107 protein-coding genes, 1 tRNA gene, 4 pseudogenes and 1 riboswitch (1 of these 113 running past the window's edge) are annotated in these 113465 nt (G+C 62.7%); of the genes and pseudogenes, 66 read left to right on the top strand and 46 right to left on the bottom strand.

The genetic code is table 11. The annotated features are described in order from the left end of the window. Positions 1 to 719: the 3' portion of an electron transfer flavoprotein subunit alpha/FixB family protein gene (locus NKJ01_RS11270; protein ID WP_352727934.1), read on the top strand. Its footprint begins 211 nt before the window's first position; the window shows 719 of its 930 coding nt (coding positions 212-930); the start codon falls outside the window, past its left edge; its stop codon occupies positions 717 to 719. Between the two features lie 116 nt (positions 720 to 835). After that, complete coding sequence (locus NKJ01_RS11265; protein WP_023757213.1) at positions 836 to 1714, top strand: 3-hydroxybutyryl-CoA dehydrogenase; 879 nt, start codon at positions 836 to 838, stop codon at positions 1712 to 1714. Positions 1715 to 1827: 113 nt separating this feature from the next. Here the strand turns inward: NKJ01_RS11265 and NKJ01_RS11260 are convergent, their stop codons facing one another. Next, a complete protein-coding gene (locus NKJ01_RS11260) occupies positions 1828 to 2466 on the bottom strand; it encodes an NrsF family protein (RefSeq protein WP_352727931.1) in 639 nt (212 codons plus the stop codon). Position 2467: 1 nt separating this feature from the next. Continuing rightward, entirely contained in the window at positions 2468 to 3019 is a 552-nt protein-coding gene (locus tag NKJ01_RS11255; RefSeq protein ID WP_352727929.1) for a sigma-70 family RNA polymerase sigma factor, read from the bottom strand. A 201-nt stretch (positions 3020 to 3220) separates the two neighbouring features. Between NKJ01_RS11255 and NKJ01_RS11250 the strand changes: the two genes are divergently transcribed. From NKJ01_RS11250 to NKJ01_RS11240, 3 genes are all read left to right on the top strand, one after another. Beyond that, positions 3221 to 4228, top strand: a complete 1008-nt coding sequence (locus tag NKJ01_RS11250; RefSeq protein WP_352727927.1) for an iron ABC transporter substrate-binding protein — start codon at positions 3221 to 3223, stop codon at positions 4226 to 4228. 174 nt (positions 4229 to 4402) lie between these two features. Continuing rightward, positions 4403 to 5983 (top strand): ABC transporter permease, encoded by a 1581-nt coding sequence (locus NKJ01_RS11245; protein ID WP_352728011.1) that lies wholly within the window; start codon positions 4403 to 4405, stop codon positions 5981 to 5983. Beyond that, positions 5980 to 7062: an ABC transporter ATP-binding protein gene (locus NKJ01_RS11240; protein WP_352727925.1), complete on the top strand. Its 1083-nt coding sequence runs from the start codon at positions 5980 to 5982 to the stop codon at positions 7060 to 7062. Before NKJ01_RS11245 ends, NKJ01_RS11240 begins: the two co-directional genes overlap by 4 nt. Before the next feature lie 36 nt (positions 7063 to 7098). On the opposite strand, the gene NKJ01_RS11235 is transcribed toward NKJ01_RS11240, so the two are convergent. The 5 genes from NKJ01_RS11235 to tlpA all read right to left on the bottom strand — a co-directional run bounded on the left by NKJ01_RS11235 (position 7099) and on the right by tlpA (position 12387). Then, positions 7099 to 8166 (bottom strand): sn-glycerol-3-phosphate import ATP-binding protein UgpC, encoded by a 1068-nt coding sequence (locus NKJ01_RS11235; protein ID WP_352727923.1) that lies wholly within the window; start codon positions 8164 to 8166, stop codon positions 7099 to 7101. 7 nt (positions 8167 to 8173) lie between these two features. Further along, positions 8174 to 9022 carry a sn-glycerol-3-phosphate ABC transporter permease UgpE gene (gene ugpE / locus NKJ01_RS11230; RefSeq protein ID WP_352727921.1) on the bottom strand — a complete coding sequence of 283 codons (849 nt, stop codon included), beginning with the start codon at positions 9020 to 9022 and terminating at the stop codon, positions 8174 to 8176. Positions 9023 to 9030: 8 nt separating this feature from the next. Next, complete coding sequence (gene ugpA / locus NKJ01_RS11225) at positions 9031 to 9915, bottom strand: sn-glycerol-3-phosphate ABC transporter permease UgpA (protein ID WP_352727919.1); 885 nt, start codon at positions 9913 to 9915, stop codon at positions 9031 to 9033. Between the two features lie 186 nt (positions 9916 to 10101). Beyond that, positions 10102 to 11412 carry a sn-glycerol-3-phosphate ABC transporter substrate-binding protein UgpB gene (ugpB, locus tag NKJ01_RS11220; RefSeq protein ID WP_352727917.1) on the bottom strand — a complete coding sequence of 437 codons (1311 nt, stop codon included), beginning with the start codon at positions 11410 to 11412 and terminating at the stop codon, positions 10102 to 10104. 285 nt (positions 11413 to 11697) lie between these two features. After that, on the bottom strand, positions 11698 to 12387 hold the full coding sequence (gene tlpA, locus NKJ01_RS11215; protein WP_352727915.1) for a thiol:disulfide interchange protein TlpA: 690 nt from the start codon (positions 12385 to 12387) through the stop codon (positions 11698 to 11700). A gap of 35 nt (positions 12388 to 12422) precedes the next feature. Between tlpA and argH the strand changes: the two genes are divergently transcribed. From argH to NKJ01_RS11185, 6 genes and pseudogenes are all read left to right on the top strand, one after another. Continuing rightward, on the top strand, positions 12423 to 13823 hold the full coding sequence (gene argH / locus NKJ01_RS11210) for an argininosuccinate lyase (RefSeq protein WP_352727913.1): 1401 nt from the start codon (positions 12423 to 12425) through the stop codon (positions 13821 to 13823). 144 nt (positions 13824 to 13967) lie between these two features. Further along, entirely contained in the window at positions 13968 to 14174 is a 207-nt protein-coding gene (locus tag NKJ01_RS11205) for a lipoprotein (protein WP_352727911.1), read from the top strand. 67 nt (positions 14175 to 14241) lie between these two features. After that, positions 14242 to 15510 carry a diaminopimelate decarboxylase gene (gene lysA, locus NKJ01_RS11200; RefSeq protein WP_352727909.1) on the top strand — a complete coding sequence of 423 codons (1269 nt, stop codon included), beginning with the start codon at positions 14242 to 14244 and terminating at the stop codon, positions 15508 to 15510. 40 nt (positions 15511 to 15550) lie between these two features. Next, positions 15551 to 16492, top strand: a complete 942-nt coding sequence (locus NKJ01_RS11195) for a threonine/serine dehydratase (RefSeq protein ID WP_352727908.1) — start codon at positions 15551 to 15553, stop codon at positions 16490 to 16492. 212 nt (positions 16493 to 16704) lie between these two features. Then, entirely contained in the window at positions 16705 to 19296 is a 2592-nt protein-coding gene (locus NKJ01_RS11190) for a TIGR02302 family protein (RefSeq protein WP_352727906.1), read from the top strand. A 113-nt stretch (positions 19297 to 19409) separates the two neighbouring features. After that, positions 19410 to 19781, top strand: a pseudogene (locus tag NKJ01_RS11185) (glyoxalase superfamily protein). Here NKJ01_RS11185 and NKJ01_RS11180 read toward each other — a convergent pair. After that, a complete protein-coding gene (locus NKJ01_RS11180; RefSeq protein ID WP_352604350.1) occupies positions 19760 to 20641 on the bottom strand; it encodes a LysR family transcriptional regulator in 882 nt (293 codons plus the stop codon). The pseudogene NKJ01_RS11185 and the gene NKJ01_RS11180 sit on opposite strands and share 22 nt — an antisense overlap. Positions 20642 to 20863: 222 nt before the next feature. Here NKJ01_RS11180 and NKJ01_RS11175 point away from each other — a divergent pair, with 222 nt between their 5' ends. Beyond that, positions 20864 to 21811, top strand: a complete 948-nt coding sequence (locus tag NKJ01_RS11175; RefSeq protein ID WP_352728009.1) for a DMT family transporter — start codon at positions 20864 to 20866, stop codon at positions 21809 to 21811. Here NKJ01_RS11175 and NKJ01_RS11170 read toward each other — a convergent pair whose 3' ends face one another. The 3 genes from NKJ01_RS11170 to NKJ01_RS11160 all read right to left on the bottom strand — a co-directional run bounded on the left by NKJ01_RS11170 (position 21812) and on the right by NKJ01_RS11160 (position 23466). Further along, complete coding sequence (locus tag NKJ01_RS11170) at positions 21812 to 22183, bottom strand: response regulator (protein WP_352727904.1); 372 nt, start codon at positions 22181 to 22183, stop codon at positions 21812 to 21814. Positions 22184 to 22258: 75 nt separating this feature from the next. Further along, complete coding sequence (gene hpt, locus NKJ01_RS11165) at positions 22259 to 22801, bottom strand: hypoxanthine phosphoribosyltransferase (protein ID WP_023757232.1); 543 nt, start codon at positions 22799 to 22801, stop codon at positions 22259 to 22261. Between the two features lie 20 nt (positions 22802 to 22821). After that, on the bottom strand, positions 22822 to 23466 hold the full coding sequence (locus tag NKJ01_RS11160) for a hypothetical protein (RefSeq protein ID WP_352727902.1): 645 nt from the start codon (positions 23464 to 23466) through the stop codon (positions 22822 to 22824). 192 nt (positions 23467 to 23658) lie between these two features. On the opposite strand from NKJ01_RS11160, the gene ftsE reads away from it, so the two are divergent. The 3 genes from ftsE (at position 23659) to NKJ01_RS11145 (ending at position 26118) form a co-directional block, all read left to right on the top strand. After that, positions 23659 to 24318, top strand: a complete 660-nt coding sequence (ftsE, locus tag NKJ01_RS11155; protein ID WP_010911739.1) for a cell division ATP-binding protein FtsE — start codon at positions 23659 to 23661, stop codon at positions 24316 to 24318. Beyond that, on the top strand, positions 24311 to 25306 hold the full coding sequence (locus tag NKJ01_RS11150) for a cell division protein FtsX (protein ID WP_352727900.1): 996 nt from the start codon (positions 24311 to 24313) through the stop codon (positions 25304 to 25306). The genes ftsE and NKJ01_RS11150 overlap by 8 nt, the downstream gene beginning before the upstream one ends. 86 nt (positions 25307 to 25392) lie before the next feature. Next, complete coding sequence (locus NKJ01_RS11145; RefSeq protein WP_352727899.1) at positions 25393 to 26118, top strand: YdcF family protein; 726 nt, start codon at positions 25393 to 25395, stop codon at positions 26116 to 26118. A 4-nt stretch (positions 26119 to 26122) separates the two neighbouring features. On the opposite strand, the gene NKJ01_RS11140 is transcribed toward NKJ01_RS11145, so the two are convergent. Next, entirely contained in the window at positions 26123 to 26773 is a 651-nt protein-coding gene (locus tag NKJ01_RS11140; RefSeq protein WP_352727897.1) for a pyridoxamine 5'-phosphate oxidase family protein, read from the bottom strand. A gap of 21 nt (positions 26774 to 26794) precedes the next feature. After that, the gene (locus NKJ01_RS11135; protein WP_352727895.1) at positions 26795 to 27265 is read right to left on the bottom strand and encodes a nuclear transport factor 2 family protein; all 471 of its coding nucleotides are present in this window, start codon (positions 27263 to 27265) and stop codon (positions 26795 to 26797) included. 122 nt (positions 27266 to 27387) lie between these two features. Between NKJ01_RS11135 and NKJ01_RS11130 the strand changes: the two genes are divergently transcribed. After that, a complete protein-coding gene (locus tag NKJ01_RS11130; protein WP_352727893.1) occupies positions 27388 to 28290 on the top strand; it encodes a LysR family transcriptional regulator in 903 nt (300 codons plus the stop codon). A 122-nt stretch (positions 28291 to 28412) separates the two neighbouring features. Further along, on the top strand, positions 28413 to 29201 hold the full coding sequence (locus tag NKJ01_RS11125) for a lysophospholipid acyltransferase family protein (RefSeq protein WP_352727891.1): 789 nt from the start codon (positions 28413 to 28415) through the stop codon (positions 29199 to 29201). 22 nt (positions 29202 to 29223) lie between these two features. Here NKJ01_RS11125 and NKJ01_RS11120 read toward each other — a convergent pair. The 3 genes and pseudogenes from NKJ01_RS11120 to NKJ01_RS11110 form a co-directional block, all read right to left on the bottom strand. Continuing rightward, positions 29224 to 29849 (bottom strand): annotated as a pseudogene (locus NKJ01_RS11120) (LysE family translocator). Positions 29850 to 29941: 92 nt separating this feature from the next. Then, the gene (locus NKJ01_RS11115) at positions 29942 to 30889 is read right to left on the bottom strand and encodes an aldo/keto reductase (RefSeq protein ID WP_352727889.1); all 948 of its coding nucleotides are present in this window, start codon (positions 30887 to 30889) and stop codon (positions 29942 to 29944) included. A 120-nt stretch (positions 30890 to 31009) separates the two neighbouring features. Continuing rightward, entirely contained in the window at positions 31010 to 31531 is a 522-nt protein-coding gene (locus NKJ01_RS11110) for a gamma-glutamylcyclotransferase (RefSeq protein WP_352727888.1), read from the bottom strand. Positions 31532 to 31680: 149 nt separating this feature from the next. On the opposite strand from NKJ01_RS11110, the gene NKJ01_RS11105 reads away from it, so the two are divergent. After that, positions 31681 to 32679, top strand: coding sequence for a DUF2125 domain-containing protein (locus NKJ01_RS11105; protein ID WP_352727886.1), 999 nt, complete (start codon positions 31681 to 31683; stop codon positions 32677 to 32679). 10 nt (positions 32680 to 32689) lie between these two features. Further along, positions 32690 to 33613, top strand: coding sequence for a sugar kinase (locus tag NKJ01_RS11100; protein ID WP_352727884.1), 924 nt, complete (start codon positions 32690 to 32692; stop codon positions 33611 to 33613). A gap of 7 nt (positions 33614 to 33620) precedes the next feature. On the opposite strand, the gene NKJ01_RS11095 is transcribed toward NKJ01_RS11100, so the two are convergent. Both NKJ01_RS11095 and hisC read right to left on the bottom strand, forming a co-directional pair. Then, positions 33621 to 34556 carry a prephenate/arogenate dehydrogenase family protein gene (locus NKJ01_RS11095; RefSeq protein WP_352727883.1) on the bottom strand — a complete coding sequence of 312 codons (936 nt, stop codon included), beginning with the start codon at positions 34554 to 34556 and terminating at the stop codon, positions 33621 to 33623. A 6-nt stretch (positions 34557 to 34562) separates the two neighbouring features. After that, a complete protein-coding gene (hisC, locus tag NKJ01_RS11090; protein WP_352727881.1) occupies positions 34563 to 35672 on the bottom strand; it encodes a histidinol-phosphate transaminase in 1110 nt (369 codons plus the stop codon). A 137-nt stretch (positions 35673 to 35809) separates the two neighbouring features. After that, positions 35810 to 35887: riboswitch (SAM riboswitch) on the top strand. Positions 35888 to 35999: 112 nt separating this feature from the next. On the opposite strand from hisC, the gene metX reads away from it, so the two are divergent. From metX to NKJ01_RS11070, 4 genes are all read left to right on the top strand, one after another. After that, the gene (gene metX, locus NKJ01_RS11085) at positions 36000 to 37169 is read left to right on the top strand and encodes a homoserine O-acetyltransferase MetX (RefSeq protein WP_352604323.1); all 1170 of its coding nucleotides are present in this window, start codon (positions 36000 to 36002) and stop codon (positions 37167 to 37169) included. Between the two features lie 58 nt (positions 37170 to 37227). Continuing rightward, the gene (gene metW / locus NKJ01_RS11080; RefSeq protein WP_023757246.1) at positions 37228 to 37842 is read left to right on the top strand and encodes a methionine biosynthesis protein MetW; all 615 of its coding nucleotides are present in this window, start codon (positions 37228 to 37230) and stop codon (positions 37840 to 37842) included. Then, entirely contained in the window at positions 37791 to 38621 is an 831-nt protein-coding gene (locus NKJ01_RS11075) for a Stf0 family sulfotransferase (protein ID WP_352604321.1), read from the top strand. The genes metW and NKJ01_RS11075 overlap by 52 nt, the downstream gene beginning before the upstream one ends. A 155-nt stretch (positions 38622 to 38776) precedes the next feature. Continuing rightward, positions 38777 to 39769 carry a glycosyltransferase family 2 protein gene (locus NKJ01_RS11070; protein WP_352727878.1) on the top strand — a complete coding sequence of 331 codons (993 nt, stop codon included), beginning with the start codon at positions 38777 to 38779 and terminating at the stop codon, positions 39767 to 39769. Between the two features lie 58 nt (positions 39770 to 39827). Here the strand turns inward: NKJ01_RS11070 and NKJ01_RS11065 are convergent, their stop codons facing one another. Continuing rightward, entirely contained in the window at positions 39828 to 40148 is a 321-nt protein-coding gene (locus NKJ01_RS11065; protein WP_352727877.1) for a DUF1330 domain-containing protein, read from the bottom strand. Positions 40149 to 40515: 367 nt separating this feature from the next. Between NKJ01_RS11065 and NKJ01_RS11060 the strand changes: the two genes are divergently transcribed. Continuing rightward, on the top strand, positions 40516 to 41451 hold the full coding sequence (locus NKJ01_RS11060) for a glycosyltransferase family 2 protein (protein WP_352604317.1): 936 nt from the start codon (positions 40516 to 40518) through the stop codon (positions 41449 to 41451). Between the two features lie 66 nt (positions 41452 to 41517). Here the strand turns inward: NKJ01_RS11060 and NKJ01_RS11055 are convergent, their stop codons facing one another. From NKJ01_RS11055 to NKJ01_RS11045, 3 genes are all read right to left on the bottom strand, one after another. After that, complete coding sequence (locus NKJ01_RS11055; protein WP_023757250.1) at positions 41518 to 42315, bottom strand: DUF1194 domain-containing protein; 798 nt, start codon at positions 42313 to 42315, stop codon at positions 41518 to 41520. Positions 42316 to 42525: 210 nt separating this feature from the next. Beyond that, positions 42526 to 44352: an ABC transporter ATP-binding protein/permease gene (locus tag NKJ01_RS11050; RefSeq protein WP_352727874.1), complete on the bottom strand. Its 1827-nt coding sequence runs from the start codon at positions 44350 to 44352 to the stop codon at positions 42526 to 42528. A 139-nt stretch (positions 44353 to 44491) separates the two neighbouring features. After that, entirely contained in the window at positions 44492 to 45280 is a 789-nt protein-coding gene (locus NKJ01_RS11045) for a class I SAM-dependent methyltransferase (protein ID WP_352607153.1), read from the bottom strand. Positions 45281 to 45387: 107 nt separating this feature from the next. On the opposite strand from NKJ01_RS11045, the gene gloB reads away from it, so the two are divergent. Then, a complete protein-coding gene (gene gloB / locus NKJ01_RS11040) occupies positions 45388 to 46155 on the top strand; it encodes a hydroxyacylglutathione hydrolase (protein ID WP_352727872.1) in 768 nt (255 codons plus the stop codon). 11 nt (positions 46156 to 46166) lie between these two features. Continuing rightward, the gene (locus tag NKJ01_RS11035) at positions 46167 to 46595 is read left to right on the top strand and encodes a cupin domain-containing protein (protein WP_352727870.1); all 429 of its coding nucleotides are present in this window, start codon (positions 46167 to 46169) and stop codon (positions 46593 to 46595) included. A gap of 1 nt (position 46596) precedes the next feature. On the opposite strand, the gene NKJ01_RS11030 is transcribed toward NKJ01_RS11035, so the two are convergent. From NKJ01_RS11030 to NKJ01_RS11020, 3 genes are read right to left on the bottom strand one after another with little or no spacing between them, the layout of a single operon-like run. Beyond that, positions 46597 to 47283, bottom strand: coding sequence for a lysoplasmalogenase family protein (locus NKJ01_RS11030; protein WP_352727868.1), 687 nt, complete (start codon positions 47281 to 47283; stop codon positions 46597 to 46599). After that, positions 47280 to 48215: an aromatic amino acid exporter YddG gene (gene yddG / locus NKJ01_RS11025; RefSeq protein WP_352727866.1), complete on the bottom strand. Its 936-nt coding sequence runs from the start codon at positions 48213 to 48215 to the stop codon at positions 47280 to 47282. The genes NKJ01_RS11030 and yddG overlap by 4 nt, the downstream gene beginning before the upstream one ends. A gap of 33 nt (positions 48216 to 48248) precedes the next feature. Continuing rightward, a complete protein-coding gene (locus tag NKJ01_RS11020; protein WP_352727864.1) occupies positions 48249 to 49037 on the bottom strand; it encodes a DUF3108 domain-containing protein in 789 nt (262 codons plus the stop codon). A 256-nt stretch (positions 49038 to 49293) separates the two neighbouring features. On the opposite strand from NKJ01_RS11020, the gene rpmB reads away from it, so the two are divergent. The 3 genes from rpmB to NKJ01_RS11005 all read left to right on the top strand — a co-directional run bounded on the left by rpmB (position 49294) and on the right by NKJ01_RS11005 (position 51167). Then, positions 49294 to 49590 (top strand): 50S ribosomal protein L28, encoded by a 297-nt coding sequence (rpmB, locus tag NKJ01_RS11015; RefSeq protein ID WP_023757258.1) that lies wholly within the window; start codon positions 49294 to 49296, stop codon positions 49588 to 49590. A 159-nt stretch (positions 49591 to 49749) separates the two neighbouring features. After that, positions 49750 to 50430, top strand: coding sequence for a queuosine precursor transporter (locus NKJ01_RS11010; RefSeq protein WP_352727862.1), 681 nt, complete (start codon positions 49750 to 49752; stop codon positions 50428 to 50430). A gap of 59 nt (positions 50431 to 50489) precedes the next feature. Further along, on the top strand, positions 50490 to 51167 hold the full coding sequence (locus NKJ01_RS11005) for a spermidine synthase family protein (RefSeq protein WP_352727860.1): 678 nt from the start codon (positions 50490 to 50492) through the stop codon (positions 51165 to 51167). An 86-nt stretch (positions 51168 to 51253) separates the two neighbouring features. Here the strand turns inward: NKJ01_RS11005 and NKJ01_RS11000 are convergent, their stop codons facing one another. The 4 genes from NKJ01_RS11000 to NKJ01_RS10985 form a co-directional block, all read right to left on the bottom strand. Continuing rightward, positions 51254 to 52282 carry an esterase-like activity of phytase family protein gene (locus tag NKJ01_RS11000; RefSeq protein ID WP_352727858.1) on the bottom strand — a complete coding sequence of 343 codons (1029 nt, stop codon included), beginning with the start codon at positions 52280 to 52282 and terminating at the stop codon, positions 51254 to 51256. After that, the gene (gene cobT / locus NKJ01_RS10995) at positions 52279 to 54177 is read right to left on the bottom strand and encodes a cobaltochelatase subunit CobT (RefSeq protein ID WP_352727856.1); all 1899 of its coding nucleotides are present in this window, start codon (positions 54175 to 54177) and stop codon (positions 52279 to 52281) included. Before cobT ends, NKJ01_RS11000 begins: the two co-directional genes overlap by 4 nt. Before the next feature lie 12 nt (positions 54178 to 54189). Further along, positions 54190 to 55176 carry a cobaltochelatase subunit CobS gene (gene cobS, locus NKJ01_RS10990; protein ID WP_023757263.1) on the bottom strand — a complete coding sequence of 329 codons (987 nt, stop codon included), beginning with the start codon at positions 55174 to 55176 and terminating at the stop codon, positions 54190 to 54192. A gap of 123 nt (positions 55177 to 55299) precedes the next feature. Then, complete coding sequence (locus NKJ01_RS10985) at positions 55300 to 55929, bottom strand: J domain-containing protein (protein WP_032906956.1); 630 nt, start codon at positions 55927 to 55929, stop codon at positions 55300 to 55302. A gap of 182 nt (positions 55930 to 56111) precedes the next feature. Here NKJ01_RS10985 and NKJ01_RS10980 point away from each other — a divergent pair, with 182 nt between their 5' ends. Beyond that, positions 56112 to 56414, top strand: a complete 303-nt coding sequence (locus NKJ01_RS10980) for a BolA family protein (protein WP_023757265.1) — start codon at positions 56112 to 56114, stop codon at positions 56412 to 56414. Between the two features lie 145 nt (positions 56415 to 56559). Here NKJ01_RS10980 and NKJ01_RS10975 read toward each other — a convergent pair whose 3' ends face one another. Next, positions 56560 to 57366, bottom strand: coding sequence for an alpha/beta hydrolase (locus NKJ01_RS10975; protein WP_352727853.1), 807 nt, complete (start codon positions 57364 to 57366; stop codon positions 56560 to 56562). Between the two features lie 441 nt (positions 57367 to 57807). Here NKJ01_RS10975 and NKJ01_RS10970 point away from each other — a divergent pair, with 441 nt between their 5' ends. The 3 genes from NKJ01_RS10970 to NKJ01_RS10960 are packed head-to-tail and all read left to right on the top strand — an operon-like array spanning position 57808 to position 62640. Continuing rightward, positions 57808 to 59757 carry a PrkA family serine protein kinase gene (locus NKJ01_RS10970; protein WP_023757267.1) on the top strand — a complete coding sequence of 650 codons (1950 nt, stop codon included), beginning with the start codon at positions 57808 to 57810 and terminating at the stop codon, positions 59755 to 59757. 18 nt (positions 59758 to 59775) lie between these two features. Next, entirely contained in the window at positions 59776 to 61089 is a 1314-nt protein-coding gene (locus NKJ01_RS10965) for a YeaH/YhbH family protein (RefSeq protein WP_352727851.1), read from the top strand. 9 nt (positions 61090 to 61098) lie between these two features. Next, complete coding sequence (locus tag NKJ01_RS10960) at positions 61099 to 62640, top strand: SpoVR family protein (protein WP_352727849.1); 1542 nt, start codon at positions 61099 to 61101, stop codon at positions 62638 to 62640. A 119-nt stretch (positions 62641 to 62759) separates the two neighbouring features. Here the strand turns inward: NKJ01_RS10960 and NKJ01_RS10955 are convergent, their stop codons facing one another. From NKJ01_RS10955 to NKJ01_RS10945, 3 genes are read right to left on the bottom strand one after another with little or no spacing between them, the layout of a single operon-like run. Next, on the bottom strand, positions 62760 to 63653 hold the full coding sequence (locus NKJ01_RS10955; RefSeq protein WP_352727847.1) for an HlyC/CorC family transporter: 894 nt from the start codon (positions 63651 to 63653) through the stop codon (positions 62760 to 62762). Beyond that, positions 63650 to 64792, bottom strand: a complete 1143-nt coding sequence (gene aroB, locus NKJ01_RS10950) for a 3-dehydroquinate synthase (RefSeq protein ID WP_352727845.1) — start codon at positions 64790 to 64792, stop codon at positions 63650 to 63652. The genes NKJ01_RS10955 and aroB overlap by 4 nt, the downstream gene beginning before the upstream one ends. After that, positions 64789 to 65400 (bottom strand): shikimate kinase, encoded by a 612-nt coding sequence (locus NKJ01_RS10945; RefSeq protein ID WP_352727843.1) that lies wholly within the window; start codon positions 65398 to 65400, stop codon positions 64789 to 64791. The genes aroB and NKJ01_RS10945 overlap by 4 nt, the downstream gene beginning before the upstream one ends. Positions 65401 to 65610: 210 nt before the next feature. On the opposite strand from NKJ01_RS10945, the gene NKJ01_RS10940 reads away from it, so the two are divergent. From NKJ01_RS10940 to NKJ01_RS10920, 5 genes are all read left to right on the top strand, one after another. Next, the gene (locus NKJ01_RS10940) at positions 65611 to 65763 is read left to right on the top strand and encodes a hypothetical protein (protein WP_023757273.1); all 153 of its coding nucleotides are present in this window, start codon (positions 65611 to 65613) and stop codon (positions 65761 to 65763) included. A gap of 17 nt (positions 65764 to 65780) precedes the next feature. Then, positions 65781 to 66716, top strand: coding sequence for a site-specific tyrosine recombinase XerD (locus NKJ01_RS10935; protein WP_352727841.1), 936 nt, complete (start codon positions 65781 to 65783; stop codon positions 66714 to 66716). Between the two features lie 99 nt (positions 66717 to 66815). Then, positions 66816 to 67766, top strand: a complete 951-nt coding sequence (locus NKJ01_RS10930; RefSeq protein WP_352727839.1) for an acetyl-CoA carboxylase carboxyltransferase subunit alpha — start codon at positions 66816 to 66818, stop codon at positions 67764 to 67766. Between the two features lie 217 nt (positions 67767 to 67983). Further along, positions 67984 to 69282, top strand: coding sequence for a L,D-transpeptidase family protein (locus NKJ01_RS10925; protein WP_352727837.1), 1299 nt, complete (start codon positions 67984 to 67986; stop codon positions 69280 to 69282). Between the two features lie 8 nt (positions 69283 to 69290). Beyond that, positions 69291 to 69533 carry a sulfurtransferase TusA family protein gene (locus NKJ01_RS10920; protein ID WP_023757277.1) on the top strand — a complete coding sequence of 81 codons (243 nt, stop codon included), beginning with the start codon at positions 69291 to 69293 and terminating at the stop codon, positions 69531 to 69533. A gap of 3 nt (positions 69534 to 69536) precedes the next feature. Here NKJ01_RS10920 and NKJ01_RS10915 read toward each other — a convergent pair whose 3' ends face one another. Both NKJ01_RS10915 and NKJ01_RS10910 read right to left on the bottom strand, forming a co-directional pair. Further along, a complete protein-coding gene (locus NKJ01_RS10915) occupies positions 69537 to 70652 on the bottom strand; it encodes a CobW family GTP-binding protein (RefSeq protein WP_352727835.1) in 1116 nt (371 codons plus the stop codon). An 88-nt stretch (positions 70653 to 70740) separates the two neighbouring features. Next, positions 70741 to 71904: a D-alanyl-D-alanine carboxypeptidase family protein gene (locus NKJ01_RS10910; RefSeq protein WP_352727833.1), complete on the bottom strand. Its 1164-nt coding sequence runs from the start codon at positions 71902 to 71904 to the stop codon at positions 70741 to 70743. A 213-nt stretch (positions 71905 to 72117) separates the two neighbouring features. On the opposite strand from NKJ01_RS10910, the gene NKJ01_RS10905 reads away from it, so the two are divergent. Both NKJ01_RS10905 and NKJ01_RS10900 read left to right on the top strand, forming a co-directional pair. After that, on the top strand, positions 72118 to 73281 hold the full coding sequence (locus tag NKJ01_RS10905; protein WP_352727831.1) for a M20 aminoacylase family protein: 1164 nt from the start codon (positions 72118 to 72120) through the stop codon (positions 73279 to 73281). 86 nt (positions 73282 to 73367) lie between these two features. Next, positions 73368 to 73444: transfer RNA gene (locus NKJ01_RS10900), tRNA-Arg, on the top strand. Between the two features lie 285 nt (positions 73445 to 73729). Here the strand turns inward: NKJ01_RS10900 and NKJ01_RS10895 are convergent. Continuing rightward, positions 73730 to 74626, bottom strand: coding sequence for a GNAT family N-acetyltransferase (locus tag NKJ01_RS10895; protein ID WP_352727829.1), 897 nt, complete (start codon positions 74624 to 74626; stop codon positions 73730 to 73732). Between the two features lie 224 nt (positions 74627 to 74850). Here NKJ01_RS10895 and argE point away from each other — a divergent pair, with 224 nt between their 5' ends. From argE to NKJ01_RS10865, 6 genes and pseudogenes are all read left to right on the top strand, one after another. Beyond that, positions 74851 to 75975, top strand: coding sequence for an acetylornithine deacetylase (gene argE / locus NKJ01_RS10890; protein ID WP_352727827.1), 1125 nt, complete (start codon positions 74851 to 74853; stop codon positions 75973 to 75975). A gap of 13 nt (positions 75976 to 75988) precedes the next feature. Next, entirely contained in the window at positions 75989 to 76912 is a 924-nt protein-coding gene (locus NKJ01_RS10885) for a 2-hydroxyacid dehydrogenase (RefSeq protein WP_352727825.1), read from the top strand. Positions 76913 to 76934: 22 nt separating this feature from the next. Further along, positions 76935 to 77288, top strand: coding sequence for a cupin domain-containing protein (locus NKJ01_RS10880; protein WP_352727823.1), 354 nt, complete (start codon positions 76935 to 76937; stop codon positions 77286 to 77288). A gap of 149 nt (positions 77289 to 77437) precedes the next feature. After that, the gene (locus tag NKJ01_RS10875; RefSeq protein WP_352727821.1) at positions 77438 to 78901 is read left to right on the top strand and encodes an aldehyde dehydrogenase family protein; all 1464 of its coding nucleotides are present in this window, start codon (positions 77438 to 77440) and stop codon (positions 78899 to 78901) included. 10 nt (positions 78902 to 78911) lie between these two features. Next, positions 78912 to 79955: a tartrate dehydrogenase gene (locus NKJ01_RS10870; RefSeq protein ID WP_352727819.1), complete on the top strand. Its 1044-nt coding sequence runs from the start codon at positions 78912 to 78914 to the stop codon at positions 79953 to 79955. Between the two features lie 18 nt (positions 79956 to 79973). Beyond that, positions 79974 to 81431 (top strand): annotated as a pseudogene (locus NKJ01_RS10865) (NAD-dependent succinate-semialdehyde dehydrogenase). A gap of 39 nt (positions 81432 to 81470) precedes the next feature. Here the strand turns inward: NKJ01_RS10865 and NKJ01_RS10860 are convergent. Both NKJ01_RS10860 and NKJ01_RS10855 read right to left on the bottom strand, forming a co-directional pair. After that, positions 81471 to 82742, bottom strand: a complete 1272-nt coding sequence (locus NKJ01_RS10860; protein ID WP_352727817.1) for an NAD(P)/FAD-dependent oxidoreductase — start codon at positions 82740 to 82742, stop codon at positions 81471 to 81473. Between the two features lie 16 nt (positions 82743 to 82758). Further along, positions 82759 to 83427 carry a haloacid dehalogenase type II gene (locus NKJ01_RS10855; protein WP_352727815.1) on the bottom strand — a complete coding sequence of 223 codons (669 nt, stop codon included), beginning with the start codon at positions 83425 to 83427 and terminating at the stop codon, positions 82759 to 82761. Here NKJ01_RS10855 and NKJ01_RS10850 point away from each other — a divergent pair. From NKJ01_RS10850 to NKJ01_RS10815, 8 genes are all read left to right on the top strand, one after another. Then, positions 83426 to 83566, top strand: a complete 141-nt coding sequence (locus NKJ01_RS10850; RefSeq protein ID WP_352727813.1) for a hypothetical protein — start codon at positions 83426 to 83428, stop codon at positions 83564 to 83566. The two genes, NKJ01_RS10855 and NKJ01_RS10850, sit on opposite strands and share 2 nt — an antisense overlap. 180 nt (positions 83567 to 83746) lie before the next feature. Continuing rightward, complete coding sequence (locus NKJ01_RS10845; RefSeq protein WP_023757290.1) at positions 83747 to 84586, top strand: GNAT family N-acetyltransferase; 840 nt, start codon at positions 83747 to 83749, stop codon at positions 84584 to 84586. 124 nt (positions 84587 to 84710) lie between these two features. Then, positions 84711 to 86084: an aspartate aminotransferase family protein gene (locus NKJ01_RS10840; RefSeq protein WP_352727811.1), complete on the top strand. Its 1374-nt coding sequence runs from the start codon at positions 84711 to 84713 to the stop codon at positions 86082 to 86084. A gap of 266 nt (positions 86085 to 86350) precedes the next feature. Further along, positions 86351 to 87043 (top strand): HAD-IA family hydrolase, encoded by a 693-nt coding sequence (locus tag NKJ01_RS10835; protein ID WP_502905875.1) that lies wholly within the window; start codon positions 86351 to 86353, stop codon positions 87041 to 87043. Positions 87044 to 87107: 64 nt separating this feature from the next. Beyond that, positions 87108 to 88718: an ABC transporter substrate-binding protein gene (locus tag NKJ01_RS10830; protein ID WP_352727809.1), complete on the top strand. Its 1611-nt coding sequence runs from the start codon at positions 87108 to 87110 to the stop codon at positions 88716 to 88718. Positions 88719 to 88804: 86 nt separating this feature from the next. Continuing rightward, positions 88805 to 89755, top strand: coding sequence for an ABC transporter permease (locus NKJ01_RS10825; RefSeq protein WP_352727807.1), 951 nt, complete (start codon positions 88805 to 88807; stop codon positions 89753 to 89755). 2 nt (positions 89756 to 89757) lie between these two features. Continuing rightward, positions 89758 to 90603 (top strand): ABC transporter permease, encoded by an 846-nt coding sequence (locus tag NKJ01_RS10820; RefSeq protein WP_352607094.1) that lies wholly within the window; start codon positions 89758 to 89760, stop codon positions 90601 to 90603. After that, positions 90600 to 92255: an ABC transporter ATP-binding protein gene (locus tag NKJ01_RS10815; RefSeq protein WP_352727805.1), complete on the top strand. Its 1656-nt coding sequence runs from the start codon at positions 90600 to 90602 to the stop codon at positions 92253 to 92255. Before NKJ01_RS10820 ends, NKJ01_RS10815 begins: the two co-directional genes overlap by 4 nt. A gap of 12 nt (positions 92256 to 92267) precedes the next feature. Here the strand turns inward: NKJ01_RS10815 and NKJ01_RS10810 are convergent, their stop codons facing one another. After that, entirely contained in the window at positions 92268 to 92744 is a 477-nt protein-coding gene (locus NKJ01_RS10810) for an Lrp/AsnC family transcriptional regulator (protein ID WP_352727803.1), read from the bottom strand. A 224-nt stretch (positions 92745 to 92968) separates the two neighbouring features. Between NKJ01_RS10810 and NKJ01_RS10805 the strand changes: the two genes are divergently transcribed. Then, the gene (locus NKJ01_RS10805) at positions 92969 to 94294 is read left to right on the top strand and encodes an NAD(P)/FAD-dependent oxidoreductase (protein ID WP_352727801.1); all 1326 of its coding nucleotides are present in this window, start codon (positions 92969 to 92971) and stop codon (positions 94292 to 94294) included. A 41-nt stretch (positions 94295 to 94335) separates the two neighbouring features. Here the strand turns inward: NKJ01_RS10805 and NKJ01_RS10800 are convergent, their stop codons facing one another. The 5 genes from NKJ01_RS10800 to NKJ01_RS10780 all read right to left on the bottom strand — a co-directional run bounded on the left by NKJ01_RS10800 (position 94336) and on the right by NKJ01_RS10780 (position 101061). Continuing rightward, positions 94336 to 95703 (bottom strand): FAD/NAD(P)-dependent oxidoreductase, encoded by a 1368-nt coding sequence (locus tag NKJ01_RS10800; RefSeq protein ID WP_352727799.1) that lies wholly within the window; start codon positions 95701 to 95703, stop codon positions 94336 to 94338. Next, positions 95700 to 96002, bottom strand: a complete 303-nt coding sequence (locus NKJ01_RS10795; protein ID WP_023757301.1) for a (2Fe-2S)-binding protein — start codon at positions 96000 to 96002, stop codon at positions 95700 to 95702. Before NKJ01_RS10795 ends, NKJ01_RS10800 begins: the two co-directional genes overlap by 4 nt. Continuing rightward, positions 95999 to 97984 (bottom strand): hydantoinase B/oxoprolinase family protein, encoded by a 1986-nt coding sequence (locus tag NKJ01_RS10790; protein WP_352727797.1) that lies wholly within the window; start codon positions 97982 to 97984, stop codon positions 95999 to 96001. The genes NKJ01_RS10795 and NKJ01_RS10790 overlap by 4 nt, the downstream gene beginning before the upstream one ends. Positions 97985 to 97988: 4 nt before the next feature. Further along, on the bottom strand, positions 97989 to 100067 hold the full coding sequence (locus NKJ01_RS10785) for a hydantoinase/oxoprolinase family protein (RefSeq protein ID WP_352727796.1): 2079 nt from the start codon (positions 100065 to 100067) through the stop codon (positions 97989 to 97991). Positions 100068 to 100155: 88 nt separating this feature from the next. Then, positions 100156 to 101061 (bottom strand): LysR family transcriptional regulator, encoded by a 906-nt coding sequence (locus NKJ01_RS10780; protein ID WP_352727794.1) that lies wholly within the window; start codon positions 101059 to 101061, stop codon positions 100156 to 100158. A 116-nt stretch (positions 101062 to 101177) separates the two neighbouring features. Between NKJ01_RS10780 and NKJ01_RS10775 the strand changes: the two genes are divergently transcribed. From NKJ01_RS10775 to NKJ01_RS10745, 7 genes are all read left to right on the top strand, one after another. Beyond that, a complete protein-coding gene (locus NKJ01_RS10775) occupies positions 101178 to 102299 on the top strand; it encodes an NAD(P)/FAD-dependent oxidoreductase (protein ID WP_352727792.1) in 1122 nt (373 codons plus the stop codon). Between the two features lie 405 nt (positions 102300 to 102704). Continuing rightward, positions 102705 to 103637: a TauD/TfdA dioxygenase family protein gene (locus NKJ01_RS10770; protein WP_352727790.1), complete on the top strand. Its 933-nt coding sequence runs from the start codon at positions 102705 to 102707 to the stop codon at positions 103635 to 103637. Between the two features lie 45 nt (positions 103638 to 103682). Further along, the gene (locus NKJ01_RS10765) at positions 103683 to 105032 is read left to right on the top strand and encodes an LLM class flavin-dependent oxidoreductase (RefSeq protein WP_352727788.1); all 1350 of its coding nucleotides are present in this window, start codon (positions 103683 to 103685) and stop codon (positions 105030 to 105032) included. A 24-nt stretch (positions 105033 to 105056) separates the two neighbouring features. Continuing rightward, positions 105057 to 105905 carry an ABC transporter permease gene (locus tag NKJ01_RS10760; RefSeq protein ID WP_023757308.1) on the top strand — a complete coding sequence of 283 codons (849 nt, stop codon included), beginning with the start codon at positions 105057 to 105059 and terminating at the stop codon, positions 105903 to 105905. Positions 105906 to 105940: 35 nt separating this feature from the next. After that, positions 105941 to 106939: an ABC transporter substrate-binding protein gene (locus tag NKJ01_RS10755; protein WP_352727786.1), complete on the top strand. Its 999-nt coding sequence runs from the start codon at positions 105941 to 105943 to the stop codon at positions 106937 to 106939. 22 nt (positions 106940 to 106961) lie between these two features. Next, the gene (locus NKJ01_RS10750; protein ID WP_352727784.1) at positions 106962 to 107726 is read left to right on the top strand and encodes an ABC transporter ATP-binding protein; all 765 of its coding nucleotides are present in this window, start codon (positions 106962 to 106964) and stop codon (positions 107724 to 107726) included. Positions 107727 to 108046: 320 nt separating this feature from the next. Beyond that, positions 108047 to 109600, top strand: coding sequence for a bifunctional aminoglycoside phosphotransferase/ATP-binding protein (locus NKJ01_RS10745; protein ID WP_352727782.1), 1554 nt, complete (start codon positions 108047 to 108049; stop codon positions 109598 to 109600). 34 nt (positions 109601 to 109634) lie between these two features. On the opposite strand, the pseudogene NKJ01_RS10740 reads toward NKJ01_RS10745, so the two are convergent. Continuing rightward, positions 109635 to 109805, bottom strand: a pseudogene (locus NKJ01_RS10740) (hydrolase); the annotation flags it as partial. A gap of 353 nt (positions 109806 to 110158) precedes the next feature. On the opposite strand from NKJ01_RS10740, the gene NKJ01_RS10735 reads away from it, so the two are divergent. The 4 genes from NKJ01_RS10735 to NKJ01_RS10720 all read left to right on the top strand — a co-directional run bounded on the left by NKJ01_RS10735 (position 110159) and on the right by NKJ01_RS10720 (position 113163). Next, positions 110159 to 110737, top strand: coding sequence for a hypothetical protein (locus NKJ01_RS10735; protein ID WP_023757314.1), 579 nt, complete (start codon positions 110159 to 110161; stop codon positions 110735 to 110737). 2 nt (positions 110738 to 110739) lie between these two features. Then, entirely contained in the window at positions 110740 to 111087 is a 348-nt protein-coding gene (locus tag NKJ01_RS10730; protein ID WP_023757315.1) for a hypothetical protein, read from the top strand. 622 nt (positions 111088 to 111709) lie between these two features. Beyond that, positions 111710 to 112360 (top strand): helix-turn-helix domain-containing protein, encoded by a 651-nt coding sequence (locus NKJ01_RS10725; protein WP_352727780.1) that lies wholly within the window; start codon positions 111710 to 111712, stop codon positions 112358 to 112360. A 230-nt stretch (positions 112361 to 112590) separates the two neighbouring features. After that, complete coding sequence (locus NKJ01_RS10720; protein WP_352727778.1) at positions 112591 to 113163, top strand: cytochrome b; 573 nt, start codon at positions 112591 to 112593, stop codon at positions 113161 to 113163. Here the strand turns inward: NKJ01_RS10720 and NKJ01_RS10715 are convergent. Further along, positions 113164 to 113465, bottom strand: a 302-nt coding sequence (locus NKJ01_RS10715; protein ID WP_352727777.1) for a YqaA family protein, incomplete at its 5' end; no start/stop codon positions are given.

Genomic DNA, 113465 nt, shown 5'->3' with positions numbered 1-113465 from the left:
AACCGACGGCGGCACTCGTCGTGTCGCTGGCAGGCGCCTACGACACCATCATCGCGCCGGCGACCTCGTCGGGCAAGAATGTCGCGCCGCGCGTGGCTGCCCTGCTCGACGTCGCGCAGGTCTCCGAAATCATCGAAGTCATATCGCCCGACACCTTCAAGCGGCCGATCTATGCCGGCAACGCCATCCAGACGGTGCAGTCGAGCGACGCCAAGAAGGTGATCACGGTGCGCACCGCCTCCTTCCAGGCAGCACCCGAGGGCGGCTCGGCTTCCATCGAGACCGTCAAGGCCGCGGCCAATCCGGGCCTGTCCACCTTCGTCGAGAACAAGCTCTCGGAGACCGACCGTCCGGAACTGACCTCGGCCAAGATCATCATCTCAGGTGGTCGCGCACTGGGTTCCTCGGAAAAATTCCAGGAGGTCATCCTGCCGGTCGCCGACAAGCTCGGTGCCGCCGTCGGCGCTTCCCGCGCCGCCGTCGACGCCGGCTATGCGCCGAACGACTGGCAGGTCGGCCAGACCGGCAAGGTCGTCGCCCCCGATCTCTACATCGCGGTAGGCATCTCCGGCGCCATCCAGCACCTCGCCGGCATGAAGGATTCGAAGGTCATCGTCGCCATCAACAAGGACGAGGAGGCGCCGATCTTCCAGGTTGCCGACTACGGCCTCGTCGGCGATCTCTTCGTCATCCTGCCGGAGTTGCAAAAGGCGCTTTGACGCTTTCTGCCAAAGCGTATTAAATAGTGAGGGCGGGGTAGACGAAGTCGCCCCGCCCTTTTAGTTTGCACCGCACAAAAAGCAGGCCGCAAAGGCATTTTGACGGGATCGGTGTAATGAGCAAGATCGAGACGATCGGCATCATCGGCGCGGGCCAGATGGGCGGAGGTATCGCCCATGTCTCCGCTCTTTCGGGCTACAAGGTGCTGATCTACGATATATCGCCCGACCGCATCGAGAAGGGCATCGCCACCATCAGCGGCAACATGGCCCGCCAGGTGGGTTCCGGCAAGCTCGAAGAGAAGGTACGCAACGAAGCGATGGCGCGCATCTCTTCCGCGCCGGCGATGGCGGATCTTGCCGGCGCCGATCTGGTGATCGAGGCGGCGACCGAGGACGAGACCGTCAAGCGCAAGATCTACGCCCAGCTCTGTCCGCAGCTCAATCCCGAAGCCATCCTGGCGACCAACACTTCGTCGATCTCGATCACGCGGCTTGCCGCGCAAACCGACCGGCCGGAGCGGTTCATCGGCATACATTTCATGAACCCGGTGCCGCTGATGAAGCTGGTCGAACTGGTGCGCGGCATCGCCACCGAGGACCGGACCTTCGAGGCGGCCAAGACCTTTGTGAAGCAGCTCGACAAGACGATCACGGTCTCGGAGGATTTTCCAGCCTTCATCGTCAACCGCATCCTGCTGCCGATGATCAACGAAGCGATCTACACGCTCTATGAGGGTGTCGGCTCGGTCGACGCCATCGACACCGCCATGCGGCTCGGCGCCAACCATCCGATGGGGCCGCTGCAGCTTGCCGATTTCATTGGTCTCGATACCTGCCTGTCGATCATGCAGGTGCTGCACGACGGCCTGTCGGATTCGAAATACCGTCCTTGCCCCCTGCTGGTGAAATATGTCGAGGCCGGCTGGCTCGGCCGCAAGACCGGGCGCGGCTTCTACGACTATCGCGGCGAGCATCCCGTTCCGACGCGCTGACCAGATCCGAGTCAGCAGCAGGCTCTTTTCGGGACCGGTTCTGATCGAGACCGACAAACAGTTGGCGGAATGATCAAGGATCGGTGAGCACGTGCCGTGATCGCGGTGGCGCACTACCAGCGCACGAAAAATCGCCCGCCAATCGCACCAAGCAGCGCCAGTACAGCGATCGCGATCGTGTACCAGGTAGCGACGAAAAGCGGCGAATCGTCGAAGCAGTGCGCGGCATAGAAGGTCGCCGACAGCCCGCCGGCGAGCAGGCCCGCGACCGCGCCTGCAAGCACCGGTCGTGTCGGCGCGCCGTAGCGCAGCATCCACAGGAAGATGGCAAGCGGACCGATCCCGATCAAAGGGATGAATGTCATGCAGATCATCATGTTGGAGCCGATCATCCTTGTGCCCCACAGCGCCTCCGGCACCATGAAAAGCTCCAGAACCACCGCCACGGCTACCAGCACCGGTGCCGCTGCCATCCAGGCCATTGCCCGGCGCGTCGAAGCTCCCGGCGTCGACAAGTCGCGGACCAGGGCAAAGGCACTGACGGCAAGCACGATGGTGAAAACAAACTTCGAGAGAAAACGCATCGTATGCGCGGCCGCCATGAAGTCCGGGCGCGGGCCGATGGTCAGCAGGAAAACGACCGCGGCGATCACCGCTGCAGCACCGGCGGCCATCCACCAGGCCGATTGCAACGGCATCGCCTTGCTCCCGGCATCGGCGTCCAGCGCCTTGATGAGATCGTCCGTCCTCATGTCATTCCCGCCCGAATCGCCCCTGCCCGAATCGCTTGGCTATCGCGGCAAGTCCCCGATGCAGCGACACACGCACCGCCGTCTCGCTGATACCGAACCTTGCCGCCGTCTCTCCGATAGAGCGGCCTTCCACCGACACGGCTGAGACCACCGAGCGCTGTGCTGGCGACAGGCCATCCAAAGCCCGGTTGATGTCGCGCTCGCTGACGGTTTCCGCTTCCGGCTCGGCGAATGTCTCGGCGATATCGTCGATATCGACCTCGATGCGCCGTCCACGCCGCCGGAACGCGTCGATGAGCTTGAAGCGGGCGATTGCATAGATCCACGGCAACACCGGCGCGTCCTGGCGCCAGGTATGTCGTTTCACATGAATGGCCAGCAACGTTTCCTGCACGACATCCTCGGGATCGACCCCGCCCTGCACGATCTTGCGCCTGACAAAACCGCGCACCAGCGCGGCAATCCGGTGCAGAAAGTCGGCATAGGCCCTTTCATCTCCCGCGATCGCGGCCCGCATCAGCCGGGAAAGCTCGGCCTCGTTCTTGCCGCTCACAAGAGTTCACTCCCCCGATTTTCGCGTCTCGGCGCTGATTTGTTACGTGGCCGGCGAAATAATGTCCAAGCCAAACTAGCGGCAAATCACGAAACTTTGCAGGCGCTCGATCAAAATCAGCAAAGCAATGTTGACTATCATGGTCAGGTATCGATAGGTGCAGCCCTGACAGACCGAAGACCCGCAGAACGAGGACATGCCATGAAATACGCCCTTTCCACCCTCGTCGGCGCCACCGCGCTGGCAATCACCCTGCTCGCCGGTCCGGCGATGGCGGAAGATGATGGCATCATTGTTTACAACGCCCAGCACGAGAGCCTGACCAAGGCGTGGGCCGAAGGCTTCACCAAGGAGACCGGCATCAAGGTAACGGTGCGCAATGGCGGCGACAGCGATTTCTCGAACCAGATCGTCGCCGAGGGCGCTGCTTCGCCCGCAGACGTGTTCCTGACGGAAAACTCGCCAGCCATGGTGCTGGTCGAAAATGCCGGCCTGTTCGCGCCGGTCGAAGCCGACACGCTGGCCCAGGTTCCCCAGGACTATCAGCCGGCCAGCGGCAAATGGGTCGGCGTCGCGGCGCGCAGTACGGTCTTTGCCTATAACAAGACCAAGCTGAGCGCCGACCAGCTACCCAAGTCGATGCTTGACCTCGCGGATCCGAGCTGGAAGGGCCGTTGGGCCGCTTCCCCATCGGGCGCCGATTTCCAGGCCATCGTCAGTGCGCTGCTTCAGCTCAAGGGCGAGGCCGCCACGGCGGACTGGCTGAAGGCGATGAAGACCAATTTCACCGCCTACAAGGGCAACAGCACGGTGATGAAGGCGGTCAACGCCGGCGAAATCGAAGGCGGCGTGATCTACCATTATTACTATTTCGGCGATCAGGCCAAGACCGGCGAAAACAGCAAGAATGTCGAGTTGCACTATTTCAAGAACCAGGATCCGGGCGCGTTCGTTTCGATCTCCGGTGGCGGTGTGCTGGCTTCGAGCAAGCATCCGAAGGAAGCCCAGGCCTTCCTGAAATGGGTCACCGGCAAGGGCGGCCAGGACGTGCTGAAGACCGGCGATTCCTTCGAATACGCGGTCGGCAAGGGTGCGGTGTCCAACCCTAAGCTGGTACCGCTCGCCGATTTGCAGGCGCCAAAGGTCGATGCCACGAGGCTAAACTCCAAGAAGGTCACCGACCTGATGACGGCAGCCGGCTTGCTTTAGTTGGCATTCCTCCTAAAAGGACAACCGACCACGCTCCCGCGGGAATTCGCCTTCCGCGGGAGTGATTTTGTTTTTCGAGATGGCATTCGTCGATGACGACACGCTGTGTTCCCGACCGCGACCGCGGTCCTTCAATTGCTGCCGCTGAGCGCCAACGGCGTGGCGTCTGACCTGATGCAGTCTGCGGTCGATCTTGCGCGCTCGGGCCTGCCTTCGGGCACAGGCCGAAGGTCTCGGCGGCGCGTACCGCTTTGGCTGGTCATCGTCGCTATCTTCGTTGCGCTGCTGGCGCTGCTGCCGCTTGCCTTCATCATCTGGATCGCAGTGCAGACCGGCTGGGAAACCGTCTCGGCGCTGGTCTTCCGGCCACGTGTCGGCGAGCTTCTGGTCAACACTGTCCTGCTGGTGCTGCTCTGCGTGCCGATCACCATCGTGCTGTCGGTTGCACTGGCCTGGCTGACCGAGCGCAGCAACCTGCCGGGCGCCCGGTTCTGGGCGTGGCTGTGCGTGGCGCCGCTCGCCATTCCCGCTTTCGTGCACAGCTATGCCTGGATCACCATGGTGCCAGGACTGCACGGCCTGTGGGCCGGCGTCCTGATTTCCGTGATCGCCTATTTCCCGCTCCTGTATCTGCCGGTGTCGGCGGCGCTGCGCCGTCTCGATCCCGCCCTCGAGGACGCCGCCGCCGCGCTCGGCCTTGGCCCCCGGCGCGTGTTTTGGCGTGTCGTGCTGCCGCAATTGCGGCTCGCGATCTGCGGCGGCTCGCTGCTGGTCGGTCTGCATCTGCTGGCTGAGTACGGCCTCTATGTCTTCATCCGCTTCGACACCTTCACCACGGCGATCGTCGACCAATTCCAGTCGACCTTCAACGGGCCGGCCGCCAACATGCTGGCTGGCGTGCTGGTGAGCTGCTGCTTCGTGCTGCTCGGCCTCGAAGTGCTGGTGCGCGGCGAGGAGCGCTATGCCCGCGTCGGCTCCGGCGCCGCGCGCTATCAGCAGCGCACAAGCCTGGGACGGGCCACCGGACCTTGCCTGGCCTTGCTTGTCGTCACCACGCTGCTGGCGCTTGGCGTGCCGTTCGTCACCATCGGCGGCTGGCTTGCCGCTGGCGGCGCCGCTGTCTGGCGCTTCGACGAGATCGGGCTGGCGCTTGGCCAAACGCTGTTCCTGGCGCTCGCCGGCGCATTGCTCGCCACGGTCGCCGCCATGCCGATGGCCTGGATCTCGATCCGCGCGCCGGGGCCATTGCAGCGCCTGCTGGAGGGCTGCAATTACATCGTCGGCTCGTTGCCGGGGGTCGTCATTGCGCTGGCGCTGGTCACCATCACCGTGCGCATCGCGTTTCCGCTCTACCAGACCCTGTTCACCATCCTGATGGCCTATGCGCTGATGTTCCTGCCGCGTGCGCTGGTCAGCCTGCGCGCGTCGATCGCGCAGGCACCTGTCGAACTCGAACGCGCAGCTTCCAGCCTCGGCCGGCCGCCGCTGCAGGCACTGTGGTCGACCACGATCCGCCTGTCGGCGCCAGGTGCAGCAGCCGGCATGGCGCTGGTGGCGCTCGGCATCATGAACGAACTGACCGCCACCCAGATGCTGGCGCCGAACGGCACCCGCACGCTGGCGATGGCGTTCTGGTCCTACAGCGGCGAGATTGATTATGCCTCTGCGGCACCTTACGCCTTCATCATGGTGGCCATGTCGCTTCCCTTGACCTGGCTGCTTTATGTCCAGTCGAAACGGATGGCCGGACGATGAGCTTTCTCGAGATCAGCGGCCTGCACAAGCATTACGGCCCGGTCGCGGCACTTGCCGGCGTCGACCTCAGCGTCGCCAGTGGCAGCCGCACGGCGATTGTCGGCCCATCGGGCTGCGGCAAGACGACCCTGCTGCGGCTGATCGCCGGCTTCGAGGCCCCGGATCGGGGCCGCATCATGCTCGACGGCGAGGTCCTGGCCAATGGTGACGGTGCCGTGCCGGCACATCGCCGCGGCATCGGCGTGGTGGCGCAGGACGGCGCCCTGTTCCCGCATCTGACCATCGGCGACAATATCGGCTTCGGCATGGCCCGCGGCGAAGAAAAGCGCACAGAGCGCATCGTCGAGCTCGCCTACATCGTCGGGCTCGACAAGGCGATCCTCAAACGCCGCCCGCACGAACTCTCCGGCGGCCAGCAGCAGCGCGTTGCGCTGGCCCGCGCCATGGCGATGAAGCCCAGGCTGATGCTTCTTGACGAGCCGTTCTCGGCGCTCGATACCGGCCTGCGCGCCTCGATGCGCAAGGCAGTGGCCGAGCTTCTGGAAACCGCCGGCATCACGACCATCCTGGTGACGCACGACCAAGCCGAAGCGCTGTCCTTCGCCAGTCAGGTCGCGGTGATGCGCGACGGCAAGTTCTCGCAGATCGGTACGCCGCGCGAACTCTATTTCAAGCCGAAGGACAGGATGATCGCCGAATTCCTCGGCGACGCCATCATCCTGCCGGCAAAGATATCCGCTGGCTTCGCCAGCTCGCCGCTCGGCCGCATCGCGGTCGACACCAACGACAGCCGCGATGTTGCCCGCATCATGCTGCGGCCGGAGCAGATCGCGCTGAAAAGAACGTCGCGCGAGGGCATGTCGGGCACTTCGGACATGCTGTTCGGCGAAGTGACGGAATCGGAATTCGCCGGCTCGATGTGCACGATCGCGGTTCGGCTCTTGAACAATGCGGATCCGCCCGATGCGGCCGCGATCGGCAACACGCCGCTGGTGCTGCGCAAACCGGGCATGGACGCGCCGGCGGTCGGCGAGATCGTCCGGCTGACCGTGTCGGGAAAGGCGCATGTCTTCGCCTGAACGCCGACGCGTGGGGCGTAGGACATATCGTTCGGATTAGCCGACGCGCTTTCCGGCCCGATCGAACCAATGCAGCTTTTCTGCCTTGGCAACCACGCGCAATTGGTTGCCGACCGTAGCGGTCGCGCGACCAGCAACACGCACGATGATGCTGCTGCCGCCTGCGGCGCAGTGAAGAAAACTCTCGGCACCTACCGGTTCGACGGCCGCGACCAGCGCCGGCAGGACGAGTGCGCCGGACGGCGCCTCCGCATTGAAGGTAACGTCGGCATCCTCGGGCCGAAAACCGACTGTCGCGGCTCTTGCCTGCTCAGGCGCGAAAGCAATCGCCGAGCCGTCAGCTAGCATCGGGCCCGAGGAGCCCGCAGTCAACGCCAGGAGATTCATCGGCGGCGCGCCGATGAAGGAAGCGACGAACGTCGAAGCCGGTTTCTCGTAGACGTCGAGCGGCGCCCCCATCTGCTCGACCAGTCCGGCATTCATGACGACGAGGATGTCGGCCAGCGTCATCGCCTCGAGCTGGTCGTGGGTGACATAGACCGACGTGACGCCAAGCGAGCGCTGCAGATTCTTGATCTCGACGCGCATCTGGCCGCGCAATTTGGCATCGAGATTGGAGAGCGGCTCGTCGAACAGGAAAACTCTCGGGTTGCGCACGATGGCGCGGCCCATGGCGACACGCTGGCGCTGGCCGCCGGACAGCTCGCGTGGGCGTCGATCGAGCAGTGTTGAAAGTTCCAGCACCTTCGCCGTCGAACGGACCCGGCTGTCGATCTCGTCTTTCGGCGTGCCGCGGTTGCGCAACCCGTAGGCCATATTGTCGTAGACCTTCATATGCGGATAGAGCGCATAGTTCTGGAACACCATGGCGATGTCACGCTCGGTTGGGCCGATTGAGTTGACGATCTTGCCGTCGATCGCAACCGTTCCCGAGGAGATGGTTTCGAGCCCGGCGATCATCCTCAGCAGCGTGGACTTGCCGCAGCCGGATGGGCCGACCAGCACGCAAAGCTCCTTGTCGGGAACGGCGATGGAAACGCCTTTCACGGCCTCGAAGCCGCTGGGGTAGACCTTCTTCACATCCTTCAGATCGACGGTCGCCATCAGCTTCTCACTTTTCGGAATCGACCAGGCCGCGAACGAACCAGCGTTGCATCAGCACCACGACCAGGATCGGCGGCACGATGGCCAGCATCGCTGTAACCATGACCAGGTGCCACTGCGTATCGGCATCGGCGAAGGAGACCATCTTCCTGAGCGCGATGACGATCGTATTCATGTTGCTGCTGTTGGTGACGAGCAGCGGCCACAAATATTGCGTCCAGCCATAAATGAAGAGGATGACGAACAGCGCCGCGATGTTTGTCCGCGACAAGGGCAACAGGATATCGAAGAAGAAGCGCCATGGCCCCGCACCGTCGACACGCGCCGCCTCCACCAGCTCACCCGGGATGGTCATGAAAAACTGTCGAAACAGTAATGTGGCGGTAGCCGAGGCAATCAGCGGGATGATCAGGCCGGCATAGGTGTCGATCATGCCGAGATCGACCATCACCTTGTAGGTTGGCAGGATGCGTACCTCAACGGGAAGCATCAGGGTGATGAAGATCAGCCAGAAGAAGACCATCCGCAGCGGAAAACGGAAGAACACGATCGCATAGGCCGACAGGATCGAGATGAAAATCTTCCCCACCGCGATGCCGAGCGCCATGATCGTGGTGTTGAGCAGCAATCGACCGACACTGACGCCGCCGATGCGGCCGACACCGCCGAACAGCGCTTCGCTGTAATTGTTCCAGAACTGATCGCCGGGCAGGAGCGGCAATGGCGGCTTAAGGATCGTTTGCAACGTCTGCGTCGAGGCAACGAATGTGTAGTAGATCGGGAAGGCGACGATCAATATGCCGAGGATGAGCACGGCATGGGCGAGGTAGGTGCGAAACGAGGACTGACCGATCATCGCTGCCCTCAGCCGTAATGGACTTTGCGTTCCACGTAGCGGAACTGGATGGCGGTGAGCGAGATGACGATGATCATCAGGATGACCGACTGCGCCGCGGAGTCACCGAGGATCAGATTGACGAAGCCGTCATTGTAGACCTTGTAGACCAGCGTCTCGGTCGCCTTGCCCGGCCCGCCGCCAGTGACGGCGTGGACGATGCCGAACGTGTCGAACAGGGCATAGACGGTGTTGACGACCAGCAGGAAGAACGTCGTCGGCGCAAGCAGCGGAAAGACGATGGTCCAGAAGCGCTTGGTCTCGCCGGCGCCGTCCATGGCCGCCGCCTCGATCAGAGTTTTCGGGACCGCCTGCAGGCCGGCGACGAAGAACAGGAAATTATAGCTGATCTGCTTCCAGGCAGCGGCGGACACCAGCAGGATCATGGCATCGGTGCCGTTGAGCAGCGGATCCCAGGCGATGCCGAAACTTCTCAGCACATAAGCCAGCGACCCGATCGACGGGTTGAACAGGAACAGCCACAGCATACCGGCAATCGCCGGCGCCACTGCGTAAGGCCAGATCAACAGCGTGCGGTAGAGACCTTTGCCGCGCACCACCTTCTCTGCCATCACCGCAAGCAGGAGCGCCACGCACATGGCGACGATAGCGGTCGCAAGGGAAAACACCACCGTCACCTTGATCGAGTTGACGTAGGCTGGATCGGCAAGCACTTTCCTGAAATTGGCAAACCAGACGAACCTGGTCCTCAGTCCGAACGGGTCCTGCCTGAGCATGGACTGGTAGAACGCCTGACCGGCCGGCCAGTAGAAAAAGACGAGCGTGATCGCAAGTTGCGGTGCCACCAAGAGGTAGGGGAGGACCTTGTTGGGAAAGACGACGCGAGGGGTCAAGGAGCCACTCCGGGCTGGTTAGTCGGGTGGCACCATATGGTGCCCTTCTCTGTCAAAGATGGCATTGATGGACGTTTCGGATTCGGCAGCATCGACAATTGGCGAAATCACAGCAAATCTCCCCCTCCGGGGGAGATCCCTGACAGGACGGTGGATGCGCTGTGGAACAAGGCCTCTGCGCTCGCTCTAATTCCCCAGCGCTTCCTTGATCGCGGCGTTGCCACGCGCAACCGCATTGTCGAGCGCCTGCTGCGCGGTTTGCTGGCCGGCGAGCATCTTCTCGAACTCCTCGTTCTGGATATCGCGCACCTGCGGCAGATTCGGCAGACGTACGCCCTTCGAATTGTCGGTCGGCGCCTTACCCGTCATCTGCAGGATCGGGGTCTCGCGACCGACGTTCTTGTCATAGAAACCGGATTTCTTGGTCGCTTCATAGGCCGCCAGCGTTACCGGCAAATAGCCCGACTTCTGGTGCAGGTACTCCTGCACGTCGGTCTTCGACAAATAGGCGAAGAAAGCAGCCACTCCCTTGTATTCCTCGTCGGATTTGTCCGCGAAAACCCACAGGCTGGCGCCACCCGGCGTCGTGTTCTGCGGCGCGCCCTTGGCGTCGCTGTCATAGGGCAATTGGCCGATGCCGTAATTCATGCCGGACTTGACGATATCGCCGAGCCCGCCGGAGGATTCAGTCATGATCCCGCATTCGCCGGCAAGGAAGATCTGCTTGGCTTCGGAAGTGCGGCCGCCATATTTGAAGGTGCCGTCCTTGGCGAGGTCTGCGAGCGCCTGGAAATGGTTGACGAAAATCGGCGCATTGATCTTGAGCTCGACATCGCCGCCGGCCAGACCGTTCTGCTGGGTGGCCCATGACACGTCATTCCAGGCCGCGAAATTCTCCAGATGGATCCAGGTCAGCCAGGTCGAGGTGTAGCCGCAGGCGGCCGCGCCGCTCGCCTTGATCTTCTTGGCATCCTCCCACACCTCATTCCAGGTCTTGGGCGGGCTGTCGACGTCGAGACCAGCCTTCTGGAAGATATCCTTGTTGTAATAAAGGATCGGCGAAGAGGAGTTGTAGGGGAAGGAGAGCATGGTGCCGTCCGGCTTCGAATAATAGCCGACTATGCCTGGCAGGTACTGGCTCTTGTCGAAGGTCATTCCAGCGCTGGTCAACACATCGGCTGCCGGCTTGATTGCTCCTTCGGCTGCCATCATCACGCCGGTGCCGACGTCGAACACCTGAATAATGTCGGGCGCCTGGCCGGCGCGGTAGGCGGCGATGCCGGCATTCAGCGTCTCGGGATACGTGCCCTTGAACACCGGAACGAGCTCATAGTCGCTCTGGCTGGCATTGAAATCTTTGGAGATCTTGTCGACAACTTCGGCATTGGCGCCAGTCATGGCGTGCCACCAACTGATCTGCGTGACAGCAAAAGCGGAGGTTGAGGAAAGCAGCGTAAAGGTGGCGGCAACACCGGCCGCGAAGCCGAAGGACTTCATGTTTCATCTCCCGTTTGTCATTGGCGAAAGGGGCACTCCCGCACAGGCAATATGTGTCGCTCATGACAATCAGACAACGGCTTTGTTGCAGATCGATGAACTTCATCTCTGCCTGAAGCAATGCTCGCCTCCGCGTAGCAGACTACGGCAAAGCAACGGGGTTAGCCGACTTAGCGCGATAACGAACAGGGCAGGAACCGTCTCCAGGACCGGGCCCTGCCAAGCTGGCTTTCGGGCATGACAATGCTGATTGCAGTTGCCGCAGCCGTGAAACGGTGAGCTGCTCTAAAGGCTTTCGGGTTTGAGCGCCGTCTCGACCAGTCTCCTGGCATCCGGCCCCGACCATTCGGCCGGGCCGTTCATATGAGCGAGCAGGCAGCCCTCGCCATCGATCAGCATGGTGACGGGAAGGCCGAGCGCCAGGCCGCGCGTCTTGAGGTCGTTGAACAGCGCCATCGTCGAATCCCGGTAGTAGCCCAGCGTCGCCACGCCGGTATCGCTAAGGAACTTCTTCGGCTTCACATCGTCACCGGCATCCACATTGACGGCGACCACCTCAAAGACGTCGCTGCCCATTTCCTTCTGCAGCACATCGAGCGCCGGCATTTCGGCGCGGCACGGCGCGCACCATGTCGCCCACAAATTGAGCAGCACCGTCTTGCCGGCATGGTCGGCAAGCGTCATCGCCTTGCCGTCCGGACCATTGAAGGCAAGGCTTTTCAAGGATTGCGGCGGATCGGCCGGCAAAAGTGCGGCAACCTCACCGGTGGCCGAGGCCGCAACCTTCTTGGCGCGGTCGCTCTTGGCGGCGCAGGCGACATCGTCCTTGTTGTCGCCGACGGCGGCTTGTGCCGGTGCATTGTTGCCAGACCGGCTCTCGCTGACATATACCGCGACCGCGCCGGCCAGCGCGCCCGCTACCAGGGCGGCGAGGATCAGGCGCGGGGCCGGGAAGAATTTATTACCGTCTGCCATTTTCTCAAAACTGCTCCGAAGCACGGGTTATAGCCATGAGCGACAAGAAGACCAGCAACCAGATGTGGGGCGGACGTTTTGCCTCGGGTCCGGCCGCGATCATGGAAGCGATCAACGCGTCGATCTCCTTCGACCGCAAACTCTATGCGCAGGATATCAAAGGCTCGATCGCCCATAGCGAGATGCTGGCGCAGACGGGCATTATTTCGGCGGCCGATCAAGAAAAAATCGCTCACGGGCTGAACACGATCCTGAAAGAGATCGAAGCCGGCAGCTTCGAGTTCTCGACCCGGCTCGAAGACATCCACATGAACATAGAGGCCCGCCTTGCCGATCTGATCGGCCCGGCGGCCGGCCGGCTGCACACCGCCCGCTCGCGCAATGACCAGGTGGCGGTGGATTTGAGGTTGTGGGTCAAGGACGAGTGCTTTCGCGTCGCCGAGGCGTTGATAGGGCTGATCAAGGCGCTACTGGAGCGGGCCGAGGAGCATGCGGCGACGGTGATGCCGGGCTTCACCCATATGCAGGCGGCGCAGCCCGTGACCTTCGGCCATCACTGCATGGCCTATGTCGAAATGTTTTCGCGTGACCTGTCGCGTGTACGCGATGCGATCGAGCGGATGGACGAAAGCCCGCTCGGTGCTGCAGCCCTTGCCGGCACCAGCTTCCCGATCGACCGCCACCGGACCGCCAAGGCGCTCGGCTTCCGCGAGCCGATGCGCAATTCGTTGGACAGTGTCTCGGACCGCGATTTCGCGCTGGAGTTCCTCGGCATGGCCGCGATCTGCGCCACGCATTTGTCGCGGCTGGCCGAGGAGATCATCATCTGGTCGACGCCGCAGTTCGGCTTCGTCAGGCTGTCGGACTCGTTCTCCACCGGCTCCTCGATCATGCCGCAAAAGAAGAACCCCGATGCCGCCGAACTGGTGCGTGGCAAGACCGGCCGCGTCACCGGCCATCTCGTCGGCCTGCTGACGGTAATGAAGGGCATGCCTTTGACCTATGGCAAGGACATGCAGGAAGACAAGGAATCGGTGTTCGATGCCGCCGAGACGCTGGACCTGATGCTGGCCGCGATGGCCGGCATGGTTTCGGACATGACGGTCAACGCGGCCGCGATGAAGAAAGCCGCCGGCGCCGGCCATGCGACCGCCACCGACCTTGCCGACTGGCTGGTGCGCACGCTCGGCCTGCCGTTCCGCGAGGCACATCATGTCACCGGCCGGGCAGTGGCGCTGGCCGAAGAGAAGAAGATCGGGCTGGAGAAGCTCTCGCTGGAGGATTTGCAGTCGATCAATCCCGGCATCACTGCGGACATATTTTCGGTGCTGGCGGTGCAGAACTCGGTCAAGAGCCGCACCAGTTTCGGCGGCACCGCGCCGTCGGAGGTGAGGAAACAGATCCGCACCTGGAAAAAACGACTGGCGAAAGCGTGATGCCGGCTACTGCGACCAGCAATATCGCCGGGCTATTGCGACCAGCAATATCCCTGATATTGCAACCAGCAATATCCCGGGGTGCAATACGCCGAGAACTCGGCTAAAAGCGGCGGCTGGCAAACGTTTCGGACGGATGGATCGATGACCGGAAGCAGGATTTTGGTGACGCTGACGCTTCTGGCGGCGATCGCGGCCGTTTCGGCCTGCGGCAGGAGGGGCGGTCTCGACACGCCCTATGAGGCAGCCGTGCAAGCGCGCAAGGATGCCTCGAAAGCGCACCAGCCTGTACCTCCGGAGCCGGAAAAACCGGCCCAGGACAAGAAGTTCATCCTCGACCCGCTGATCTAGAGCCATGCGACTGGGTTTGGTCCTTCTAAACCCGATCTCATCGCTCCAACTTCCCGGAACCACTCTCGTGAACCACTTCGACTACCGCGACGGCGTGCTCCATGCCGAGGACGTGGCGATCCCTGATATCGCCGCACAGGTCGGCACGCCGTTCTACTGCTATTCGACGGCCACGTTGACCAGGCACTACCGGGTGTTTGCGCAGGCCTTTGCTGGGCTCGACGCGCTGGTCTGCTACGCCATGAAGGCCAATTCCAACCAGGCCGTCCTGCGGACGCTGGCCAGACTCGGCGCCGGTGCCGACGTGGTTTCGGAAGGGGAATTGCGCCGGGCGCTGGCCGCCGGCATCCCGGCAAGCAAGATCCTGTTTTCGGGCGTCGGCAAGACTGCGCGCGAAATGGACTTTGCCCTGGCCGCCGGCATCCTCTGCTTCAACGTCGAATCCGAGCCTGAGCTCGAGCTGCTATCGGCCCGGGCGGCGGCGCTCGGCAAGGTGGCGTCGATCTCGCTGCGCATCAATCCCGATGTCGACGCCAAGACCCACAAGAAGATTTCCACCGGCAAGGCCGAGAACAAGTTCGGCATTCCGTGGCAGCGGGCGCGTCAGGTCTACGCTCGCGCGGCAACGCTTCCCGGCATCAAGGTGACCGGCATCGACACCCATATCGGCAGCCAGATCACCGAGCTGCAGCCTTTCGACGACGCTTTCGCGCTGCTTGTCGATCTGGTTGGCGGGCTGCGCACCGACGGCCATGCCATCGAGCATGTCGATCTCGGCGGCGGCCTCGGCATTCCCTACCGCGTCGACAACAACCCGCCGCCCCTCCCCGATGCCTATGCCCAGATCGTCAGGAAGCATGTCGGCAAGCTTGGGCTTAAGGTGATGTTCGAGCCGGGCCGGCTGATATCAGGCAATGCCGGCATCCTGGTCTCCGAGGTGATCTTCGTGAAGGAAGGCGACGCCAAGAACTTCCTGGTCGTCGACGCCGCCATGAACGATCTCATCCGGCCGACGCTCTACGATGCTTTCCACGACATCCGTCCGGTCGTGCAGCCGCCGGCCGACGCGCCGCGCATGATGGTCGACGTGGTCGGCCCGGTCTGCGAGACCGGCGACTATATCGGCCTCGACCGCGATCTGCCCAGGCTGAAGGCCGGCGACCTGATTTCCGTCTTCACAGCCGGCGCCTATGGCGCGGTGCAGGCCGGTATCTATAACACTCGCCTGCTGGTGCCGGAGGTGCTGGTTGATGGCGACCGCTTCCACATCGTGCGTCCGCGCCTGACCTATGACGACCTGATCGGGCTGGATTCCGTGCCCGATTGGCTCGCATAGAGGCGCCGGAAACACAGTTACCCGTCACAGGGAGCAGATCATGAGGAACGGCAACACCGTCACGCGCGAGCGCATTGCCGCGATGGAATCGCGCATCCGCCCCTATATCAGGCACACACCGGTGCTGCGCGTCGACATGGCCGATTTCGACCGGCCGCCGCTGACGATTGACCTGAAGCTTGAATGCCTGCAGCACTCCGGCTCGTTCAAGGCACGCGGCGCCTTCACCAATCTCCTGGAACGGCCGGTTCCCAAGGCCGGCGTCGTCGCCGCGTCGGGCGGCAACCATGGTGCTGCCGTCGCCTATGCCGCCATGCGGCTTGGCCACAAGGCGACCATCTTCGTTCCAGAAGTGAGCCCGCCGGCCAAACTGGAGCGGATCCGCTCCTACGGCGCCGATCTGATCGTCGGCGGCGCCCGCTATGCCGAGGCACTGGCCGCCAGCGAACGCTTCGCGGAGGAAACCGGTGCGTTGCAGATCCATGCCTTCAACCAGCAGGAGACGCTGATCGGCCAGGGCACGCTCGGGCTGGAAATCGAGGGCGATTTGCCCGACATCGACACGCTGCTGGTCGCTGTCGGCGGCGGCGGCTTGATCGGCGGCATCGCTGCCTGGTTTGCCGGCCGCATCCGCATCGTCGCCGTCGAGCCCGAGGGGGCACCGACGCTTTACCGGGCGTTTGAAGCCGGACACCCCGTCGATGCGCCAGCCGAGGGCATCGCCGCCGATTCGCTGGCACCAAAGCGTGTCGGCGAGATGATGTTCCCGATCGCCGAAGCCTTTGTCGAACGCTCGATCCTGGTCAGCGACGACGACATCATCGCCGCGCAAAAGGCGCTGTGGAACCGGGTGCGCATCATCTCCGAGCCGGGTGGCGCCGCCGCCTTTGCCGCGATCCTGTCCGGCCGCTATGCGCCGGTGCCGGGCGAACGCGTCGCGGTGCTGGTCTGCGGGGCAAATGCCAACCCCGCAACTTTCTGACTGCAACCGGTGGAACTATAACGGCGGCCTTCACGTTTTCGCAAACTGCCTCGCCTTTGCCGTGTTTGCTGGTATTCTTCGAGTCGTGAGGCTTGGGCTATCCTGCCCGCCCACAGCATGACCCCAAAAGGGAATCCGGTTTCCGGACAGATCATGCAGGAGAGACAGAGTCCCATCCCGGTCCTTTCGGGATGAAATAGGAGGAAGGGCCGATGACGCAACGACCCACCTTCAACGGCAACCGCGGCCTGGCCGGGCGCCTCGCCTTGAGCCGGCTGGCGACGCGGGTCTCGATGATGGTCGAGCGTGGCTGGCCGTTGCTGCTTCCGCTCGTCATCGTCGCCAGCCTGTTCCTCAGCGCCTCATGGCTCGGTATCTTCACCCGGCTGCCGGATATGGCGCGCATCGGCCTTGTCGCCGCTTTCGCGATCGCGGCACTGGCCGCGCTCTACCCGCTGCGTTTCCTCCGCATCCCTGGTGCCGTCGAAGTCGACCGCCGCATCGAGGCGGCCAATCAATTGCTGCACAGCCCGGTGCTGGTGCAGACCGACCGGCCTAGCGGCAGGGAAAGCAGCTTCTCGCAGGCGCTCTGGCGCGAGCACCAGAAGCGCATGGCCGGAAAGCTTGACAGCCTCGGCGCCGACCTGCCGCGCACGCGCGTGCCGGAACGCGACCCTTGGGGGCTGCGCGCGGTGGCAGCACTTTTGCTCGTTACCGCCTTCGCCTTCTCCTTCGGGCCGACGGGCGGCAGGATCAGCGACGGGTTCAAAGCCCATGGCGCACATGATGCCGTGCCGCCGCGCATCGACGCCTGGGTGACGCCACCGGCCTACACCGGCAAGCCGCCGATCTTCCTGACGGCCGACGCCAACCAGGCGACCCCGACCTTCACCATTCCCGAAGGCAGCGATGTTTCGTTGCGCGTGACCGGCGGTTCGGGCGAGGAAACGCTTGCCTACGCCGACAAGAGTGGCAATTCCCGCGCCATCGACCCGGCCGGCCCGCAGGCCGCCGCCACGGCCAAGCCGGTGGCAAGCCCGGCGACGCCGTCCAAGATACGCCAGTTCACCGGCAAGCTGACCGGTGACGGCACGCTGACCCTGACATCGGGCGAGGATCAGCTCGGCCGCTGGGCCTTTGCGGTCATAGCCGACAAGCCGCCGCAGATCCGCTTCGTCGGCGAGCCGAAGCGCGCCGCCAACGGCGCCTTCGAACTCAACTACCAGATCGACGACGACTATGGCGCCGCCACCGCCAAGGCGGTTTTCGCGCTTGCCGATCAACAGGCACCGAATGCCCATTCGCTCTATGGTCCGCCCGAAATGCCGCTTTCGCTGCCGCGCCGCGGCGGCAAGTCGAATGCCGCCAGGACCTCCAAGGACCTGACGGAACATGTCTGGGCCGGCAGCAGCATAAAGCTGACGCTGGTTGCCACCGACGACGCCGGCCACACTGCATCGAGCGAAACCAAGACGCTGCTGATGCCGGAACGGCCATTCGCCAATCCGCTGGCACGGGCCGTGATCGAGCAGCGCCGCCTGCTCGCGCTCGACGCCAATGCCAAGCCGCGCGTGCTCGACCTGATGGACGCCATCACGCTGCGGCCGGAAGACACTTTTGACAACATGTCCCACTACCTCGCCATCATGAGCGCCCGCAGCCGGCTGAAGATGGCCGACAGCGACGATCAATTGCGCAACGAGGTCTCCTATCTCTGGGAAATTGCGCTCGGCATCGAGGAAGGCAATCTCTCGGCTGCGGAAAAGCGGCTGCGCCAGGCGCAGCAGGCACTGCAGGACGCCATCAAGAATGGCGCCAGCGACGCTGAAATCGAAAAGGCGATGAAGGAACTGCGCGAGGCGATGAACCAGTTCCTGCAGGAATTCGCGGAGCGCGCCAAGCAGAATCCCAACGCCCCGCAAATGCAGCAGAACGGGCAGGAACTGCGCCAGAGCGATATCGACCGCATGATGGACCAGATCGAGAATCTGGCGAAGTCGGGCGACCGCGACAAGGCGCAGGAATTGCTGTCGCAACTTCAGGACATGATGAACAATCTGCAGGCCGGCCGGCAGCAGCAAGGCGGCCAGCAGGACAGCGAGATGCGCCAGCAGATGGACAAGCTCGGCGATATCCTGCGCCGCCAGCAGGAGATGATGAACGATACCTTCCGCATGGACCAGATGCAGCGCGGCGAACGCCAGCGCGGACAGAACCGCGACGAACAGCTCGGCCAGGACGAGCAACAAGGTCAATCCGGCGAAAACGACAAGCCGAACGAGGGCGGCCAGCCGAAGCCGATGACACCGCAGGAATTCGCCGATGCGCTGAAGCAGTTGCAGCAAGGTCAGGGCCAGCTGAAAAGCGACCTCGAGCAGCTGAAGAAGGGACTTGAAGGCATGGGCATGCAGCCCAACGAAGGATTTGGCGAGGCCGGCAAGTCGATGGGCAATGCCGAACAGGCGCTCGGCGAGGGCGAAGGCGATGCAGCCGTCGGTCATCAGGGCCGGGCGCTGGAAGCGCTGCGCAGGGGCGCCAAGGACATGATGAAGCAGATGCAGGCCATGCAAGGCGACCAGGGCGGCAGCGAGAAAGGCGGTCGCCAGCAGAACGCCGATCGTGATCCGCTCGGCCGGCCGCGCGCAAGCCAGGGTCCGGACTTCGGCGATTCGGTGAAGGTGCCGGACGAGATCGACGTGCAGCGTGCCCGTCAGATTCTGGAAGCAATCCGCAAGCGGCTCGGCAACGCGCTCAGCCCCGATATCGAACGCAGTTATCTGGAACGGCTGCTTGAGTTGAAATAGAGCAATTTCAAGAAAGGTGTGAAGCGGTTTTCCGTCCGGAATTGCGACAAGACATAGGGATTGCCGCCCCGCCTCCACGCCACCCGAAAACCCTCTCGAGCGGTTGCACCACCATGCCCAAACTTGGCGCCGTCACCCCCATCCTGCGCATCTTCGATATTGCCAAGGCGCGTGAATTCTATGTCGGCTTCCTCGGCTTCGAGGTGCAGTGGGAACATCGCTTCGACGACGACGCACCGCTCTAAATGGCGGTCGGCCGCGACGACTGCGTCCTGCATCTCAGCGAACATCACGGCGACGGTGCACCCGGCATTGCCATGCGCATCAAGGTCGAGGACATCACCGCACTGCATCGCGAACTGATCGGCAAAAAATACCGCTTCGCCAGGCCGGGCCTGGAAGAGACGCCATGGAAGACCCGTGAGGTATCGGTCGCCGACCCGTTCGGCAACCGCCTGCATTTCTACGAGGATGCCGCGGGGTGATCCTGCCTGTTGACGAACGCTTCGCGGATTGCCTCCTGCATGCCGTCGATCGCCTCACCTGAGGCATTGGGGTTGCGGTGCATCACCACATTCGAGGAATCGATGTCGCCGAACCCGTCCGCGGCCGTCAGTTCGCGACAGCCGCTTGGGATGTTGCTGCGCGAAATCGGCGCGATCGCCAGTCCGGAGGTGACGGCGAGCTTGAGGCCGCCAGTGGTGTCGCTGGTATAGGCGACACGATAGGCAAGATTGCGCTGCTCCAGTGACTTGATGGCGAAGTCCTTGCACCAGCCAGCCCGGTTGTAGAGCGCGATCGGCACAGGCTGCTCCTCATGCATATGGTGCAGGGTCGATGTCACCCACACGGTCGGATCGTGCATCAGCACTTCGCCGCCGGCAGGATCCTGCCATTCGAACACCACGCACAGATCGAGTTCTCCGGCGGCGAGCGCCGCTATCTGTGCCCCTGAATGCGCATAGCGCACCGTGACCTCGACCTGCGTGTGACGCTTCGAAAAGGCACCGAGCGCGCGCGACAGGATAGCGTGGCCATACTCCTCCGGAATGCCGATGCGCACCGGCCCGCCAAGCGGCGCCGCCGCCATCGACGCCGCCGTCTCGTCGAGCAGCGAAACGATGCGGCGGGCATTGACGATGAGTTCGCCGCCGCGCCGCGTCAGCGCGACGCCGCGCGAACCGCGTTCGAACAGGCTGTCGCCGATCAGCTCTTCGAGCTTCTTCATCTGCATCGAGACCGCCGACTGGGTGCGGCCAGCCTGCTCGGCCGCTTTGGTGAAATTGCCGGCTTCGGCAATGGCCACGAAGGTGCGCAGGAGGTCGCTGTCGAGGGTTGGTCGCATGAAATCCGCCATAAGGAAATTTGATCGCTGGTATCATTCCAATTCGTTTGCAACATGTCAAACCCAGGATGATAGTGGCCTTTCCCATTGGATATGCGGCTGCGAAATCAGCCGCGGACCAATCAAGAGTCCTCACTCGTGCCCGCTGCCCGAAACGGTGGCGGGTTCTTTTTACCCCGCAAGCGACAGCTTCGGATCGTATACGCAGGAGCTTGGATGCAGATGCAGAATCGGATGGTGCGCGGCATCCTGAGCCTGTGCCTGGGCGTGCTGGTCTTCTCGCTGCAGGACCCGCTCGTCAAAGCCGTATCGAGCGGCTATCCGGTGACCGAAGTGATGGCGATCCGCTCGATCGTCGCTCTGCCGATCCTGATTGTTCTGGTCCATGCCGATGTCGGCCTGCGGGCGATCCTGTCGAAGCGATTCGGCATGCTGACGATGCGCGCCTTCATCCAGTTCACCTCCTATACGGCGTACTATCTGGCAATCGCCGCTCTGCCGCTGGCCGATGCGGTGGCGCTCTATTTCATGGCGCCGCTGTTCATCATGGCGCTGGCCGGGCCGTATCTCGGCGAGCGCGTCTCGTGGCAGACGCTGGCGACCGTGTTGATCGGGTTGCTTGGCGTGCTCGTGATGCTGCGCCCCGGCACCGGACTGTTCGACATGGCAGCACTCCTGTCGCTGGGCTCGGCGGCGCTCTACGGCTTCTCGCAACTGATGGCCCGCAAGATCGGCGACACCGAATCGTCGACCGTCATGGCCTTCTATCAGAACGGCGCCTATCTGGTTGGCGCCGCTGTGGTTGCCGGCGTGTTCCACCTTGCCGGCATCACCCATGCCGTCCACCCCAGCGTGGAATTCCTGGTGCGGCCCTGGCTGTGGCCGACGCTGCCGGATTTTCTCAAGATGGCGGCCTGCGGTTTCGTCGCCTCCGCCGGCATGATCTTGCTGTCGCAGGCCTATCGGATGGCGCCGGCCAACCGCGTTGCCACCTTCGAATACACAGGCATCCTGTGGTCGCCGCTGTGGGGTTTCCTGTTCTTCGCCGAGGTCCCGCGGTCGACGACCGTCATTGGCGCGGCCCTCATCATCGGCGCCGGCCTGCTGGCCCTCAACACCGAGCGGCGCAAGAGCGCCCCAGCCGTGCTCACTGCTGCCGATCCAGCCTGATCAGGCGAAGCAGATCAGTGCCCGTTCGACGCGCGAGCGGATTTCGGCCAAGGTAAAGGGCTTCTGCACGACATCGAGGATAACGCCGTCCAGCTCCTCGGCGCGCTCGCGTTGGTCGGCATAGCCAGTCATCAGCATGATCTTCATTGACGGAAAAAGGGCCGACGCCGCAATCGCCATCTCGATGCCGTCCATCTCCGGCATGCGGATGTCGGAGACGACGAGATCGTAGCCGCCTTTTGCGGCCTGGATCAGCGAAAGCCCTTGCGCGCCGTCCGCCGCGACGTCGATCGCATGCCCTGCGCGTTCAAGCGCGCGGGCGGCCAGGGTGCGGACGGACTCATCGTCCTCGACGATCAGAAGCTTTGCCATGGCCGGCATATTTGGCCGCGAAAAGTTGACTTTTCCTGAAAGCGCCCAGGGTCGGCGGATCTTTTTGGAAGTCGCTCAGACATCGCCTTTCACGACGCCGACAAAAGGCAGTTCGCGAAAAGCGTGCGCGACATCCATGCCGTAGCCGACGACGAAATAGTCGGGACAGTCGAAGCCGACATAATCGGCGTTGAGTGCGGTCTGTCGACGCATGCGCTTGTCGAGCAGCACGGCGATGGAACAGCTTTTTGCGCCCCTCGACAGCATCAGGTCGCGGGTGAAGCTCAGCGTCTTGCCCGATTCGAGAATGTCGTCGATCAACAGCACGTCGCGGCCGGTGACCTCGTTGTCGATGTCGCGCAGCACCCTCACCTCGCCGCTGGTGGTGCCGGCGCCGTAGCTGGAGATGAAGATGAACTCGACCTCCGGCGACAAGCCGACATCGTGCATGGCACGGATGAGATCGGCGGCGAAGATGAACGAGCCCTTCAGCACCGAGATCACCAGCAGATCGTGATAGTCGTGGCCGGCGATCTCCTTGGCGAGCTCGAGGTTGCGCCGGGCGATCGCCGATGCTGAAAACAGGACTTCGATGTCCTTGCCGCGTACGATTGGCATTGGTGGTCCTCGGTAGTCGCTTATTGAGCGAAAGTGACTAAGACGGTTCTTACGCCGTACTTAGGCACGTCGAGCCGGCTGGCAAAGCCGAATCTTTCGCCCGACGCCAGCGAGCGGCCGGATGTCCCCAACGTATAGCGGGTTGTGCGCCCGTCATTGCTCGTCACCCGAATTTCGAGCGGCGGCAGTTGCACCGGTTTCGCGCCATCATTGGCGGCCTCGCCATCGACGAACAGCGCTGGGTTCGGGCCCGACGCGTCGACGCGTGAGGTGACGCCGGAAATGCTGAGCGCCGAGGGCTGCGCGCTGGACAGGAACGGGGCCTGGCGCACCAGCGCATGCCCGCCGGAGACCCAGAAAGCGGCCAACGCGGCGCCAACGCCGGCGATCCAGAAGATCGGCCCGCCGCGCGAGGCCGGCGGCCGTTCCGCCGGGGCCTCGGGCTTGCGCAGCATGTCCATGCCCTCGATGGCCGGTGGGACGATCGCACGCGGCAGCGGCGAAACGCTTTCCACGGCGGGGACAAAACGCGGCATCACCACATAATCGGCATCGACGACGTCGGAAGCGGGACCACGCATGAACCGGTCCTTAGCGGCAATTGCCGCCGGATCGGTCATGATTTCGCCGGAAACCGGGCGCGCGGTTCGATCGTCAGCCATCATGGCCCCAGCATTGCAGCACGTGTTCGCTTTTCGTTTCTTTTGCGTAAAGACAAATGGTTAACGCTTCCCCACCGGAGCCCTCGTGACGAGCCGAAACAGTCCAGGAATTAACCGCCGGTTAACCATGCCGGCCGATGGTCTTTACCCAGAACAGGCCGGCTCGCCGCCGTGCCGAATTTCAGGTCGCCGAAATTGATTCGCTTCGAAAATGTCGGCCTCCGTTATGGCATGGGTCCGGAAATCCTCCGCGACATCTCCCTGCACATTCCGGAGCGCTCCTTCCAGTTCCTGAGTGGGCCTTCGGGCGCCGGCAAGACGACGTTGCTGCGCCTGCTGTTCATGTCGCTGAAGCCGACGCGCGGGCTGATCACCATCTTCGGCAAGGATCGGTCACGTATCTCGCGCACCGAACTGCCTCATCTGCGGCGGCGCATCGGCGTCGTGTTCCAGGACTTTCGCCTGCTCGACCACATGACCACCTACGAAAACGTCGCGCTGCCGCTGCGTGTGCGCGGGCGCGAGGAAGCAAGCTACCGCACCGATGTCACCGAGCTGTTGAAGTGGGTTGGGCTGGGCGAACGCATGCATGTGCTGCCGCCGGTTCTGTCCGGCGGCGAGAAGCAGCGCGCCGCGATCGCGCGAGCACTGATCGAGCAGCCGGAGATCCTGCTGGCCGACGAACCGACCGGCAATGTCGATCCGCCGCTGGCGCGACGCCTGCTGCGTCTGTTCATCGAGCTCAATCGTCTCGGCACCGCCGTGGTGATCGCTACCCACGATCTCGGCTTGATGGAACAGGTCGACGCGCGTCGCATGATCCTGGCCGGCGGAAGGCTGGACATCTATGACTGAACTGTCCGCCGAACATCTTGTGGAACGCGACCAGGACGCCGAGGCGGCGAAGGCAGGGCCCCGCGCCCAGCGCAGGATGGCACCGATCGTGCCGGCGCAGAACATCGCCGGCCGGGCGCTGGTGCTGGTCATCGCCATCATGACATTCCTGTCCTGCCTGACCTTCGGCGCGGTGACGCTTGTGCGCGACACCGCGTCCGTCTGGGAGAACCAGATTTCGCGCGAGGCGACGATCCAGATCAAACCGGTCGACGGCCTCGACATGGAGGCAGCCCTTGCCCGGGCCTCGCAGATCGCCGGCGAGTTTCCCGGCGTCAAGGCAACCCGGATCATCGATCGCGAGGCGACCGCTAGGCTGTTGGAACCGTGGCTGGGTTCAGGCCTCAACATCGACGACTTGCCGGTGCCGCGCCTGATCATCGTCACCATCGACGAGAGCAGCCCACCCGATTTCGCCGCAATGCGCGCCGCGATCACGCCGAAACTGCCGAGTGCCTCGCTCGACGATCACCGCACTTGGGTCGACCGGCTGGTTGCCATGGCACGCACCACGGTGACCATCGGCATCGCCGTGCTGGCGTTGATGCTGTCGGCGACGGTACTGACCGTGGTGTTCGCAACACGCGGCGCCATGGCCGGCAATGGCCACATCATCGAGGTGCTGCATTTCGTCGGTGCCGAGGCACGCTTCATCGCACGCGAATTCCGCCGGCATTTCCTGGTCACCGGCATGAAGGGAGCGGCGGCCGGCGGTGCTGCGGCGGTGCTCGTCTTCATCGTCTTTTCCTGGTGGTCGTCGCGCAACATGGCAACGCCGCAGGCCGACCAGGCAACCGCCCTTTTCGGCAATTTCGCTATCGGCTCGGCTGGGTATCTCGGTGTCGTCTTGATGGTGCTGGTGATCGGCGGGCTGACGGCGGCAACCTCGCACGCCACCGTCGTCGCCTATCTCAGCGACATCGATGTTCGCCAACCGGATGCAGGCTGACGAGGCAAGATGATCACGAATGGAGAATTCGCGTAACGCAAAGTGCGTCTTTTACCTACCCAAGTCCGCATTTCAGGATTAACCATATGGCGATGGACGCGCGGGATACGACCGGTACGGCTGGACAGATGCCAGTGGTGGTTGCCCGTTCGCATGACCGCCGCACGATGAGCCGTCTAAGGGCTGCGTTGCGTATATCCGCTCTCTCCTTGCTCGTCCTCGTGACATTGTTTGCCGGCGGCTTCGGCTGGTTCGCGAACAAGGTCAGCCACCTGACGACGCCTGCCAATCCGGCCAAGGCTGATGCAATCATCGTCCTGACCGGCGGCCAATCCCGCCTCGATGCGGCCATGTACCTGCTGGCGTCAGGCAAGGGCGAGCGGCTGCTGATCAGCGGTGTGCATCCTTCCGCCAGCCGTCGCCAGTTGCAGGCGGCGACCGGTGGCGACGTCAGGCTGTTCTCCTGCTGCGTCGACATCGACCGTGCCGCGCTCGATACGATCGGCAATGCCGAGGAAAGCGCCAAATGGGTCGAGAGCCATGCCTATGGCACAGTGATCCTCGTCACCAACAATTATCATATGCCGCGCAGTCTGCTGGAAATGGGCCGGCTGCTGCATGGCGCCAAGCTTGAGCCCTATCCGGTGGTCAATTCCAACCTCGACAACGGCGGCTGGCTGACCAAGCCGCGGGCATTGCGCGTCCTGTTCACCGAGTACAACAAATATTTGCTGGCGCTGGCGCGTGGCATCGTGCCGGTCAAGCCGACTCCCAACGGCATCGCGCTTGCCGAAACCGCAGCCGGCGGCTGAACCATTATTCCCCGGCGGCCGCGCCTGCCCTGGCGGCCGCGCCCGACACCCCCTTGAGCCGCGCGACCTCCTGCTCAAGGCGCTCGATCTGCTTGTCTCTCTCGCCGAGTGCAGCCGCCACATCGGCCGCCTCGAAACGCTGCGGAATATGTTGTGGGCAATTGGCATCCCAGGCCGAGACCGTCAACAGGATGACCTGCTCGGGGCGGGCCTTGTAATCCTGCGGCATCAGTTTCGCCAGCAGTTCGGCATCGTTCTCGACAACGCGCGCCGTACCCCAGAGCTTGATGCGCTGGCGGTGCATATAGTCGACCAGGAATAGGAAGGCCTGCGGATTGTCGGTCAGATTGCCCTGCGTGATGAACTGCCGGTTGCCGGCGAAATCCGCGAAGCCGATCATGTGTTCATCCAGCACCTTGAGGAAGCCGGCCGGCCCACCGCGGTGCTGGATGTAGGGCTGGCCATCGCCATTGGCCGTCGCCAGGAAGACACTGGTCTGCATCTCGATGAAGGCGGCAAGATCGGGAGTGATGACGGCTTGCCAGCCGCCACGCTCCTCGACGCGGGCATAGGATTGGCGTGAGCCCTTGCGGGCCTGGATCGCCTTGACCGTCGGCGTGAAGGCGACGTCGCTGGTGAAAGCATGCGCGTTCATCGAAAGCCTCCTGGAATTGCTCTAAAGCCCGAGTTCCGACAGTATTGGGTGGTCATCCGGCCGCCGGCCGAGCGGCCAGTGATATTTGCGGTCAGCCTCGCCGATCGGCAGGTCGTTGATGCTGGCGATGCGCAGGCGCATCAGCCCGTGTTCGTCGAATTCCCAGTTCTCGTTGCCGTAGCTGCGGAACCATGAACCGCTGTCGTCGCGCCACTCATAGGCGAAGCGCACCGCGATCCGGTTGGCGTGGAAGGCCCAGACCTCCTTGATCAGCCGATAGTCAAGCTCGCGGCTCCATTTGCGCGTCAGGAACGCCTGGATGGCATCGCGCCCTTGCAGGAATTCGGTCCGGTTACGCCAGCGACTGTCCATTGTGTAGGCGAGCGCGACCCGTGCCGGATCGCGCGAGTTCCAGGCGTCCTCGGCCATGCGCGCCTTTTGCGCAGCGGTCTCGGTTGTGAACGGCGGTAGCGGTGGCCGGCTTTCGGACATGATAGCTCCTGGTTGGATATAGCCATGCCGCAGGCAGGCCGACAAAAACCATGTAATGCCTTCCATCCTGCTGATGCAGATGACATATTTGCAACTTGTCCTTCCATTTTTCGGAAGAAGCTATGGATCGTCTCGAAGCCATGTCACTCTTTGTCGCCGCGGTGGAGGCCGGCAGCCTTTCCGCGGCAAGCCGCCGTTTCGGCATTCCGCTGGCGACGGTCAGCCGGAAGGTTTCCGATCTGGAACGCCATCTCAACACACGACTCCTGAACCGCTCGACGCGCCGGCTGACGCCGACCGATGCCGGCCAAGCCTATCTTGCCGCCTGCCGCCGCATCCTCGACGATATCGGCGAGGCCGAACGCACGGCTGCCGGAGAGTACAGCGCTCCAACCGGCGAACTGGCTATCACCGCGCCGGTCGTCTTTGGCCGCCTGCACGTGCTGCCGGTCGTCAACGGCTTTCTCGCGGCCTATCCCGACGTGGACATCCGCCTGACATTGGCAGACCGCATAATCCAGCTGGTCGACGACCATTTCGACCTCGCAGTCCGCATCGGCCGGCTGCCCGATTCGAGCCTGGTCGCCATGAGCGTCGGCGCGATCCGCCGCGTCGTTTGCGCCAGCCCCGCCTATCTCGCCGAACACGGCACGCCGACCGCCCCGGAGGATCTCGAAACACTAGATTGCATCACCTTCGAGGGACTTGCTTCCGCCGCCACCTGGACCTTCACCAAGGGCAAAACGGAAATCCCGGTCCAGGTCCGTTCACGGCTTCAGGTCAACAGCGCCGAAGCGGCCATCGACGCGGCGATTGCCGGCGTCGGGCTGACTAAAGTGCTCTCCTACCAGATCGAGGCCGCGCTGCGGTCCGGCACGCTGCGCGTCCTCCTGGAGGAGTTCGAGCCGGCGCCATGGCCGGTAAATCTGGTGCATGCGGGCCACGGCCTGCTGCCGGTCAAGCTGCGCGCATTCCTCGATTTTGCCGCGCCGCGCCTGAAGGAGCGGTTGGCGCGCTTGATGTAGCGGGACCGGGCTGCTCCCCCGTCGACGGATCGCTGTCCTTCACTGATCGGAGCGCCGGCGGCCATTTCCTTTTTCCCCGCGCTTGGTGTAACCAACGCTCACCTCCTCACCGGGCCTCCCCCATGCTCTATGCCAGATCGCTGACGTTCAATTTCGTCTTCTACGTCAACCTGATCGTCCAGATGATCGTCTGGACCCCCTATTATTTCGTGTCGCCCCGTCACCGCGCCTGGTTCGTGCCGAAATTCTGGTCGCGCACCTCGATGTGGCTCTTCGACAAGATCGCTGGAACGAAGAGCGACATCACCGGCCAGGAAAACCTGCCAGCAGGCTCGTTCATCCTGGCACCCAAGCACCAGTCGTTCTGGGACACGATCGCCTTCTTTCCCTTCCTCCAGGACCCGCTCTACATCTTGAAACGAGAGCTGACCTGGATCCCGTTCTTCGGCTGGTACATCATGAAGATGCGCATGATCCCGGTTAACCGCGGCAGCCGCTCGAAGGCGCTGAAGGCCGTGGTCGCCGCGACCAAGGAGGAGATGGCGCGCAACCCCCGCCAGCTCATCATCTATCCCGAGGGCACGCGCCGGGCGCCGGGCGACGAGCCGGCCTACAAATACGGCATCGTCGAAATCTACGCGCAGCTTGGTGTTCCGGTGGTGCCGGTTGCCCATGTCGCCGGCCTTTATTGGCCGCGCCGGAAATTCCTGCGCTACCCCGGCACCATCAAGGCACGCTTCCTGCCGCCGATCCCGCCCGGCTTGAGCAAGGACGAATTTATGGCACGCCTGATCGGCGAGACGGAGGCCGCCTGCGATCAGCTTCTCATTGAGTCATCCCACGAACCCAATCCGCCGGCCTTGCCGCCGACGGCGGTGAAGCGGTTGCAGGAACTCGGCGCGAAAGCCTGAGCGAAAACTCCCGGGCCAGCTTTCAACCAAACACTACCAGCGCTGTGGTTAACACCAGCGTCACAGCAAAGACCAAATTGACGATCCGCGAGGTTGCCGGCTGGCGCAGGAAGCGCGCGAACGCTGCTCCCGCGACGAGCGACACGGCATGGATGGCGACGATCATCAGGGCGAGAACCGTCAGCCTCAGCCATAGACCGAGCTCAGCGACGGCTTGTTTCGACGAAGCGCCGGCGAACACGGCAGCGATCGCCACATAGGCCTTTGGGTTGGCGACAGCGAGAAGAAACCCGGCCAGCCATGTTGGGCGCGAAGCCTCGGCGGCGCGTGCCGCCAAGGGCGGCGCCGTAGCGATCTTGAAGGCGAGATAGAGGATGTAGGCCGACGACCCGACAGCCAGCAACGGCGCCAGCTTCGGCATCGACGTGAGCACCGACATGACCCCGGCCGCGACAACCAAAAGCACGGCGATCGTGCCCAGGATGATCCCCCGGCATAGCGCAGCGAGTGGCGCAGGCCGAAGGCGGCCCCGACGGCGGTGACGCTTATCGTTGCCGGCCCTGGGCTGCCCATGACGATCGTGGCGGCAAGCACCAGCGCGACCAGCTGACGCCAAAGGTCCAGCTGCGAAAGAAGCGGCTCCGTCATCTGCACCTCTGCCTTGCCCCGTGCAAAGGAACGGTACGGCAAGACAAGAGGGTCGTCTTGGACGTTCGTGCGAGGAGCGGTCGCCGAAAGCTTCAGCCGCTCGCCCTGTCGAGTTCGGCCATGTCGTCGGCGCTCAATTTCAGCGACGCCGCCTTGATCAAGCTGTCCATCTGATCGGGCTTGGTGGCGCTGGCGATCGGCGCGGTCACACCGGGCTGCGCGATCACCCAGGCAAGCGCGACTTCCGCTTGCTTGGCCGAATGCCTGGCCGAGACCGCGTCCAGTGCCGCAAGGATGCGATATCCGCGCGCGTTGAGATAGTCCTTCACACCGCCGCCACGCGGGCTCTGACCAAGATCGGCCTCGCTGCGGTATTTGCCGCTGAGAAAGCCCTTGGCAAGACTGAAATAGGTGATGACGCCGATGTCCTCGGCCACGCAGAGATCACGCAGTGGCCCGTCGAAGGACGAGCGGTCGTAGAGATTGTATTCCGGCTGCAGCACTTCGTAACGCGGCAGGCCGCGCAGGCTCGCCACATCGAGTGCGGCGCGCAACTGGGCGGCGTCGAGGTTCGAGCAGCCGGCATAGCGGATCTTGCCCTTGGCGAGCAGCTTCTCATAGGCGCCAAGGGTTTCCTCGTAGGGCGTCGTCGGATCCGGCCAGTGCGACAGATAGAGATCGATGGTGTCGGTCTGCAGCCGCTTCAGCGATGCGTCGACGGCCTTTTCGATGTATGCGGCGGACAGGTCCTTATGGCCCTGTCCCATATCCGAACCGACCTTGGTGACCACGATGACCTTGTCACGATTGCCGCGGTCCTTCATCCACTTGCCGATAATGGTTTCCGACTCTCCGCCCTTGTGGCCGGGCACCCAGCGCGAATAAGCATCCGCCGTATCGACGGCGTTGAGGCCGGCGCCGATGAAGCGGTCGAGCAGGTCGAACGAGGTTTTCTCGTCGGCGGTCCAGCCGAAGACATTGCCGCCCAGAACCAGCGGTGCGATGGAAAGATCGGTACGACCGAGACGGCGTTTCTGCAAGGCGTATCTCCGGAATGATTGGGCGGGCGAATGCTGCCCGCGGGCTGAGGTTCGGAGCCTAAGCTAGGTCTTGGCCGATCGAGGTCAAAGGCCTGGCCGCCTTTTTCCGCAGAGCCAGCTTCACAAAGGCGCGACCCGCCTGGCGACTTCCTCCAGCCAATGGTCGCGAATGCCTAGCGCCTCGAGATGCTCCAGTGTGCTGAGCACATAATCCTCGTTGACGCCGGACTGGCCGACCGCGCCACGCACCATGGCCGCCGCCTCCGCCGCGTCGAGCGCGCCGGCATACTGCTCGTGCTGGCGGTCGACGATATAGGCCACCGCCTCGACAGTCCGGCCCCCGTCGAGACGAATCTTGAGCAAGCGCTCGAGATAGACATTGGTGACCAGCTCGCGGTCGCGCAGATAGGTGATGACCTCGTCGCGCAAGTCGCCGGGAACACGGAACGCCAGGCCGACGCAGGAGCCGCCACGGTCGAGGCCGAGCACCAGCCCCGGCCGTTCACGCGTGCCGCGATGCACGAAGGAATAGACGCAGAGCGACCGGCGATACCCATGCAGGCGGGCGCGCTGTGTCTCGACATGCGCGAAACCCGGCCGCCAGATCAACGAACCATAGCCAAACACCCAAAAATCGCCCATATCGCCGCGCCTGATTGCAAAGAATGCCAACACCGTACCGGGACCGGAGTTTTTTAGCCTGTCCCGTCTACCTATTCGTCTCTGTCTACCTATTGTCGGCGGGATCGACTGTCCGTCCGCAACACCCATGCGTTAACGAGAGCCAAAGCATGACGTCAAGTGACGAACGCCAGCCGAGTAACCTTCGCCGCCTGATCTGGCTTGCCGCCTTCGTCGTGGTGCTGTTTGCCATCTACAGCGGCGGCTGGTTCTATCTGGCCAACCGGGTAAGGAGCGAGGCCGACAAGGCGGTTGCCACGCTGAACAAAACTGGCGTCGAAGCCGGCTGCGCCAACCTCCAGGTCAGCGGCTATCCCCTGAGCTTTACGGTCTCTTGCGACAATTTGGCTTACGAGGACGATGCCAGGAACGTCGCCGCTTCGGCCGGCAGTTTCAACGCAGCCGCCCAGATCATCCAGCCTCTGTCACCGGTTGCCAATCTGCGCGGCCCGCTCAGGACTTCCGTGCCAGGCATGGCGCCGCTGTGGATCGACTGGGACAATCTGCAGGCCAACGTCAAATTGTGGTGGCCGCTACCGCAGCGGATTGCTCTGGAGGCGGAGGGCCTGTCCGGCCAGACCGATCCGGCCGACGATTCCGATCCGGTGCAATTGTTCAGCGCCGGCAAGGCGGCTGGCCAACTGCAGCCGAATGGGGCGGACATCGACTATCTCGGCAGTTTCGGCGATCTCGAGATCGACCCCGGCGCGATCGGCGGGCGCGTGCTGCCGGCGCTCGATGCCAGCGGCGACGCGACGCTGAAGAACGGCGTAGCACTGATCGGCACGCAGCTGAAAAGCCTGCGCGGCCAGGCAATCGAAATCCGCAACCTCTACCTGTCGTCGGGCACGGCGCGCATCACCGTTTCAGGACCGCTTTCGGTCGATGCCGAGGGCCTGGTCAACGCCGATCTGATGATCAGGCTGAAGGACCCGAAAGCGGTTGCCGCCATCCTCGGCGCCGCCATACCCGAGCAGAAAAGCCAGATCGAGCAGGGCTTTTCTGCCCTGACGGTGCTCGGCAACGAGCCATCGATGCTGCTGACGGTGGTCAAGGGCAAGGCCTCGCTCGGCTTCATCCCGCTGGGCAAGATCAAGCCACTCGATTAAGCGTCCCTGTATGAACAGACCGGCAAAACTTCTTAGCGTCGGCGCGCTGACGCTGGACACCATCCTGCGTGTCGAGACACTGCCGCTGCATCAAGGCAAGTTCATCGCCTCCGACGGCGTCCAGATCGCCTCGGGCATGGCCACCAGTGCTGCCTGCGCCGCGCACCGCTTGGGCGCCGAGGTGTCGCTGTGGGCTAGTGCGGGTGACGATCCCGTCGGCGACCATCTCGTTGCCGCGATCGAAGCCGAAGGTGTCGATTGCGCCTATGTCCGCCGCGTCGGGGGCGCTCGCTCGGCGCTGGCCTCGATCCTGGTCGATGCGCATGGTGAGCGCATCATCGTGCCGTTCTATGACGGGCGTGCCCAAGCCGATCCCGAAGCCTTGCCGGTCGCCGACCTCATGGCATTCGACGCCGTTTTGGTCGATGTCCGCTGGCCGGGCGCGGCAGCACTTGCCCTCAACGCAGCGCGCGCCGTCGGCCGGCCGGCGATCCTCGATGCCGACACCGCGCCGCTGGAGGTCCTGGAACAGCTGTTGCCGCTCGCCACGCATATCGTCGCTTCGGAGCCGGCGGCGCGCATTGTCTGCGGCCAGGCGCTCGACCCGGAAACGGCTTGCGCCGATCTCGCCAGCCACACCGACGCCTTTGTCGCGGTGACTGGCGGCGCGGCGGGGAGTTGGTGGCACGACCGTTCCGCAGGCTGTGTGCGTCATGTCGCGGCGCCGAGAATCAAAGCGGTCGACACATTGGCCGCCGGCGACGTCTTTCACGGCGCCTTCGCCGTCGGCCTGGCGGAAGCCATGCCCGTCGAGCATACTTTGCGCTTTGCCAGTGCGGCCGCCGCGCTCAAATGCCTGCGCTTCGGCGGCAGGCTTGGGGCACCGAATAGAGCCGAGACGCTGGCGATGGTTGCGGCGAGCTGGCCGGCCTGAAACAAATTTAAGTCTTGGCCGGGTGTTCGACCGCCTGGCGGCCAAAATCGGGCACGTCGATGTCCTGGCCGGCCTCGATGATCGAGCGGCGCACGGCCCGGGTGCGGGTGAACAGGTCGAAGAGTTTTTCGCCGTCACCCCAGCGAATCGCGCGTTGCAACGACGCCAGGTCTTCCGAGAACCGCGCCAGCATTTCGAGGATTGCATCCTTGTTGTGCAGGCACACGTCCCGCCACATGGTCGGGTCGGAAGCGGCAAGGCGGGTGAAGTCGCGGAAGCCCGAAGCTGAATACTTGATCACCTCGGACTTGGTTACCGACTGCAGATCATCGGCGGTGCCAACGATATTGTAGGCGATGATGTGCGGCAAATGCGAGACGATGGCCAGCGTCATGTCGTGATGCTGAGGATCCATCGTGTCGATGTTGGCGCCGCAGCGGCGCCAGAATTCCGACAGCCGTTCCAGCGCGTCCGGGTCAGTATCGGGCAGCGGCGTGAAGATACACCAGCGATTGTCGAATAGGTCGGCAAACCCGGCATCGGGGCCGGATTTCTCTGTGCCCGCCAGCGGATGACCGGGAATAAAGTGGACGCCGGCTGGCACATAAGGCTGCATCTGCGCGATGACAGATGCCTTGGTCGAGCCGACATCGGTGAGGATCGCGCCCGACTTCAATGAAGACGCAATTTCCTCGGCGATCGCGCCGGACGAGCCGACCGGCACCGAGACGATGACCAGATCGGCATCCCTGACCGCTTCGCTCGCATCGGTGGTGTAGGAATCACCCAGCCCAAGTTCTTTCGCTCGCGCCAGCGTCGCGGCACTGCGGGTCGAGATGGCTACGAGGCCAGCCAGCCCCTCGCGGCGGATGACGCGGGCCAGCGACGAGCCGATCAGGCCGATGCCGACCAGCGCGATCTTTTCAAACATCGGTGATGTCATGGTGTTCTAGCTTTTCAGGAATGTCGTGAGTGCGGCGACAACGCCGCGATTGGCCTCTTCGGTGCCGACGGTCATGCGCAGCGCGTTGGGAAAGCCGTAGCCGGAAACCCGCCGCAATATATAGCCGCGCGCGGTTAGATACTCGTCCGCCGCAGCTGCGGAATGCTTGTTGTCCTCGGGAAAATGCACAAGGACGAAATTGCCGACGCTCGGCGTCACCCGCAGCCCAAGCTTGGTGAACTCCTCGCTCAACCATGCCAGCCAGGTCTCGTTGTGCGCGACGCTGCGCTCGACATGGGCGCGGTCGCGGATCGCCGCGATGCCGGCCTCGATCGCCGTTGCATTGACGTTGAAGGGGCCACGCACGCGGTTGATCGCGTCGACGATGTGCATCGGCGCGTACATCCAGCCGATCCGCGCCCCACCAAGGCCGATCTTCGAGAAAGTACGGGTCATCACCACATTCTCGGCGCTGCCGACCAGCTCGATGCCGGCTTCGTAATCGTTGCGGCGGACATATTCTGCATAGGCCGCGTCGAGCACCAGAAGCACGTGCCTTGGCAAACCGGAATGCAGCCGGCGCACCTCCTGGAACGGCACATAGGTGCCGGTCGGGTTGTTGGGATTGGCAAGGAACACGATTTTGGTGCGTGGCGTGATGGCGGCCAGGATGGCGTCGATGTCGGCGCGCTCCTCTTTTTCCTTGATCGTCACCGGAACGGCACCCGCCGACTGGATGTAGATCTTGTAGACCATGAAGGCGTGTTCGGTGATGACAGCCTCGTCGCCGGGCGACAGATAAGTCTGCGCCAGCAGGCCGAGGATCTCGTCGGAACCGTTCGAGCAGATGATGTTGGCCGGGTTGAGACCGTGCACTTCGGCGATCGCTTCGCGCAGCCGCCTGGCGGTGCCGTCGGGATAGACGTCGAGCTTTCCGGCAATCTCGCGCGCGGCTTCGATCGCTTTTGGCGAGGGACCGAGCGGGTTCTCGTTCGACGAAAGCTTGTAGACCTTGGCGACGCCGGTAGGCGCCGTGCTCTTGCCCGGCACATAGGCGTCGATGTCCATGATGCCCGCGCGCGGGGTTGGACGTGCCTTGTCCGGTGTCTGGCTCATGTCGCAAAATCCGTCGAGAACGCTTCCTCAGGGAAGCCGCAGCGGAAATACAAGCCGTGGCCCGCAATGTCGAGAGGTGACCGCCTCCGGACAATGGCTGGCCGTTGACGCCGGCCTGCCGCAGCCCTAGAAGGGGTACGAACTACCGTGGTGATTTGGCCGGTCGGCTTGCAGCCACGTTAAACAACTTGCTAAAGGGCCGTTTGCATCCTGTAACCGGCTTTGCGACTGCAATGCCGGTTTTTTATTGCCCGCGCCGGCCGGACACCGCATCGGCGTCGATTTTCGAAAAGCACGGTGCAGGGATCAAGGTGTGAGATGGATGCAATGGCCGCTCTGCGTGCTCGCAAAACCAACAACGAGGCCGACCAGCCGTCGAGCCCGGTTTTGCGTTTTGGGCCTGACAAGCCGCTCAAGCTCGACGCCGGCACGCTGCTGTCGCCGTTCCAGATCGCCTACCAGACCTATGGCACGCTGAACGACGCCCGCTCCAACGCGATCCTCGTCTGCCATGCCCTGACCGGCGACCAGCACGTCGCCAGCACCAATCCGGTGACCGGCAAGCCGGGTTGGTGGGAAGTGCTGATCGGCCCCGGCAAGATCATCGACACCAGCCGCTTCTTCGTCATCTGCTCGAACGTCATCGGTGGTTGTCTTGGTTCCACAGGCCCGGCCTCGACCAATCCGGCCACCGGCAAGCCCTATGGGCTCGACCTGCCGATCATCACCATCCGTGACATGGTGCGCGCGCAGCAGATGCTGATCGACCATTTCGGCATCGAAAAGCTGTTCTGCGTGCTCGGCGGCTCGATGGGTGGCATGCAGGTGCTGGAATGGGCGTCGAGCTATCCGGAGCGCGTCTTCTCGGCGCTGCCGATCGCCACAGGCGCGCGCCATTCTTCGCAGAACATCGCATTCCACGAGGTCGGCCGGCAAGCTGTCATGGCCGATCCGGACTGGCATGGCGGCAAATATTTCGAGCACGGCAAACGCCCGGAAAAAGGCTTGGCGGTGGCGCGCATGGCCGCCCACATCACCTATCTGTCGGAGGCCGCGCTGCACCGGAAATTCGGCCGCAATCTGCAGGATCGCGAAGCGCTGACCTTCGGCTTCGACGCCGACTTTCAGATCGAGAGCTATCTGCGCCACCAGGGCATGACCTTCGTCGATCGCTTCGACGCCAATTCCTACCTCTACATGACCCGGTCGATGGACTATTTCGACCTCGCAGCCGACCATGGCGGCCGGTTGGCCGACGCTTTTGCCGGTACCAAAACCCGCTTCTGCCTGGTGTCCTTCACGTCGGACTGGCTGTTTCCGACCGAGGAGAGCCGCTCGATCGTGCATGCGCTGAACGCCGCCGGCGCCTCGGTGTCCTTCGTCGAGATAGAGACCGATCGCGGCCACGATGCCTTCCTGCTGGACGAGCCGGAACTGTTTGCCGCCATCAACGGCTTCATCGGCTCGGCGGCCCGGGCGAGAGGGCTCAGCGCATGACCCTGGAAAGTTGCGGACTGGTCTGTCCAGGATCATGCTCCACGCAGGAGGCGGCATCATGAGTGTCAATCGCGACCAGCGCGTCGACCTCGAGGTCGTCGCCAATCTCATCCCGCCGCAGTCCCGCGTGCTCGATGTCGGTTCGGGCGACGGCTCGCTGCTCGAATTGCTGCAGGACACCAAGCAGGTCGACGGCCGTGGGTTGGAGCTGTCGCAGCGCGGCGTCAACGAATGCGTGGCGCGCGGCCTCTCGGTCATCCAGGGCGATGCCGACAAGGATCTCGAATTCTATCCCGACAAGGGCTTTGACTTCGTCGTCCTGTCGCAGACGCTGCAGGCCACCCGCAACCCGAAGCTGGTGCTCGACGAACTGCTCAGGATCGGCAACCGCGCCATCGTATCCTTTCCCAATTTCGGCCATTGGCGGGTGCGCCTGTCGCTGTTCATCCAGGGTCGCATGCCGGTGACAAAGGACCTGCCCTATTCCTGGTACGACACGCCCAATATCCATTTCTGCACCATCCGCGACTTCGTCAATCTGTGCGACGAACTCGGTGCGACAGTGGAAAAGGCGACGGCACTCGACGCCAACGGCCAGAAGATAGGTCTGTCGATGCCGTGGTGGTTCTGGAATTTCTTCGGCCAGCAGGCGGTGTTCTTGCTGAAGCGGTAGCTGTGTTAGCCATGCATCTTTTTCGAAGAGGCCCTCTGCCCGTTGAAACTCCACCGGACGTTCTGGCTGGGATAAAGGCCGGGATTCTGATCTGCACGTCACCTCGGAGCGGCAGCAACTATCTCGCCGAGTTGATGGCAGGTGCGGGACTTGGCAAACCTCTCGAGTGGTTCGGCGGCCGCCGCGTTCTGGAACTGCCCAATTATCCGCGAGATCCCCGTGCTCAGGTTTTACGGGCACTGAAGGACGGACGCACCCCCTCGGGGATTTACGCAGTCAAAATATTTGCAAGCCAGTTTTCGCAAGTGTCCAAGACTGTGGACCTCCCGGCCAGCCTTCCAGCGCTGCGCTACGTCCGCTTGACCCGCCGCGATCTTCTTGGCCAGGCGATCTCTTGGACACGCGCCCGTCAAACGGGACGATTCCGCTCTACCGAGAAAGGCCAGAATTCACCACGCTACGACGGCCCAGCCATCGCAGAATCGCTTAAGAAAATCGGACTGGAAAATCTCGCGTGGGATGTCTGGCTTGCAAAGAACGGACTGCCCTTCCTGCCATTGACGTATGAGGAAGTCTTGGCAAACCCACAGACCTGCCTTGAGAAAATTGCGCATCTGGCCGGCACCCACATCACTTTTGGACCTGCGTCGGCCCTCAATTCCAGCCTTGAGGTTCAAAGAGACACAATCAATATGGAATGGAGGGAGCGCTTTCTGTCGCAGTACTCTGCCCTCTCAAAATTCCAGACCATCAGTCATCGAATTCGGGGGCTTCTTTAAGAAGCGGCGTGAAGTCCCAATTTTACCGCAAAGACAATACGCAGATTGTGCCGGACAATGGCGAAAACGCTGCCGGTTGATCAGCACGGATTGCCTTTACATCGCGACGAGGCGACTATATTCCCCCTGGTTATCGATAGATATTTGGGGCCGGGATGGTTGAAGAACGCGCAACATACTCGCTCGTCATGGAAATGGAAAACGCCAAGTCCATTGACTGGGACGAGATCGGCGTTGGACTGAAGGCTTTGGCGCGGGAAATCGCCGCAGTTTCCGCGAGCGGCCTGGCGCGACCGACGGTTGTTATCTCTCACGGCGCGGCAGAGTCGGAAACAGATGCGCTGCATCATAAAATCGCGGCTGAAGCACCGCAGTTGGGTCAAGTCTCCAACCTGGTCTTCACAGCTTTCCCCGGAGGCCGATACTACGACCTGAAGAACAAGGGCATGCTGGCAGCTGACGGAAATATCGTCATCTTGATCGATTCCGACGTCGTGCCGGAACCAGGCTGGCTGACGGGTTTGCTCGAGCCATTCAAAGACCCCAAAATTATTTGTGTAAATGGATACACATATCTTTCGCACGATGATTTTTTTTCAAGAACGTTTGCCTTGATCTGGTTTTTTCCGATGGCCCATGGAGACAGTCGGTTCGCGTCGAAGCGGGCGATGAACGCAAACAACGTAGGGTTTCGGCGTGAATGGATCGTCAGTCATCCTTTCCCGAACCATAATGGCTTCAAGGTTTCCTGCACGTTGCTGATGCGCCAACTGCTGCGTGAAGGCCACAAAATTCATAATGTCAACGCACGCGTCTACCACTACTCACCGCGGGGCTGGCGTTTCTTTTACTGGCGGGCCCTGGTTACAGGCCGCGACGCCGACCGAAAGTTCGTGGCCCTCAATTCGCCTAGTCGCATGCGACGGGTAGCCAAGTCTTTCAGCCGTTGGTTCACCATGTCGTGGCGCACAACACGACGCATTGTGGGCCATGCTCGGGAGACAGGGATGCCGCTTTGGCAAATTCCGTTCTCCCTGATTGTCGGTCAGGTCTTTTATAGCTTGGCATTCTGGGGCCAGTTTAGCTTCGCTGCCGGCATAGTTCGCGACGAAATCGAGATCGTGCCCGACTATATCGGGCACAGTTAGCCGATTTATCGCATCTTGAGCCGTGCCCCCAACGTTGCATTGATTTGGGACCAGTCAACTATTCCAGAACATCCGTCGCCTTATGCGGATGCTCGACCCCGTCGGCGAGCACCACATCGGCCTCCGAATTATCCGTGCGTAGTGCGAGTATTGCCCGGTAGGCGGGCGAGTTGTACCAGCCATGCACATGCTGCCTGTCGGGAAATTCGATGATGATCAGGTGGCCAGGCCAGTCGTTCTCGATCACTTCCAGATCGCCGCCATGAACCAGAAAATGACCGCCGAAAGGTTCCAGCGTGGCATCGATCTTCTGCAGATATTCGACGATCTGCGGGCCCATCGTGGCCTGGCGCATATGGGCAACGGCGTAGGCGGTCATGACTGTACTCCCTTGTCAACGAAGCCGAGTTGCCGGCCTCGCAAGGGCAATCTGACCGAACGCCGAGCATAAAACGATTACGTTCGAGGTAATGGAATATATGCTGTCCGCTGCGGCAGGCCGCTTCCGTGGTGATTCGCATATGCTCTGTTCGACGATGCTGTTGCAAATGGAGCGCTAATAACCGGAATTCGTTGGCTTGCGCGGCTCGAGTATCGGTAAAGTGGATGACACGGGCAGCTGCTTTTTGTAGCGTCGGATCCACTACGGGATGTCGCGGAAAGGAAGTTCGATCCATTCGACCGTTCCAAGAATTGAAAAGTCCTGGATAGACGCGCAGCTCTGCGCAGGAAACAGCTGACACGACATGGCCGGGATCATGGATCCAACACCTCTCGTTACCGTCATCACGCCGACCCACAACCGGCGCGAAACGGTGTTGCGCGCCGTGGAAAGCGTGCTTTCCCAAAGCATGCCAAGGCTCGAGCATATTGTCGTTGACGATGGCTCGACCGACGGAACCGAGGCGGCACTTGCCCGCATTCAAGACCCGCGGCTGATTTATGTCGGTGCGAAATGGCGAGGCGCCAATGCCGCCAGGAATGCCGGCATCGAGCGGGCCCGGGCGCCCGTGGTGACATTCCTCGATTCGGACGACGTTTACCTGCCGCACCGGCTTGAACGAACCCTGGCCCGCTTCGACGACAATTCCGCACTTCAGGTATTGATCAGCTCTTTTGTGTCCCTGAAGGGCAATCGCGCCACCAATTGCGTCAATCGCGATGCGTTCGTGAGCCCGACGATGCTGGAACGGACGCTGGTCGCACAGACGATCTTCATCGCCGGCTCCGCGATAACCGCTCGCCGCGAGGCCTTGCTGGGCATTGGCGGTTATGACAGCGACATCACCCGGATGCAGGACCGGGAATTGCTGCTGCGGCTAGCGCGCCGTCATGGCGCTCGGTTGTCCGAAGACATCGACTGGACGAAATACAACTCGGAAAACTCCATTTCAGGCCGCCGTGACGGCTATGTCGAAGCCTATGCGAACCTGATGGGCAAACATCCGCATATTGCCGACGCCTACCCGCATATTCCGCCATACATGATCTCGCGGCAGATTATCGCCGATATTCTCAGGGGCCGGATACCTCAAGCATTTGAGGGCTACATGGCCAATCGCTCGTCGAAATCGCTCGGCTACACGCTGCCGGAACTGATGCACGGCTATATTCACGGCCGGCGCTGGCGCCGCGATCTCTACAACGAGTTCCGCGACAAGTTTGGCGCCCGACCGGCCTAATTGCATGTCGCCTAAAAGTGTCCACCGGTTCTAGACTACGACATGCACGACAAGTTCCAGTAAGGCTCACCGGTCGAGTTCCGGAAAATACGGATCGGACAAGAACCGCCTATCCCGTTCGCCCTGCAGACAGTCTATCGGCGTCGCCACGTCGACGGGCATGATTCTCGCCTCGTCCTGATTGCCGCTTACTTCGAGGATCAGCTTGCGCCGGATGGCCGTCGAAAATTCGGCGGCCGCATAAATCGGCAGCACAAAGGAACCGGGCCCGCCGCTCACGCACTGCGCGTAATACTGGTCGAGATGACTGAAGGTGGGTGATGGACTGATCAGGATTGGCAATCCATTGACGACGATGCCCTTTGCGGTCGCCGCATCGCGCGTGGCGGTGACCGGCGGCCCGATATTGTTCGGACCGTCACCGGAAATATCGATGACACTCCGTTCGCCCTTGAAAGAAGTGTGATCGAAAAGCTCGGTGCCGAAGGCCAGCGCACCGGAAATCGAGGTGCCGCGGAAGCTGCGGAACGGGCGGGCCGCAACCTTGTCGGCAAAGAGGTTGGCGCTCTCCGCGCTGTCGATGATCTGCCAGCCGATGACCGCGTCGTCACGCACCGTGCCGGCCCATTCGAAATAGGTGAGCGCGATCCGGCCGGTGGCGCCGGCGCGAACAGCCTTGATAAAGTCAGGATGTCGCAACGCCTCGACATAACCGGCGCGCTGCAGGGCGAACTCCTTTTCGTCCATCGACAGCGATATGTCGACTGCAAGCACCAACTCGACGTCGACGGCCGGCGCATCCGGCGGCGAGGCGGCGGCCTGGGCGCAGGCAAGACAGGCAAGCAGGCGCAAAGCATCAAGCATGGCCGTCGCCAGGGTTGTTCCTCTGGACAAGCTTGCGGCGCGATCACGGCAGAATAAAGCTTTGCGCGGAGGAATTCTGGGAAAAGCATCGGACGGCCTTCCCAGGAAAAGCGCATAGCGCCTTCCCCCTGGGATTTGCGTCAAAACAAACGATTGGAGCGGATCGGCGTTTCCGTGAAACGATGAACCGCTCTGAACATGAACATCGGTCTATGCCTTGCGGCGGGCAGCGACTGGCGGCGGTTCGATGGCGCCGGCCCTGACGCGGGCGGGCTTCAGAGCGGGAGCGCCGGTATCCTTGACGATCGTCAACGCGCGCGGAAAGAACTGATTGTTGTGCAGGCCGCGCCCTATGTTGAGGATCGCAGTCCCAGGCAAACGCTTCTCGAGCATGGCCAGCACTCGCCGTAGCGACGGGCCGTCAAATGCATCCAGTGCTTCATCGATGATCACCCATTTCGGCTGCCGCAAGGCGAGTCTGGCGAAGGCCAGCGAGCGCTGTTCGTCATCGCCCAGCTCGTGGTCCCATCGCCCGGCGCGGTCGAGCGACGACGACAGCCGTTCAAGACCGACCTCTGCAAGCACCTTCGAAATGTCGGCGTCACTCGCCGGCGCGGGTCCGTTCGGGTGATCAAGCACCTCGCGCAACGTGCCGGTCGGGAAATAAGGGACGCGCGGCACGAATATGAGGGTTTCTGCCGCCGGCAGGCCGATCCGCCCGCTTCCCCATGGCCACAGGCCGGCAATGGCACGAAAGAACAGCGTCTTGCCGGCGCCCGCCTCGCCGATGACCATGACGCGCTCGCCGGGACGGATTTCGACATGCTGGTCCGCGAGCCTCGTGCAGCCCTCCGGCGAGGCCACTTCGAGCTTCTCGAAAGTCAGGTTGCCATTGGCGTTGTCGCCGAACTCGATGCGCCTTTCCGTGTCGTGGAGCACATCGATTTCGTCGAGAGCGATGCGGAAATCGGCGACGCGCATCAGCGTGGCGCGCCAATCGGCGATGCTGCCGATGTTGTTGATGAACCAGCGCAGCGACGAATGGACCTGGTTGAAGGCCCCGACCGCCATCATCAATCCGCCAAAACTGATATCACCTGCGAAGTACACCGGCGAGGCGACCAGGATTGGCGCGACGACGGTGATCCAGCCATAAGAGTCGGTCACCCAGGCTAGATTGATCTGTGCGCTGTAGATGCGCCGCATGGCGCCTAGCACCGTGCCGAGATCGAGTTCGAGCCGCCGCCTGGCATCGGGCTCGCCATGGTACAACGCAATGGCATCGACATTTTCGTTGACGCGCACCATCGAGGAGCGCAGCTCGGCTTCACGTGTGTAGCGGTCGCTGTTCAGGCTGATGAGCGGGCGTCCAACCAGCCAGCTCAGCCAGGAGGCGGTGCCGGCATAAAGAATGGCGGCCCAGACCATGTAGCCCGGTATGGCCAGTGCGGTTCCGCCGATGTGGAACACGAAGCCTGAGGACAGCTCCCACAGCACGCCGACGAAGGACACGAGCAGGATGCATGACTGCAGCAGCCCGACACCGAGGTCGGTCGACAGGTCCGAGAGGTGCGCCGCATCCTGCTGCATGCGCTGGTCGGGATTGACGCCGATGGCACCGGCATTGGCCAGCCGGAAGGCGCGCGCGGGCCGCGTCCACTGGTCGATCAGATCCAGCGTCAGCGCCTCGCGCAGCTTCAGCCGGATCATCTGGTTGAGCCAGGTCTGGCCGATATTGAGCACCAGAAGTCCACCGGCTATTGCCGCAAAGACGAGAAGCTGGTGCAGGAAGGCCGCCATGTCGCGCCGCGCGAGCGCGTCGTAGAAAGGCTGATTCCAGCGGTTGAGCAGAACCTGGCCGATCGACGTTGCGATGATCACGGCCATCATGCCGACCGCTGTCCAGAGCAACCATTTGCGAACCGGCGATCCCGCCAGCGCCCTCCTGATCGACGCCACCTGATCGCTCAGGCTGCTGGCTTCGACCGCCACCACAACCGGCTGGACGATGGCGGCATAGTCCGGTTGATCAGCCATGTCCGAGGTCCTTGCGTTCAGTGCCGAAACCGGTTGGAGAGACTTGCAGGCATCCGTCGTCCAAATGGACTGCCAGGTGCGCTGTCACTCCACTTGCGACAGATAGGCAGGGAACCGACGCCAGGCACTCTTGCCCCGATCACGAAGCCGTCACCCGCGCAACCGATGACTTGGTATCCCCGACCTCGTTGCGACGGCCAAGCCGGGTGGCGCCATGCGGCGACAGCACGGGCACGAAGACGCGGCGCGAGGCGCGCTGGGCGACCGGCACGCCTTGATAGAGCCGCTTCTGCGCCTCGACGACGATGACCCCGGAAAAGATCGGCCACAGCCGCCGGCCGGCGCGTTCAAGCACATTGTGGAACTGCATCATGAAGCGCCGCCGCGATGGCGGGAAGAACAACGCATCGGACCAGGACGCGGGCGTGAAATTCGCCTCGCGCAGCAATTCGGTGAGCTGTCCACGCGAAAAAGGCCGGCCATTGCCGAACGGCGTGTGCTCGAAGCGCGCCCAGACGCCGCGCCGGTTCGGGACGACGATGACCACCCGGCCCGCCGGCGACAGCACACGCCAGATCTCGTTCAGCGTCTCACGCGGGTTCTCGACATGTTCGAGCGAATGGACGAGCAGCATGCGGTCGATGCAGGAATCGACCAGCGGCAGTTCCTCGTCGAAGACCAGCGCCGTCGCCGTCGGCCCCGTCGCCGGCCAGACTACTGCGCCCTGCGTTGCCGGCATGAAGGCGAAGACCCGCTCGGCATCGGCGCCGAAGCGCTCCAGCCAAGGCAAGGTGTAGCCGAGACCGACCAGCCGCTCGTTGGGCACGGCTGCCCATATCGACGACAACGCCATGGTGATCGAACGCTCGGCGAACTGGCCGAGTGTTGTCGAATAGAAGGAGCGAAGATCGACGATGTCGGAATGCATGGCAGGGATGTAGCCGTGATATTGTCGGGTTTCAATAAATGCCTCGATAACCGGGATGACAGCGGCCCGCTAGCGCCCTATGTCTGCGGCGATAATGGAGAGATGCGATGCCGGTCGAAATCGAACAATTCATGTGCCGCAGCGACAATTTCGGCGTTCTGGTGCACGACCCCAAAAGCGGCCAAACCGCGATCATCGATGCGCCCGAGGAAGCGCCCATCCTGGCCGCGCTCAAACGTACCGGCTGGACGCCGACAATGATCCTGACCACGCATCACCATGTCGACCATGTCGAGGCCAATTTGGCGCTGAAGGAACGCTTCAAGCTGCGCATCGTCGGCCCGGAAGCGGAAAAGGCCAAGATCCCCGGCGTCGACGAAACGGTCGAAGACGGCTCGGTTCTCCATCTTGGCGATGAAAAGATCGAGGTGATCGCCACGCCCGGCCACACTGCCGGCCACGTCTCCTACTATTTGCCTGGATCGAAAGTGGCGTTCACCGCCGACACGCTGTTTGCGCTGGGGTGCGGGCGGCTGTTCGAATGCAAGCCGCCGGTCATGTACGATTCGCTGAAGAAGCTGGCGGCACTTCCGGCTGAAACGGTCATCTATTGCGGCCACGAATACACGCTCTCCAACGCCCGTTTCGCCCTGACCGTCGATCCGACCAACTCGGCGCTGAGAGAACGCGCCGCCAAGATCGAGGCGTTGCGCGCCGCCGACAAGCCCACGCTGCCGACGACGATCGGCGAGGAGCTGTCGACCAATCCCTTCCTGCGCTGGCACGATCCTTCTATCCGCAAGCATCTTGGACTGGAGAAAGCTTCGGACGCCGAGGTCTTTGCCGAAATCCGCAAGCGCAAGGACAATTTCTAGAGTCCGGTGATATGACCAGCTCCGCCGAAATCATCGCGACGCTCGGCCTGAAGCCGCATCCGGAAGGCGGCTGGTACGCCGAGACCTTTCGCGATGACGCTGGCGGCGCGCGCGGCCATTCGACCGCGATCTATTTCCTGCTGGAACGGCATCAGGCTTCGGCTTGGCACCGGGTCAAGGACGCCGCCGAGGTCTGGCATTTTCATGCCGGTGCCCCGCTGGCCCTGTCGATGTGGGAACAAGGCAGCACCGTTGTCAAGCAGGTGCTTGGCATCGATCTCGCAGCCGGTGAGCGGCCGCAGATCGTCGTCCCCGCGGGCTGGTGGCAATCGGCGAGCAGCCTGGGCGAATGGACGCTGGTCGGCTGCACCGTCGCACCGGGTTTTGAGTTTGCGGCGTTTGAGCTGGCCGAGCCGGGCTGGCAACCGAAGCAACCCTAACTCAATAAGAACCCTGATTTAGCAGGAAGCCTAGCATGATCGCGACCTGGGCCGCGTAGTAGAGTGCCCAAACGGCAAAGCGCATCCACGCGCGGTGCGGCGAGATGGCAGCCACCAGGAATTTCTCCGTGGCGAGCATCCCGTCCGATGCCATGAACAACACGGCGCCACCGACGATCCAGACGCTGCTTGTCGTCAGGGCCGAGACACCCATCGCGAGGATCGCAGCGACATAGACGGCGATAGGGACACGAAGGCCGGAGCCGACGCGCCGCCACAGCGCCGCCAGCATGACGATCGCAAACACCAGCATGGCCAGCGCGATCGCCCCACGCCACGATCCGGCGCCCAGCAACTCCAAGCCGCCGCCGCTGCGCAGGAACAGCACGGCATAGACAATGTGGGCGACAAGAAAACTGGCGAGCCCGCCGAGAAACGCCTTTTCGCCGTCGCGCGACAGAAAGGCGTCGCCAACAGCGCTGAGCGCAAGGGCTGCGACCAGCAGCAACGGGCCGCCTTGCAGCGCCGCCAGCACGGCAAGCATCGCCACGGCAAGCGTCTTTGCCGCCGAGCGGGCGAGCGTCGGCGGCATCCCGAGCGTGAAGGCATAGATCACCGCAGCAGCCAGCGAAAAGATCAGCGTCGCGTTGGCATTGGCGTCAATGCCGCCCGGGAAGGGCATCGTCATGCCCGGGCTCCGCCTTCGGATGCCCCGGCTCCGCTTGCGGATGCCCGCGCTCCCCTCTCTGTCACGGCGGGCTTGCGCAGAAACAGTGACTTTGCCGCCAGGGCCGCGCCGCCGGTGATGAGCACGCAGGCGGCAAGAATGCGCAGTGACGGCTCGGCGGCGCCGGCTGCGATCAGCACCAGCGTCGACAGCAGTGGCGCGGCGTAGCTTGCGGCGCCCAGCACCTGGATGTTGCCGCGCTTCACGCCGATGTCCCAGGCGTAGAAGGCCGCCCCGACCGGCATCAGGCCAAGGCCGACCACGGCCAGCCACTGGCCGGCGCCGTCAGGCAGAATCGTTTGTTCCAGCGCCAAGTGGCAGGCGAACGACAGCACCGCGGTCGCGGCGCAGAACCAGGTGACGATGCTGGTCGGCACCGACGGGAAGCGCCGCGACAACAGCGAATAGGACGACCACATCACAGCGCAAACGGCGGCCATGGCATAGCCGTAAGCATAGCGGGCGTCGAAAGCGATGCCGGCGCCCTTGGTGACGATCAGCATGGTGCCGGCAAGGCCGAGCAGCGCGCCGACGACGTGGTTCCATGCCAGGCGCTCGCCCGGCATCAGCGCCGAACCAAGCACGATCAGCAACGGCCACAGATAGGCGATCAGGCTCGCTTCCACCGCCGGTGCATTGCGCAGCGCGGTGAAGTAGAAGAAGTGGTAGCCGAACAGGCCGGCAATGCCGATCAGCCAGACCTGCAGCGGTATTTTCTGGCTCTTGTCGGGCGCCGGCATGAACAGCCGCGCGATGAGCCCGACCCCGGTGCCAATCGAGAAGGTGATCGCCGACAGCAGGAACGGCGGCACCTGGCCCGACCCATCGGTGAGCAGCGCCAGCAACGCCCACATGCCGACCGCCGAAAAGCCAATCAGTGTTGCGCGCCCCATTCCGTCTCCAGTGGCGCGCGTATGGCGCCTGCCCTACTGTATTGCCTCGAAACGCCTGGCGCTGATGGTCAAGGTGCCGATCTGCGTGCCCACCGTGGCGCGGATCGGCGCATATACGCCGGTTTGGCCGAGCGGTGCAAACGTCACCATCATGCGGCTGCGGTTCTTAAGATAATTCAGCGCCTTGCGGCCCTTGCGATAGCCCGCCACCGGCTCGAAACCCATTCGGCAGGTGATGGTATCGCCCTTGTAACCCGGCACCGAGATCGTCCCCTTCGAAGCGTAGGTTAGTGACAGATCGGCACGCATCTCGCCGTCATAGAACTTCACCGTGCGGCCGCAGACCTGGTCGAGACTGTCGGCATGGATCACCGTCGCGGCCATCGGATCGAGCACCGAGACCAAATCGCCGGCACCGATCGGCACCCAGCTCTTGGGGTCGCGCTTGCCCGGCGCCGGGACGACCTGCGTCGAGGTGACCGCGCCATCTGCAAAGCGGATATCGACCGTCGATGCCTTCTTGCCAGAGGTGTAATCGGCACGGAACGCCTGCGGCACCATCTTCTTGCCAGAAATCGTGCCTTTCGACGAGATCGTGCCGCGCGTGTCGTCGAACAGCTTGGCCAGACCCGCGGCAGTGACGCTGCCTTCGATGGCATAGGCGCCGTTCTCATAGTGGCTGGAGAACGTTGATTTTGCTATCGAAAGGCCGAGGAACGAGACCGTATACTCACCCTTGAACGACTGTGGCGAAGCAGCGGACGCGGCGGATGGCAAGGCAATCGCAAGCAGGGCAGCAAGGGCAAGAGACAAACGAAGCATGACGGGATCGGGTCCTTGATTTTTCGGCCGGAGGCGGGCAACTCCGGTCTGGCATGTCCCTATGAGACCGCTTATAGGATGAATTCCGGCCTTAATATGAAATGCCGGGCGCATCCGTGGGGAAGCCGGAGCTTGACGCCTCGGCGAAATGCAACTATGGAACGCCAACTTTTCCATAAGGCCGCCTGACCAGAACCGCGCGCCACCCGGCGCGGGCTTGAATGTTTGGCAGACCCGAGAACTGAAGGTTAGAATCATGTCCCGCACCTGCGAACTCACTGCCAAGGCAGTCATGTCCGGCAACAATGTGAGCCACGCCAACAACAAGACCAAGCGTCGCTTCCTGCCGAATCTCGTCAACGTGACGCTGATTTCGGAAGCGCTGAACCAGAATGTGCGCCTGCGCATTTCGGCCAACGCGCTGCGTTCGGTCGAACATCGCGGCGGTCTCGATGCCTTCCTGGCCAAAGCCGACGTCAAGGAATTGTCGCAGCGTGCGCGTCTGTTGAAGAAGCAGATCGCCAAGAAGATCGCCGAGCAGGTCGCCGCCTGATATCGTTCAAAGGCGGGGGACGACCGCCCTGGCCAACCTCTTGTTGGCCTGAACATCGGATCGAGCCCGCAAGGTTTCGGCAACCCGATGCTCGAATACGAGCGAGCGTGATCCGGTTTCGGCATGCGCTCCGCTGGTTCCATTACCCAGGATAAAAAAATGACTTCCTTCTCGCGATACCTGCCATTCGTGGCCGCCATGGCGCTTGTCGTCGTGGCGTCGAACATTCTCGTGCAGTTCCCGATGCAGGGCCAGGTCGGCGGCCTCTCACTGGCCGACCTTTTGACCTGGGGTGCCTTCACCTACCCGTTCTCCTTCCTGGTCACCGACCTCGCCAATCGCCGCTACGGGCCAACCGTGGCGCGCAGGATCGTCTTTGTCGGCTTCATGACGGCAGTGGTCTGCTCGATCCTTGTCCCGCCCTTCCTGTTCCGTCACGGCCTGATCGAGTTCGAGACCGCCGCCGACCGGCTGGTGCGGATCGCGGCGGCGTCCGGCGCGGCGTTCCTTGCCGCGCAATTGCTCGACGTGACCGTCTTCAACCGGCTGCGCCGGCAGAGCTGGTGGCGCGCGCCAATCGTCGGCACGCTGGTCGGATCCGTGTTCGATACCGCCGTATTCTTCACCGTCGCGTTCTCGGCCGCGTTTGCCTTCGCTGGTCCGAACGACAGCTTTGCGCTCGAAACAGCACCGCTGATGGGCGTCTTCCATGTCGACGCCATGCGCTGGATTTCGTGGGCGCTCGGCGATCTCAGTGTGAAGCTGATCATCGCCGTTGTGGCATTGATCCCCTACCGGCTGCTCGCTGTCCGCTGGAGCCAGCCGGCAGTCGCGGCTTAAACCATGATCCCGAAAAGTGGGACGCGGTTTTCGGAAAAGATCATGGTCGGACAAAGATCATGATTCCCTGGGTCCAGCTAGACTCTGCGAAGACTCCGGACGGCACACAGGAGCTTCGCCTCAAGCGGCGCGGTTCGGAATTCTCGATCATGCTCGGCACCAACGAGCTGATGAACAGCCGTCTCAGCGGGTCCGAGGAGGCGCTGGCAAAACTATCCTGCCAGAGGATTGCCGGCCATCGGCGGCCAAGGATCCTGATCGGTGGGCTTGGCATGGGCTTTACGCTGCGCGCCGCACTCGCAGAACTCGGCAATGATGCCAGCATTGTCGTCGCGGAGCTGGTGCCGGCGGTCGTCGCCTGGGCACGCGGCCCGATGACCGAAATCTTTGGCGGCTGTCTTGACGATCCGCGTGTCATTATCCACGGGACCGATGTCGGGCAGCTGATACAGTCGGGCCCCGCGGCTTGGGACGCCATCCTGCTCGACGTCGACAACGGGCCGGAAGGCATTGTCCACAGATCCAATGATGCGCTTTACAGCCTTCAGGGCCTTCGTGCCGCACGTACTGCCCTCAAGCCGGGCGGCGTGCTGGCGGTGTGGTCGCAAGGCCCCGACAGCGGCTTCACGCGGCGGCTGAAGCAGGCCGGCTTCGCGGTCGAGGAGGTCAACACACGCGCTAACGGCAAGCGTGGCGCGCGCCATGTTATCTGGATAGCCACCAATGGCTCACGGTGAACAGTCGACCCCCGGCCAAATCGAACCCGCGCCAAATCGAACCCGCCGTTGAGACCTTCAACTTCACGTTCGCACTGGAGTACCGCTTAATCCTGGTGGAGAATAAATTCCAGGTAGAGGTTGCGCTGCAGGATCGAGTGGTTGTCGTCGGAAATCAGCGACACCATCAGCGCACCATCGTCGCGGGTCCAGACGTCGAGCCCTTCCATATTGTCGATCTGGTAGCCCATGTCGGCTTCCAGCAGCACCGGCCCGTCGGCGACCGCACCCTTTTCGACGCTCTCGCCATAAATGCGTCGCAGCCGCATTTTGACGCCCCTGGCCATCGAAAAGCTGCGCTCCAGAAGCAAGAGGTCGCCATCCGGCAGGAAGGCGCCGTCGGTGATGTCGAAGTCGCCGTTGCGCTTGACGGTGAAGACCCCCTTATGCGGCCCTTCGACGATGGCGGCATAGATGTTGCCGGCCTTGTCGAGGCTCTTCTCGGAAACCACGACCAGCCCGCCCTCATGCTGGCCGTTGGCATTGGCGTGGGTGACGGTCTCGAAGCCGCGATTCTGGCGCAGTTCCCCGGCTGGCACCACGAAATCCAGCTGCTTGAACGGCGCCTTCATGTCGGCCGGGTCGATCTTGAACTGGGCGACGCGGTGGTTGCGCTCGAAGCCGACGGTGGCAACGCCGTCCTTGACCGCGAGGCCTTCCGCATCGACCTCCCACTTCTTGTCGATCGGCCGACCGGTTTCGTCGACCATCTGCTGCATGCGGAAATTCTGGATGCCGGACGGCCGCTTGTCGGCGTCGCGGACCACCGTGCCGAAGAACCAGAACCCGGTGTCGGCAACGCCCACGAAATCGCCGCCGGCTTTCAGGAACCGGAACGCCGACAGCGCACCGAAATCGCGCGTTGGCGAGGTCATCTCCAGCCCGCCGACGAATTCGAGCGGACCGAACTGCTTGTCGGCGCCGCCAATGTGGAACTCGGCGATTGGCCGGGCCGAGACTTCGACCGGTTCGACCGAACTTGAGCCGAGCGAACCGGCTGCCGCCGAAGCCACGCCAGAAAGCAGGGCGATGGCGGCGAAAATCGTCTGCTGAAAGCCGCCGCGCCTAGAGATCATCCGGCGCGCCGCATGCCGCCGCGCCGCGTATCCTTGGCGCTCTCCTCGGCGAACAGCGAAGCCAATTGCTCGGTCATGGCGCCGGCCAGTTCCTCGGCATCGACGATGGTGACGGCGCGGCGATAATAGCGCGTGACGTCGTGGCCGATGCCGATGGCCAGCAGCTCCACCGGCGAGCGCGTCTCGATCAGCTCGATGACAGCGCGCAGATGGCGCTCGAGATAATTGCCCGGATTGACCGACAGCGTCGAATCGTCGACCGGCGCGCCGTCCGAGATCATCATCAGAATCTTGCGCTGCTCCGGCCGGGCGATCAGCCGGTTGTGCGCCCACAGCAGCGCCTCGCCGTCGATGTTTTCCTTGAGCAGGCCCTCGCGCATCATCAGGCCGAGATTGCGCCGTGCCCGCCGCCATGGATGGTCGGCGGATTTGTAGATGATGTGGCGCAGATCGTTGAGCCGGCCGGGGTTCGGCGGCTTGCCGTCCTTCAGCCACTTCTCGCGCGCCTGCCCGCCCTTCCAGGCCCGGGTGGTGAAGCCGAGGATCTCAACCGAGACGCCGCAACGTTCCAGCGTGCGCGCCAATATGTCGGCGCAGGTGGCCGCGACCGTGATCGGCCGGCCGCGCATGGAGCCCGAATTGTCGAGCACCAGCGTCACCACCGTGTCGCGGAATTTGGTGTCGCGCTCCTGCTTGAAGGACAGGGGCTGCATCGGGTCGATAACGACACGCACCAGCCGCGCCGGATCGAGGTAACCCTCTTCCAGGTCGAAATCCCAGGAGCGGTTCTGCTGCGCCATCAGCCGGCGCTGCAGCCGGTTGGCCAGGCGGCCGACGACGCCGGACAGATTGGCAAGCTGCTTGTCGAGGAAGGCGCGCAGTCGGTCGAGCTCTTCTTCTTCGCAAAGTTCCTCGGCACCGACCGTCTCATCGAAAGCGGTGGTGAAGACCTTGTAGTCGATTTCCTTCGGCAGATTGGTGAAGGGGTTGTCGTTGCGGCGCGCCTCGCCGGGCGTCTCGGCGTCCGCATCGTCATCGTCGGACAGATCGTCGGCGGTGGCATCGGACGCTTCCGTCTCGGCCGATTGCTCGTCATCGGCCGAAGCCTCGGCATCCTCGGACTGCGACTGCTCGGAGCCCGAATCCTCTTCGCCGCCCTCCTCGCTTTGCTCGTCGCCTTGCGGCTGGTTGTCGTCATTGTCCTCGGAGTCTTCCGTCTCCTGCTCGTCGCCGAGTTCCTCGGCCATTTCCATGGAGGCGAGCATCTCGCGCACGACGCGGGCGAAAGCCTGCTGGTCGCCGAGCTTGGCGGAAAGTCCGTCGAGATCCGACTTGGCCTTTTCCTCGACCCAGGGCCGCCAGAGTTCGACCAGCCGCTGGCCGCTCTTCGGGATCGGCCGACCGGTCAGCTTCTCGCGCACCATGAGCGCAAGTGCTTCCTCGATCGGCGCGTCGGCCTTGTCCCTCACGTCGACGAGATTGGCCTTGGCGTATTTGTCCTCCAGCATCGAGCCGATATTGTCGGCGACGCCTTGCATGGCACGTGAGCCGATCGCCTCGACACGGGCCTGCTCGACCGCGTCATAGATGGCGCGGGCCGCCTTGCCATCCGGCGCCAGCTTGGTGTGGATGCGCACATCGTGGCAGGCGCGCTTCAGCGCCATCGAATCACCGAGGCCGCGGGTGATCGCGATGTCGGTCTTCGAAGCCTTCTTCGGCAGTTCGGGCAGGCGCGCGCGGCTGCCGGCGAGTGCCGGCCTATCCTTGGCGAAACCGACTTCAAGCTCCTTGTCGCCGGCAATGGCGCGCATGCAGACGGTGACGGCGCGCTTGAAGCTGTCGGCTTCAGACCCCGTCTTCGACTTGTTGCGCGTGTTGTCGCCCGGACCCGCCATCGAGACTCTGCTTTAGCCCAGCACCACGTTCGCGGCGCTCTCGGGCAGATCCTCCCCAAAAGCACGTTGATAGAACTCGGCCACCAACGAACGCTCCAGCTCGTCGCATTTGTTGAGAAAGGTCAGGCGGAACGCCATGCCGATATTGCCGAAGATCTCGGCATTTTCGGCCCAGGTGATCACGGTACGTGGGCTCATCACCGTCGAGAGATCGCCATTGATGAACGCCGAGCGCGTCATGTCGGCGACGCGCACCATCTTATTGACGATTTCCTTGCCCTTGCCGTCGCGATAGTGCTTGGCTTTGGCCAGCACGATGGCAACTTCATTGTCGTGCGGCAGGTAGTTCAGCGTGGTGACGATCGACCAGCGGTCCATCTGCGCCTGGTTGATCTGCTGGGTTCCGTGATAGAGGCCGGTGGTGTCGCCGAGGCCGACCGTGTTGGCGGTCGAGAACAGCCGGAACGCCGGATGCGGACGGATGACCCGGCTCTGATCGAGCAGCGTCAGCCGGCCCGACGATTCCAGCACGCGCTGGATGACGAACATCACGTCCGGACGGCCGGCGTCATATTCGTCGAAGCATAGCGCGACATTGTGCTGGTAGGCCCAGGGCAGGATGCCGTCGCGGAATTCCGTGATCTGCAGCCCGTCCTTGACGACGATCGCGTCCTTGCCGACGAGATCGATACGGCTGACATGGCTGTCGAGGTTGACGCGCACGCAGGGCCAGTTGAGGCGGGCGGCGACCTGTTCGATATGGGTCGACTTGCCGGTGCCGTGATAGCCCGACACCATGACGCGGCGGTTGTAGGCAAAGCCCGCCAGTATCGCCATCGTCGTGTTCTTGTCGAAGAGATAGTCCGGGTCGATGTCGGGCACATGCTCTGATGTCACCGAATAGGCCGGCACCACCATCTTGGACTCGAAACCGAATTTCTCCTTCACCGACACCGTCGTGTCGGGCAGGTTGGCGATGTCGCGATCGACCTTGTTCATATCTCTCAACGTCTCCACGGGCGAAAAGCCTGATTTCGCCGGCAATCGATTTTGTCCGGGGGCGGTCTTAGAGCCTTTTCCAACCTTATGAAAGTTGGAAAACGACGCGAACCGTATGGTCGCTCAGCACAGGCCCGCCTGTTTGAGCACGCGATAGGCCTGCAGCACATCGCGGAACCGGTCTTCCGAACCTCTGTCGCCACCATTCGCATCCGGATGGTGGAGTTTCACCAGTTCCTTATAGCGCGCCTTGATTTCCTTGCCAGTCGCCTTTGTATCAAGGCCAAGCGTTTCCAGCGCCTTGGCCTCAAGCGGCTTGGCCTTGCGCTCGCGCGCCTCGCGCGGATCCTTCGGCCCCTTGAACAGGTCGAAGGGGTCGCGCATGCGATTGTAGTAGCCGGCGCGGCCGGAACGCATCTGCGCCATATCGGGCGACGACCGCGTCGAGGCACCGTTGGCGCCCATCTTCCAGGTCGGCCGATGGCCGGTCATCGCTTCCTTCTGGAAGCGCGCGACCTCGGTGTCCGGCACGCCGGAGAAATAGTTGAAGCCCTTGTTGTACTCGCGCACATGGTCGAAGCAGAATCGGAAATACTCGCCTTCCTTCATCCGCCCGACCGGCGCGCGATGTGTGCCCGCCTCCTTGCAGCCGTCCCACTGGCAGATCGGCGAGTGCGACTTCAGCTCCGCGTCCTTGTCGGGGCGGACGCGAATCTTCTCGAAATATTTGGGGTACGGCTTCATCTTACCCATTTATGGGGCGTTCGCAGATGCGAAACAAGAATTGACATTTTCGCGATGATCGCCCTAACCGCTGAATCGCGGCATAAAACAGGCGATTGGCGGATTTTGTTGAGCGGCAGCGGCTTTTGCGCAGACCAATTCCGGTTTTTGCGGGCAGATATGCCGGCCATATGTGGTGAAGGAATATGGCGATGTCCATACAGACGACCATGGAAGACAAGCTCAACAAGGCGTTTTCGCCGGACCGGCTGGTCATCATCAACGAGAGCCATCTCCATGCCGGCCACCATCACCACGGCTCCGACCATCATGGCGCCTATGACGGCACAGGAGAGACGCATTTTCGCGTGCGCGTCGTCTCATCCGCCTTTGCCGGCATGAGCCGCATCGACCGCCATCGCGCCGTCAACGAACTGCTTGCCGACGAGTTGAAAGCCGGCGTGCATGCGCTGGCGATCGAACCGGCGGCGCCCGGCGAAAAGACCCGCTGGTAGCTCGGTTCCGCCGCCCGCTTTTCGCGGCGCTCAGAGCCCGCCTCGAACAGAAACGGTCCGGGTTGAGATAGCGCGCTGTCCAGCAATGCGCCGAGCCGTTCGCACGTGGTCTGATCCAGCAGCTAGTCTGACGCACGAGCCTCGATCAGCCGACCGTCGATTTCAGGAATGCCAGCGCGGCCGCGGTCAGCGCGTCGCCGTCCTCGCCGAAATCGCGATTGATCGACATGTGCGTATAGGCGCTGCCGTCGAACAGGGTGACCTCGGTGCCGGTGGCGCGCAGGCGTTCGGCAAAAGTCTTCGAGGCTTCGCCACGGCCTGGCGCTCGCGAATAGGCGATGAAGGTCGGCGGATGCTTGCGGCCGTCGACGTAGCTGGCCGGTGAAAGTGCGGCCCATTGCGAGGGGTCGGAAAAGACCCGAGCATAGGCCCGGACCATGCCGCCATTCCTGGCGAGCGCTGCAAGATCGTAGGCACGGGTGTCATCGAGAAGCAAGGCAGCGACGTCCGGCAACCCGCCGCGCATGCCGCTCAGTGCAATCAGATGACAGCCGGCCGAATGACCCATGCCCACAATGCGCTTGGGGTCGCCGCCATGCTGGGCGATGTTGGCTCTGATATAGGCGTAGGCCTTTTCGACGTCACCAGCCTGGGTGGCGACACCGGCCTCAGGCAACATGCGGTAATCGATGGAGACGAAGCAGAAGCCATTGGCCAAGAGGAAAGCCGGCTTGGCGTTGACCTGGCTGCGTTTGCCGAATTGCCAGGTGCCGCCATGGGCGAAGAACACGACCGGCATGCCGGTGGCGTCATCAGGCGCATAGATGTCGAGCTTGGCTGGCCCGTAGTCGAAAGTTCTTGGCGCCGGTTGGCGCAAGCGCCACACGGCCGATGCTCCCAATGGCAGCATCGCCGCCACGGAAGCCAGAATGAAGCTTCGTCGATCGATCATCGTGGTCTCCCGACCATGTCGATCAAGAGTGCCAGCGGGCGGCACAAGCGTCCAGTTGAGTATGGCACATGGATCCGGTTCGGCGATCGACCATCGATCCGAACCGCGAATGGGCTCTCAAACCTTTTCGGACGCTCATCCGCTGTAGAGGAGACCAGATCGATCAGGCTCATCGAACCCGTATCGGGCCACAGGTCACGCCACACCAAATGCATTGCGCTCGCGGTTCAGTTCACGAAATCAATTTTTGTCCTTGACGCCTCAGCCGACCATCACCACCCTAAGTTGTTGGATACGCATTCCAATCACATCGGGTGCTGTTCCGCGCCGATGCCAGGCGCACGTTCTCTCCTTCATGTGATGGGAACCACAACGCACTCCGATAGTTGAATAGATTGAGGAACCATCCGGCAGCCAGAACGGCTTTGAGGGCGGAATATCATGCGCGAGAATCAGTCCGACGTCTTCGACCTGTTTTCGGAGATTTATGCGAACGAGGGCCAGGAGGAAATCAGTCTCCAGCAGTACCTACTTGCCTGCCGGGAGGACAAATCGATGTATGCCTCGGCGCCTGAACGGATGGTCGAGGCAATCGGCGAGCCTAACCTGATCGACACCAGCAAGGACGAGCGACTAGGCCGCATTTTCTCGAACCGCACCGTCAAGATCTATCCATCCTTCTCCGACTTCTACGGCATGGAGGATACGATCGAGCGCATTGCCGGATATTTCCGCTATGCCTCCCAGGGACTCGAGGAGCGCAAACAGATCCTCTACCTCCTCGGCCCTGTCGGTGGCGGCAAATCCTCTCTGGCCGAACGGCTGAAGAGACTGATGGAGGAACGCCCGATCTACACGTTGAAGGCCGGCAACCAGGTCAGTCCGGTTTTCGAATCGCCACTCGGCCTTTTCAATCCCGATCGCATGGGCGACCTGCTGGAAGATAAATACGGGATAGCCCGGCGCCGTCTCAATGGGCTCATCTCACCCTGGGCGGCCAAGCGACTTGACGAATTGTCCGGCGACATTTCGAAATTCAGCGTGGTCAAGTTGAAGCCTTCGCGGCTGCGCCAGGTCGCCATCGCCAAGACGGAGCCTGGCGACGAGAACAATCAGGATGTCTCGGCCCTGGTCGGCAAAGTCGATATCAGGCAACTGGAAAATTTCAGCCAGTCCGATCCGGACGCCTATTCATACAGTGGTGGACTGAACCGAACCACCCAGGGCCTGCTCGAGTTCGTCGAAATGTTCAAGGCGCCCATCAAGGTCCTGCATCCGCTGCTGACCGCGACCCAGGAGGGCAGCTACAACGGTACCGAGAATTTCGGTGCCTTCCCCTATCAAGGCATTATCGTGGCCCATTCCAACGAGTCGGAATGGCAGCAGTTCAAGAACAACAAGAACAACGAGGCTTTCCTCGATCGCATCCTCGTGGTCAAGGTGCCGTATTGTCTGCGGATAACTGAAGAGAAACATATCTACGAAAAGCTGCTGCGGGAGAGCGAATTGGCCAACAGTTCCTGTGCCCCCGAGGTGCTGGATATTCTCAGCCGATTTACCGTCTCGACCCGCTTGGCCAAGCACGACAATTCGCCGCTCTACACCAAGATGCGCGCCTATGACGGCGAGAACCTCAAGGAAATCGACCCCAAGGCGAAACCGGTTCAGGAATATCGCGATGCCGCCGGCGTCGACGAGGGCATGGCCGGCGTCAGCACGCGTTTTGCCTTCAAGATCCTGTCGCAGACCTTCAACTATGACACCGAGGAGGTGGCTGCCGACCCCGTACATCTAATGTACATCCTCGAGGAGGCAATCAAACGCGAACAGTTTCCGAAGGAGACGGAAGCGGACTACCTGGAATTCATCAAGTCCGAGCTGGCGGCGCGGTATGCCGAGTTTATCGGCCACGAAATCCAGAAGGCCTATCTGGAATCGTACAGCGAGTACGGCCAGAACCTTTTCGATCGCTACATCGCCTATGCCGATGCCTGGATCGAGGATCAGGACTATAAGGATCCCGACACCGGTCAAATCCTCAACCGCGAGGTTCTGGACAATGAACTGTCGCAGGTCGAAAAGCCGGCCGGCATCGCCAATCCCAAGGACTTCCGCAACGAGGTGGTGAAGTTCACATTGCGCGCCCGTGCAAGAAACCATGGCCGTAACCCGGCGTGGACAAGTTACGAAAAGCTGCGGGAAGTCATCGAGAAGCGCATGTTCGGCCAGGTCGAGGACCTTCTGCCGGTGATCAGCTTCGGCTCCAAGCAAGATAGCGTCACTGAAAAGCGGCACAATGAATTCGTGCAGCGCATGGTCGAGCGCGGCTACACCCAGCGGCAGGTGCGTCGCCTTGTGGACTGGTACATGCGGGTGAACAGGGCGGGTTGAGAGAGCCCGGATAGTTCCATGCCGATCTTCATCGACCGTCGCCTGAACCCGAAGGACAAGAGCCTCGGCAATCGCCAGCGCTTTCTCAGGCGTGCACGCGAGGAACTGAAGCGGAGCATACGCGATCAGATCCGCACCGGCAGGATCGCCGACGCCGATGCCGAGCATGCTGTGCCCATGCCGGAGAGCGGCACTGACGAACCGAGTTTCAACAACGCCCGCAACAGCGGCAGGCGCCAGCACATCCTGCCGGGCAACAGGCATTTCTCCCCTGGAGATCTGCTCCCCAAACCCGGCGGGGGCGGCGGCGCGGGAGGGGCGTCCCCGGGGAATACAGCGTCTGAAGACGACTTTCGTTTCGTGCTGTCGCGTGAAGAGGTGCTCGATCTTTTTTTTGAGGATCTCGAACTCCCAGATATGGTCAAGCTCAACCTCAAGGAGATCCTTGCATACAAGTCGCGCCGGGCTGGCTTCGCCGCCACCGGCTCACCGACCAACATCAATGTTGTGCGCACCATGCGTAACAGCCACGGCCGCCGCATTGCGCTGAGGCGTCCTAAGCAGGAGGAGTTGGACGCGATCCTTCAGGAAATCGCGGCGCTCGAGTTGGTGCCATCCAGCGTGGCGGCGCGCCAGCGCATTGCGGCATTGAGGGAGGAGCTTGACCGGCTGGAGCGGCGGCGCAGGCGAATTGCCTATGTCGATCCGGTCGACATCCGCTTCAACCGCTTCGATCCCCGACCTGTGCCGAATGCCAATGCCGTCATGTTCTGCCTGATGGATGTGTCCGGCTCGATGGGTGAACGCGAAAAGGATCTGGCAAAGCGCTTCTTCGTACTGCTGCACCTGTTCTTGAAACGGCGCTACGAGCGCATCGAGATCGTCTTCATCCGCCACACGCATCTGGCCCAGGAGGTCGATGAGGAAACATTTTTCTACAACACGCAAAGTGGCGGCACTGTCGTTTCCACCGCGCTGGAGGAAATGCACCGAATTATTGATGCACGTTACCCCGCCCACGAGTGGAACATCTACGCTGCCCAGGCCTCCGACGGTGACAATTTCGGCGGCGATTCCGAGCGATGCATAGCATTGCTCAACGGCAAGCTCATGCGGTTGTGCCAGTATTTTGCCTATGTCGAGATCATCGACGAGCGTGAAGCCCATATCTTCGGCTCGACCGAAAACGGGACATCGCTATGGCGTGCCTATAGCGAAATCGACCTGAAATGGTCGAACTTCCAGATGAGCCGCATCGCCACGCCCGCGGATATCTACCCGGTTTTTCGCCAACTCTTCGGCAGACAGCCGGCTTCCCTCAAGGTTGCATGAGGGGATTCAATGGCCAGACAAGCCGGTAAATCCAGCCTGCTTTTTTCAGGGTCCGATTGGGATTTCAAGACATTGTCGAGGACCTATGACACGATCGAGGCAATCGCGATCGAAGAGCTTCATCTCGACACCTACCCGGTGCAGATGGAGATCATCTCGTCCCAGCAGATGCTCGACGCCTATTCATCGGTCGGCATGCCACTGATGTACCGTCACTGGTCTTTCGGCAAACATTTCCTCCACCACGACCTGCTCTATCGTAAGGGCGGTCGAGGGCTTGCCTATGAACTGGTCATCAATTCCAATCCGTGCATCGTCTATCTGATGGAGGAAAACACCATGGCCCTGCAGGCCTTGGTGACGGCCCATGCTGCGCTCGGGCATAATCATTTCTTCAAGAACAATCAGCTGTTCAAGCAGTGGACGGACGCCGGGGCGATCCTCAACTACCTGGATTTCGCCAAGGGCTACATTGTCCGCTGCGAGGAGCGGCATGGCCTCGCCGCCGTAGAGGCTGTTCTTGATTCCGCCCATGCGCTGATGGCGCAAGGCGTGTTCCGCTATCACCGGCCACCGAAGCTGTCGTCGGAGCGGCAGCGCGAAGGGCTACGCGAGCGCCTCGAATACGAAGAGCAAACCTATAATGATCTGTGGCGTACGCTGCCACCGTCGCAGCAAAAGGCTAACGACAAGAGAGAGGACCCGGAGCGGAAGAAATCGCTCAACCTTCCCGAGGAAAACCTGCTTTACTTCCTGGAAAAGAACAGCCTGATCCTGGAGCCCTGGCAGCGTGAGATCATCAGGATCGTTCGCGTCATAGCACAATATTTCTACCCACAACGGCAAACACAGGTGATGAACGAGGGCTGCGCCACTTTCGTCCACTATACGCTGATGAACATGCTGTACGATCGCGGCCAGATCAGTGAAGGCGCCATGCTCGAAATCCTGCGGAATCATTCCAACGTGGTCTTCCAGCCGGCCTACGACGATCCGCGGTTTTCGGGCATCAACCCTTACGCTCTCGGCCTCGATATGATGCAGGACATCAAGCGCATATCGACCGAACCGACGGCCGAGGACCGCGATTGGTTTCCCGACTTCGCCGGCCGCGGCAACTGGCTAGAGATCCTGCTCGACGCCTGGGCAGATCACCGCGACGAGTCCTTTATCCGCCAGTATCTCAGTCCGAGTTTGATCCGGAGATGGCGGCTCTTCGTGCTCGGCGACGCTGCCGACCAACCGCATTTCGAGGTTGCCTCGATCCACAACGAACGCGGCTATGCCAAGGTCCGCGCCGCGCTTGCCCACAGCTACGAGATCGGAGCAAACCAACCGGACATCCAGGTGATGGATGTCGATCTGCTTGGTGACCGGCATTTGAGACTGCAGCACAAGGTCAATGACGGTATCCTTCTCGAGGAGGCCAGCCGTGACGCCACGCTTCGTCACATCCGCAGGCTTTGGGGTTACGAGGTCAGCTTGGCGGCCGTCGACGCCGAGACGGGCGCGGCGATCCACGAACGCTCGACGAGCCAGATCGCAGAATGAGGCTCCGTAGCGGGCTGGTTTTCATGGCGCCAAAAGTGCTCAGCGGTCCTGGGCGACATGCATGATCACACGACTTGAACCGAATGGCGTCGCTGTCTTCGTTTCGACGGGACGCGTTTTTAAGCGTCGCCGGCTGGCCTGATCCTCAGCCTGGCAATCCGGTTCTTGTCGCGCTTCATGACAGTGAAGCGCTTGCCGTGGAATGTGAAAGCCTGCTTCTCCTCGGGGATCGATTGCGTCTCGTGGATAACGAGGCCGGCAATGGTGGTCGCCTCCTCATCCGGCAGGTTCCAGTCGAGCGCCCGGTTCAGGTCGCGGATCGGCACCGTGCCGTCGACGACGACGGAGCCGTCGGCCTCCTGCTTGACGCCTTGGATGTCGACATCGTGCTCGTCCGCGATCTCGCCGACGATCTCCTCGATGATGTCCTCCAGCGTCACCAGCCCTTCGACTTCGCCATATTCGTCGACGACGACGGCGAAATGCGCCTTGCGGCGAAGGAAGGCGTTAAGCTGTTCCTGCAACGTCGTGGTGTCGGGCACGAACCATGGTTTCGAGGCGATCTTCATCACGTCGATCCTGGAGAAGTCGTTGCCGACTTCATTCAAGGCGCGCAACAGATCCTTGGCGTGCAGCACGCCGACGATGTTGTCGAGCGAGCCTTTCCACAACGGCATCCGGGTGTGCGGGCTCTGCAGGATCTCGCGCACCACCGCCTCCGGCGCATTGTCGGCGTTGACCGAGCGCATGTTGGTACGGTGGACCATGATGTCGGAGACTTCGAGTTCGGCGAGGTCGAACAGTCCGCCGACGCGATCACGGTCCTCGCGCACCACCTGGCCGTCGCGGCGGAAATCGTCGACCGCGCCGCGCAACTCATCCTGGGTGGAGCGCCGCGGCTCGATGCGCGACAGCTCATAGCCGAAAGCGGCAAGCAGGCGCGTGCGCAAGGCAACGACCAGCAGGAGGAGGACGGCAAGGACAGCGACGACGATCCAGCCGGTCTCGTTCATCTCCGAGTGCTTTCCTTCGGGCTCGGATGGTTCTCCCTGAGGAACGACAGAACTTCCGAGGCCGGCACGTCCTTGGCGATGAAGGCTTGGCCGATGCCACGCGTCAGGATGAAGGTCAGCGCGCCGCGCGACACCTTCTTGTCCTGGGTGATGAAGGCAAGCAGGCTTTCGGCATCCGGCAAATCGCCCGGGATATCGGCCATGCGCCAGGGTAGGCCGACGGTGCGCAGATGCGCCTCGACGCGTGCGGCATCGTCGGGACTGGCCAGGTTGAGCCGCGACGAGAACCGATGTGCCAGTGCCATACCAATGGCGACACCCTCGCCATGGACGAGGCGGGATCCGTCATACTGGGTGGCGGCTTCCAGTGCGTGGCCGAACGTGTGGCCGAGATTGAGCAGCGCGCGGTCGCCGGTCTCGAACTCGTCGCGCGCAACAACGTCGGCCTTGGCCCGGCAGGCTTCGGCAATGGCCTGCGCCCTCTCCGGTCCGCCAGCAAAAACCTGGCCCCAGTTCCCTTCCAGCCAGGCGAAAAATTCCGGCCGGTCGATGAGCCCATACTTGGCGAGTTCGGCATAGCCGGCGCGGAATTCGCGGATCGGCAGCGTGTCGAGCACTCCGGTGTCGGCCAGCACCAGCTTCGGCTGATGGAAGACGCCGACAAGGTTCTTGCCGCGCGTACTGTTGATGCCGGTCTTGCCGCCGACGGAGGAATCGACCTGCGCCAGCAGTGAGGTCGGGATCTGCACGAAATTCATGCCGCGGCGCACGATGCCGGCGGCAAAGCCGGCAAGGTCGCCGATAACGCCGCCGCCCAAGGCGATGACAATGTCGCCGCGCTCCAGTTTCGCAGCCAGCACGCCATCCACCACTTCTTCAAGATGGGCAAAGCTTTTGGTCTTCTCGCCGGGCGGCAGCGTGATGACGGCCGACTCTATACCGCCCGTTTCGAGGCCGGCCTTCAGCACATCGAGATGCGCTGCCGCGACGTTGGCGTCGGTGATCACAGCGGCGCGGGTGCCCGGCAGGCGGCGCGAAATCTCCGCGCCGGCGCGTGACAGCAGTCCCGAGCCGATCAGGATGTCATAGGTCCGCTCGCCGAGGCCGACTTGGACAATGACTGGCTGATCCAGGCTCATGATCTGACCTCGCTAGTCGCGGCAGTCTCATCGATGCCGAAATGCCGACACAGCGCCTCCACCACCTCGGTTGCGATGATCTCCTTGCGATCGTCGCGAGTCGGCACCGTGACATCGGATGTCGCATAGACCGGATAGCGCTCGCTCATCAGCCGCTCCAGCACGGCGCGGGGATCGGCACTTTTCAACAGCGGCCGGTTCTGCTTCTTGGAGACGCGGTCAATCAAAAGGTCGAGTTCGGCTTTCAGCCACACCGACACGCCGTGCGCAGCGATCGCCTCGCGCGTATGCGCGTTCATGAAGGCGCCTCCGCCCGTCGAAAGCACTTGTGGGCCATTTTCCAGCACGCGCAGGATGACGCGCTGCTCCAGTGCTCTGAATTCGGTCTCGCCATAGCGCTCGAACAGCTCCGGAACGGTCATGCGCGAGACGCTTTCGATCTCCTGGTCGCTGTCGATGAAGGGCAGCGACAGCATCGTCGCCACCTTGCGGCCGATCGCCGTCTTGCCGGCGCCCATCAACCCGACAAAGACGATGGAACGGCTGCCCAGCCGACCGAGCAGCACGGCGTGGGTCTCGTCTGGAGGATTTGCTGGCAGCGCGTTCATCGGATGTATCGAGGGCCCTCTTTGCCGGCGTATCGACATGAAAAGCCCGTTTGCGTCAAGCGTGGCAAGCACGTTGGACCCGATATGAGCTGACGGGGTCTGCATCGGAAGTTCCTGACAGGCCTCAGCTTCTTCCTTGAATTGGTCTGATTGGCGTCCCATAAGGGGACAGGGTTTGGAAACGCAGAACAAGAAGACGGGCGAAAATTGATGCCGACACTGTTTCGCTTTGTCGTGATAATAGCGATTCTGGCCGGCATTGCCTATGGTACGATGTTCGCGCTGGTGATGTTCGTGGAGCCCAAGAAGGGTGAAATAAGCGTGCGCATCCCTCCGGAGAAGCTCAATCCCAAGAAAAGTTGAACGACAAGAAACGTTGAATGAACAGCGCCGCCCGCATCGAAGCCTTTTTGGAAATGATGAGCGCCGAGCGGGGTGCGGCCGAGAACACGCTTTCCTCCTACCGCCGTGACCTCGAAGACGCCTCTGGCGAGATCGATGGCGGGCTCGCCGGCGCGACCGCCGCCGATATCCGCGCCTATCTCGACGACATCGCCGCGCGCGGCTTCGCCGCCACGTCGCAGGCGCGCAAACTGTCAGCGATCCGCCAGTTCTTCAAATTCCTCTACGCCGAAGGCCTGCGCGGCGATGACCCGTCCGGCACGTTGGACAGCCCGAAAAAGCGCCGTCCGCTGCCCAAGACGATGAGCGAGGCCGACACCGGCCGGCTGATCGACCGCGCGGCACTTGAGGCCGGCGATCCCAGTCTCGGCAACGATGCCCGGCTGGGCAAGAGTGAGTGGCTGGCGGCACTGCGGCTGCATGCGCTGGTCGAGGTGCTTTATGCCACCGGCCTGCGCGTTTCCGAGCTGGTTGGCCTGCCGGTGACGGTGGCGCAGCGCGACGACCGCTTCTTCATGGTGCGCGGCAAGGGCGACAAGGAGCGTATGGTCCCGCTCTCGCTCAAGGCGCGTGCGGCGATGAAGACGTGGCTTGCCGCCCGCGCCAAGGTTCCAGCCTTCGCCGACAGTCCGTTCCTGTTTCCTGCCGCATCCGACAGCGGCTATCTCTCGCGCCAGGTCTTTGCTCGAGACCTGAAAGGGCTGGCGGCAAGGGCCGGCATCGCTTCGGCGAAGATCTCGCCGCATGTGCTGCGCCATGCTTTCGCCAGCCACCTCCTGCAGAACGGCGCCGATCTCAGGGCCGTGCAGCAGTTGCTCGGCCATGCCGACATATCGACGACACAGATTTACACCCATGTGCTGGAGGAGCGGCTGGTGCGGCTGGTCAACGATCATCATCCGCTTGCCGACTAGGCCTCATATCGCTATGTGAGGACGACGTTTCACCGCCCGGAGCCTTGGATTCAAGGGTTCCGTCAGCCATTGCCTTCCGATGTATCGGTCCGCTCACGCATGTATAATTACCTCGATTTCGAAAAGCCGGTGCAGGACCTCGAGGGCAAGATCCTCGAGCTGAAGAAGCTCGCCGAGAATGGCGAAGCGGTCGATGTCGGCGACGAGATCAGCCGGCTCGAGAAGCGCTCCCGCGATGCGCTGCGTGACGCTTACAAGGCACTGACGCCATGGCAGAAGGTGCAGGTCGCTCGCCATCCCGACAGGCCGCATTGCGTCGACTACATCAAGGGCCTGTTCAACGATTTCACGCCGCTGGCCGGCGACCGCAATTTCGGCGAGGACCAGGCGATCGTCGGCGGCTTCGCTCGCTTCCGCGGCGAGCCTGTTGCCATCATCGGCCAGGAAAAGGGTTCCGACACGACCAGCCGCCTGAAGCACAATTTCGGCTCGGTGCGGCCGGAAGGCTACCGCAAGGCGGTGCGGCTGATGGAACTCGCCGACCGGTTCGGCATCCCGCTGCTGACGCTGGTCGACACCGCCGGCGCCTATCCCGGCGTCGGCGCCGAGGAGCGCGGCCAGGCGGAAGCCATTGCCCGTTCGACCTCCGCATGCCTTAGGCTCAGGGTGCCGTCGATCTCGGTTGTCATCGGCGAGGGCGGCTCAGGCGGCGCCATCGCCATCGCCACTGCCAACCGCGTCTACATGCTCGAACACTCCATCTATTCGGTGATTTCGCCGGAGGGCGCGGCCTCGATCCTGTGGCGCGACACGACGCGATCCAAGGACGCGGCGACGAACATGAAGATCACCGCCCAGGATCTTCTTGAGCTGAAGATCATCGACGCCATCATTCCCGAGCCGCTTGGCGGCGCGCATCGTGGCGCCGAAACCGTGATCGCCGCGACCGGCGACCTCATCGCCAGGACGATGAAGGAATTTGCCGGCGCCAACACTGATTTCCGCGAGCAGCGCCGCGAGAAATACCTGGCAATGGGCCGCAGCCTTTAGATCATGATCCGGTCCCGGCGCCACAATGTGGCGGCGCGGAGCATTTTCGCCACAAAAATGCCGCTGCATTCGGCTCAATGAGACTGCCGCTGGGGGACACGTCGGCACTTGCGGTAAGGAATTTGTTAGGGTTAACGGGCTTAGGGTCCGTCCACGTTCAGTGCAGTAGCCGGGCATGAATTGCCGTCGCGCCAGAGAAAAGACGATATCCGCAGCCATGTTCGCCAAGCTTGTCCGCACCGGAATCCTGATAACCGCCCTCGGCGTTGCCGGCTGCAACAATTCGTCAATGAAGGATTTCGCGCCGGAGGCCAACAAGCCGCTGCCCGACAAGATCCTCGCCGACATGAGGGCCAAGGGGATGGTCCGCACCTCGTCGGTGATGGCCCGCATCTTCAAGGAAGAGGGCAAGCTCGAAATCTGGAAGGCCAAGACCAACGGCCGCTACGACATGGTGGCCAGCTACGACATCTGCAAATGGTCGGGCAAACTCGGGCCGAAATACACCGAAGGCGACCGCCAGGCGCCGGAAGGCTTCTACACGGTGCGTCCAGGGCAGATGAACCCGCGTTCGAACTACCATTTGTCGTTCAATATCGGCTATCCCAATGCCTATGACCGCGCCAATGGCCGCACCGGCTCCAATTTGATGGTGCACGGCGCCTGTTCGTCGTCGGGCTGCTATTCGATGACCGACGCGCAGATCGAGCAGATCTATGCCTTCGGCCGCGACGCTTTCCAGGGCGGCCAGACCGAATTCCAGATCCAGGCGTTCCCGTTCCGCATGACCGCCGCCAACATGGCGCGCTACCGCAATGATCCGAATTACGAATTCTGGAAGATGCTGAAGGTCGGCTACGACAATTTCGAGATCACCAAGGTGCCGCCGAAGGTGGATGTCTGCGAGAAGCGCTATGTCTTCAACCAGGTTGCCGCCGACGGCCAGACATTCGACCCGACCGGTGCCTGCCCGGCGACGACGCAGCCTGATTCGCTGAAAAATGCCTACAATTCCTACATGAGCACCTACGACGCGGCGTTCAGCGGCGCGGTCAAGGCCAGCGTGCCGGCGCCCAAGCCGACCATCGCCGGCATCAAGGAAGCCAGCATCGTCTCAGACTGGTCCAAGCGCAGGGCGCGCGGCGAACGCGTTCCGATCGCCCCGCCGTCGCTCAACAACGACGGCTCTGTCACCGAGACCACGCGCATGGGCCGTATCGATTCGCCGGCAGGCCGCAAGATGGCCGCACTCGACGCCGAAAAAGCCGCCAAGCAGAAGGCCGAGGAGCAAAGGCTGGCGGCCATAGAGGTGGCCAAGAAAGCCAAGGAAGCCGCCAGGGCGCAGGCTCTGGCTGAAAAGGAGGCCGAGAAGGCCGCCAAGGAAGCGCCTGTCGCCACCGCCACCGTCACACCCCCTTCCGAAGCCGCGCCAGTGGCAGAAACGCAAGCGGCGAGTGCCGACGAGAGCCGGGTGACAAAGCTGAAGAACAAGCTGCTCGGCATGTTCGGCGGCTGATTTCACTCGTGGCTGACCGCGCCGCTGTCTATGACCTCAGGGGGCTGAACTGTCCCCTGCCCGTGCTTAAGGCCAAGAAGCGTCTAGCCGGGATGCAACCGGGCAGCCGGCTTTGGTTAGAGACCACCGACCCGCTCGCCGTCATCGATATTCCGGCATTCTGCTCCGACAACGGCCACCAACTCATCGAAACGTCCGCGGTTTCGGGCGGCCATCGCTTCTTGGTCGAACGCGGCGAGCCGCAATCATAGAGTTCAACGCCCGGCAATTGCCAGCGGGTTGTTTTCCAGCGCCGCGCGGTCGGGTGTATCGATCGACGGCCGGTTGGTGAAGGCGGCGAACAGCCGGCGGATATAGTCTTCAGGCATGTCGAGCGTGATCAACACCAGCCGCGTGCCACGCTGGCCATCGGGCCAGCCCGGCAATTGCACCGGCGGATGCAGGATTTTCTGCACACCATGGATAACCAGCGGCCGTGATGGATCCTCGCTGAGTTCGATGACGCCCTTCATGCGCAGCAAATGCTCGCCATGCGTCGAACGCAGCAGGTCGAGAAACATTTCGATGGCCGAAAACGGTACCGGGCCATCATGCACCAGCGAATAGGACCGCACACGCGAATCATGGCGATGGCCGTGATCGCGGCCATGCTCGTGATTATGCCCGTCATGATCATGATGGTGGTCGTGATCGTGCGCCGCTTCGTCGCCGAGCCAGCGCCGAACATCGGCGGATTTGGTGGAGGGATTATAGAGGCCGCAGTCGAACAGCGCCGCCACGCCTGTCCCCGTGTCGCCGGCGTCGAACAATTCGGCGCCCGGATTGATCTGCCGCAGTCGCGCCCGCAGCGTTTCCAGTTCATGCGGATCGGTGACCAAATCGGCTTTGCTGAGCACGATACGATCGGCGACGGCAACCTGCTTGACCGCCTCGACATGGGCATCGAGCGTCGCTTCCCCGTTGACGGCGTCGACCAAAGTGATGACGCCGTCGAGCCGGAAGGCCTGGATCAGCGCCGGGTGCGCCATGATCGACTGCAGCACCGGCGCCGGGTCGGCCAGCCCCGTGGTTTCGACGATGACACGGGCGAGCCGGGCGATGCGGCCGGTCTGTAGCCGGTCGACCAAGTCGGCCAGCGTGTCGACCAGTTCGCCGCGCACCGTGCAGCACAGGCAACCATCGGAAAGCTGGATGATGCCGTCGGAAGACTGCTCAACCAGCAAATGGTCGATCGCCACCTCGCCGAACTCGTTGATGATGACCGCCGTGTCGGCCAGCGCCGGATCCTTCAACAGCCGGTTGAGCAGCGTCGTCTTGCCGGCGCCGAGAAAACCGGTCAGCACCGATACGGGGATCGGGAAGCCGCTCATTGATCTCTATCTGCATGTCTGAGCATGGTCTTTTTCCGAAAAGGTATAAAAATTTCGCTGTCGCGGAACTTCGGTTCGGGATCGGGCTCTAGTTCGCGACCTTGACCGGCTGGTCGCCTTGCGCCGCGGAGCCGGCAATCTTCGGGCCCGTCCAGGCCGGTACCGGTCTGTCGGGCCGCCAACTCGGAATAGGCACGTCGGCGTAGTCCTGGCCGCCCTGGTCGAGAATAGCTTTCGGCGCTGGACCCGTGGCGCCGCCAAGGCCGACGGCAACCAGCGTCGGCACATGGTCGAGCTTTTTCTGATAGGTCGATTTCGGCACGTTCTTGGCAGCAACTGGCGGCGCTTCGGACTGTTCCTGACGCGCCTTCTTCTTGCAGATCTCGTCATGCATGTCGTTGGGCGAGACCAGATCGCCGTAGGGCGCCAGCGTGGTGACGGTGTCCGAGCCGGCGGCAGGCGTGTCAAATCCCTGGTCCAGCAATCGCGCGGCGGTCTCGGCACGAGTGACCGCCGACTTTTCGCCAAGCACCACCGCGACCAGCGTGCGCCCGTTGCGGGTCGCCGACCCGATCATGTTGAAGCCGGAGGGGCAGACAAAGCCGGTCTTCATGCCGTCGGCGCCGGGATAACGGCCGATCAAGAGATTGTAGTTGGGAATAGCCTTCTTGCCGACGGCTAGTCCTTCTATCGAAAACCAGGACGCATATTGCGGGAACTCGCGCCGGATGGCCATCACCAGGACGGCGAGGTCGCGTGCCGTCGTGTACTGGTCGGGCGAATAAAGCCCGTTAGGATTGACGAAATGCGTGCCGTTCATGCCAAGCCGGGTCGCCTCGGCATTCATCCGATCGGCAAAGGCTGCCTGGGAACCGCCGACATTTTCGCCGACGGCCATGGCGATGTCGTTGGCCGATTTGACCAGCATCATCTTCAGCGCATTGTCGAGCCGCATCACCGACCCTGGCTTGAAGCCCATCTTGCTTGGCGGCTCGGATGCGGAGTGTTTCGTTACCGTGATCGGCGAATCGAGCTGAACCTCGCCGGCCGCGATCGCCCGAAAGGTCACATAAGCGGTCATCAGCTTGCTCAGCGACGCCGGATACCAGCGCTTGAATGCATCCTGATGCTGCAGGATCTTGCCGCTGCCGAGGTCGAACACAACAACCGGATTGGCCAGCGCCGGCCCGACCAGGACCGACAGCGCTATTGTGCCAGCCGAGAATAGCTTGAGGAAATGCCTGTGCCGCATGATCAAATCCGAAATCGCCTCTTGCCGTAGTCGCCCCTGGCTCCGTAAGATTTCGTTACGTGATCGCCAGCATATTGGTCCGACCCTCAAAAACCGGACCGCATTGATGCGGTGCTATTTACCCTATGTGACGCCAAGATGGCAAAGTGCCTGGCGATCACAATTGCAAGCAGCGGACAACACCGCCTGTCCCAACAGCGAGATGGAACCACCATGCCAATCCTGAACCGTGCCGCCGAAATGCAGGACGAAGTTGCCGGCTGGCGCCAGCATCTGCACCAGACGCCAGAACTCAACTTCGATGTCTTCAAGACCGCCGCCTTCGTCACCGAGAAGCTGAAAGCCTTCGGTTGCGACGATGTGGTCACCGGTCTCGGCAAGACCGGCGTCGTTGGCATCATCCGCGGCCGCCAGGGCGAAGGCCCCACCATCGGCCTGCGCGCCGACATGGACGCGCTGCCGCTCAACGAGATATCAGGCAAGCCCTACGCCTCCACCATTCCCGGCAAGATGCATGCCTGCGGCCATGACGGCCACACGGCGATGCTTTTGGGTGCCGCGAAATATCTCGCCGAGACCCGCAACTTCACCGGCTCCGTGGCGGTGATCTTCCAGCCGGCGGAGGAAGGAGGTGGCGGCGGCAACGAGATGGTCAAGGACGGCATGATGGACCGTTTCGACATTTCCAAAGTGTTCGGCATGCACAATATGCCAGGCCTGCCAGTTGGGCAGTTCGCCATTCGCCCAGGCCCGATCATGGCCGCAACCGCCGAATTCACCATCACAGTGCGAGGCAAAGGCGGCCATGCGGCGATGCCGCACGGCACGATCGACCCGATCGTCATCACCAGCCAGCTGGTCGGCGCCTTGCAGACGATCGCCTCGCGCAGCATCGACCCGGTCGAGGCCGTGGTGGTGTCGGTGACGAAGTTCCACGCCGGCGATGCCTACAATGTCATCCCGGAAACCGCCGAAATCGCCGGTACGGTGCGCACCTTGCGCAAGGAAATCGCCAAAAAATCGGAAGAGCGCATCCGAACGATCTGTGCCGGGCTGGCGACCGCCTTTGGGGCAAGGATCGAGGTCGACTACCAGGCAAATTACCCCGTGACCTTCAACCACGCGGAAGAAACGATCTTTGCCAGCGATGTCGCAATCGGTGTCGCCGGTGACGCTTACGTCCACCGCGGCATCCAGCCGGTGATGGGCGGCGAGGATTTCTCCTATATGCTGGAAGCCCGCCCAGGCGCCTTCATCTTCATCGGCAATGGCGACACCGCCGGTCTCCACAACCCCGCCTACGATTTCAATGACGAGGCCATCCCGCACGGCATGAGCTATTGGGTGAAGCTGGCGGAAACGGCGCTGGCCGCTTGATTGTCTTCAGCGCAAACGGCTGGCCGAATTGCATTCGGCCAGCCTCTTGGCGAAACGATCCGAAGCGGCTATGTGTCTGGCCGCGTGGTCCCGTAGCTCAGTAGGATAGAGCGGCAGATTCCTAATCTGTAGGTCACAGGTTCGATTCCTGTCGGGATCACCAATGTTTTCAAACAGTTCGAAAAATGGTGCCGTACTTTTTTGCCAACTAATACGGGAATTAGTACGGCGTTTTTGATGGTCAACAAGCAGCCCTGATGCGTATCTAAGATGCAGGTTGGCCTTGAGCCGGAGGGCGCGCCGTCAACAACGCACTGGCGATACCGGCGCCTCAACAAGATCGGGGTCTGCTTTTTCCTTTCGCTCCACTAGTTCCGCAATGAGCTCCACCCTCGCCCTCTCGCTGCGATCCTTCGCGTAGCGGCTGAGATCGCGATCACCCGATGAATTACCCGAGACTTTGACTGGCGAGGGCGTAGGTTACCGGTGCAACTGCACCGCGGACGGCAAAATCGGCGAGGCGTTTGCCCATCGACATGGTGAGCACCGTGTCGAAAACAGGCATTCCGCTGTGCGACAAAAAGGCAGCGAACTCGCCATGGTCCATGTGCGTGTCGATCCGCAGGAAAGACCCCGAATGGTCGGCAACGTGCGGCCGGACGATTACCACGGCGTCGGCGTCGCTTTTCGCCACGACCGGCCCCACGACGTGGCCCCGTCCGAACGGCCGGCAGAGCGCGAATGCGCTCAGCCTGCCATCCTTGAAAAGACCGTAGCCGGCCGAGTGTGCGAAAAGCCTTTCGATGAGTGCCGCCCGCCTCACGCCAAATCCTGCAGCGTCGAGCGCTATTGCTGCGGGAATGTCCCTGGCTTCCAGAGTCCGGACATCACCTCGAATAGGCCTGTCGGTTGTTTGCAGGCGGGCGATGCCCTGGCAATGATAAACGGTCTTCTCTGGCTGGAAGTCGAGCGAGAGATAGAGTCGCCGTGCCGCCCTGGTCGCATTGAGGCGCAAGTCGCGGCCAACTACCCTGTCGAAGACCCGCTTCATCAGCCATTGCCCCGCCCCCAGCGTCTGGAGCCGCGGCGAGGTGATGACCATGCCCACGGTTGCGAAGTCGGTGCCGTGCGCGAACCACATGGCCGAGCCGAGAACCCGGCCGATCTCGTCGAGTGCCACGAACCCCTCTCCCGATTGGCGCAAGAACTGCCAATCCTCGGCGCGATGCGGCCATCCCACGGAGAGCGATAGCGCGTGCAAGCGATCCAACTCAACGCCTTGGATGTCGTCGATCCGCATCGAGAAGGTATCGATTTTCAAGCTCTCGGAAGGCTTCAAGTCCATGCCCCTGAAAGATTACCACGCCAGAGCGGCCACTCTCTGCCGCCACGCTAAACGAGCAGACCGGTAAGATTTGCTCAAATGCCGCGCAGCAACGCAAGATTCAACTGAAACATTTCAGCTTTCAGCACGCAATCGCGAAAGAATGCACGCATCCTCTTTGGAATCTAGCAGCATATGGTCGACGGCACCGATCCCGGCGAACCCGAAACGCTTTGAGGGCTGGAATGGACGTCTTCGACATCCTCGATCGTCTCGTCGCCTTTCCATCGGTCGCCGGCAAGCCGAACGCCGATATTGCCGGCTGGATCGAGGCCTATCTCGCGCAGCACAGCACGCGGGTCACTTTGCTGCCGGGACCGGAAGGCGATCGTTCCAATCTTTTCGCGACGATCGGCCCCGCCGATGTCCCGGGCCACATCCTGTCCGGCCATATGGACGTTGTTCCCGCCAGCGAGCCGCAATGGAGTTCGGCGCCTTTTGCGCTGCGCAAGGAGGGCGAACGGCTCTACGGACGTGGCACCACGGACATGAAGGGGTTTCTTGCCGCGGCACTCGCGGCCGTGCCCATGCTGGCGGGGCTGCGCCTCGCCAGGCCAATCCACCTCGCCTTCTCCTATGACGAGGAGGTGGGATGCCGCGGCGTGCCACACCTGATAGCCCGGCTTCCCGAGCTTTGCGCAAAACCACTCGGCGTCATCCTCGGCGAGCCGAGCGGCATGCGCGCCGTGCGCGGCCACAAGGGCAAGGCGGCCGCCCGTATAACCATAAAAGGGCGCCCCGGCCATTCTTCACGGCCTGATCTTGGGCTCAACGCCATTCATGCGATGTCCGAAGCGCTGACCGCGACTGTGAACGAAGCCGAGCGGCTGACGCACGGCCCGTTCAACTCCGCCTTCGAGCCGGCCCACTCCTCGTTGCAAGCGGGCGTGGTGGCGGGCGGACATCAGGTCAACATCATCCCCGACACCTGCACGCTGGACCTGGAGGCACGTGCCATACCTGGCGTCGACCCGGCAAGCCTGCTGGCGCCTGTAAGAGCGCGCGCAGAGGCCCTTGCGGCCAATGGCTTTCGCATCGAGTGGACACCGATGAGCGCCTATCCGGCGCTGTCGCTGCCGCAGGATGCGCCACTTGCGGGACTGCTGCACGCCTTGACCGGCGAGGTGCCGCTCGCCGCCGTCAGCTACGGCACGGAGGCCGGACTTTACCAGGCCGCGGGGTTCGAGGCGATCATCTGCGGCCCCGGCGACATAGACCGCGCCCACAAGCCGGACGAATACATTCTCGCCAGCGAACTCACCGCCTGCCAGCAATTGATCGAGACACTGGGCGCCCGTTGCGCGACGTGAAGGGGCAGCCGGAATGACATTCCTGTTCAATTCGGATGCGCCCCGCGGGGCGATCTTCGCCGATGTCTTCGCGAGAGAACTGCCGGACGTCCCCTTCGCGACCAATGCCGCAACGGTCGATCCCGAGGCCGTGCGGTACCTGATCAGCTGGACCGTGCCGGACAAGCTCGCCCGCTACAGGAACCTGGAAATCCTGTTTTCCATCGGCGCCGGCGTCGATCAGTTTCGCCTCGATGCGGTGCCTGCGAACGTGAAGATCGTGCGCATGATCGAGGAAGGCATCGTGCGCATGATGCAGGAGTATGTAACGCTGGCCGTGCTTGCGCTGCATCGCAACCTGCCGGCCTATCTGGCGCAGCAGCGCGCCGGCGCATGGCACGATATCGCGCAACTTCAGGCCGGGTCACGCCGGCTCGGCGTGCTCGGCCTCGGGCAGCTTGGCCAAGCCGTCCTCGACCGATTGAAGCCCTTCGGGTTCCCACTTGCCGGATGGAGCCGCTCGCCGCGGCAGATCGAGGACGTGACCTGTTATCATGGCGAGCCTGGGCTGGAACAGATGCTCGCGGCCAGCGACATACTGGTCTGCCTGCTGCCGCTGACCGAGGAGACGCGGGGTTTCCTCGATGCCGACCTGTTTGCGAAGCTGCCCAAGGGGGCGGCGCTCGTCCACGCTGGCCGGGGGCCGCAGCTCGACCACGAGGCGCTTCTCGCCGCGCTCGACCGCGGCCAACTCTCGGCGGCGATGATCGACGTCACAGATCCCGAACCACTGCCGGCGGGCCATCCGTTCTGGTCGCATCCGAAGATCATTCTGACCCCGCATATCGCCAGCGTCACCCAGCCCGCCGGCGCCGCACAGGCCGTTGTCGAAAACATCAGGCGTTACCGCGCCGGTCTTGACCCCATCGGGCTCGTCGACCGGTCGCGCGGCTATTGAAGTTCAACATGAAAGGCCACCCTTGTCCCTGCTCAAGACCGTCGACACCAGTCCTGCCTTCCAGCCGCGCGAATCCGGGGCGCTGCCTGAACGGCTGATTTCCGGCAACCCCGCCTTCAAGACCTGGACGCAGGATGTCGCCAAGGGCGACCTCGTCCATACCGGCGTCTGGGAAGCGACGCCTGGGGAAACGCGCTCGATCAAGGGCGACACTTTCGAGTTCTGCCACATCCTCGCCGGCGTGATCGAAATCACGCCGGACGGCGGCAAGCCGGAGACCTACCGCGCCGGCGACAGCTTCGTGATGAAACCTGGCTTCACCGGGATTTGGAAGACCATCGAAACGGTGCGCAAGATCTACGCAACTGTAGGGTAACGGGAGCTGGCGAAGCGCCGGCCCTCCGCAACAGATTTTGCCGTCTGTCATCGCCGGCGCACAACAATCATCCGCGACCGATCGTCGAACGGTGCATGCTGCGCTCCTGCCTGCGCTAGGCTCCCGCGGAACATTCCAGAGTGGGTGCCATGGGCCTGAGCTTCGACCCGGATGCCGTTTCGCTTCCCGTTGGCCATTTCATCGGGGGAGAGCTGATCGCGGCCGAGGATGCGATCGAGATGCGCCGGCCGTCCGACGGCAAGGTGTATGCCGCCTGCCCAGTGGCCGGCGTCGATATTGTCGACCGTGCCGTGGAAAGCGCCAAGGCGGCGCTGAAGTCCAGCAACTGGGGTAGTGTTCGGCCGCGCGAACGGACGAAGGCACTCCAGACCTGGGCCGACCTGATCGAGGCGGAAGCCGAAACGCTGGCCAGGATCGAGGCGCTGTGCTCCACCCGGCCGGTCGGCCAACTCGTTGCCGGCGACATCGCTGTCACCGCCGAGCAGATCCGCTTCTTTGCCGAATTCGCCGACAAGGAAGGCAGCGAGCTTGTACCGACCGACGACGCCAGTCTGGGCATGATCATGAGCGAGCCCTATGGCGTGGTCGGCGCGATCACGCCCTGGAATTTTCCCATCTCGATGGCGGGATGGAAGCTTGCGCCCGCATTGGCAGCGGGCAATGCGGTCATCCTCAAGCCGTCGGAAATGACGCCTTATTCGGCGGTCTTTATGGCGCAACTCGCCGTTAGAGCGGGCCTGCCGGCAGGACTCGTGAACGTGGTGCTGGGGGACGGTCCGACGACAGGCACGGCGCTGACCGGCCATCCCGAGATCGCCAAGATCTCCTTCACCGGCTCGACCCGCGCCGGATCGGCAATCATGGAGAATGTCGCCCGCACCGGCGTCAAGCCGATGACGCTGGAACTCGGCGGCAAGAGCCCGCAGATCGTTTTTGTCGATGCCGATCTGGACAAGGCCGCAATGGCCATCGCCGGCAGCGTCACCTTCAATGCCGGTCAGGCCTGCGTGGCCGGCACGCGCCTGATCGTCGAGAGGAGCGTGGCCGCCAGTTTGACGGCCGCCATCCTGGAGCGGATGAAAGCTGTGCGGCCCGGCCCGACCTGGGACGAGGCGACACAGTATTCGCCTGTCATCTCGGAGCGGCAGCGGGCGCGTATCGACGGCATCGTCAAGGCCGCGGTCGAGGCAGGCGCCGAATGCCTGACCGGCGGCAACGTCATGGACAATCTCGGCTATTTCTACGAGCCGACGCTGATAGCAAATGTCGACCAGGCCAATCCGGCGATCGTCGAGGAAATCTTCGGCCCGGTCCTAACCATCCAGACGTTCGAGACTGAGGACGAGGCGCTGGCGCTATCCACCCATCCGACTTACGGGCTGGCTTCCGGCCTGTTTACCTCCGACCTGTCCCGCACCATCCGCTTCGCGCGCAAGCTCGAAGCCGGCACTGTCTGGGTCAACCGCTACAGCCGCTCGCGTGACCATATCCTGCCGACCGGCGGCTACAAGCGCTCCGGCATCGGTAAGGATCTCGGCCGCGCGGCCTATCACGCCAACCGAAGGACCAAGAGCGTCCTGATCAGCCTGTAGAGAAATGCCGATGAAGTCCTATTCGATCGCCCTGATCCCCGGTGACGGCATCGGCAGCGATGTGACCGCCGCCGCCTGGACGGTGCTGGAGACCGCAGCCAAACGCGCGGGCTTTGCCTTGACCGGAACCGAATTCCCGTGGTCCTGCAAATTCTTCAAGGAAACCGGCCGTATGATGCCCGAGGACGGCATCGAGACCTTGCGCGGCTTCGACGCCATTCTTCTCGGCGCCGTCGGCTGGCCGGCGGAGGTGCCGGATTCCGTTTCGCTGCACGGTCTCCTGCTGCCGATCCGCAAGGCGTTCGTGCAATATGCCAACATCCGGCCGCACCGCCTGCTGCCGGGCGTGACCGGCCCGCTGCGCGCTGAAAACTTCGACATATTATGCATCCGCGAGAACACCGAAGGCGAATATTCCGGTGCCGGCGGGCGCGTGCATCAAGGCACGCTGGACGAGGTCGCCGTGGAGACCTCGATCTTCACCCGCGCCGGCGTCGAGCGCATCCTGCGCTTCGGCTTCGAGCAGGCGCGGTCGCGTCGGGGCAAGCTGGCCTCGGTCACGAAGTCCAACGCGCAGAAATACTCGATGGTGTTTTGGGACGAGATCACGCGAAAGGTGGCTGCGGACTATCCTGATGTCGAAGTCACCAGCTATCATGTCGATGCGCTCGCAGCGCGCATGATCATGGCGCCGGAGAGCCTCGACGTGGTCGTCGCCTCCAACCTCTTCGGCGACATCCTGACCGATATCGGCGCGGCGATCCAGGGCGGGCTCGGTTACGCCGCCTCGGCCAACATCAATCCGGGCCGCTCGGCGCCGTCCATGTTCGAGCCGGTACACGGCTCGGCGCCCGACATCGCCCATCTCGGCATCGCCAATCCGATAGCCGCCATCTGGTCCGGCGCCATGATGCTCGATCATCTCGGTGAAAAGACTGCGGCCGACCGCGTTGTGAAAGCGGTCGAAGCCGCAACCGCCAGGGGCATAGGCACTATCCCCGGCAAGGACCGGACGGAGGCCATTACGGCCGCCATCGTCGCTTCCCTCACCTGATTGCAAGGTCGTTTTTCGATGAAAAACCTGAAGGACAAAAGTCTCTTCCGCGAAGCCGGCCTGATCGGCAGCCAATGGGTCGCAGCCGGCTCCGGCAGGACGGTCGACGTCGTCGATCCGGCGACCCAGGCGGCGATCGGCATGGTGCCCGACATGGCCGGTCCGGACGCCCGCGCGGCCATAGAGGCCGGGTCTTCCGCCTATCGCGATTGGAGAAAGAAAACCAACGCCGAGCGCGCAGTCCTCCTGGAGGCCTGGCATGGGCTGATGCTTGAGCACCTGGACGATCTTGCACTGATCCTGACAACCGAACAGGGCAAGCCGCTGGACGAGGCCAAGGGCGAGATCCGCTACGGCGCGTCCTTCGTCAAATGGTTCGCGGAGGAAGCGCGCCGCATCAACGGCCACACCATCCCCTCGCCGACGCAAGACCGCCGGATCATCGTCTTGAAGGAACCCGTAGGCGTGTGCGGCATCATCACGCCGTGGAACTTTCCCAATGCGATGATCACCCGCAAGGTCGCGCCGGCGCTGGCCGCCGGCTGCACGGTGGTCATCAAGCCGTCAGAGTTCACGCCCTATTCCGCGCTGGCGCTCGGCGTGCTTGCCGAGCGCGCCGGCATCCCCGCCGGCGTCATCAACATCGTCACCGGCATGCCCACAGAGATCGGCAACGAGATCATGGCGAACGAGGCCGTTCGCAAGATCTCCTTCACCGGCTCGACGCGCGTCGGCTCGCTGCTGATGCGCGGGGCGGCCGACAGCGTGAAGCGGCTCAGCCTCGAACTCGGCGGCAATGCACCCTTCATCGTCTTCGACGACGCCGATCTCGACCTCGCCGTCGAGGGTGCGCTCGCCTCAAAATTCCGCAATGGCGGCCAGACCTGCGTCTGCGCCAATCGCATCCTCGTCCAGGCCGGTGTCTACGAAACCTTCGCCGAAAAGCTTTCCGCCCGCGTCAACGCCATGACAGTGGGACCGGGCACGCAGCCGGGCGTCGCCATCGGGCCAATGATCAACATGGCGGCGGTCGAGTAGATCAACCGCCACGTCGAGGACGCGCTCGCCAAAGGTGCTGCGATCATCACAGAGAGGCCGGCGTTGCCCGACGGCCCTCAGTATGTCGCGCCGCTGGTGCTGACCGGCGCCACAAAGGACATGCAACTCGCCGGCGAGGAAACGTTCGGCCCGGTCGCGCCACTTTTCCGCTTCGAGACCGAAGAGGAGGCGATCACACTGGCCAACGGCACGCCCTACGGGCTTGCTTCCTACTTCTACACCGAAAACCTCAAACGCGCCTGGCGCGTCGGCGAGGCGCTGGAGTTCGGCATGGTGGGTCTCAACACCAGCTCTGTGTCGATGGAAGTGGCCCCCTTCGGCGGCGTCAAGCAGTCCGGCCTCGGGCGTGAAGGGGCGCAGGCCGGCATCGAGGAATATCTCGAGATGAAGAGCTTCCACATCGGTGGGCTGGGCTGAGGCAATTTGGCTGAAGCTCCGGCCGGGCCGGAGCGGCGATCACTGAATCCGGTCGAGCGCCTTGTAGTAGAGGCCGACCATCGGCAGGAACCATGGCTTGCCGGAATAACCGGGAATGGACAGCCACTCGAGCCCCTTCAGCGGATTGCGGTCCTCGCGGCCGAGCATGGCATCGGCCATGATCATGCCAAGATGCGTGGACAGCTGCGCGCCGTGGCCGGAATAGCCCATCGCGTACCAGACGCCGTCATGGTAACCGGCCCGCGGAAAGCGGTCCTTGGTCATGTCGACCAGCCCACCCCAGCAATAGTCGATCTCGACCTTGGCGAGCTGCGGAAAGATCGCCGCGAGGCCTGCCCGCAAGATCTGTCCGCTCCTGGCATCGGAGCGCTGGTCCGATGTCGCGGAGAAGCGTGCGCGGCCGCCGAAGATCAGGCGCTTGTCAGGCGAGAGCCGGAAGTAGTTGCCGATGTTCATCGAGGTCACGCATGTCCTGTTGCCCGGCATCGTCGCGGCGATCTCGGCGTCGCTCAGCGGGCGCGTGGCGATGATGAAGCTGCCAACGGAGATGATCCTGCGGCGGAAATAATCGAAATTGGGTGTGGTGTAGGCGCCGGTCGCCACCAGCACATTGTCGGCGCTGATCTGGCCTCGGGAAGTGGTCAGCTCATGCCGCTTACCAGCCTGCTTGCGGTCGGTCACCGCCGCATTCTCGTGGATGGCGGCGCCGTGGCTGGCAGCTGCAGTGGCGAGACCCGCCACATAGCGGCCCATATGCATCATGGCGCTCTTCTTCGACAGCATCGCGCCATGGAAGGGCGAACCGATCTCAGACTTGAGATCCGCCGCCGACAGCAGCGTCGTATCCGGATCCACCTCGGCATGGAGGGCTTCGAAGTTGCGGGCGATCGCATCAAAATGCTGCGGCTTGGAGGCGAGCTTCAGCTTGCCGGCGCGGCGGAAATCGCAATCGATGCCTTCCTCCGCGACCAGCGCCTCTATGGTGTCGACGGAATCGTCCAGTGCCCGGTAAAGCGCGATTGCGCGATCCTTGCCGAGTTCCGCCTTGGCGGAGAGGTAGCTGTGGGCGAGGCCGTTGTTGAGGTGCCCGCCATTGCGCCCGGATGCGCCCCAGCCCACCCGCTCCGCCTCCAGCACCGCCACCTTCGCGCCGGCCTTCGCCAGTCGGTGTGCGGCGGCAAGGCCGGTGAAGCCGCCGCCGATGATGGCGGCATCGTAATGCCCTTCGACGCCTTGCGCCCCGCCGGAAAAGATGGGGGCGGTGTCGTGCCAGTAGGAGACGAACTTCATTGGCAATCCGCCTGTTTCAGAGACCGACCACGCCTGCAAGACCCGAAATGTCTGATATCTCGACATAGCCGTAGTACGGGTTGGGCGGTTCGTGGCCGCGATTGACCCAGACCTTGTTCTTGATGCCGAGATCGTGTGCTGACATCAGGTCGTAGCGGAAAGAGGACGAGCAGTGAAGAATATCCTCCGGGCCGCAACCCAACCTGTCGAACATGTATTCGAACGCTTTGAAACGAGGCTTGTAAGCCTGCGCTTGCTCGGCCGTGTAGACGGCATGAAACGGCGCGCCGAGCTTCTCGACATTGGACATGATCTGCGCGTCCATGGCGTTGGACAGGATGACCAGCGGAATTTCCCTGGCGACCTTGGCCAGGCCGGCCGGAACGTCGGCGTGAGGTCCCCAGGTCGGGACGCGCTCATAGACTGTCCTGGCGTCGTCGGAGTTGAAGGCAACACCGTTGCGCTGGCAGGTGCGCTCGAGCGCGTTGTGGATGACGTCGGCATACGGCTTCCAGTCACCCATGATCTCGTCAAGCCGATAGGCCGAGAAGTTCTTGATGAACTCCTGCATGCGCGGCTCGTCGAGGCGGCTGCCGTAGAGGTCGCGCGCCGCTTCCGCCATCTGAAAAAAGGTCAACGTGCCATAGCAATCGAAGGTGATGTATTTGGGCCTGAAGGAAGCCATGTTCGTCGATCTCCGGTGGAAGCACATCCGTGCAGGGATGTATTTCATCATAGGACGGCAGCTGGCGATCCACCTCACCGAAATCGCCCTCACGAAAGCAGAAAGTTCCGTATCCGCCATCCGCTTTGGCACGCTGTAGCATCTGGCTTGCCGATCGCGGCGCCGCGATCGGCGTGAAGCGCCTCCGCCGCGGACTGCGCCAGCACAAGATGCGGCACACCCCTCGCGCTACGGCGAAAGATACTGTCGAAGCCAGAGCCTTCAGATGATCTGCGGCGCGTCGATGGTCGAAACTTGGCATCAGACGGAAGGATGCCTCATGCAGCAGGGCGACATCGAACTCCAGGCCTTCGGGCCCGACCATATCGAGGGAGCCGTAGTGCTTTCTCGCCAGGAGAATTGGCCGCATCGCGCGCAGGATTGGCAGATGGCGCTGCAGCTCTCGAACGGTGCGGTCGCGCTCGACCATCAGGGCCGCGTCACCGGAACCATCCTGGTAACGCCCTACGGCATGGATTGCGCCATGATCAACATGGTGATCGTCGACAGGAATGTGCGGGGCAAGGGGGTCGGGCGCCGGCTGATGGATCAGGCCTTCGCCCTTGCCGGTGACCGTCCGCTGCGGCTCGTCGCGACAGCGGACGGCATGCCTCTCTATGAGAAACTAGGCTTCGTGCCGTCCGGCACGATCCGGCAACATCAGGGCAGCGTTGCCAGGCTCGGTGCGCCAGACGGCGTGGGAGCCGCAGGCATCGCCGATCTCCCGCAAATCAAGGCGCTGGACCGCGACGCCTACGGCGCCGACCGTGAAGCTTTGATCGATGCGCTGGCCGAGCGCGGGCAATTCGCCGTTATCCGCCGCGACGGCGCCATCGAGGCCTATGCCGCGATCCGCCCGTTCGGACGCGGCGAGGTGATCGGTCCGGTCATCGCGGGAAATGCCGAAGAGGCGAAGGCCCTGATCGGCTTCTTCGCCGCGTCGCGCCTTGGCGCCTTCCTGCGCGTGGATACCGGCAGCGGGACCGGCATGGCCGGCTGGCTCGAGGAAATCGGCCTCGCCCATGTCGGCGGCGGCGTGGCCATGGACCGTCCGCAGAAGAATGACGCGGAACACGCCAGGCCAAAAGTTTACGCCCTCGCCAACCAGGCGCTCGGCTAGAGCCGGATGATTTCAGGTCGAATGACCTGAAATCTGAATCCGTCTCTAAATCAAAGAGATAGAGCATGATGTCATCCGAAAACCGCTTCACACTTTTCGGCATCATGCCCTCCGGAGGACAACAATGCTCGCCAATTCCCTGATCGAACTCGACCGCGCCCATCTCATCCATCCGGTCTCATCCTATCGCGGCCATGAGGCAGTTGGCGTTCGTGTCTTGAAATCGGCGAAGGGAGCGACCGTGACCGATGCGTCCGGCCGGCAGCTCCTCGACGGTTTCGCGGGGCTGTGGTGCGTCAATGCCGGCTACGGCCATGACAGCATCGTCGAGGCGGCTGCCCGGCAGATGCGCGAGCTTCCCTATGCCACCGCCTATTTCGATCTCGGTTCTGAGCCGGCCATCCGTCTCGCCTCGGAGCTCGCCGAGCGCGCGCCCGGAGATCTCAATCACGTTTTTTTCACGCTTGGCGGGTCGGATGCGGTCGACAGCACGATCCGCTTCGTCCGCTACTACTGGAATGCGAAGGGTGAGCCGCAACGCGACCAGTTCATTTCCATCGAGCAGGGTTATCACGGGTCGTCGGTGGTTGGCGCGGGCCTGACCGCCCTGCCTGCCTTTCATGCCGGTTTTGGCATTCCCTTCGAATGGCAGCACAAGATCCCCTCCCCCTATCCCTATCGCAACCCGGTGGGCGACGACGGGAGGGCGATCATCGCCACGTCGCTCGCCGCGCTGAAGAGCAAGATCGAGGAGATCGGGCCGGATCGGGTCGCCGCTTTCTATGCCGAGCCGATCCAGGGCTCGGGCGGCGTCATTGTTCCGCCGAAAGGCTGGATCAAGGCGATGCGCGAGCTCTGCCGCGAGTATGGCATCCTGTTCATCGCCGACGAGGTCATCACTGGGTTCGGCCGCACCGGCCCCCTGTTCGCCTGCACGGACGAAGAGATCATTCCCGATTTCATGACGACCGCGAAGGGGCTGACCTCGGGTTATGTTCCGATGGGCGCGGTATTCATGTCCGATCATGTCTATGACGTCATCGCCGATGGCGCGGGCGCCTCGGCCGTCGGTCACGGCTACACCTATTCCGCCCATCCCGTCAGCGCCGCCGTGGCGCTCGAAGTCTTGAAGCTCTACGAGGACGGCCTTCTGGAGAACGGCATCAAGGCCGGCGCTCGCCTGATGGCGGGCTTGGAGGGCCTGAGGGACCATCCGCTCGTCGGTGATGTGCGCGGTCGCGGCATGCTCGCCGCGGTCGAACTGGTGGTCGACAATAAAAAGAAGACACCGCTTCCGGCGTCGGCCATGCCGGCGCGGCGCATCTTCGACAGGGCCTGGGACAACCGCCTCATCATCCGTGCCTTTGCGCATGGGGTTCTCGGCTATGCGCCGCCGCTGTGCTGCAGCGACGCTGACATCGATGCGATCATTGAGCGCACGCGCCGGACCCTCGACCAAACGCTGGCCGATCCCGATGTCCGCCAGGCGATGGCATGATGGCGGCGAAATATGTCGTGTCTCGAAATATCGCCGGGGCAGACGATTTCGCAATTTTGTGCCGCCCCCTCACGCCTTTTCGGCGAATCCAGCGCGTGGGAAGTGCCAGACTGCTCATAAGACAAGGCCAGAAGGCCCGGATTTCAGAGCCTTCGAAAAAGGCCGACGCCCCGGACGGCACGGAATTATGTTCTGTCAACACATGCAATTCGGCCGCGCGCAGAGGAGAGCCAGGTTTGGCCAGGGACTTTAGCGAGTTCAAATACATGACCTTCGATGTCGTCGGCACGCTGATCGATTTCGAAGGCGGGATAACGACCTGCCTGGCCGGGATTGCCGCCGAAGCTGGCGTTTCCATCGATGGCGAAGCCGCACTGGCCTTGTATCGGCAGGCCCGCTACATGCCTGGTGCCGGGCTATTCCCCGACGATCTCGCACGTGTGTACATGCTCATTGCGCGGCGGCTCGGCCTGCCCGCTGAAGAAAAATACGGCGTACGGCTGCGGGATTCCGCCAGCATTTGGACAGGTTTCCCAGACAGCGCCGCAGCATTGGCGGACCTTGCGAAATCGCACAGATTGATCGCCATGACCAACGCCCGGCGCTGGGCGTTAGATCATTTTGAGAAGCAACTGGGATCGCCCTTCTTCGCCACCTTCACGGCCGACGATACGGGCACGGAAAAACCAGACCCAGCATTTTTCCGGAAGGTCTTCGATTTCGTGGCCTCCAGGGGCGACAGCAAGGATGACATCCTGCATGTCGCGCAAAGCCAATATCACGATATCGGCATATCTCGCGCGCTTGGCTTGACCAATTGCTGGATCCAGCGTCGGCATGCCCAGACGGGCTATGGCGGCACGATCGAGCCAGAGCGCTTTACCGTGCCCGACTACCACTTCACCTCGATGGCCGCGTTGGCGGCGGCCGTGCGGGAAAGCCTGAAGGAACGAACCTGAGCCCAACCCCGGAAAGCCGCAGCAAGACGAGCAAGCCGGGAAAACAAACAGAAAGGGGAATGATATGACCGATAAGATCACGAACTGGACCGGTGCAGACGATGCCATGGTCGAAAACGCCATTCGGCGGGGCGCGAGCCGCCGCGAACTCCTCAAGATGCTGTTGGCCGGTGGAGCCGCGATTGCCGCGGGTAGCCTGGTGCTCGGCCGCGCCACGAATGCCGTCGCCGCCACGCCGGCTTCCGGCGGCAGTTTCAAGGCCGCCGGCTGGTCGTCCTCGACCGCCGACACGCTCGATCCGGCGAAGGCATCGCTCTCTACCGACTATGTCCGCTGCTGCTCGCTCTACAACCGCCTGACTTTCCTCGACAAGGACGGCGGCACGCAGATGGAACTGGCTGAAAGCTTCGACAGCGAGGATGCCAAGACCTGGACCGTGAAGCTGCGCAAGGGCGTCACCTTCCACGACGGCAAGGACCTCACCGCCGACGATGTCGTCTTTTCGCTGAAGCGTCATCTTGACCCGGCGGTCGGCTCCAAGGTCGCCAAGATCGCGGCCCAGATGTCCGGCTTCAAGGCCGTCGACAAATCGACCGTCGAAATCACGCTGGCCGACCCGAATGCCGACCTCCCGACCATCCTGGCGCTGCACCACTTCATGATCGTGGCCGACGGCACCACCGACTTCTCCAAGGGCAATGGCACCGGCGCCTTCGTGCTGCAAACGTTCGAACCGGGCGTGCGGTCGGTCGTCACCAAGAACAAGAACTACTGGAAATCAGGCCAGCCCTACCTCGACTCTTTCGAATTCATCGCCATCAGCGACGACAGCGCCCGCGTTAACGCTCTGCTTTCTGGTGACATCAACTTCGCCGCCTCGATCAATCCGCGAGCGATGAAGCTCATCGGCGGCCAGCAGGGCTTCGAATTGTCGAAGACGACCTCGGGCAACTACACGGACCTCAACATTCGGCTCGACATGGATCCGGGCAATAAGGCCGACTTCGTGGCCGGCATGAAATATCTCGTCAACCGCGAGCAGATCGTCAAATCGGCATTGCGCGGCCTTGGCGAAGTCGGCAACGACCAGCCCGTCTCGCCGGCGAACATCTTCCACAATGCCGACCTCAAGCCGAAGGCTTTCGATCCGGACAAGGCCAAGTTCCACTTCCAGAAGTCGGGCCTGCTCGGCCAGTCCATCCCAGTGATCGCTTCCGACGCCGCGACCTCGTCGATCGACATGGCGACAATCATCCAGGCCGCTGGGGCGGACATCGGCATGAAGCTCGACGTCCAGCGCGTTCCGTCCGATGGCTATTGGGACAATTATTGGCTCAAGGCGCCGATCCATTTCGGCAACATCAATCCACGCCCGACGCCGGACATTCTGTTCTCGCTCCTCTACGCCTCCAACGCGCCGTGGAACGAAAGCCAGTACAAGTCCGAGAAGTTCGACAAGCTGATGATCGAGGCGCGCGGCTCGCTCGACCAGGCCAAGCGCAAGGAAATCTACGGCCAGATGCAGACCATGGTCTCCGAGGAGGCCGGCACCATCATCCCGGCCTACATTTCCAACGTCGATGCCCTCTCCAGCAAGGTGAAGGGTTTGGAGGCGAACCCGCTCGGTGGCATGATGGGCTACGCAATGGCGGAATATCTCTGGCTTGAAGCCTGAGACGCGCCAGCCGGGGACCGGCCAACTGGTCCCCGGCACCACTTGCGCAACATGGCTTGGCCGAACGCAACCGCAGGAGCGCTTCCATGACATCTGGGGTTTTCAACCTCGTGCTGAAGCGGCTGGCAATCGCGGTCGTTACACTTCTGATCGTTCTGTTCGCCGTTTTTTTCGCCACCAGCATGCTGCCCGGTGACACCGCGTCGATCCTGCTTGGCCAGGCGGCTACCCCCGAGGCGGTTGCCGGCTTGCGCGAGGCCATGCATCTAAACGATCCGGCAATCCTGCGCTTCCTGCGCTGGCTTCTCGGCCTGTTGCACGGCGATCTCGGCACCTCCTACGCCAATGAAATGCCTGTCGCGGCGCTGATCGGCGGGCGCTTCGTCAACACCATGGAGCTTGCCGGCATCACCACGCTGCTCTCGGTACCGCTGGCGCTGACGCTGGGGATCACCTCTGCCATGTTGCGCGGTTCCCTCTACGACCGCACCGTCACTGTCCTTTCGATCGGCGTCATCTCCGTGCCGGAATTCATGGTCGCGACCCTCGCGGTCCTGCTTTTCGCCGTTTATCTCAAATGGCTGCCGGCGCTGTCCTCGGTCAACGAGGCGCATTCGCTGACCGACCTCGCACGCATCTATGTGATGCCGGTGATCACGCTGACCTTCGTCATCTCCGCTCAGATGATCCGCATGACCCGCGCCGCCGTGCTCGAAACGCTCTCCACGCCCTATGTCGAGATGGCGCTTCTCAAAGGCGCCTCGCGCAGCCGCATGGTGCTCAAGCACGCGCTTCCCAATGCACTCGGGCCGATCGTCAACGCGGTTGCGCTATCACTGTCTTATCTGGTCGGCGGCGTCATCATCGTGGAGACGATCTTCAACTATCCCGGCATCGCCAAGCTTATGGTCGATGCGGTCGCGACCCGCGACCTGCCGCTGATCCAGAGCTGCGCGACGATCTTCTGCCTCGGCTACCTCTTGCTCATCACGGTTGCCGACATCATCGCCATCATGTCCAACCCGAGGCTGAGGTGACGATGGCGCGCGCGGCAGCTTCCCGACGGTCCTTCCTAGGCCATAGCTACAATCTCGTGGGCGTCGTGGCCTCGCTGGTCATCGTGGCGTGGACACTGATCGCCATCTTCGCGCCTTCCATCACTCCCCATTCAATCGGCGACATCGTCGACGACGATTATTTCGGCCCGATGCGTCAGGGCCTGTGGCTCGGCTCAGACTATCTGGGACGCGACATGCTCTCGCGGGTGCTGATGGGCGCGCGCTACACCGTCGGCATATCGCTCGCCGCCGTCGTCATCGCCTGCTTCTCGGGCGTGGTACTGGGGATGATCGCGGCCGTCACCGGCGGATGGTTCGACAGCTGTCTCAGCCGCTTCCTCGACGCGATGAACTCCATCCCCAGCAAGCTGTTTGGCCTTGTGGTCGTCGCCGCGGTCGGCTCGTCGATCCCGGCGCTGATCATGACGCTCGCCGTCATCTATATCCCCGGCGCCTACCGTTTCGCGCGGGCGCTCGCCGTCAACATCAACACCATGGACTTCATGACTGTCGCTCGCGTCCGTGGCGAAAGCACCTTCTATCTCATCGGATCCGAAATCCTGCCCAACATCATCCGCCCGGTGCTGGCCGACTTCGGCCTGCGTTTCGTCTTCATCGTGCTCTTGCTCTCCGGCCTGTCCTTCCTCGGCCTCGGCCTGCAGCCGCCGCTCGCTGACTGGGGCGCGCTGGTGCGCGAGAACATCGGCGGCCTGCCCTTCGCGGCGCCCGCCGTCATCGTTCCGTCGCTGGCGATCGCCAGCCTCACCATCAGCGTCAACCTGCTGATCGACAACCTGCCGCAGAAGATCAGGGACAGGGACGCATGACCAATCTCGTCGAGGTCAGGAACTTGCAGATCGAGGCGACGACCGATGCCGGACGCGTCGTCGAAATCATCAAGGGCGTCAGCCTCGACATCGCCGATGGCGAAATCGTCGCCCTGATCGGCGAGAGCGGCTCCGGCAAGACGACGGTGGCGCTCTCGCTCATGGGCTATGCGCGGCCTGGCTGCCGGATCACTGGCGGCGAGATCAATGTCAACGGCAAGAACTTGGCGGCACTTTCCGAAAAGGAACGCGCCAGGTTGCGAGGCACCGTCATTGCCTATGTTCCGCAAAGTGCCGCCGCCTCCTTCAACCCCTCGTCCACCATTATGGAGCAGGTGATCGAGGTTACGCGCATCCACGGACTGATGTCTCCCGAGCAGGCGCGAAGGCGCGCGGTCAAACTGTTCAGGGCCTTGTCGCTGCCGGATCCGGAAGGAATCGGCGCGCGTTATCCGCACCAGGTTTCGGGCGGGCAATTGCAGCGGCTGTCGGCGGCCATGGCGCTTATCGGCGAGCCCAAGTTGATGATCTTCGACGAGCCGACGACGGCACTCGACGTGACGACACAGATCGACGTGCTAAAGGCCTTCAAGTCGGTCATGCGGGCAGGCGGGATAGCGGGTGTCTACGTTTCGCACGACCTCGCTGTCGTCGCCCAGATCGCCGACCGCATTGTTGTGCTCAAGGGCGGAGAAGTGCAGGAGACCGGCACCACGGCACAGATTCTTTCGGCTGCCCAGCACCCCTATACGCGCGAACTGCTGGCCGCCTTCGAACCGAAGCCGCGGCAAGCACATGCGGACACAGATGCCGCCGTGAAGCCGTTGCTGCGCATCGACAATGTGACGGCAGGTTATGGCGCGGTCCGCGATAACGGACTGCCACTCATTCGCGCTGTGGATTCCGTCAGCCTGGTCGTCGAGAAGGGGCGCAACCTCGGCATCATCGGCGAATCCGGCTGCGGAAAATCGACGCTCGCGCGCGTCATCGCCGGCATCCATCCGGCGGCGGCCGGTGACATCGTTTTCGACGGCAAGCAACTGGAGCGCGCCTCGGGGAAACGCAGCCAGGACCAACTGCGCGAGATGCAGATCGTGTTCCAGTATGCCGATACCGCGCTCAATCCGGCCAAGGCTGTGGAGGACATCATTTCCCGGCCGCTGGCCTTCTATCACCGGCTGGACAGGCAGGCGCGCTCGAAGCGCGTCGATGAACTGCTCGACATGGTCCGCCTGCCCAGGACGCTACGCTACCGTCGCCCGTCGGAGCTCTCGGGCGGCCAGAAGCAGCGCGTGAACTTCGCGCGCGCCCTGGCGGCCGGACCCAAGCTCATCATCTGCGACGAGATCACCTCGGCGCTCGACACCGTGGTGGCGGCCGCCGTAATCGAACTGCTCAAGGAGTTGCAGCGCGAGTTGGGCCTTTCCTACATTTTCATCAGCCACGACCTCTCGGTCGTCGAAGCGATCTGCGACGAAATCATGGTTATGTACAATGGCGAACGGGTGGAGCAGATCACGCCCGACAAGCTGAAGGCGCCCACCCACCCCTATTCCAAGCTTCTGTTCTCCTCCGTGCCGAAGCTCGATCCGACGTGGCTCGATGGCCTGGTCCGAGACCCCGAACTGGTCAGCCAGTACGGCCATCGCTGACGAAACGGCAGCTCACCTAGGAAACAGGCTGGGCAACGGTATATGCGCCTTGACGATGGGAGACTTCAGCACCACGAAGCTGAAATACTTGTCGATGCCGATATCCATGTCGGTCAGCCGCTCCATGATCGTCTGGTACTCGGCGATGCCGGCGGTCACGAATTTCATCAAATAGTCGTAGCCGCCCGACACAAGGTGGCATTCGATGACCTGGTCGATCTTCTCCACGACGGCGAGAAAGCGGGCGAAGTCCACTTGGCGATGGTTCTTCAAGGTGATTTCGGTGAACACGGTCAGCGTCTGGCCAAGCTTGCCGATATTGACCTGCGCGGAATAGCCTTCGATGTAGCCTTCCGACTGCAGTTTCTTGACCCGCATCAGGCACGGGCTCGGCGACAGATGCACCAGATCAGCCAGTTCCACATTGGTGATGCGGCCGTTCTTCTGCAATTCGTGTAGAATCTTGATATCGATCCGATCCAGTTTCACGCTCGTCTCCGCAGAACGCACGCCACAGCACAAAATGCTGCCTTGCTCATAGGCATTGACACTACCACAGCCCGCTGGCCTGTCCATCCAAGCGGACAGCGCTTTGAAACGCATCGGCTCCCGATTTCGACCGAGCTGCCGGAATAAAATTCTGCTTCGGCTTCAACTGCGGCAGCGGCTGCCTGCGCGACGCGGTAGATTGGAGCTTCAAGGTAGAGAGGATCATGCGCGCGCCGCTGCAGCAAATCGAGACATCCGGCGAACTGCCGCAATCCGCCGACGCGGTGGTGATCGGCGGCGGCATCGTCGGTGTCTTCGCGGCCTACTATCTGGCCGGGCGCGGTATGAAGGTCGCGCTTGTCGAAAAAGGCCGCATCGGCGCCGAGCAGTCCTCGAGGAACTGGGGATGGTGCCGACAGCAGAACCGCGACGCCCGCGAGTTGCCGATGGCAACAAGAAGCCTCGACCTGTGGGACAGCTTTGCGGCAGAGACTGGCGAAGATACCGGCTTTCGCCGCTGCGGCCTGCTTTATCTCAGCAATGACGAGGCGGAACTGGCCGGCTGGGCACGCTGGCGTGACTTCGCCAAAACGGCCGGTGTCACCACGCACATGCTCGACAGCGCCGAGGCCAGCGAGCGAGGCCGCGCCACGGGCCGGACATGGAAGGGCGGCGTCTTCTCGCCGACCGACGGCACCGCCGATCCGTCGCGGGCCGCGCCCGCGGTCGCCCGGGCCATCCTCAAGCTCGGGGGCACCGTGCACCAGAATTGCGCCGCGCGCGGTATCGAGACCGAGGGCGGACGCCTGAGCGGCGTGGTCACCGAAAGTGGAACGATCCGGACCAAGGTGGCGGTGCTGGCCGGCGGCGCCTGGGCCTCCTCCTTTTGCCACCAATTCGGTTTCCGTTTTCCGCAGGCGTCGATCCGTTCCTCCATCCTGTCCGTATCGCCCGGCGCGGAGGGTCTGCCGGATGCGTTGCACACAGCAAGGATCTCGGCCACGCGCCGGGGCGACGGCGGCTACACGCTCGCCATAAGCGGACGCGGGCGCGTGGACGTGACGCCGCAGCAGTTGCGCTTCTCGTCGCAATTCCTGCCCATGTTCCTGAAGCGCTGGCGCAGCCTCGCACCTGGCGGCCTGCAAGGCATGCGCTCCGGCCACGAAACGCTCCGGCGCTGGCAGCTCGACCGGCCGACGCCGATGGAGCGGATGCGCATCCTCGATCCGGTCCCGGACCAGGCAACAATCCGCCTGACCCACGCGCGGGCGCTCGAGTTGCTGCCGGCACTGCGCCAAACCAGGATCAGCGCGGCCTGGGCCGGCTACATCGACAGCACGCCGGACGGCGTGCCTGCCATCGGCGAGATCGATACAGTTCCGGGTTTCTTCCTGGCTGCCGGGTTCTCTGGGCATGGCTTCGGCATCGGACCCGGCGCCGGGCACCTCGTCGCCGATCTGATGACCGGGTCGCAACCGATCGTCGATCCGCAATCCTATGATCCCAGGCGCTTCGACACTTCGGCCTGGGGGAAGGTTGCCGATTTCTAGATTTGATACAGGCAAACATTCCAGGGCGGCCCGGACCTGCATCAGCCTTCGCGCAGAAAGGCGCCGACAGGCGCCGGGCGAACAGGCGCTTGCCCGCGGAACCGGCCGACAGCGCCAGGCGTACAGCCGGTCTGCGCTGCGATGAGTTCGACGGCAGCCAATTGACAATAGCGCCCCTGGCATCGCCCCATGCCGACGCGCGACAGCGATTTCACCCTGTTCGCTTCGCTGCCGCCGAAATCTGTGCTTTCGCGCAGGGCCGCGGCGGTCACATTCTCGCAGCGGCAGACGACCGCGTCGTCGGGGAGTGCCCGCACCATCGCCGCCGGCCAGGGAAAGGCGCGAGCTAGGCCGCGGGCGAAGCGCTCGAGCCGCGAGAGCTTGCGCAGATCGCCCGCCGTGGAGGGCGCTGGAAATCCAAGATCAGCAAGGCATGCCGCCGCAGCCAGACGCCCCGCGACCTCCGCGCCATCCGCCCCGAGGAGACGAACGCCGTCACCCGCAAGATAGACGCCACTGCCGGCACGCCCCATCCGGTCGGTCTTTGGCAGCCATTGCCGCCACCGCTCATCATAGGTGAAGGCGCATCCCGCCAGGTCGGCCAGATGCGTTTCCGCCCGCAAGTGCCAGCCCATGCCTATCGTGTCGCATGGAGTGAGGCGTTCCCGTCCGCGGGCGTCGCGCCAGCGCATCGCTGTGACACCCTTCCCGTCGGCATCGATCCGTTCGAGCGTCACGCCCGCATGGTAGCGGCCGCCGAGCCTCGCCCGCAGGACCAGACCGCGTAGCGCGACCAACGGCCGGGCGGCAAGGTCCCAGAACCCCTGCATTTGCTGGTGCCAGGAGGAGGTATCCAATACTGCCGCCACATTCCCTCCAGCCTTGACAAGCTGGGCGCCGACCAACGTTAGCAAAGGCCCCGATCCGATCAGGACGATCCGCTGCCCGAGCGCCACACCCTGCGCCTTGAGCGCGATCTGCGCCGCACCAAGACTGTAGACGCCGGCGCGCTGCCAGCCCGGGACCGGAGCGACACGGTCGGATGCGCCGGTGGCAAGGATCAGGCGGTCATAGCTGACTAGCTGCATGCCGCCCTCCCCCAGCACGTGCAGGCGATCTTGCTGCACGGCGATGACCGAGCGTCCCGCGCAATGAGTGAGCCGCCCGTCCGCCGCCAACCGATCGAACAGCGCATGCAGCGCGCGCGCCTTCGCCGCCTCCGACCCGTAGAGCTGCTCCGGGGTGCGGACGAACCCGTCAGGTGCGCGACGATAGATCTGGCCGCCGGCGCGCTGCCCTTCGTCGATCACCACCGGATGGAGGCCCGCATCGACAAGTGCCGCCGCCGCCCTTATGCCGGCTGGGCCAGCGCCCACGATCACGATCCGCGGCGACGGGGCCTCACTCACGGCCAACTCTGCGGCGGCGTGGTGCGCAACCGCATGCCTTCGGCTATCAGGGTTGTGCACGCCCGCAGGCGCGGCCCCTCCTCCTGCCATATCCAGCAATCCTGGCAGGCTCCCATCAGGCAGAAGCCGGCGCGCGGCTCGGGTCCGAACTCGGACATTCGCAAGGCGTGTCCTGACGCCAGCATCGCGGTCAACACAGTATCGCCCGCGAGAGCACTATCGGTCTGCCCGTCGAGAAAGAAATGCACCGCCGCCCGGTCGCGCTCGGCCAGCCGGACGATACGGCCGGTCGTGATCATTCCGCGGCCTCTCGCACAGGGTGAGGACGCGGCAGTTCGGGAAAGCGTTCGCAAACGTCATCGAAAGCCGCCTGGACACCCTCCGGCCCGGAGCGCTCCTTCATACGGCGGAAGATTTCCGTCTTGGCAAAGAACCGCCAATGGATCGGCAGATCCCTTAATATGGCGGTGAGCCGATCATAGGCCGCCGGAGTCCACTGCGCTTCGTAGCCTTCCCGCTCCGCACCGAAATGAAAATGGCCAGCGGACGGCTTGTGCCCCGCGCGCAGCCTCGCGGTCGCCTGCTCGTCGACCTCGCCATCGCGAATGACGACGCCATAGTCGCGCTCGGCAACAATCGGTGACACATAGCCGCGCCGCACATCCTGCGCGACCCGCCAGGCCTCGCGTTCATACGGATCGCCGCGCCCGCCGCCTCCGGCGGAGCGGATATCGAGCACGTCGCCAGGCTGCAGAACCGCGGTGTCGATGTTGCCCAGCCGCCGCTCGTGCTCGGTCCCTGGATTGACGACCATGTCCGACAGGCCGGCGGCCTTGCCGCCCAGCACACCCCATGGACGGAAGAAGCTGCGGTCGCGGTTGCGCGCCGTGATCCTGGAGTCGGGAGCAAAGACGCGGAAGGCCATCTCGGTCGCCAGCCCGCCGCGCCAGCGGCCCGCGCCGCCACTGTCCTTGGCGAGCCCGTATCTGAGGAATTCGACCGGGGTCTCGGTCTCGGTGATCTCGATCGGCGTGTTCTTGAGATAGGCGGCATCGGCGCCCGATCCGTTGGTCCCGTCGCGATGCGGCATCGCCCCGCCGCCGCCCACCACCGGATTCACCGCTGTGATGACGGTCCGGTAGGTGCGCTCGTCCGTGGTCATGACGTTGACGATGCAGTTGTTGCCGGCCGGCGCCGCGGGCAGGCGCTCCGGCACTGCCTGCGAGAAGGCGCCGAAGATGACCGACCGCAGCCGGGCGCAGGTGAGCGAGCGCATGCCGACAGCTGCGGGGTGTATCGGATTCAGCACCGACCCCGTGGGTGCGATGCAGGTGAACGGCCGCGTCAGACCCGTGTTGAGCAGGATCTTCGGATTGAGCGTGTAGAGCACGTAGTAGACACCCACCAGCAGCATGGTGTGTCGCGGGTCGCCGCCCGAAGGCACATTGAGCGAGGAGCCGAGCTGCGGATCGGAGCCGGTGAAGTCGAGCACCGCCTCATCGCCCTTGATCGTCAGTGTCAGCTTTAGCCGGCAAGGATTGGCCTCGACGGAATCCTCGTCGGCATAGTCGCAGAATTCCCATGTGCCGTCGGACATGGCGCGCAGCACGTCGCGCGCCTGCGCCTCCGCATGATCGAGAAGAGCCGCAACGCCTTCAACGAAGCCGGCCTTGCCGAATTTCCTCACCATTGCCTGGACCTTGCGCTCGCCGGTGTTGAGCGCGCCGACCAGCGCCTTGATGTCGCCGATGTTGAGATCTGGCTTGCGCACATTGGTGCTCATGATCCGTAGGATCGTCTCATCGAAGACCCCTTCCCGCACCAGCTTCATCGGCGGAAAGCGGATACCCTCCTGATGAATTTCGGTCAGCGCGCGGCTCAGCGAGGCCGGCACCGCACCGCCCATGTCGGTATTGTGGATGTGCCCTCCCGTCCAGGCGACGATCTCGCCATCGACGAAGACGGGCTTCCACAAATGGGTGTCGGGCGCGTGCGTGGCGACGTGGCCGGAATAGGGATCGTTGGTGAAGGCAACGTCGCCCGGCCGGTAGTCGCCGACCATCGCGATAGCGCGGTGATAGGAAAGCCCCGGATACCAGGTAGCACCAAGCTCCATCGGCACGGCGAAGGTCGCTCCCGAACGATCCATCAGCATGACCGTAAAATCCTGCGTCTCCTTGACGAAGGCGGAGTGCGCTGTGCGGTGCAGCGTATGAGCCATGTTTTCAGCCGCCGCGCGGGCATGGTTCGCGAGAACCTGAAGGTTTGTCCGATCAAACATGGCCTCACTCCGCGAAGGTCAGCAGAAGGTTGAGATAGCGGTCGACCCGTGCATGCGCTCCTGCGGGAATGGCGAAAGTGGTGTCTTCCTGAACGACCACGGCAGGTCCGGCGAATGTGCTGCCCGACACGAGGGCCTGGCGGTCGTGGAGATCGACGGTTTCGACGCTCGCACCGGTGTAGACTGGGACACGGCGCGCCGGGATGGCCGCAACGTCCACTTCTTCGGTCTCCGGAAGCGAGAGTTTCGGCCCGGCGCCTATGGCGGACAGCCTGATATCGACAAGCTCGATCTCGCTGTCCGGGTCGTGGAAATCGTAAAGCCGCTGGTGGGTAAGATGGAAGGCCTGCCCGATGGCGGCAACGTCGCCATCTGTCAGCCATTGAGGCGAAAGGACGACTTCGATCTCATAGCTTTGGCCGAAATAACGCATGTCGCAGGAGAGAGTGAGTTCCGCTGCCGAGTCGTGCCCCTGCACCGCAAGCCAGCCGCGCCCCTCATGCGCGAGCGCCTCGAACGCCTCGCGAATTGCCGGCAGCGTAGCGCCCGACAATGGGGTGAAGACCGTGCGGATGAAGTCGCCGCGCAGATCCGCCACCAGACCGCCCAACGCCGATACCACGCCAGGACGGCGCGGCGCCATGACGCGCTTCATGCCGAGCTCGCGGGCAAGAAAGGCGCCGAGCATCGGGCCGCCGCCGCCGAAAGGCATCAGCGTGAAATCGCGCAAATCGACACCGGCGCGCGAAGCAAGCTTCTCGACCTCGACGAACATCTCCGACACCGCGATGTCGAGTATCGCCTGCGCGGTCTGCTCAATGGGCCGGCCGAGCCCGGCGGCAAGGTCGCCGACCGCACGATGCGCCAGGCCGGTATCGATTCTGAGCTGGCCATAGGCCATCTCGCTGTGACCAAGCCATCCGCACACCACCATCGCGTCCGTCACCGTCGGCCGCTCGCCGCCATGCCCGTAGCACGCGGGTCCTGGCGTCGAACCGGCCGATTCCGGTCCGACCCGCAGCACCCCCTGCGCATCGACACTGGCGATGGAGCCGCCGCCGATACCGATCGAGCTCACCGACACGGAGGGGATATGGAGCGGAAATTCGCCGATCAGCTCGCCTGTCCCGAATTGCGGCTCGCCGTCGATGATGAGAGCGAAGTCGGCCGAGGTTCCGCCAATGTCGAGGGTAAGGATCTTGTCCTCTCCGGCCTGACGCGCCAGCCACGAGGCGCCGATGACGCCGGAGGCAGTTCCCGACAGCAGCATGTTCACGCAGGCGCGCTTGCCTTCGGCAGCATTCATCAGTCCACCGTTCGACTTCGTCAGCATGGGGCGTGCCGGCACGCCGTGGTCCTTCAGCCGCTCTTCCAGCGCCGTCAAATAGCCCGAGACGCGCGGATGGACATAGCCGTTGAGGATGGCGGTCGAGCTACGCTCATATTCACGGATGACCGGCCAGACCTCGGCCGAAGAGAAGACGAATAGCTCGGGCGCAAGACGCGCGATCGCCGCCTTCACCGAGGCTTCCTGAGCGGCGTTGCGCCAGGCATGGAGGAAAGACACGATGATACCTTGCGCCCCGTTCGCCTTTGCCAGTGCCACCGCTGTTTTTACCGCCGCCATGTCCGGCGCCTGGGATTCGCTCCCATCGGCACGCATGCGGGCCGGAATGCCGAAAACCATGTCACGCGAGATCAGCGGCTCCGGCCGCGAGCAGAAGAGCGAATACATGTCCGGCATTCGCAGCCGCGCCAGTTCGATAACGTCCTCGAAGCCGGCATTGGTGAACAACGCGAGCGGTGCGCCCTTGCGCTGGATGATGGTGTTGATGCCAATGGTCGTACCGTGCACGAAGCGCATCATGCGGGTCGGATCAAAGCCTTCGCGTTCGGCAAGAAGCGTGAGGCCCGTGATCAGTTCGGCACCCGGATCTTCCGGCGTCGTCAGCACTTTCAGCGAGGCGACCCGTCCGGTACGGGCTTCCAGCGCGCAGAAATCGATGAATGTCCCGCCGATGTCGACGCCGACCTTCCAGTCGGCTTCGTTTTGCGCCTCATCCACCGCGATGGCACCATCCATGATGCGTCCCTTCCTGTCTGCCATCCAAAGCTGACATGACAGGATGGCGAGGTCCAAGACGTATGAAGACGAACCATATAAGTATTGCTTATGCCCTTGCCTTGTCACCGCCCAGCACGAGAGAGCAGGCCGCACGGATTTGGTCGCGCATCATCTCATCGGCCCGCGAAAGAGCCCGCGCGCGCGACGTCAGCAGCGCGATCGGAAACTCGGGGCCTGCCGCGAGCGGCCGGACGGCAATCCCGGCAAACTGATGCCAGGGCAGCAACGCGTCGACCAGGGCGATACCCAGGCCGGCCTGGACGAAGCCGACCGCGGAGATCGACACGTCGATCTCGAGCGACGGCAAAAGCGCCACACCCTGCGCGCGGCCAGCGTGAGCCAACTCGTCGGCGGGACGGGTGTTCCCGCGATACGATATCAAGTCCTCGCTGGCGAGATCGGCGAGCGTCAACTCGGTCTTCCCGGCCAACGCATGCCCGGTCGGCAGCAGGCAGGCGAAGCCGACGCTGCCGATCACTTCCGCCTCGATGTCCGGAGGCAGCCGGTCGTCCATGGCCACGCCGAGGCTGACGTCGCCGGCACGCAGCATGTCGATGATCGCGGCGATCGGAGCCATATGAGACCGCAGCAGTATCTCTGGATACTGCGCCCGGAATCCGGTGAAGGCGCGCGGCAATATCGCCATGGCGGGCGGCGGCGAGGCCGCGACCCGCACCAGCCCGGTCCGGCCAAGACGCAGGTCGGTAGTCTTGCGGCGCAAGCCCTCCAGCCCCGCCGACAGCCTTTCGGCATCGGCGAATATCTCGAGTGCCTCGGGCGTCGGCCGCAGCCGGCCCTTGACGCGCTCGAACAACGTGAAGCCGAGTTCATCCTCGGTGTGGATGACGATCTGGCTCAAGGCGGGCTGGGAGATGTTCAGCATCCGGGCCGCGGCAGTCACGGTGCCCGCGCGCATGACGGTGATGAAGACTTCAAGCTGCCGGGCCCGCATTGCCACTCCATAGGTAGAGCTTATGGCTTCTGTCCAAACGCATCTTTGACGCAATGCCGCGGCGCGAACAAGATGGGCACATCCAAGGATCAGCCGCTCTGCACTAGGAAACGACTATGGATGTGATCGTGCTGGGCGGCGGGCTTATGGGAACGGCTTCGGCCTATTTCCTTGCTAGGCGTGGCGCGCGCGTAACGCTGGTCGAGCGCAACCGGATCGGCACCGGCGCGACAGTCGCCTCCTTCGGCAACATCCGGCGTACGGGGCGCCATCTGTCCCAGCTTCCACTCGCCCACCGCTCGCTCAGGCTGTGGGGCGAGGCCGAAAGAATGCTTGGCCGTGACGTGGAATTTCGCGCCACCGGTCACATCCGGCTGATCTTCGATGAAGGAAGCCTTGCCGACATGCGGGCCTATGCGCAAGCCGCGCGACCGTGGGGGCTCGAGTTGGAGGAACTCCACCCACGCGAGATTAGCGCGCGCTTTCCCGGACTCGGTCCCGAGGCGATCGCGGCGTCATTCTCGCCGCAAGATGGCAGCGGCAATCCGCGGCTGATCGCGCCGGCCTTCACCGAAGCTGCACGCAAGCTCGGCGCCGAAATCGTCGAGGAAGCCGAGGTCGACAACATCACGCACACGGGCTCCAGTTTCCTTGTCGCCAGTTCGAAAGGTGCATTCGCCGCCGATTGCTTGCTCAACACCGCCGGAGCCTGGGGCGCGCGCATTGCCGCACAGTTCGGCGAAGAGGTACCGATCGACGCCCGCGGTCCGCAGATGGGTGTTACCGAGCCGCTGCCCCATCGGATTCTGCCGGTGGTGGGCATCTGGACGCGCAACAAGGAGCATGGCGCCTATCTGCGCCAGGTCGAGCGGGGCAACATCGTCTTCGGCGGCGCGGCCGAAAGAGTGTCGGTAAGCCTCGATCCAGGCCATGCGGTCGCCGATCCCATGCGCCTTCCGTCGCAATTGCGCGCCGTCGCGCGGCTGCTGCCGGCAATCGCCCGGGTCGCAGTCATCCGCACATGGTCCGGCTGCGAGGGCTATATCAGGGACATGCTGCCGGTCATGGGGCGCTCGGCGACGACGCCGGGCCTGTTCCACGCCTTCGGCTTCAGCGGACACGGCTTCCAGCTCGGCCCGGGCGTGGGCGACGCCATGGCCGACCTTATCACGACCGACCGTTGTGAAACGCCGCTCGGCGATTTCAGGGTCGATCGATTCAACCATGGCGCCGGATGAACTGTGCTTTGGGCAAATGCTGCCGCCGGCAACGTCTGCGGTTGCCTTGCCTTCTCCAGCCTTCGCTTCGCACCTCAGACTAAGATTAGGTTGTCAGCCGGTTTCAGTTGCCTTGCTCGGTTCAACCTTAAGCCCGTGCGCCGGTCGGCTTGGCATCTCAGCCATCCTCTTCGCGCTTTATCGACTGAGAATTTTCAATAGCAGAGTAAAACACGCAATTTGGTTTCTCTATAGAATTTGTAGAATGACTACTCTGTCGTCGTCGTGACTGCGACTGACTTTTCCAAGAGCCGATAGGACCGAACCATTATGCCCAAGAATATCGGCCAGTTCCTCCCTACGCCGGCAGGCCATCGGCCAGTTTGAGTACTCCCCAACCAACGCTCAATTCGCCTGGAGATTACCATGACAAATCCCGATCTCACCAATGCAGCCGCACTGGAACTGCACGTCACGCCACTCACAGCACGTGTCGGTGCAGAGATCCGCAACGTACGTCTATCCGGTGACCTGCCACATGCCGTCGTGGTGGCGATCAATCAGCTTCTCCTGCGCCATAAGGTCGTGTTCTTCCGTGACCAGGGGCACCTTGACGATGCCGAGCAGGAACGTTTTGCCCGACAGCTCGGCGACCTCGTTCCGCATCCGACGCAAGGGCCTGTGGTCGGCACAGCGTCGATCCTCGAACTTGACTCCAGCCGCGGTGGCGGGCGCGCCGACCAGTGGCATACCGACGTCACTTTCGTTGACGCCTATCCCAAGTTCTCGGTCTTGCGCGGCGTGGTTATTCCGTCGGCTGGTGGCGACACGATCTGGTCAAACACGGCCACAGCTTATGAGAGTTTGCCGCCAACGCTGAAGCGTTTCGCGGACGATCTTTGGGCCGTTCACAGCAACGCCTATGACTACGCCGCGGTGAGACCCCGGGCGACCGAAGCCGAAACAAAACACTTCGATGAGGTGTTTACTTCCACGATTTACGAGACCGAGCATCCCGTTGTCCGGGTGCATCCGGAGACCGGGGAGCGCACTCTCCTTCTGGGCAATTTCGTGCAGCGGTTCGTTGGCTTGTCCAAAAGCGACTTCCATAGGGTCTACGAGTTGTTCCAATCCTACGTTACCGTCCCTGAAAATACTGTCCGCTGGCGTTGGCGAGCGGGGGACGTGGCGATCTGGGACAACCGGGCGACGCAGCACTACGCCGTCAATGACTACGGCGATCAGCGCCGGGTCGTGCGCCGCGCCACTGTCGACGGCGACGTGCCCGTTGCAGTCGACGGACGGCGCAGCGTCAGCCGTACGAAATCAGCCAAGCCGGCGAGGATCAAGGCCGCCTGAGCAGAGCGAACCTCCTTCAACTCCATGCGACAAGGGGAACTGACGATGCGCAGAAAGATCAAGCTTGGCGCCTTCCTGCCTGGTGGCGGACAGCATATTGCCGCCTGGCGCCATCCCGACGCGCCGGCCGACGGCGCCACGAGCTTCGAATTCCATAAGCAGCTTGCATTGACCGCCGAGCGCGGCCTGTTCGACGCTTATTTCCTCGCCGACAATCTGACGGTCGGGCTTGGCGCGCGCGAAGGCGGCAATGCCAAGATCGCTGGTTTCGAACCAGTGACGCTGTTTGCCGCGCTGGCGCCGCTCACCACACATCTCGGCTTCATCGCCACCGCGTCCACCACCTATGAGGAGCCCTATACACTGGCGCGCAAATTCGCGTCGCTTGATCTGTTGTCCAACGGCCGTGCCGGCTGGAATGTGGTGACCTCGGCCGGCGACGAGACCGCCCAGAACTTCAACCGCGATGTCCAGCCCAACCATGCCGACCGCTATGCCCGGGCGCATGAACATGTCGAAACCGTCAAGGCGCTGTGGGACAGCTGGGAGGACGACGCCTTCATCCGCGACAAGCAGTCGGGCCGCTTCTACGACAAGGACAAGCTGCACGACGTCAATCACAAGGGGGCGCATTTCAGCGTCAAGGGCCCGCTCAACGTGCCGCGCCCGGTGCAGGGGCATCCGGTGGTGGTGCAGGCCGGGCAGTCCGAGGATGGGCGCGGGCTGGCCGCGCATTCGGCCGAGGTGATCTTCACCGCTCATCAAAAGCTCGAGACGGCACAAGAGTTCTACCGCGACATCAAGGCGCGCGTGGCGGGCGTCGGTCGCGATCCCGACCAGGTGCTGATCATGCCTGGCGTGGCACCCTTCGTCGGCCGTACCGAGGACGAAGCCCGCGCCAAATATGAGCAGTTGAATGGTCTCATCCTGCCCGAGGACGGCATCGCCTTGCTCAACGCGCTGGCCGGCCAGACGCTCGACATCACCGGCTATCCGCTCGACGGACCGCTGCCACCGAGCAGGGAAACGGAAGGCATGAAGAGCCGTCAGGCGCTGATCCGCCAGATTGCCGACGAGCACAACTTCACGATCCGCCAGCTCTATCAGTGGGTGGCGACGGCACGAGGCCACTACACAGTCATCGGCAGCGCCACCCAGGTGGCCGATCAACTGGAAGAATGGTTCACCAATGAGGCGGCCGACGGCTTCAACATCCTGCCGCCGTGGCTGCCGGGCGCGCTCGACGATTTTGTCGATTTGGTGATTCCGGAGCTGCAGCGCCGCGGCCTGTTCCGCACCGCCTATGAAGGGCGGACGCTGCGCGAGAACCTTGGCCTCCGACGTCCCGAAAACCCGTGGACATCAGCTCGCTCGACCGTGCTGGCCGCCGAATAACCCTCTGAAGCGAAGGGCAAGACGATGACTTTGCAGAACGTCGAACAGCCGACCGTCATCGGCACGCACGGACACCGGACCAACATCGGTATCGATTTGCTGCGCCTCGGCAATTTGACCGCAGGCCGCTTCCTGTCACGTTACGGCGTCCTCGTGGGGTTTCTGGTGCTGTGGCAGGTGGCGAGCAGCGCCGGGTGGGTGAATGCCGCTGTGCTGCCGCCCATCGACATGATCGCTGCCGCTCTGTGGAAAGGGCTCGCTGGCGGCGCCTTGCTCGGCGACATCGCCATCAGCCTGCAGCGTGCCGGCATTGCCTTCGCAGCAGCCGTCGCGGTCGCCATTCCGCTCGGTCTGTTCATGGGCCAGGTGCGCGCGGTCGAAACCGCGCTCGACCCGATACTGCAGCTGTTCCGGCAGACCTCGGCGCTGGCGCTCTACCCTGTGTTCATCCTGCTGCTCGGGCTGGGCGAAACCTCCAAGATCTTTGTCATCTTCTGGGCGACACTGTTTCCGCTGCTGCTCAACACCACCAGCGGCGTCAAGGAAGTCGATCCGAAGCTGCTCGAGATGGCGCGTGTCTACGGCGCGACGCGGCTCACCGTGTTCCGCCGCGTCGTATTGCCCGGCGCCGTGCCGTCGATCTTCGTTGGACTGAGGCTCAGCGCCACCACGGCACTGCTGCTGTTGATCGCCTCCGAAATGATCGGTGCCAACAAGGGGATCGGCTTCCAGGTGATGAACGCGCAGTACAATTTCCAGATCCCGCTGATGTTCGCGGCGATCGTCATCCTCGCCAGCCTCGGCCTGATCGCAAACCAGGTTCTGGTTATCCTCCAGCGGCGGCTGTGCCGCTGGAGCAATCCCGTCAACTGAGCAACCCTTCCTCTCATCCCAGGAAAGACCGGATCATGAAAATCACGCGCCGTTCCCTGCTTGCAAGCGCTCCCGTTGCCGCCGGCATCATCGCCGCCGGCCTGCCCCGCTTCGCTTTTGCGCAAGCCACAGCCGTCAAATTCCGCTACCTCGCCAGCCGCGGCAGCATCTCCCCGCATGAGCTCGCCGACGAGCTCGGCTACTACAAGGACCTCGGTGTCGAGCTAGAGAATGTCGGCTACGCCACCGGCGGCCCGGAATCGTTGTTTGCCCTTTCCTCCGGCAGCGTCGATCTCGGTTCGGCAGCCACGGCCGCTGTGATCAACTCGATCTCCGGCGGCAACGACTTCGTCGCCGCCTATCCGAGCAACGGCATCAACAAGGACGTGAAAAGCGTCTTTTACGTGCTTGCGGACAGCCCGATCAAATCGATCGCCGATATTGCCGGCAAGACCATCTCGGTCAACACGCTCGGCGCCCATCTCGACTATACGGTACGCGAAGCACTGCACAGCGTCGGTCTGCCGCCTGACGCCGCCAACCTCGTCGTCGTACCTGGTCCACAGCTCGAGCAGACCTTACGCTCGCATCAGGTCGATATTGCTGGGCTCGGCTACTGGCAGGCAACTTTCGCTGGCGCGCTGGTCGCCAATGGCGGCGTGCGCGGCGTGTTCAACGATACGGACGTGCTGGGCGAACTCGCCGGCGGCTTCGTCGTGCTGCGGCGCGACTTCATCGCCGCCAACCCGGCAGCTGCCCGTCACTTCGTCGAACAGTCTGCCCGCGCCGCCGATTGGTCGAGGCAGAACCCGGACGAAGCGCGCAAGGTGCTCGCCAGCATCCTCGACAAGCGCGGCGAAAATGGCGACCTGGCGCGTTACTGGACCGGCTTTGGTCTGCGCGAAGGGGCACAAGCGACCGACCGCGACATCGACTTCTGGGTCAGCGTACTGGAGCGGGACGGCCGCCTGGCCAAAGGCAAACTGAAGGCCGCCGACATTCTGTATCGGCGCGGCGAAACCAAGACGAACTGACTGAGATGGACTGGGGACTGAAATGACTGGCACCAACCGCGGCGGCGAGGTCTCGATCCGCGACCTGTCGAAATCATTCACACTCGGCGGACGTCAGCTTGCCGTTCTGCGTACGCTCAACCTCGATGTCCGTTCCGGCGAATGCCTGGTCATCGTCGGCGCCAGCGGGTCGGGCAAGACCACGCTGCTGCGCATCCTTGCCGGGCTGGAGGCCGCCGACAGTGGCCGTGTCGCGATCGACGGCAAGCCGGTCGACGGTGTCGGCGCCGAGCGGGCGGTGATCTTCCAGGAACCGCGCCTGCTTCCGTGGTTGACCGTACTCGGCAATGTGGCCTTCGGTCTCGAGGTGCGGGGCGTCGCGAAGGCGAACGCCGAGGAGAAGGCCCGCTTCTACATCGAGCTCGTCGGTCTCGCCGAATTCGCCGACGCCTTTCCCCGGCAGCTTTCCGGCGGCATGGCCCAGCGCGTCGGCATTGCCCGGGCGTTGACGGTGCAGCCCGAGATCCTGCTGCTCGACGAGCCGCTAGGCGCTCTCGATGCCATGACCAAGATCGGCATGCAAGAAGAACTGGCTCGCATCTGGAGCGAGGAGAACGTCACCATGGTCATGGTCACCCATGATCTGGAAGAGGCGATCTATCTTGCCGACCGGGTGTTGATCCTGCCTAAGGAGAAAGGCGGTGCGGCGCGGTTGATCGACGTCGACCTGCCACGTCCGCGCGAGCGCAGCCAAACCAGGTTCATGCGCTATCGCGAGGAATTGTTGCGCGAGTTCGGCCTGCATTGACCAAGCCCCTTACAGGGTACAAGATTCGCACAATTCCCTCGGCAGTGACTGATCTTTGACAGACGTTCCACAGTGCCAATTGTGCAGGCGCGTTTTCGCGGTGAGCGACGGCCGTACCACGGTGCCGGAGCGTGGCGATCGCGACATGCCGGTCTGGGGGCGTTAATTCCTCCTGGCGACACCAGGAAAAACGGCCAAAACGCTGGAGAAATCGTCACCACGGAACGTATCCATGCGTTGGCTGGTTATGTCCAGACGCTGCAGCACTAGCGCGCTGATGCGGAACGCCGGCGCGCGACACCGGCACAAAGGAGGCAGACATGATCGTTGAAGACCAGCAAGCCGCTGTCGCTTTTCTGCTCGATCCTGCTTCATATGACACGGCCGGGTCGGTCGAGGCGATCGAAACTCATATCTCGCTTATTTTTCTGGTCGGCCAACGCGCCTACAAGATGAAACGCGCGGTCAAGTTGCCATATGTCGATTTCTCGACGCCGGCGCTCAGGCTGGCCGCTTGTGAGAAAGAGGTGGAACTCAACTCGAAGACCGCACCCGGACTCTATCTGGGCGTGCGTCGCATCACACGCGAGGCCAACGGCGAACTTGCGTTCGATGGCGCCGGCCGAATGGTCGACGCGGCGATCGAGATGGTCCGCCTCGATCAGTCGAAGCTTCTCGATCAGATGGCAACTGGCGGAGAATTGTCGCCGGCGCTGATGACCGCGGTTGCCCGCATGATCGTCGGCTACCACCGTACCGCCCCGACGATCCACGATGGCAGCGGCTCATCCAACCTTTCGGGCGTGCTGGACATCAATGAGGCCGGCTTTGCGACCAGCCATGTTTTCACAAAAGTGGAGATCGAGACTTTTGCCGAGGCCTTCCGCACCGCCCTCGCGCGCCATGCCGGATTGCTCGACCGCCGGGAAGCAGCCGGCAAGATCCGCAGGTGCCATGGTGACCTGCACCTGCGCAACATCTGTCTTTTCGACGGCGAACCCCGCCTCTTCGATTGCATCGAATTCAACGACCAGATCGCCAGCATAGATATACTCTACGATCTCGCCTTCTTGTTGATGGACCTCTGGCACCGTGGCTTTCCGGACTTCGCCAATCTGGTGATGAACCGCTATCTCGACGAGGCTGACGACGAGGATGGCTTCATCCTCCTGCCCTTTTTCATGGCCGTTCGAGCCGCGGTGCGCGCGCATGTCACCGCAACGCAGGTCGAGGAAGGCAGCGACGATTCCGAAAAACTGATTGCCGAGGCCAGATCTTATTTCGAACTCGCTCGAACTCTGCTCGTACGCGGGCCTCCAAGGCTGATCGCAATCGGTGGCCTCAGCGGTTCGGGCAAGACGACCATTGCAGAGGCGCTCGCCGCCCATGTCGGCGCGCCGCCCGGTGCCCGCATCGTCGAAAGCGACCGCGTCCGCAAGGCCATGCACGGAGTGCCGGCCGAAACCAGGCTGCCGGATAGAGCCTATCGACCAGAAGTTTCCGACCGCGTCTACCGCGAAATGGCATGGCGGGCCGGCCTGATCCTTGCGGAGGGTGGATCGGTTGTCGCTGATGCCGTGTTTGACAGGCCCGCCGATCGTGAACTTATCGAGAAGGCGGCACGTGACAGGGGCGTGGCTGTCGCCGGATTCTGGTTGGAAGCGGATCCGCTTGTTCTCTGGCAACGGGTCAGCGAGCGCAAAGGGGGTCCCTCCGACGCCACCATAGATATCCTCTCGCGACAGTTACGGAGAAATGGCACTCAATCCACCTGGCGCAAAGTCGGCGCTGATCGGAAGCCTGCCGATATCGTCGCGGAGTTGAGGAGGTTCTCCGATGGCGATGCCTCCGAAACCCTGCGCACGGCCTCCTGACGGGAAGGTGTTGGACAAGAGGTCGCGCGAGGCGCCCGAACTGCCCGCCCATGTTCATCCGTATGTGCATGACGCCGCGGTTCATGGCATTGACGAATCGTCTGTCGTTGAAATGCAGTTCCTGACCGTCCCAACCCTCGGGACTGAACCTGGGGCAGCAGCCGCTGGTGTTGACGCCGGCGTCGTACTGAGCATTCGTCTGCATTGCCTGTCCTCAATTGAACCGCCATCCGACGGGCAATGATCCCCGGCCATCATTGATCTCCGTCAACATCGATGCGCATGCCTTTGCCGTTGCGGTTGGCCAGGCCGTCGCTGAAAGGGCAGAGCCTGTTGCCGCTTCCCGGGGGAGTGATCCCCGGTGAGCAGATCGGCGATCGGGCCGGTGTTTCGCGGATTGCCAGCCCCGCGATCCATCCTCCAAATCGTCATCAGTATTGCTCAAGTACAGCTGCTAATCCCTGCCATTGACGACGATCATCACGAATTGATCCTGATCAAAGCGGAAATGCCCCAGGGGTTTCTAATCGAAACCATGTCGACGTAGGAGGTGACATCATGGAAATCTCTTTTCGCGATCTTATGACAGTGTTCCACGGTATGGGTTTTGGGGCGCTTTTTATGCTGGCGTTTTCGGCAGCGCTTGCCGAGCTCTATCGAATGTCCGCGCCTGGAGCCGCGTCGGTCCCAACCATCAGAGAACACAATCTGCTTTTGCTTTACCTCTCGGTGATGGTCGTCCTTGCCTGGGGTGCGGTACTGTCGGGTGCTTACATTGTATACCCATGGTACCGGGCGGTCGTGCCCGAAGGGGTTACCGATCTGGCCGATTACCCGAAGTTCCTACTGACCTCCAGCCCGAAGACGTCCGCGTGGCACAGCTTGGGCATGGAGTGGAAGGAACACGTGGCTTGGCTTGCCCCGATTGCCATGACCATGGTCGCCTATGTCTTTGCTAAATACGGGCCGGCTTTGGCAAAGCAGAAGCAAATCCGCACTGCCGTCATCGGCTTTGCCGTCGTTGCTTTCGTTGCAACAGGAGTCGCGGGAGCCTTTGGAGCGTTTCTCAACAAGTACGCTCCAGTACGTGGTGGCGCAATGATCGAGATCATCGCTGGTGAACAGGAGGGCCAATAGTCATGGCCAATATCACGCCTATCAGGACTAAAGAGGTTCCCAATGGTCCAGGTGCGGCCGCCATCCTGGCCGCCGGAATTGGATCTGCCGCGATGGGGATATTCGCCTTGGCCGGCGATGCGTTTACATCCCTCAATCACTTCTTCACGTTCTACAAGCCAACCGGTGGCCTGTCCGGCGTCTCGACCAGCGCGGTCGTCGTGTGGTTGGTTGCCTGGTTCATCCTTTCGCGCAGGTGGGGCGAAAAGAACGTGGAAATGGTAAAAGTCGTCTCTGTTTCCTTCGCCTTGTTGGCGGTGGGTGTATTGCTGACGTTTCCGCCTGTCATGGACCTGATCCAGGGCAAGTAGAAAGAAACGCACCTGAATTGGCGCGCATTTGGTCCGTCGAAAGCGGGCCAAGTTCGCGCGAAGTTCAAGCGCTTCATAGAAAACAGATGGCCGCTACGCCAGGGCGCATTCTTGCCGAGACGATGAATGGATCGCGTTCGCTGACGCGCTCTCAACCAGTCGTGTTTACTCTGGTGTTCTATCAACGCGCATCAAAGCGGCTGCCGCCCTTGTGCCTCGACGGTTTTTCAACCGTCCGCCGCTGGCGCTCGGCCAAGCCTTAGGCTCATGCGTTATCCGGCAGTCTCAAACGATGACGCGGATGGCTCGCGCTTCAGTTTTCAAATCGCGCTTCAAGTTAGCCGGCGCCCGCCGCTGCGGGAGTGCTGGCGTGCCTGTTGATCGGCAATTTCGAGCTTTTGCAATTCCAAGGCTAAAGGCTTTCAATGACGCGCCGCTGTGCGGGATCGGCCTCGCTTGCGAGCAAATCCTGGAAATGGGCGATGTTGGCGCGGTGCAAGTACCATTCACCGGCACTATTCCGGCCGCGGCCTAGGTAGTTTCCCGTAGGGATATAACCGAATTTCACGACATCTCGATTCGCGCGATTGCTGTGTCACCGATCAAGCCGGGAGAAACAGCCATGCACGCCTATCCGACCTCCAGAATTTTGGTGCCGTCACGGCTCGCCATGCCTACTCTGGCGGAGACCGTTGAAGCTACAGCGCTGCAGCCACTCAGCTTCTATCCCGCCGGCGCGGAAATCTACGCCCAGGGCGAGTCGGCCGGGGCCCTCTACCAGGTGGAGTTCGGCGCTGTCCGTATCTATCGCCTGCTTGCCGATGGCCGCCGGCAGATCAGCGCCTTTCACCTGGCTGGAGAGACATTCGGCTTTGAGGCCGGCACGACGCATCATTTCTTCGCCGAAGCGATCAACGCCACCAGTGTTCGGGTTTTCCGGACTGCCTCGGGGGGCGTGGACATATCCCGCCAGCTGCTGCCGTTGGCGCTTAAGGGCCTGACGAGAGCGCAGGAACACCTGTTGGTCCTCGGGCGCCAGAATGCCATTGAACGCATCGCTGCATTCCTGGTCGATATGGCGGAGCGGCAAGGCGGATTGCAGCAGGTCGAGCTGCCGATGTCGCGCATGGACATCGGCGACTACCTGGGCCTCACCATCGAGACCGTGTCACGCGTCTTCACGCGACTGAAGGACAAGGGCGTCATCCGCCTGCTCAGCCTGCGCAGCATCGAAATCGTCAGGCAGGACGTATTGCAGATCATGAGTGAATGAGGGTGGTCTTGCGGGCATGATTGTAGACGGCGCGCAAGGCATGCACCCATTGGCGATGTAGGCACCCTCTGCTTGGTGAGCTTCTAGTGCCGTGCGGTCACGAGGGAAGGATCATTGCTCGGCTTGGAAAGCAATTCGTCCGGCCAATCGGCCATCCGCTCGACATGATCCAACGCGTCATGCGAGCATTTGACAATCGTCGGGCCTCAAATTTGAGAGTGAATCCTCGCTTGCGCTGGCATTTCGGCATTCGTCTTCTGCATTGGCTAACTGTGATCGCGCTCGCGGCGCAGATCGCCATTGCCTTCGGACCGATGAACGGGCCCGGGATGGCGATGATGAACTGGCTTCCGCTCCACATGTCGATCGGCGTGACGATCCTTGCCATCATCGTCCTCAGGCTTTGCTGGCGCATTCTCACCCGGCCCCCTGTCCGACAAACTTCACGGCCCGTGCGATTTGCGACTTTGTTCTTCCACGTGCTTCTCTACGTCACGATTCTCGCCGTCCTGATGACGGGATGGTTGGGCTACCGGCCAATGCCATTCATGCCTCCCGCACGGCTTTTCGGAGCTTTGCCCGTGCCGCTCGCGCCTTCCGTCGGCGCGGCAAGGACTTTCGCGTTCATCCACGCAAAGCTAGTCTGGATACTGCTTGGCTTCGTCGGCGTTCACATCCTGGCTGCGTTTGTGCATTTTGTCCTGTTTCGCGATGATGTCATGCGAAGCATGTTCTTCGGGAAGTCGAACACCGCTTCGCGGCAAGAGAACGTGCGGCTTGCGGTCGACGACGAAGCCGGCTGATCACGCCATCGCCCACAATCCTCCCGCAATGATCACCGCATAGCGTGCGGCCTTGCCTATTGCGACAAGAACAACGAACACCCCAAGATTCACACGTGCCGTGCCTGCCGCAATGGTGAAGGCATCTCCGACAACCGGCAGCCAGGCGAATAGCAGCGTCCACGCGCCAAAGCGTCGGAACGTCTTGCTTGCTTGTTCATAACGGTCGGAACTTACGGGAAACCAGCGCCTGGTTCGGAGCGTGTCGATGCCACGTCCCAGAATCCAGTTCACCACGGAGCCGAGTGTGTTGCCGACTGTGG

The sequence above is a fragment of the Mesorhizobium sp. M0276 genome (assembly GCF_040321755.1).
Classification (GTDB): Bacteria; Pseudomonadota; Alphaproteobacteria; order Rhizobiales; family Rhizobiaceae; genus Mesorhizobium.
The sequence above is the reverse complement of the archived record's forward strand: the minus strand, read 5'-3'. Positions and strand labels throughout refer to the sequence as shown.

Coding starts and splice junctions, on each gene's coding strand:
- NKJ01_RS11265 (WP_023757213.1), top strand. CDS start 836: ATGAGCAAGATCGAGACGATCGGCATCATCGGCGCGGGCCAGATGGGC.
- NKJ01_RS11260 (WP_352727931.1), bottom strand. CDS start 2,466: ATGAGGACGGACGATCTCATCAAGGCGCTGGACGCCGATGCCGGGAGC.
- NKJ01_RS11250 (WP_352727927.1), top strand. CDS start 3,221: ATGAAATACGCCCTTTCCACCCTCGTCGGCGCCACCGCGCTGGCAATC.
- NKJ01_RS11245 (WP_352728011.1), top strand. CDS start 4,403: ATGCAGTCTGCGGTCGATCTTGCGCGCTCGGGCCTGCCTTCGGGCACA.
- NKJ01_RS11240 (WP_352727925.1), top strand. CDS start 5,980: ATGAGCTTTCTCGAGATCAGCGGCCTGCACAAGCATTACGGCCCGGTC.
- NKJ01_RS11235 (WP_352727923.1), bottom strand. CDS start 8,166: ATGGCGACCGTCGATCTGAAGGATGTGAAGAAGGTCTACCCCAGCGGC.
- ugpE (WP_352727921.1), bottom strand. CDS start 9,022: ATGATCGGTCAGTCCTCGTTTCGCACCTACCTCGCCCATGCCGTGCTC.
- ugpB (WP_352727917.1), bottom strand. CDS start 11,412: ATGAAGTCCTTCGGCTTCGCGGCCGGTGTTGCCGCCACCTTTACGCTG.
- tlpA (WP_352727915.1), bottom strand. CDS start 12,387: ATGGCAGACGGTAATAAATTCTTCCCGGCCCCGCGCCTGATCCTCGCC.
- argH (WP_352727913.1), top strand. CDS start 12,423: ATGAGCGACAAGAAGACCAGCAACCAGATGTGGGGCGGACGTTTTGCC.
- NKJ01_RS11205 (WP_352727911.1), top strand. CDS start 13,968: ATGACCGGAAGCAGGATTTTGGTGACGCTGACGCTTCTGGCGGCGATC.
- NKJ01_RS11195 (WP_352727908.1), top strand. CDS start 15,551: ATGAGGAACGGCAACACCGTCACGCGCGAGCGCATTGCCGCGATGGAA.
- NKJ01_RS11190 (WP_352727906.1), top strand. CDS start 16,705: ATGACGCAACGACCCACCTTCAACGGCAACCGCGGCCTGGCCGGGCGC.
- NKJ01_RS11180 (WP_352604350.1), bottom strand. CDS start 20,641: ATGCGACCAACCCTCGACAGCGACCTCCTGCGCACCTTCGTGGCCATT.
- NKJ01_RS11175 (WP_352728009.1), top strand. CDS start 20,864: ATGCAGAATCGGATGGTGCGCGGCATCCTGAGCCTGTGCCTGGGCGTG.
- NKJ01_RS11170 (WP_352727904.1), bottom strand. CDS start 22,183: ATGGCAAAGCTTCTGATCGTCGAGGACGATGAGTCCGTCCGCACCCTG.
- hpt (WP_023757232.1), bottom strand. CDS start 22,801: ATGCCAATCGTACGCGGCAAGGACATCGAAGTCCTGTTTTCAGCATCG.
- NKJ01_RS11160 (WP_352727902.1), bottom strand. CDS start 23,466: ATGATGGCTGACGATCGAACCGCGCGCCCGGTTTCCGGCGAAATCATG.
- NKJ01_RS11150 (WP_352727900.1), top strand. CDS start 24,311: ATGACTGAACTGTCCGCCGAACATCTTGTGGAACGCGACCAGGACGCC.
- NKJ01_RS11145 (WP_352727899.1), top strand. CDS start 25,393: ATGGCGATGGACGCGCGGGATACGACCGGTACGGCTGGACAGATGCCA.
- NKJ01_RS11140 (WP_352727897.1), bottom strand. CDS start 26,773: ATGAACGCGCATGCTTTCACCAGCGACGTCGCCTTCACGCCGACGGTC.
- NKJ01_RS11135 (WP_352727895.1), bottom strand. CDS start 27,265: ATGTCCGAAAGCCGGCCACCGCTACCGCCGTTCACAACCGAGACCGCT.
- NKJ01_RS11130 (WP_352727893.1), top strand. CDS start 27,388: ATGGATCGTCTCGAAGCCATGTCACTCTTTGTCGCCGCGGTGGAGGCC.
- NKJ01_RS11125 (WP_352727891.1), top strand. CDS start 28,413: ATGCTCTATGCCAGATCGCTGACGTTCAATTTCGTCTTCTACGTCAAC.
- NKJ01_RS11110 (WP_352727888.1), bottom strand. CDS start 31,531: ATGGGCGATTTTTGGGTGTTTGGCTATGGTTCGTTGATCTGGCGGCCG.
- NKJ01_RS11105 (WP_352727886.1), top strand. CDS start 31,681: ATGACGTCAAGTGACGAACGCCAGCCGAGTAACCTTCGCCGCCTGATC.
- NKJ01_RS11100 (WP_352727884.1), top strand. CDS start 32,690: ATGAACAGACCGGCAAAACTTCTTAGCGTCGGCGCGCTGACGCTGGAC.
- NKJ01_RS11095 (WP_352727883.1), bottom strand. CDS start 34,556: ATGACATCACCGATGTTTGAAAAGATCGCGCTGGTCGGCATCGGCCTG.
- hisC (WP_352727881.1), bottom strand. CDS start 35,672: ATGAGCCAGACACCGGACAAGGCACGTCCAACCCCGCGCGCGGGCATC.
- metX (WP_352604323.1), top strand. CDS start 36,000: ATGGCCGCTCTGCGTGCTCGCAAAACCAACAACGAGGCCGACCAGCCG.
- metW (WP_023757246.1), top strand. CDS start 37,228: ATGAGTGTCAATCGCGACCAGCGCGTCGACCTCGAGGTCGTCGCCAAT.
- NKJ01_RS11070 (WP_352727878.1), top strand. CDS start 38,777: ATGGTTGAAGAACGCGCAACATACTCGCTCGTCATGGAAATGGAAAAC.
- NKJ01_RS11065 (WP_352727877.1), bottom strand. CDS start 40,148: ATGACCGCCTACGCCGTTGCCCATATGCGCCAGGCCACGATGGGCCCG.
- NKJ01_RS11060 (WP_352604317.1), top strand. CDS start 40,516: ATGGCCGGGATCATGGATCCAACACCTCTCGTTACCGTCATCACGCCG.
- NKJ01_RS11055 (WP_023757250.1), bottom strand. CDS start 42,315: ATGCTTGATGCTTTGCGCCTGCTTGCCTGTCTTGCCTGCGCCCAGGCC.
- NKJ01_RS11050 (WP_352727874.1), bottom strand. CDS start 44,352: ATGGCTGATCAACCGGACTATGCCGCCATCGTCCAGCCGGTTGTGGTG.
- NKJ01_RS11045 (WP_352607153.1), bottom strand. CDS start 45,280: ATGCATTCCGACATCGTCGATCTTCGCTCCTTCTATTCGACAACACTC.
- gloB (WP_352727872.1), top strand. CDS start 45,388: ATGCCGGTCGAAATCGAACAATTCATGTGCCGCAGCGACAATTTCGGC.
- NKJ01_RS11035 (WP_352727870.1), top strand. CDS start 46,167: ATGACCAGCTCCGCCGAAATCATCGCGACGCTCGGCCTGAAGCCGCAT.
- NKJ01_RS11030 (WP_352727868.1), bottom strand. CDS start 47,283: ATGACGATGCCCTTCCCGGGCGGCATTGACGCCAATGCCAACGCGACG.
- yddG (WP_352727866.1), bottom strand. CDS start 48,215: ATGGGGCGCGCAACACTGATTGGCTTTTCGGCGGTCGGCATGTGGGCG.
- NKJ01_RS11020 (WP_352727864.1), bottom strand. CDS start 49,037: ATGCTTCGTTTGTCTCTTGCCCTTGCTGCCCTGCTTGCGATTGCCTTG.
- rpmB (WP_023757258.1), top strand. CDS start 49,294: ATGTCCCGCACCTGCGAACTCACTGCCAAGGCAGTCATGTCCGGCAAC.
- NKJ01_RS11010 (WP_352727862.1), top strand. CDS start 49,750: ATGACTTCCTTCTCGCGATACCTGCCATTCGTGGCCGCCATGGCGCTT.
- NKJ01_RS11005 (WP_352727860.1), top strand. CDS start 50,490: ATGATTCCCTGGGTCCAGCTAGACTCTGCGAAGACTCCGGACGGCACA.
- NKJ01_RS11000 (WP_352727858.1), bottom strand. CDS start 52,282: ATGATCTCTAGGCGCGGCGGCTTTCAGCAGACGATTTTCGCCGCCATC.
- cobT (WP_352727856.1), bottom strand. CDS start 54,177: ATGGCGGGTCCGGGCGACAACACGCGCAACAAGTCGAAGACGGGGTCT.
- cobS (WP_023757263.1), bottom strand. CDS start 55,176: ATGAACAAGGTCGATCGCGACATCGCCAACCTGCCCGACACGACGGTG.
- NKJ01_RS10985 (WP_032906956.1), bottom strand. CDS start 55,929: ATGGGTAAGATGAAGCCGTACCCCAAATATTTCGAGAAGATTCGCGTC.
- NKJ01_RS10980 (WP_023757265.1), top strand. CDS start 56,112: ATGTCCATACAGACGACCATGGAAGACAAGCTCAACAAGGCGTTTTCG.
- NKJ01_RS10975 (WP_352727853.1), bottom strand. CDS start 57,366: ATGATCGATCGACGAAGCTTCATTCTGGCTTCCGTGGCGGCGATGCTG.
- NKJ01_RS10970 (WP_023757267.1), top strand. CDS start 57,808: ATGCGCGAGAATCAGTCCGACGTCTTCGACCTGTTTTCGGAGATTTAT.
- NKJ01_RS10965 (WP_352727851.1), top strand. CDS start 59,776: ATGCCGATCTTCATCGACCGTCGCCTGAACCCGAAGGACAAGAGCCTC.
- NKJ01_RS10960 (WP_352727849.1), top strand. CDS start 61,099: ATGGCCAGACAAGCCGGTAAATCCAGCCTGCTTTTTTCAGGGTCCGAT.
- NKJ01_RS10955 (WP_352727847.1), bottom strand. CDS start 63,653: ATGAACGAGACCGGCTGGATCGTCGTCGCTGTCCTTGCCGTCCTCCTC.
- aroB (WP_352727845.1), bottom strand. CDS start 64,792: ATGAGCCTGGATCAGCCAGTCATTGTCCAAGTCGGCCTCGGCGAGCGG.
- NKJ01_RS10945 (WP_352727843.1), bottom strand. CDS start 65,400: ATGAACGCGCTGCCAGCAAATCCTCCAGACGAGACCCACGCCGTGCTG.
- NKJ01_RS10940 (WP_023757273.1), top strand. CDS start 65,611: ATGCCGACACTGTTTCGCTTTGTCGTGATAATAGCGATTCTGGCCGGC.
- NKJ01_RS10935 (WP_352727841.1), top strand. CDS start 65,781: ATGAACAGCGCCGCCCGCATCGAAGCCTTTTTGGAAATGATGAGCGCC.
- NKJ01_RS10930 (WP_352727839.1), top strand. CDS start 66,816: ATGTATAATTACCTCGATTTCGAAAAGCCGGTGCAGGACCTCGAGGGC.
- NKJ01_RS10925 (WP_352727837.1), top strand. CDS start 67,984: ATGTTCGCCAAGCTTGTCCGCACCGGAATCCTGATAACCGCCCTCGGC.
- NKJ01_RS10915 (WP_352727835.1), bottom strand. CDS start 70,652: ATGAGCGGCTTCCCGATCCCCGTATCGGTGCTGACCGGTTTTCTCGGC.
- NKJ01_RS10910 (WP_352727833.1), bottom strand. CDS start 71,904: ATGCGGCACAGGCATTTCCTCAAGCTATTCTCGGCTGGCACAATAGCG.
- NKJ01_RS10905 (WP_352727831.1), top strand. CDS start 72,118: ATGCCAATCCTGAACCGTGCCGCCGAAATGCAGGACGAAGTTGCCGGC.
- NKJ01_RS10895 (WP_352727829.1), bottom strand. CDS start 74,626: ATGGACTTGAAGCCTTCCGAGAGCTTGAAAATCGATACCTTCTCGATG.
- argE (WP_352727827.1), top strand. CDS start 74,851: ATGGACGTCTTCGACATCCTCGATCGTCTCGTCGCCTTTCCATCGGTC.
- NKJ01_RS10885 (WP_352727825.1), top strand. CDS start 75,989: ATGACATTCCTGTTCAATTCGGATGCGCCCCGCGGGGCGATCTTCGCC.
- NKJ01_RS10875 (WP_352727821.1), top strand. CDS start 77,438: ATGGGCCTGAGCTTCGACCCGGATGCCGTTTCGCTTCCCGTTGGCCAT.
- NKJ01_RS10870 (WP_352727819.1), top strand. CDS start 78,912: ATGAAGTCCTATTCGATCGCCCTGATCCCCGGTGACGGCATCGGCAGC.
- NKJ01_RS10860 (WP_352727817.1), bottom strand. CDS start 82,742: ATGAAGTTCGTCTCCTACTGGCACGACACCGCCCCCATCTTTTCCGGC.
- NKJ01_RS10850 (WP_352727813.1), top strand. CDS start 83,426: ATGTTCGTCGATCTCCGGTGGAAGCACATCCGTGCAGGGATGTATTTC.
- NKJ01_RS10855 (WP_352727815.1), bottom strand. CDS start 83,427: ATGGCTTCCTTCAGGCCCAAATACATCACCTTCGATTGCTATGGCACG.
- NKJ01_RS10845 (WP_023757290.1), top strand. CDS start 83,747: ATGCAGCAGGGCGACATCGAACTCCAGGCCTTCGGGCCCGACCATATC.
- NKJ01_RS10840 (WP_352727811.1), top strand. CDS start 84,711: ATGCTCGCCAATTCCCTGATCGAACTCGACCGCGCCCATCTCATCCAT.
- NKJ01_RS10835 (WP_502905875.1), top strand. CDS start 86,351: ATGACCTTCGATGTCGTCGGCACGCTGATCGATTTCGAAGGCGGGATA.
- NKJ01_RS10830 (WP_352727809.1), top strand. CDS start 87,108: ATGACCGATAAGATCACGAACTGGACCGGTGCAGACGATGCCATGGTC.
- NKJ01_RS10825 (WP_352727807.1), top strand. CDS start 88,805: ATGACATCTGGGGTTTTCAACCTCGTGCTGAAGCGGCTGGCAATCGCG.
- NKJ01_RS10820 (WP_352607094.1), top strand. CDS start 89,758: ATGGCGCGCGCGGCAGCTTCCCGACGGTCCTTCCTAGGCCATAGCTAC.
- NKJ01_RS10815 (WP_352727805.1), top strand. CDS start 90,600: ATGACCAATCTCGTCGAGGTCAGGAACTTGCAGATCGAGGCGACGACC.
- NKJ01_RS10805 (WP_352727801.1), top strand. CDS start 92,969: ATGCGCGCGCCGCTGCAGCAAATCGAGACATCCGGCGAACTGCCGCAA.
- NKJ01_RS10795 (WP_023757301.1), bottom strand. CDS start 96,002: ATGATCACGACCGGCCGTATCGTCCGGCTGGCCGAGCGCGACCGGGCG.
- NKJ01_RS10790 (WP_352727797.1), bottom strand. CDS start 97,984: ATGTTTGATCGGACAAACCTTCAGGTTCTCGCGAACCATGCCCGCGCG.
- NKJ01_RS10785 (WP_352727796.1), bottom strand. CDS start 100,067: ATGGATGGTGCCATCGCGGTGGATGAGGCGCAAAACGAAGCCGACTGG.
- NKJ01_RS10780 (WP_352727794.1), bottom strand. CDS start 101,061: ATGCGGGCCCGGCAGCTTGAAGTCTTCATCACCGTCATGCGCGCGGGC.
- NKJ01_RS10775 (WP_352727792.1), top strand. CDS start 101,178: ATGGATGTGATCGTGCTGGGCGGCGGGCTTATGGGAACGGCTTCGGCC.
- NKJ01_RS10770 (WP_352727790.1), top strand. CDS start 102,705: ATGACAAATCCCGATCTCACCAATGCAGCCGCACTGGAACTGCACGTC.
- NKJ01_RS10765 (WP_352727788.1), top strand. CDS start 103,683: ATGCGCAGAAAGATCAAGCTTGGCGCCTTCCTGCCTGGTGGCGGACAG.
- NKJ01_RS10760 (WP_023757308.1), top strand. CDS start 105,057: ATGACTTTGCAGAACGTCGAACAGCCGACCGTCATCGGCACGCACGGA.
- NKJ01_RS10755 (WP_352727786.1), top strand. CDS start 105,941: ATGAAAATCACGCGCCGTTCCCTGCTTGCAAGCGCTCCCGTTGCCGCC.
- NKJ01_RS10750 (WP_352727784.1), top strand. CDS start 106,962: ATGACTGGCACCAACCGCGGCGGCGAGGTCTCGATCCGCGACCTGTCG.
- NKJ01_RS10745 (WP_352727782.1), top strand. CDS start 108,047: ATGATCGTTGAAGACCAGCAAGCCGCTGTCGCTTTTCTGCTCGATCCT.
- NKJ01_RS10735 (WP_023757314.1), top strand. CDS start 110,159: ATGGAAATCTCTTTTCGCGATCTTATGACAGTGTTCCACGGTATGGGT.
- NKJ01_RS10730 (WP_023757315.1), top strand. CDS start 110,740: ATGGCCAATATCACGCCTATCAGGACTAAAGAGGTTCCCAATGGTCCA.
- NKJ01_RS10725 (WP_352727780.1), top strand. CDS start 111,710: ATGCACGCCTATCCGACCTCCAGAATTTTGGTGCCGTCACGGCTCGCC.